Origin of the sequence: Acinetobacter sp. BY419, assembly GCF_019038395.1 — a bacterium.
In the GTDB taxonomy this organism is placed as follows: domain Bacteria; phylum Pseudomonadota; class Gammaproteobacteria; order Pseudomonadales; family Moraxellaceae; genus Acinetobacter.
In genome coordinates, this window is the sequence record NZ_JAGFXZ010000004.1 from 1 (window position 1) to 115,343 (window position 115,343).

98 protein-coding genes, 3 tRNA genes and 2 pseudogenes (1 of these 103 running past the window's edge) are annotated in these 115,343 nt (G+C 42.9%); 54 read left to right on the top strand and 49 right to left on the bottom strand.

Translation table 11 applies throughout. The features are described 5' to 3' along the window. The first annotated feature begins 259 nt into the window (after nt 1–259). Nucleotides 260–964: pseudogene (locus tag KUG37_RS02395) on the top strand (HAD family hydrolase). On the opposite strand, the gene KUG37_RS02400 reads toward KUG37_RS02395, so the two are convergent. Beyond that, entirely contained in the window at nt 957–1,634 is a 678-nt protein-coding gene (locus KUG37_RS02400) for a DUF421 domain-containing protein (protein ID WP_216940131.1), read from the bottom strand. The pseudogene KUG37_RS02395 and the gene KUG37_RS02400 sit on opposite strands and share 8 nt — an antisense overlap. Before the next feature lie 473 nt (nt 1,635–2,107). Here KUG37_RS02400 and KUG37_RS02405 point away from each other — a divergent pair, with 473 nt between their 5' ends. After that, a complete protein-coding gene (locus tag KUG37_RS02405) occupies nt 2,108–2,794 on the top strand; it encodes a carbonic anhydrase (protein ID WP_216940136.1) in 687 nt (228 codons plus the stop codon). Between the two features lie 141 nt (nt 2,795–2,935). Continuing rightward, nucleotides 2,936–3,979 (top strand): molecular chaperone DnaJ, encoded by a 1,044-nt coding sequence (locus KUG37_RS02410; RefSeq protein WP_216940132.1) that lies wholly within the window; start codon nt 2,936–2,938, stop codon nt 3,977–3,979. Nucleotides 3,980–4,043: 64 nt separating this feature from the next. Here the strand turns inward: KUG37_RS02410 and KUG37_RS02415 are convergent, their stop codons facing one another. From KUG37_RS02415 to KUG37_RS02425, 3 genes are read right to left on the bottom strand one after another with little or no spacing between them, the layout of a single operon-like run. After that, nucleotides 4,044–4,733 (bottom strand): HNH endonuclease, encoded by a 690-nt coding sequence (locus KUG37_RS02415; protein ID WP_216933990.1) that lies wholly within the window; start codon nt 4,731–4,733, stop codon nt 4,044–4,046. Then, complete coding sequence (locus KUG37_RS02420) at nt 4,726–6,168, bottom strand: AAA family ATPase (RefSeq protein WP_216933991.1); 1,443 nt, start codon at nt 6,166–6,168, stop codon at nt 4,726–4,728. The genes KUG37_RS02415 and KUG37_RS02420 overlap by 8 nt, the downstream gene beginning before the upstream one ends. Nucleotides 6,169–6,228: 60 nt before the next feature. Continuing rightward, nucleotides 6,229–9,123, bottom strand: a complete 2,895-nt coding sequence (locus KUG37_RS02425; RefSeq protein ID WP_216933992.1) for a valine--tRNA ligase — start codon at nt 9,121–9,123, stop codon at nt 6,229–6,231. Nucleotides 9,124–9,298: 175 nt separating this feature from the next. Here KUG37_RS02425 and KUG37_RS02430 point away from each other — a divergent pair, with 175 nt between their 5' ends. From KUG37_RS02430 to KUG37_RS02440, 3 genes are all read left to right on the top strand, one after another. After that, nucleotides 9,299–9,970: a hypothetical protein gene (locus KUG37_RS02430; RefSeq protein ID WP_216933995.1), complete on the top strand. Its 672-nt coding sequence runs from the start codon at nt 9,299–9,301 to the stop codon at nt 9,968–9,970. Nucleotides 9,971–9,990: 20 nt separating this feature from the next. Beyond that, nucleotides 9,991–10,797 (top strand): SDR family oxidoreductase, encoded by an 807-nt coding sequence (locus KUG37_RS02435; RefSeq protein ID WP_216933997.1) that lies wholly within the window; start codon nt 9,991–9,993, stop codon nt 10,795–10,797. Nucleotides 10,798–11,014: 217 nt separating this feature from the next. Then, complete coding sequence (locus tag KUG37_RS02440) at nt 11,015–12,289, top strand: glutaminase (protein ID WP_216933999.1); 1,275 nt, start codon at nt 11,015–11,017, stop codon at nt 12,287–12,289. Nucleotides 12,290–12,376: 87 nt separating this feature from the next. Here the strand turns inward: KUG37_RS02440 and dhaK are convergent, their stop codons facing one another. Then, the gene (dhaK, locus tag KUG37_RS02445) at nt 12,377–14,107 is read right to left on the bottom strand and encodes a dihydroxyacetone kinase subunit DhaK (RefSeq protein ID WP_216934001.1); all 1,731 of its coding nucleotides are present in this window, start codon (nt 14,105–14,107) and stop codon (nt 12,377–12,379) included. 293 nt (nt 14,108–14,400) lie between these two features. Between dhaK and KUG37_RS02450 the strand changes: the two genes are divergently transcribed. Beyond that, nucleotides 14,401–14,775, top strand: coding sequence for an endonuclease domain-containing protein (locus KUG37_RS02450; RefSeq protein ID WP_216934003.1), 375 nt, complete (start codon nt 14,401–14,403; stop codon nt 14,773–14,775). 82 nt (nt 14,776–14,857) lie between these two features. Here the strand turns inward: KUG37_RS02450 and KUG37_RS02455 are convergent, their stop codons facing one another. Continuing rightward, nucleotides 14,858–15,700 (bottom strand): TIGR02391 family protein, encoded by an 843-nt coding sequence (locus KUG37_RS02455; protein WP_216934005.1) that lies wholly within the window; start codon nt 15,698–15,700, stop codon nt 14,858–14,860. A 214-nt stretch (nt 15,701–15,914) separates the two neighbouring features. After that, nucleotides 15,915–19,601, bottom strand: coding sequence for a methionine synthase (gene metH / locus KUG37_RS02460; RefSeq protein ID WP_216934007.1), 3,687 nt, complete (start codon nt 19,599–19,601; stop codon nt 15,915–15,917). A 534-nt stretch (nt 19,602–20,135) separates the two neighbouring features. Between metH and KUG37_RS02465 the strand changes: the two genes are divergently transcribed. Beyond that, the gene (locus KUG37_RS02465) at nt 20,136–21,755 is read left to right on the top strand and encodes an inorganic phosphate transporter (RefSeq protein ID WP_216934009.1); all 1,620 of its coding nucleotides are present in this window, start codon (nt 20,136–20,138) and stop codon (nt 21,753–21,755) included. Between the two features lie 516 nt (nt 21,756–22,271). Here KUG37_RS02465 and KUG37_RS02470 read toward each other — a convergent pair. After that, entirely contained in the window at nt 22,272–23,813 is a 1,542-nt protein-coding gene (locus KUG37_RS02470; RefSeq protein WP_216934011.1) for a hypothetical protein, read from the bottom strand. A 219-nt stretch (nt 23,814–24,032) separates the two neighbouring features. Further along, nucleotides 24,033–24,650, bottom strand: coding sequence for a rhomboid family intramembrane serine protease (locus KUG37_RS02475; protein WP_216934014.1), 618 nt, complete (start codon nt 24,648–24,650; stop codon nt 24,033–24,035). A 158-nt stretch (nt 24,651–24,808) separates the two neighbouring features. Here KUG37_RS02475 and nfuA point away from each other — a divergent pair, with 158 nt between their 5' ends. Together nfuA and KUG37_RS02485 are read left to right on the top strand one after the other, a co-directional pair. After that, nucleotides 24,809–25,447, top strand: coding sequence for a Fe-S biogenesis protein NfuA (gene nfuA / locus KUG37_RS02480; RefSeq protein ID WP_216934016.1), 639 nt, complete (start codon nt 24,809–24,811; stop codon nt 25,445–25,447). Nucleotides 25,448–25,640: 193 nt separating this feature from the next. Further along, nucleotides 25,641–27,740, top strand: a complete 2,100-nt coding sequence (locus tag KUG37_RS02485) for a TonB-dependent receptor (RefSeq protein ID WP_216934018.1) — start codon at nt 25,641–25,643, stop codon at nt 27,738–27,740. A 41-nt stretch (nt 27,741–27,781) separates the two neighbouring features. On the opposite strand, the gene KUG37_RS02490 is transcribed toward KUG37_RS02485, so the two are convergent. Together KUG37_RS02490 and KUG37_RS02495 are read right to left on the bottom strand one after the other, a co-directional pair. Beyond that, nucleotides 27,782–28,783: a hypothetical protein gene (locus KUG37_RS02490; RefSeq protein WP_216934021.1), complete on the bottom strand. Its 1,002-nt coding sequence runs from the start codon at nt 28,781–28,783 to the stop codon at nt 27,782–27,784. A 14-nt stretch (nt 28,784–28,797) separates the two neighbouring features. Continuing rightward, nucleotides 28,798–29,835 carry an alpha/beta fold hydrolase gene (locus tag KUG37_RS02495; protein WP_216934023.1) on the bottom strand — a complete coding sequence of 346 codons (1,038 nt, stop codon included), beginning with the start codon at nt 29,833–29,835 and terminating at the stop codon, nt 28,798–28,800. 315 nt (nt 29,836–30,150) lie between these two features. Here KUG37_RS02495 and KUG37_RS02500 point away from each other — a divergent pair, with 315 nt between their 5' ends. Then, nucleotides 30,151–30,765 (top strand): carbonic anhydrase, encoded by a 615-nt coding sequence (locus tag KUG37_RS02500; RefSeq protein ID WP_004279404.1) that lies wholly within the window; start codon nt 30,151–30,153, stop codon nt 30,763–30,765. 43 nt (nt 30,766–30,808) lie between these two features. Here the strand turns inward: KUG37_RS02500 and KUG37_RS02505 are convergent, their stop codons facing one another. Next, complete coding sequence (locus KUG37_RS02505; RefSeq protein WP_216934024.1) at nt 30,809–31,438, bottom strand: arylesterase; 630 nt, start codon at nt 31,436–31,438, stop codon at nt 30,809–30,811. An 11-nt stretch (nt 31,439–31,449) separates the two neighbouring features. Between KUG37_RS02505 and KUG37_RS02510 the strand changes: the two genes are divergently transcribed. Both KUG37_RS02510 and KUG37_RS02515 read left to right on the top strand, forming a co-directional pair. Next, nucleotides 31,450–32,175, top strand: a complete 726-nt coding sequence (locus KUG37_RS02510; protein ID WP_216934027.1) for an ABC transporter ATP-binding protein — start codon at nt 31,450–31,452, stop codon at nt 32,173–32,175. Between the two features lies 1 nt (nt 32,176). Next, entirely contained in the window at nt 32,177–34,669 is a 2,493-nt protein-coding gene (locus KUG37_RS02515) for an ABC transporter permease (RefSeq protein WP_216934029.1), read from the top strand. A 30-nt stretch (nt 34,670–34,699) separates the two neighbouring features. On the opposite strand, the gene KUG37_RS02520 is transcribed toward KUG37_RS02515, so the two are convergent. Beyond that, nucleotides 34,700–35,518: a rhomboid family intramembrane serine protease gene (locus tag KUG37_RS02520; protein ID WP_216934031.1), complete on the bottom strand. Its 819-nt coding sequence runs from the start codon at nt 35,516–35,518 to the stop codon at nt 34,700–34,702. Between the two features lie 77 nt (nt 35,519–35,595). Here KUG37_RS02520 and mtgA point away from each other — a divergent pair, with 77 nt between their 5' ends. Beyond that, a complete protein-coding gene (mtgA, locus tag KUG37_RS02525; protein ID WP_216934032.1) occupies nt 35,596–36,270 on the top strand; it encodes a monofunctional biosynthetic peptidoglycan transglycosylase in 675 nt (224 codons plus the stop codon). A 112-nt stretch (nt 36,271–36,382) separates the two neighbouring features. Continuing rightward, nucleotides 36,383–38,464, top strand: a complete 2,082-nt coding sequence (ppk1, locus tag KUG37_RS02530; RefSeq protein ID WP_216934033.1) for a polyphosphate kinase 1 — start codon at nt 36,383–36,385, stop codon at nt 38,462–38,464. Between the two features lie 316 nt (nt 38,465–38,780). On the opposite strand, the gene oxyR is transcribed toward ppk1, so the two are convergent. The 4 genes from oxyR to rubA all read right to left on the bottom strand — a co-directional run bounded on the left by oxyR (nt 38,781) and on the right by rubA (nt 42,133). Further along, nucleotides 38,781–39,689, bottom strand: a complete 909-nt coding sequence (oxyR, locus tag KUG37_RS02535; RefSeq protein WP_216934034.1) for a LysR family transcriptional regulator OxyR — start codon at nt 39,687–39,689, stop codon at nt 38,781–38,783. A 13-nt stretch (nt 39,690–39,702) separates the two neighbouring features. Further along, nucleotides 39,703–40,641, bottom strand: a complete 939-nt coding sequence (gene estB, locus KUG37_RS02540) for an esterase EstB (protein ID WP_216934035.1) — start codon at nt 40,639–40,641, stop codon at nt 39,703–39,705. Between the two features lie 57 nt (nt 40,642–40,698). Next, nucleotides 40,699–41,877: a rubredoxin reductase RubB gene (rubB, locus tag KUG37_RS02545; RefSeq protein WP_216934108.1), complete on the bottom strand. Its 1,179-nt coding sequence runs from the start codon at nt 41,875–41,877 to the stop codon at nt 40,699–40,701. 91 nt (nt 41,878–41,968) lie between these two features. After that, nucleotides 41,969–42,133, bottom strand: a complete 165-nt coding sequence (gene rubA / locus KUG37_RS02550) for a rubredoxin RubA (protein ID WP_004279415.1) — start codon at nt 42,131–42,133, stop codon at nt 41,969–41,971. Between the two features lie 472 nt (nt 42,134–42,605). On the opposite strand from rubA, the gene KUG37_RS02555 reads away from it, so the two are divergent. Next, nucleotides 42,606–43,148 (top strand): adenine phosphoribosyltransferase, encoded by a 543-nt coding sequence (locus KUG37_RS02555; RefSeq protein WP_216934036.1) that lies wholly within the window; start codon nt 42,606–42,608, stop codon nt 43,146–43,148. 41 nt (nt 43,149–43,189) lie between these two features. Here KUG37_RS02555 and KUG37_RS02560 read toward each other — a convergent pair whose 3' ends face one another. Continuing rightward, entirely contained in the window at nt 43,190–43,684 is a 495-nt protein-coding gene (locus KUG37_RS02560; RefSeq protein ID WP_216934037.1) for a YqiA/YcfP family alpha/beta fold hydrolase, read from the bottom strand. Nucleotides 43,685–44,066: 382 nt separating this feature from the next. Here KUG37_RS02560 and lysS point away from each other — a divergent pair, with 382 nt between their 5' ends. After that, entirely contained in the window at nt 44,067–45,596 is a 1,530-nt protein-coding gene (gene lysS / locus KUG37_RS02565; protein ID WP_216934038.1) for a lysine--tRNA ligase, read from the top strand. Between the two features lie 351 nt (nt 45,597–45,947). Here lysS and trpS read toward each other — a convergent pair whose 3' ends face one another. Further along, entirely contained in the window at nt 45,948–46,961 is a 1,014-nt protein-coding gene (trpS, locus tag KUG37_RS02570) for a tryptophan--tRNA ligase (RefSeq protein WP_216934040.1), read from the bottom strand. 189 nt (nt 46,962–47,150) lie between these two features. Between trpS and KUG37_RS02575 the strand changes: the two genes are divergently transcribed. Further along, nucleotides 47,151–48,077, top strand: coding sequence for a DUF808 domain-containing protein (locus KUG37_RS02575; RefSeq protein ID WP_216934043.1), 927 nt, complete (start codon nt 47,151–47,153; stop codon nt 48,075–48,077). Nucleotides 48,078–48,125: 48 nt separating this feature from the next. Beyond that, complete coding sequence (locus KUG37_RS02580; protein WP_216934045.1) at nt 48,126–49,031, top strand: neutral zinc metallopeptidase; 906 nt, start codon at nt 48,126–48,128, stop codon at nt 49,029–49,031. Between the two features lie 37 nt (nt 49,032–49,068). On the opposite strand, the gene KUG37_RS02585 is transcribed toward KUG37_RS02580, so the two are convergent. Then, entirely contained in the window at nt 49,069–49,623 is a 555-nt protein-coding gene (locus tag KUG37_RS02585) for a hypothetical protein (protein ID WP_216934047.1), read from the bottom strand. 215 nt (nt 49,624–49,838) lie between these two features. On the opposite strand from KUG37_RS02585, the gene KUG37_RS02590 reads away from it, so the two are divergent. Next, entirely contained in the window at nt 49,839–51,338 is a 1,500-nt protein-coding gene (locus tag KUG37_RS02590; RefSeq protein ID WP_216934049.1) for a sodium:proton antiporter, read from the top strand. Between the two features lie 153 nt (nt 51,339–51,491). Beyond that, nucleotides 51,492–51,839: an MGMT family protein gene (locus tag KUG37_RS02595; RefSeq protein WP_254202577.1), complete on the top strand. Its 348-nt coding sequence runs from the start codon at nt 51,492–51,494 to the stop codon at nt 51,837–51,839. 37 nt (nt 51,840–51,876) lie between these two features. On the opposite strand, the gene KUG37_RS02600 is transcribed toward KUG37_RS02595, so the two are convergent. Next, a complete protein-coding gene (locus KUG37_RS02600; RefSeq protein WP_216934052.1) occupies nt 51,877–52,317 on the bottom strand; it encodes a universal stress protein in 441 nt (146 codons plus the stop codon). A 240-nt stretch (nt 52,318–52,557) separates the two neighbouring features. Further along, nucleotides 52,558–52,962, bottom strand: coding sequence for a hypothetical protein (locus KUG37_RS02605; protein ID WP_216934054.1), 405 nt, complete (start codon nt 52,960–52,962; stop codon nt 52,558–52,560). Between the two features lie 175 nt (nt 52,963–53,137). On the opposite strand from KUG37_RS02605, the gene KUG37_RS02610 reads away from it, so the two are divergent. Then, nucleotides 53,138–53,214: transfer RNA gene (locus tag KUG37_RS02610), tRNA-Met, on the top strand. A gap of 217 nt (nt 53,215–53,431) precedes the next feature. Here KUG37_RS02610 and KUG37_RS02615 read toward each other — a convergent pair. The 3 genes from KUG37_RS02615 to gltA all read right to left on the bottom strand — a co-directional run bounded on the left by KUG37_RS02615 (nt 53,432) and on the right by gltA (nt 57,353). Continuing rightward, nucleotides 53,432–55,057 carry an NAD+ synthase gene (locus tag KUG37_RS02615; protein ID WP_216934056.1) on the bottom strand — a complete coding sequence of 542 codons (1,626 nt, stop codon included), beginning with the start codon at nt 55,055–55,057 and terminating at the stop codon, nt 53,432–53,434. A gap of 363 nt (nt 55,058–55,420) precedes the next feature. Continuing rightward, the gene (locus tag KUG37_RS02620) at nt 55,421–55,927 is read right to left on the bottom strand and encodes a hypothetical protein (protein WP_216934058.1); all 507 of its coding nucleotides are present in this window, start codon (nt 55,925–55,927) and stop codon (nt 55,421–55,423) included. A gap of 151 nt (nt 55,928–56,078) precedes the next feature. Next, a complete protein-coding gene (gene gltA / locus KUG37_RS02625) occupies nt 56,079–57,353 on the bottom strand; it encodes a citrate synthase (protein ID WP_216934061.1) in 1,275 nt (424 codons plus the stop codon). Between the two features lie 1,016 nt (nt 57,354–58,369). On the opposite strand from gltA, the gene sdhC reads away from it, so the two are divergent. From sdhC to sucD, 9 genes are all read left to right on the top strand, one after another. Continuing rightward, on the top strand, nt 58,370–58,768 hold the full coding sequence (sdhC, locus tag KUG37_RS02630; RefSeq protein WP_085064488.1) for a succinate dehydrogenase, cytochrome b556 subunit: 399 nt from the start codon (nt 58,370–58,372) through the stop codon (nt 58,766–58,768). Then, the gene (gene sdhD / locus KUG37_RS02635; protein WP_216934063.1) at nt 58,768–59,133 is read left to right on the top strand and encodes a succinate dehydrogenase, hydrophobic membrane anchor protein; all 366 of its coding nucleotides are present in this window, start codon (nt 58,768–58,770) and stop codon (nt 59,131–59,133) included. The genes sdhC and sdhD overlap by 1 nt, the downstream gene beginning before the upstream one ends. A gap of 12 nt (nt 59,134–59,145) precedes the next feature. Then, nucleotides 59,146–61,044: an FAD-binding protein gene (locus KUG37_RS02640; protein ID WP_216934065.1), complete on the top strand. Its 1,899-nt coding sequence runs from the start codon at nt 59,146–59,148 to the stop codon at nt 61,042–61,044. Between the two features lie 14 nt (nt 61,045–61,058). Further along, complete coding sequence (locus KUG37_RS02645; protein WP_216934066.1) at nt 61,059–61,769, top strand: succinate dehydrogenase iron-sulfur subunit; 711 nt, start codon at nt 61,059–61,061, stop codon at nt 61,767–61,769. An 824-nt stretch (nt 61,770–62,593) separates the two neighbouring features. Beyond that, entirely contained in the window at nt 62,594–65,416 is a 2,823-nt protein-coding gene (locus KUG37_RS02650; RefSeq protein ID WP_216934067.1) for a 2-oxoglutarate dehydrogenase E1 component, read from the top strand. Between the two features lie 18 nt (nt 65,417–65,434). Next, on the top strand, nt 65,435–66,649 hold the full coding sequence (odhB, locus tag KUG37_RS02655) for a 2-oxoglutarate dehydrogenase complex dihydrolipoyllysine-residue succinyltransferase (protein ID WP_216934068.1): 1,215 nt from the start codon (nt 65,435–65,437) through the stop codon (nt 66,647–66,649). A 60-nt stretch (nt 66,650–66,709) separates the two neighbouring features. Then, the gene (gene lpdA, locus KUG37_RS02660) at nt 66,710–68,140 is read left to right on the top strand and encodes a dihydrolipoyl dehydrogenase (protein ID WP_216934069.1); all 1,431 of its coding nucleotides are present in this window, start codon (nt 66,710–66,712) and stop codon (nt 68,138–68,140) included. A gap of 170 nt (nt 68,141–68,310) precedes the next feature. Further along, on the top strand, nt 68,311–69,477 hold the full coding sequence (gene sucC / locus KUG37_RS02665) for an ADP-forming succinate--CoA ligase subunit beta (RefSeq protein ID WP_216934070.1): 1,167 nt from the start codon (nt 68,311–68,313) through the stop codon (nt 69,475–69,477). Nucleotides 69,478–69,489: 12 nt separating this feature from the next. Further along, nucleotides 69,490–70,380, top strand: a complete 891-nt coding sequence (gene sucD / locus KUG37_RS02670) for a succinate--CoA ligase subunit alpha (protein ID WP_216934071.1) — start codon at nt 69,490–69,492, stop codon at nt 70,378–70,380. A 64-nt stretch (nt 70,381–70,444) separates the two neighbouring features. On the opposite strand, the gene KUG37_RS02675 is transcribed toward sucD, so the two are convergent. The 3 genes from KUG37_RS02675 to KUG37_RS02685 form a co-directional block, all read right to left on the bottom strand. Continuing rightward, nucleotides 70,445–72,151 carry a flotillin family protein gene (locus KUG37_RS02675; RefSeq protein WP_216934072.1) on the bottom strand — a complete coding sequence of 569 codons (1,707 nt, stop codon included), beginning with the start codon at nt 72,149–72,151 and terminating at the stop codon, nt 70,445–70,447. 37 nt (nt 72,152–72,188) lie between these two features. Further along, nucleotides 72,189–72,824: a YqiJ family protein gene (locus tag KUG37_RS02680; RefSeq protein ID WP_216934073.1), complete on the bottom strand. Its 636-nt coding sequence runs from the start codon at nt 72,822–72,824 to the stop codon at nt 72,189–72,191. 313 nt (nt 72,825–73,137) lie between these two features. Then, entirely contained in the window at nt 73,138–73,680 is a 543-nt protein-coding gene (locus tag KUG37_RS02685; protein ID WP_216934074.1) for a hypothetical protein, read from the bottom strand. Between the two features lie 319 nt (nt 73,681–73,999). Between KUG37_RS02685 and cysD the strand changes: the two genes are divergently transcribed. The 3 genes from cysD to KUG37_RS02700 all read left to right on the top strand — a co-directional run bounded on the left by cysD (nt 74,000) and on the right by KUG37_RS02700 (nt 77,040). Further along, nucleotides 74,000–74,914, top strand: coding sequence for a sulfate adenylyltransferase subunit CysD (cysD, locus tag KUG37_RS02690; RefSeq protein ID WP_153370999.1), 915 nt, complete (start codon nt 74,000–74,002; stop codon nt 74,912–74,914). A gap of 113 nt (nt 74,915–75,027) precedes the next feature. Beyond that, nucleotides 75,028–76,644, top strand: coding sequence for a sulfate adenylyltransferase subunit CysN (gene cysN / locus KUG37_RS02695; protein ID WP_216934075.1), 1,617 nt, complete (start codon nt 75,028–75,030; stop codon nt 76,642–76,644). Nucleotides 76,645–76,767: 123 nt separating this feature from the next. Beyond that, a complete protein-coding gene (locus tag KUG37_RS02700; RefSeq protein ID WP_216934113.1) occupies nt 76,768–77,040 on the top strand; it encodes a hypothetical protein in 273 nt (90 codons plus the stop codon). Nucleotides 77,041–77,111: 71 nt separating this feature from the next. Here the strand turns inward: KUG37_RS02700 and KUG37_RS02705 are convergent. Together KUG37_RS02705 and KUG37_RS02710 are read right to left on the bottom strand one after the other, a co-directional pair. Beyond that, nucleotides 77,112–77,394 (bottom strand): annotated as a pseudogene (locus tag KUG37_RS02705) (thioredoxin family protein). A gap of 24 nt (nt 77,395–77,418) precedes the next feature. Then, nucleotides 77,419–77,859, bottom strand: coding sequence for an N-acetyltransferase (locus KUG37_RS02710; RefSeq protein ID WP_216934076.1), 441 nt, complete (start codon nt 77,857–77,859; stop codon nt 77,419–77,421). 134 nt (nt 77,860–77,993) lie between these two features. Between KUG37_RS02710 and KUG37_RS02715 the strand changes: the two genes are divergently transcribed. The 3 genes from KUG37_RS02715 to KUG37_RS02725 all read left to right on the top strand — a co-directional run bounded on the left by KUG37_RS02715 (nt 77,994) and on the right by KUG37_RS02725 (nt 80,463). Next, complete coding sequence (locus tag KUG37_RS02715; RefSeq protein ID WP_216934077.1) at nt 77,994–78,986, top strand: NAD(P)H-quinone oxidoreductase; 993 nt, start codon at nt 77,994–77,996, stop codon at nt 78,984–78,986. Between the two features lie 217 nt (nt 78,987–79,203). Further along, on the top strand, nt 79,204–79,407 hold the full coding sequence (locus KUG37_RS02720) for a hypothetical protein (RefSeq protein WP_216940133.1): 204 nt from the start codon (nt 79,204–79,206) through the stop codon (nt 79,405–79,407). A gap of 153 nt (nt 79,408–79,560) precedes the next feature. Then, nucleotides 79,561–80,463 (top strand): YafY family protein, encoded by a 903-nt coding sequence (locus KUG37_RS02725; RefSeq protein WP_216934079.1) that lies wholly within the window; start codon nt 79,561–79,563, stop codon nt 80,461–80,463. A gap of 107 nt (nt 80,464–80,570) precedes the next feature. Here KUG37_RS02725 and KUG37_RS02730 read toward each other — a convergent pair. Then, nucleotides 80,571–80,656 (bottom strand) — tRNA-Leu (locus KUG37_RS02730). A 10-nt stretch (nt 80,657–80,666) separates the two neighbouring features. Beyond that, a tRNA-Cys gene (locus tag KUG37_RS02735) sits at nt 80,667–80,740 on the bottom strand. Between the two features lie 153 nt (nt 80,741–80,893). On the opposite strand from KUG37_RS02735, the gene folD reads away from it, so the two are divergent. Beyond that, nucleotides 80,894–81,742, top strand: a complete 849-nt coding sequence (gene folD, locus KUG37_RS02740; protein WP_216940134.1) for a bifunctional methylenetetrahydrofolate dehydrogenase/methenyltetrahydrofolate cyclohydrolase FolD — start codon at nt 80,894–80,896, stop codon at nt 81,740–81,742. 136 nt (nt 81,743–81,878) lie between these two features. Continuing rightward, on the top strand, nt 81,879–82,547 hold the full coding sequence (locus KUG37_RS02745) for a methyltransferase (protein ID WP_216934083.1): 669 nt from the start codon (nt 81,879–81,881) through the stop codon (nt 82,545–82,547). Nucleotides 82,548–82,611: 64 nt separating this feature from the next. Here the strand turns inward: KUG37_RS02745 and KUG37_RS02750 are convergent, their stop codons facing one another. Both KUG37_RS02750 and KUG37_RS02755 read right to left on the bottom strand, forming a co-directional pair. After that, nucleotides 82,612–83,034 (bottom strand): hypothetical protein, encoded by a 423-nt coding sequence (locus KUG37_RS02750; RefSeq protein ID WP_216934084.1) that lies wholly within the window; start codon nt 83,032–83,034, stop codon nt 82,612–82,614. A 134-nt stretch (nt 83,035–83,168) separates the two neighbouring features. Beyond that, nucleotides 83,169–84,998 carry a phosphoenolpyruvate carboxykinase (GTP) gene (locus KUG37_RS02755; protein ID WP_216934085.1) on the bottom strand — a complete coding sequence of 610 codons (1,830 nt, stop codon included), beginning with the start codon at nt 84,996–84,998 and terminating at the stop codon, nt 83,169–83,171. Between the two features lie 416 nt (nt 84,999–85,414). Here KUG37_RS02755 and KUG37_RS02760 point away from each other — a divergent pair, with 416 nt between their 5' ends. From KUG37_RS02760 to groL, 4 genes are all read left to right on the top strand, one after another. Next, on the top strand, nt 85,415–86,353 hold the full coding sequence (locus tag KUG37_RS02760) for a diacylglycerol kinase family protein (RefSeq protein ID WP_216934086.1): 939 nt from the start codon (nt 85,415–85,417) through the stop codon (nt 86,351–86,353). Beyond that, nucleotides 86,334–87,107 (top strand): metallophosphoesterase, encoded by a 774-nt coding sequence (locus tag KUG37_RS02765; protein ID WP_216934087.1) that lies wholly within the window; start codon nt 86,334–86,336, stop codon nt 87,105–87,107. Before KUG37_RS02760 ends, KUG37_RS02765 begins: the two co-directional genes overlap by 20 nt. A gap of 172 nt (nt 87,108–87,279) precedes the next feature. Then, on the top strand, nt 87,280–87,570 hold the full coding sequence (groES, locus tag KUG37_RS02770; protein ID WP_067729023.1) for a co-chaperone GroES: 291 nt from the start codon (nt 87,280–87,282) through the stop codon (nt 87,568–87,570). A 69-nt stretch (nt 87,571–87,639) separates the two neighbouring features. Continuing rightward, the gene (groL, locus tag KUG37_RS02775; protein ID WP_216934088.1) at nt 87,640–89,274 is read left to right on the top strand and encodes a chaperonin GroEL; all 1,635 of its coding nucleotides are present in this window, start codon (nt 87,640–87,642) and stop codon (nt 89,272–89,274) included. Nucleotides 89,275–89,673: 399 nt separating this feature from the next. Here the strand turns inward: groL and KUG37_RS02780 are convergent, their stop codons facing one another. Further along, nucleotides 89,674–90,048, bottom strand: a complete 375-nt coding sequence (locus tag KUG37_RS02780) for a hypothetical protein (RefSeq protein ID WP_216934089.1) — start codon at nt 90,046–90,048, stop codon at nt 89,674–89,676. 541 nt (nt 90,049–90,589) lie between these two features. On the opposite strand from KUG37_RS02780, the gene KUG37_RS02785 reads away from it, so the two are divergent. Further along, nucleotides 90,590–92,407 carry a YadA C-terminal domain-containing protein gene (locus KUG37_RS02785; protein ID WP_216934091.1) on the top strand — a complete coding sequence of 606 codons (1,818 nt, stop codon included), beginning with the start codon at nt 90,590–90,592 and terminating at the stop codon, nt 92,405–92,407. A gap of 70 nt (nt 92,408–92,477) precedes the next feature. Here KUG37_RS02785 and KUG37_RS02790 read toward each other — a convergent pair whose 3' ends face one another. Then, complete coding sequence (locus tag KUG37_RS02790) at nt 92,478–92,975, bottom strand: copper resistance protein NlpE (protein WP_216934094.1); 498 nt, start codon at nt 92,973–92,975, stop codon at nt 92,478–92,480. Nucleotides 92,976–93,210: 235 nt separating this feature from the next. Here KUG37_RS02790 and KUG37_RS02795 point away from each other — a divergent pair, with 235 nt between their 5' ends. Continuing rightward, complete coding sequence (locus KUG37_RS02795) at nt 93,211–94,365, top strand: LuxR C-terminal-related transcriptional regulator (protein ID WP_216934097.1); 1,155 nt, start codon at nt 93,211–93,213, stop codon at nt 94,363–94,365. 425 nt (nt 94,366–94,790) lie between these two features. Beyond that, entirely contained in the window at nt 94,791–95,339 is a 549-nt protein-coding gene (locus KUG37_RS02800; RefSeq protein WP_254202582.1) for a 1-acyl-sn-glycerol-3-phosphate acyltransferase, read from the top strand. Between the two features lie 70 nt (nt 95,340–95,409). Here the strand turns inward: KUG37_RS02800 and KUG37_RS02805 are convergent, their stop codons facing one another. From KUG37_RS02805 to KUG37_RS02815, 3 genes are all read right to left on the bottom strand, one after another. Then, nucleotides 95,410–95,736, bottom strand: a complete 327-nt coding sequence (locus KUG37_RS02805) for a hypothetical protein (RefSeq protein ID WP_216934101.1) — start codon at nt 95,734–95,736, stop codon at nt 95,410–95,412. Between the two features lie 134 nt (nt 95,737–95,870). Then, nucleotides 95,871–96,632 carry a 3-oxoacyl-ACP reductase gene (locus tag KUG37_RS02810; RefSeq protein WP_216934103.1) on the bottom strand — a complete coding sequence of 254 codons (762 nt, stop codon included), beginning with the start codon at nt 96,630–96,632 and terminating at the stop codon, nt 95,871–95,873. 100 nt (nt 96,633–96,732) lie between these two features. Further along, entirely contained in the window at nt 96,733–97,467 is a 735-nt protein-coding gene (locus tag KUG37_RS02815) for a sulfite exporter TauE/SafE family protein (protein WP_216934105.1), read from the bottom strand. Between the two features lie 309 nt (nt 97,468–97,776). Between KUG37_RS02815 and KUG37_RS02820 the strand changes: the two genes are divergently transcribed. Beyond that, the gene (locus KUG37_RS02820) at nt 97,777–97,995 is read left to right on the top strand and encodes a hypothetical protein (RefSeq protein WP_254202579.1); all 219 of its coding nucleotides are present in this window, start codon (nt 97,777–97,779) and stop codon (nt 97,993–97,995) included. A 76-nt stretch (nt 97,996–98,071) separates the two neighbouring features. Here KUG37_RS02820 and rsmD read toward each other — a convergent pair whose 3' ends face one another. Both rsmD and mrdA read right to left on the bottom strand, forming a co-directional pair. Next, on the bottom strand, nt 98,072–98,641 hold the full coding sequence (gene rsmD / locus KUG37_RS02825) for a 16S rRNA (guanine(966)-N(2))-methyltransferase RsmD (protein ID WP_216936916.1): 570 nt from the start codon (nt 98,639–98,641) through the stop codon (nt 98,072–98,074). Between the two features lie 2 nt (nt 98,642–98,643). Further along, nucleotides 98,644–100,695: a penicillin-binding protein 2 gene (gene mrdA, locus KUG37_RS02830; protein ID WP_216936917.1), complete on the bottom strand. Its 2,052-nt coding sequence runs from the start codon at nt 100,693–100,695 to the stop codon at nt 98,644–98,646. A gap of 237 nt (nt 100,696–100,932) precedes the next feature. Between mrdA and KUG37_RS02835 the strand changes: the two genes are divergently transcribed. The 4 genes from KUG37_RS02835 (at nt 100,933) to KUG37_RS02850 (ending at nt 103,865) form a co-directional block, all read left to right on the top strand. Further along, nucleotides 100,933–101,445, top strand: a complete 513-nt coding sequence (locus KUG37_RS02835; protein ID WP_216936918.1) for a hypothetical protein — start codon at nt 100,933–100,935, stop codon at nt 101,443–101,445. Nucleotides 101,446–101,510: 65 nt separating this feature from the next. After that, a complete protein-coding gene (locus KUG37_RS02840) occupies nt 101,511–102,827 on the top strand; it encodes a hypothetical protein (protein ID WP_216936919.1) in 1,317 nt (438 codons plus the stop codon). 75 nt (nt 102,828–102,902) lie between these two features. Continuing rightward, complete coding sequence (adk, locus tag KUG37_RS02845) at nt 102,903–103,562, top strand: adenylate kinase (RefSeq protein ID WP_216936920.1); 660 nt, start codon at nt 102,903–102,905, stop codon at nt 103,560–103,562. Between the two features lie 87 nt (nt 103,563–103,649). Further along, nucleotides 103,650–103,865, top strand: coding sequence for a hypothetical protein (locus tag KUG37_RS02850; RefSeq protein WP_216936921.1), 216 nt, complete (start codon nt 103,650–103,652; stop codon nt 103,863–103,865). 117 nt (nt 103,866–103,982) lie between these two features. On the opposite strand, the gene nth is transcribed toward KUG37_RS02850, so the two are convergent. Together nth and KUG37_RS02860 are read right to left on the bottom strand one after the other, a co-directional pair. Then, on the bottom strand, nt 103,983–104,696 hold the full coding sequence (gene nth, locus KUG37_RS02855; protein ID WP_216936922.1) for an endonuclease III: 714 nt from the start codon (nt 104,694–104,696) through the stop codon (nt 103,983–103,985). 3 nt (nt 104,697–104,699) lie between these two features. Continuing rightward, nucleotides 104,700–105,491, bottom strand: a complete 792-nt coding sequence (locus tag KUG37_RS02860) for an RnfABCDGE type electron transport complex subunit B (protein WP_216936923.1) — start codon at nt 105,489–105,491, stop codon at nt 104,700–104,702. Between the two features lie 348 nt (nt 105,492–105,839). On the opposite strand from KUG37_RS02860, the gene gdhA reads away from it, so the two are divergent. Then, the gene (gene gdhA, locus KUG37_RS02865) at nt 105,840–107,183 is read left to right on the top strand and encodes an NADP-specific glutamate dehydrogenase (protein ID WP_216936924.1); all 1,344 of its coding nucleotides are present in this window, start codon (nt 105,840–105,842) and stop codon (nt 107,181–107,183) included. A gap of 152 nt (nt 107,184–107,335) precedes the next feature. On the opposite strand, the gene KUG37_RS02870 is transcribed toward gdhA, so the two are convergent. The 3 genes from KUG37_RS02870 to rlmH form a co-directional block, all read right to left on the bottom strand. Continuing rightward, nucleotides 107,336–108,109, bottom strand: a complete 774-nt coding sequence (locus KUG37_RS02870) for an META and DUF4377 domain-containing protein (RefSeq protein ID WP_216936925.1) — start codon at nt 108,107–108,109, stop codon at nt 107,336–107,338. Nucleotides 108,110–108,234: 125 nt separating this feature from the next. After that, nucleotides 108,235–109,011: a dioxygenase gene (locus tag KUG37_RS02875; RefSeq protein ID WP_216936926.1), complete on the bottom strand. Its 777-nt coding sequence runs from the start codon at nt 109,009–109,011 to the stop codon at nt 108,235–108,237. 110 nt (nt 109,012–109,121) lie between these two features. Further along, nucleotides 109,122–109,604 (bottom strand): 23S rRNA (pseudouridine(1915)-N(3))-methyltransferase RlmH, encoded by a 483-nt coding sequence (gene rlmH, locus KUG37_RS02880; protein ID WP_004646335.1) that lies wholly within the window; start codon nt 109,602–109,604, stop codon nt 109,122–109,124. A 153-nt stretch (nt 109,605–109,757) separates the two neighbouring features. Here rlmH and KUG37_RS02885 point away from each other — a divergent pair, with 153 nt between their 5' ends. Beyond that, nucleotides 109,758–110,705: a M28 family peptidase gene (locus tag KUG37_RS02885; RefSeq protein WP_216936927.1), complete on the top strand. Its 948-nt coding sequence runs from the start codon at nt 109,758–109,760 to the stop codon at nt 110,703–110,705. A 112-nt stretch (nt 110,706–110,817) separates the two neighbouring features. Here the strand turns inward: KUG37_RS02885 and lon are convergent, their stop codons facing one another. Both lon and KUG37_RS02895 read right to left on the bottom strand, forming a co-directional pair. Then, a complete protein-coding gene (lon, locus tag KUG37_RS02890; RefSeq protein WP_216936928.1) occupies nt 110,818–113,244 on the bottom strand; it encodes an endopeptidase La in 2,427 nt (808 codons plus the stop codon). 147 nt (nt 113,245–113,391) lie between these two features. Further along, nucleotides 113,392–113,973, bottom strand: a complete 582-nt coding sequence (locus KUG37_RS02895) for a 5-formyltetrahydrofolate cyclo-ligase (protein ID WP_216936929.1) — start codon at nt 113,971–113,973, stop codon at nt 113,392–113,394. Nucleotides 113,974–114,423: 450 nt separating this feature from the next. Here KUG37_RS02895 and KUG37_RS02900 point away from each other — a divergent pair, with 450 nt between their 5' ends. Further along, nucleotides 114,424–114,906: a VOC family protein gene (locus tag KUG37_RS02900; RefSeq protein ID WP_216936939.1), complete on the top strand. Its 483-nt coding sequence runs from the start codon at nt 114,424–114,426 to the stop codon at nt 114,904–114,906. 221 nt (nt 114,907–115,127) lie between these two features. Here the strand turns inward: KUG37_RS02900 and KUG37_RS02905 are convergent. Continuing rightward, the gene (locus KUG37_RS02905) for an IS5 family transposase (protein ID WP_216936940.1) occupies nt 115,128–115,343 on the bottom strand; it runs 529 nt beyond the window's last position. Within the gene, nt 115,128–115,343 belong to an annotated coding region that runs on past the window's edge; the region does not span the whole gene.

Here is a 115,343-nt window from a genome sequence, read left to right on the forward strand (position 1 = left end):
ACAGATGAATACATTTCAGAAATCACTGACCGTATAAATCATCGTCCAAGAAAAAGACTCGGCTTTAAAAGTCCGAGTCAGGTATTATGGCAACAACATGGTGTTGCACTTCAAATGCTAATCTAAGCTATAAAAAAGCGATACTTCAGCATCACTTTTTTTATGCTTAAAACAACAAAACTTAGCAATTTTAGGTCTAATCTACCCGGTTTCGGGCTGTTACCATGACTGAAAGTTTCAACATTTTAATTTGGAAATTATGACGATCCAAGCCGTTTTATTTGACCTTGATAATACCTTGACCCATCGTGATCTGACTGCACAGGCCTATAGTCAGTATCTGGCAGAATATTATGCTCCAGCATTGGCACAGGTCGAGCCTGATAAAATTATCGAGATTGTAAGGCGTATCGACAATGGCGGTTATCCTAAAAAGGAATTGCTGACCCATGGCAGTATTGGCGCTTCGGCAGCTTATGCCTTGTTGCAGGAAATGTCCTGGTTAAAGCCACCCAGCATAGACGAACTGGCCCAGTTCTGGTTTAGCCAGTTTTGACGTTTTGCCGTAGAAATGCCGCAAGCAGAACACGTATTAAAGCAGCTGAAAGCTCAAGGGTATCAGCTTGCCGTTGTTTCTAATGGCGGACATGATACCCGTTTAAATACGATTCGGGGTCTGGGTATTGAAGCGTATTTTGATGAAATTATCAGTTCGGGGTTGGTGGGTTTTAGCAAGCCACAACCGGAAATATTCCAGATCACTGCAGAGCGTTTAGGTGTGCAGCCTGACTGCTGCCTATATATTGGAGATCATCCGGTTAATGATGTGCAGGGAGCAAAAAATGCCGGAATGCATGCCTTATGGATGCAGGGCTTTCACCCTGATGCTGACGAGATTCAGCATAAAATCCGGCAGCTCCCAGAAATTTTTACTCATTTGCACATGCTGAATCAACTTAAGTAATACGCTGGCCGTCAATCGCTTCGGCCCATTGCGAGAATGTGCAACGAGGACATGGCTGGGTAGCTTTGGATAGGCTTTGAACCTGACCACAGTAAATACAGGCATATAATTGCTCGGCCTTGACCTGTTTGACAATAGAGCAGTTTTTAGGGAAAAGAGGAAGGCCGGGTTTAACGTCATCATCGCTAAAAAATAACACACTGAATTTACCGTCTGTTTCCAGTAAACCGGTACGAACCTGACCTAGATGCTCTACGCCTTGCTGACGCATTTCGGCAAAGAATTCATCATGTGACATTTTGCCTTTTTTAATTTCTTCAATCACCAATACACCAGCTTCTACAATGTAAATTGGTTTTCCTTCCAGCAGGTCTTCAAACCATTGATATTTCATCATGAGCCAGGTGGTCATGCGGTACATGATAATGATCACCGACATGACTATAACTGCCTGAATCAGCGGAATATCTTCAGTAAACATCGGGTCACCGGCAATCGAACCCAGGGCCAGAATAATGGCGACCTCAAAAATTGAAAGCTGCCGTACACCTCGTTTTCCTGTCAGGCGCAGAAACAGGATAATCATGATGTACATCACCATACAACGTAGCAAAATCTCTGATGCAAATGCCCAAGTCGTATCATGAATAAAGATCGAGGCCCAGTCCATTAAATGGTTCCTATATAACGCGTTGAACTGAGTCTAGCAATGCAGCCGGTTTGTTTACTGCTGTGTTTATGTAAGTTTATGAATAGAAAATAGATTGTTAAAAAATAAAGCGATTTATGTGCGTTTTATCGTCAGGTTTATTTAGCAAGAAGCTAGAAGTTTCATGTAAATATTGTATAAATATTCAGCATTCTGATTGTGAATCAGATCACATTTTGTGCTGATTGATTTTAATACAATAAAATAACTATCTATTTGAAATTTAATTAATAAATTTTAAGAAATTAACTCCTAAGAGGCTTAAGTGTTTGGAAAATTGTAAGTGAATCACCCAGATTAGGTAAAAATCGGTAGTTTGTGGGCTGAAAATAGGTAGTGATAATTCTAAAAAATTGTTTTCTAAATGAAAAATTATTGATTACGGTTCTAGGAAGGGAAGTGTTGTGAAAAAAATATTCACATTTTTAACGGTTATGGGTTTAAGTACAGCAGGCTGGGCAGATGCGGAGTGGGATTATACTCAGCCTGAACAATGGTCGACTTTGAGCCAGCAATATTCGGCTTGTAATGGTCTGAACCAGTCACCGATCAATATTGAACGAACAGTTAAGGCAGAACTGGAACCGCTCAAGTTCAGCTATAACACCATGATTCATGCGATCGAAAATAAAGGTCATACTGTTCAGGTGGATTTTGCGCAAGGTGGCGAATTGCAGCTGGATGGCGAGCGCTTTGAGCTGAAACAGTTCCATTTGCATAGTCCGAGTGAAAACCTGATTAAAGGCAAAAGCTATCCTTTAGAGATTCACTTTGTACATGCCAATGCCAAAGGCGAGCTGGCAGTAGTCGGCATGATGTTTGAGCAGGGGCAGGAAAGCCAGATGCTGAAAAGCATGTGGAACCGTTTGCCGAAAAAGCAGGGCGAAAAAGTAGAATTAAAGACACCACAACCTGTCAATCAGCTACTGCCTAAAAACCTGGATTATTATCGCTTTAGTGGTTCACTGACCACACCTCCGTGTTCAGAAGGGGTACGCTGGCTGATTCTAAAAGATATTCAGCAGGCTTCTACCAAGCAGATCAGTGAATTTTCCAAATTGATGGGGCATCCGAACAACCGTCCGGTACAGCCATTAAATGGTCGGGTAATTCTGGAATAACTCTCAAAAAATAAATAAAAGCAGGCTTCGGTCTGCTTTTATTTATTCTGATACAAATCTGGGTAGTGCAGATTTGAAAATACTATGTGAGGCAAGCAGAAACATTTAATATAGGTATGATTTCTTTTTGTTTCTTCTGCTATGTCTTTCAGTTTAAAAACCATTATTCAGCCATTCACAGCACTTTCGCCACAGCAGAAAAAGCTTGATCGCCTGATTGATAAAATTGAACAGCAAAAGCTTGAGCTGGAACAGTGGCGACAGGCTGAGGAAGAGATTCGACAATATACACAGCAAACTTTTATCCCTGTTTATTATGAATTGCATCGGGTTTTGTTTGAGCAGCTTGCACAGTTATGGAAGCACTTGCATAAGGCAGAATTTTCAAAGGCGGAAATAGTCGTGCTGGATGAAAAAATTCAATATCTTGCAGATTATTTAAAAGACTCACAGGCGATGTCGGCGCAAGAAGCCAATAAGGTCAATGAAATTTATAGCTACTATCAGCAGCTCAATGAACATGCTCAATTCAGGAAAAATCAGAAAAAAACAAATGAACTGGAAAGATTCTTTGAAGATCGAGATGACTTAGACCAAACCGACACGGATGCATTTGAAGAATGGCATCATGATCATTTTCAACAGGCGCGTGAGCAAGCCAGACTAAAACGTCAGCAGGAAAAACAGGAGCAAGCTGCAAAGCTGACAGAGCAGTCATTGAAAACTGTGTATTTAAAAATCGCTGCCATCATTCACCCTGACCGTGAATCGAATGATGTAAAAAAAATAAAAAAGACAGAATTGTTGCAGCATGCCAATGAGGCTTATGAAAAGCAGGATTTATTTGCTTTATTGAAAATGCAGCTCCAGATCGAGCAAGACAGGGAGCCTTCGCAAAAAGGTTTGAATGCAGAGCAACTGAAGTTTTATCAACTGGCTCTGGATGCGCAGAGTCAGACATTACAAGGTCAAATTGATGCGTTAATTGATACTTTAGTGTGGTCGCATAAAACCAAAATTGCCGTGAAAAAGTCGAAAGGCAAGGTTCATATTGCTGACCTGTACAAGCAAATCGATGAAGATACGTTGGCCATAAAACAGCAGATCAAAGTAGAAAAAGAACGGTTGAGGTATATCAAGAAGGTGAGTGGCTTAGAGATGTTTTTAAGGCATGGGATGCTTTAATCCCTTATTTGCGTAACAACTCCAGATTTAATAATGAAAAATTCCCTCGCCTAAAAGGAGAGGATTATGCTGATTGTAGAAGCTTTAATTGTTCAATTTCATCCAATGCATTCTTCCATTTAGAATCCTTTTCTAAATAGCCACGAAGAATGGCTGAAAATGCATAATGAGATTTAAGGCGATGTTTAATGTCATCTGCCTTTTTAATTTTCTCTTCATCTTGCCAGTTATCAAGTTCTTTAAAAAATTCTCGTCTCATATTTAGGAAATCGTTATGAACTTCTATAATTTTCTCTCTTAAATCCTCTTTACTTACTTCTTGGATACCACTATTTGCATTATTGAAGCATCTAGTTATTAATTCTTTGGAAGTTTCTGCCTGAGAGTAATGTAAATTATCACTGGGACAAGCATTAACTACCTCAATGTCTTCATCAGGCATTCTGTAATAGACTTTGATCCACTCTTCAACTAAATGATTTTGATTACAACAATCTAGCATATCGTCGTAATATTTATTTTTAATAGAATTACAACGTGAACAAGCGTAATAGAGGTTGTTCCAATCAAGCTTGAGAGTTTCATCCTCTAAATGTGGAACAAAGTGCTCGACATTTAAATTTGGGAAATGCTTTTGTTCACAGATATAACATTTTCCGTGAAAGTCCTTTTTCAATAGCCTAATAACTATAGGATCTTTATAGTTCTTAGTAGTCCAATCAGTAGGTCGTGCAGATTTAATTACTTTAAACATCTAAATCCTCCAACTGATTATGATCTGCAAGTAAATTGATGGCTTGTAAATAAAGGTTTTTCACTTTCTTATCTAATTGACCATTTTTATCAAGTGAAATTAAATCTTTAATGTTTGATCTTATAGAATCATAATTAATAGGATTTTCATCTAAAAGTTTTTTAAGAGTTTCAACAGTTTTTTTTATTTCAAAACTCATAGGATTTACATGAAATAATCCTTTAATCACAGATTCATAAGAATAACGACTCAAATCTTCTTTAAAGAATTCACCGCTTGAAATGTCATAAACTACTGTATCGTTATTAGTTGATGTAATAACAAATGGTGAATGTGTACTAACAATAAATTGAACTCTTGGAAAAGCTTTAATTAGGAAAGGTAAAACTTTCTTTTGCAAAGAGATATGAAGATGGACATCTATTTCATCAATAATGACTATTCCTAATAAATCTTCTGGATCTATTTGCATAATTTTTGTTCTTAATAAAAGGCTTGAATAGATTTTAAAAATTGATTGTAAGCCTGAGGAAAGGCTATCAAGCCTATAAATTTTTTCACCAGAAAATATTAGAATTTTATTTTGTATCTTATCAAATGAAATTTTGGTTTCTTCTTCTTCAAATATGTATTTTAAATCATTTTCTATCTTGCTTAGCCAATTGTTTTTGATCTCTACATATTCAAAATCTTCATCAATTATATTTTCTTTTATTGGTAAATTTGACTTAAATTGGTCGGTTAAGTATTTCTCAAATAAATTATCAAAGTTAGTATAAATTGAAATGTTTGAAAGATTTTCTTTAGATTCGGTATTTGTTGTTCTCTTTGCATTAAAAAAATTAACTACAAAATTAGGAGATTTATGCTGTTTATTAAAATCAATATTTAATTTTAATGAAATTGTTGAATTGATAAATTTAGATATTTTTCTATTTAGATCCTTTAAATAAAAATTTAACTGATTTTTATTTTCATAGTAGTATTTTTTCTTATAAGATCTTCTAATCTCAGGTTTTGGGTCAAACTCTGTATAAATATCAGTTACTTGACTAGAAAGAAAACTTTTGTAATTTTCTAGAAAAATATTATGTTTGTTATTTATAGATTGTAGTAAGCTTTTTAACTTAATAGAAAATTCAATATCACTAGTTGAATTAATATTGTTTTTTAATGTTTCTAATTCGACGCTATCTAAATCTAATATATATAAAAAATTTTTATAGATATTTTCTAATTCTTTAAGGATATTGTTTCTTTTATTTTTAATTTCTTTATCTAAGTAGTCACTATCTTTTACAAGTTTCTGTATCTCACTATAAATATTATCCAATACATATGTTTTTCCAGATCCATTATTTCCGATAATAATAAGATTACGGTTTGTTAAAGGTATTATAGTGTCTTTGATGGTAATAGATTGAATCGGTTTCATAACTATAAAGGGCTGAATAATCAGCCCTTTATATAACAAATTGGATTAAATTACCAACACTTAAAGCGCCGCAATCTGTTCCATATTCGCTTTAATCTTCGCTAACTGGTCAGCAAACTCAGCAAGTTTCACTTTCTCGCCTTCAACCACAGCTGCAGGTGCTTTTGCTACAAAACCTTCATTCGAAAGTTTAGCCGCAATTTGGTCATGCTGTTTTTGAACCTTGTCCAGGTCTTTTTGTAGACGACCCAATTCCGCTTTAGGGTCAATCAAGCCCTTCATTGGAACGTATACAGATACGTGACCAACGACAGATGATGAAGACAATGGTGGTTGTTCGCCATCAGCCAAGAAGGTAATGCTTTCAACTTTAGCCAATGCTTTGAACAACGGTTCAATACGTGCGATCTGTGCTTTTTCAGCATCAGTTGTATTTTGCAGCAGAACAGGCAACAAGCGCGCATTACCTAGACCCATCTCACCACGGATGTTACGTACTGCACCGATCAAACCTTGCAGCCATTGCATATCTGCTTCAGCCTGGTCATTAATCAGTGCTTGCTCAGCAACAGGATACGGCGCCAACATAATGGTTTCACCAGTAATACCGAGTTTAGGTGCAAGCGTTTGCCAGATTTCTTCAGTCAGATAAGGCATCAATGGATGCGCCAAACGTAAAGATGCTTCCATCACAGAAAGAAGAACACGACGTACTTCAGCTTTACGCTGTTCAGACACATTTTCATCGTTCAGAACTGGTTTGGTTAATTCAACATACCAGTCACAGTATTCATTCCAGATGAATTCGTAAATCGCTTGCGCAGCCAAGTCTAAACGGTAGGTTGCAAACGCTGTTTGCACCGCTTGTTCCGCTTTTTGCAGACGGCTTACAATCCACTGTTCAGGGAGTTCCCAAAGGTCTTGACGTGCTTCTGAACCAATGGTTTGACCTTCGACATTCATCATCACGAAACGGGTTGCGTTCCAGATCTTGTTGGCAAAGTTACGGTAACCTTCAACACGTTTCATGTCGAACTTGATGTCACGACCTGTGTTTGCAAGCGCACAGAAGGTGAAACGTACAGCATCGGTACCGTAAGACTGAATCCCTTCAGGGAATTCTTTACGGGTTGATTTTTCAATCTTCGATGCCTGTTTCGGGTTCATCAAACCTGTGGTACGTTTTTGTACCAGTGTTTCAAGATCTACACCATCAATCAGGTCTAATGGGTCAAGCACGTTACCCTTAGATTTAGACATCTTCTGACCTTCGCCATCACGTACCAGACCGTGAACATACACAGTCTTGAATGGTACTTGTGGTGTGCCATCTTTATTTTTCATGAAGTGCATGGTCAGCATGATCATGCGGGCCACCCAGAAGAAGATGATGTCAAAACCAGTCACCAGTACATCAGTCGGGTGGAAGGTATTTAAGAAGTAGTTCTCTTTATCTTTTGCTTCGTCACCAGTCCAGCCTAAGGTTGAAAATGTCCAAAGACCTGAAGAGAACCAGGTATCCAGTACGTCTTCGTCTTGGTTTAACTGAACATCGGCAGGGATGTTGTTTTTCGCACGAACTTCCGCTTCGTCACGACCCACGTAAACGTTGCCTTCCGCATCGTACCAAGCCGGAATACGGTGACCCCACCACAATTGACGCGAAATACACCAGTCTTGAATGTTGTTCATCCACGCCATGTACATGTTGCTGTACTGCTCAGGAACGAACTTGATACGACCGTCTTGAACTGCTTCAATCGCAGGTTTCGCAAGTGGAGCAATCTTCACATACCATTGGTCTGTAAGAAGTGGCTCAACGATGACACCTGAACGGTCACCACGAGGTGGCTTCAATGTGTAAGGTTGGATCTGGTCTAACCAGCCTTCAGCTTCAGCCTGTTCAACTATTTTTTTACGTGCTTCAAAACGTTCTAAACCAATGTAGTCTGCAGGTGCTGGAATGGTTTTAGAAATCTGTTCGCCCGCTTTCGCGATGTATTCAAATTCAGCCAGTACTTCAGCATTTTTGTTGAAAATATTGATGATAGGCAATTCGCAGCGTTTACCTACTTCATAGTCATTGAAGTCGTGAGCAGGGGTGATTTTTACACAGCCGGTACCGAATTCTTTGTCTACATATTCGTCTTTAACGATTGGAACCGCACGGCCGGTAATTGGCAGGATGATGTTTTTGCCGACTAAGTCTGCATAGCGTTCATCATCAAGGGCCACTGCAACCGCGGTATCACCAAGTAATGTTTCTGGACGCGTCGTTGCAACTACGATGTGATCTTTACCATCGTGTGTACGCACTGACTTATCTTCAAAGAAATACTTGAAGTGCCATAACGAACTTTGTTCTTCTTTATCTGACTCTACTTCCAGGTCAGACAGGGCAGTTTGTAATTTTGGATCCCAGTTGACCAGACGTTTACCGCGGTAGATCAAACCTTCTTCATGCAGTTTTACAAATACTTCTTTTACCGCATTGGATAAGCCATCATCCATGGTAAAGCGTTCACGTGACCAGTCCACCGAAGAACCCAAACGACGGATTTGACGGGTAATATTACCGCCAGATTGTTCTTTCCATTCCCAGACTTTTTCGATGAACTTTTCACGGCCAAGATCATGACGGCTAATGCCTTCGGCACCAAGCTGACGTTCTACTACCATTTGGGTTGCAATACCGGCATGGTCAGTACCCGGTTGCCAAAGCGTATTTTTGCCTGACATGCGGTTATAACGGGTCAACGCATCCATAATGGCATTGTTGAAACCATGACCCATGTGCAAGTTACCAGTGACGTTTGGTGGCGGAATCATGATACAGAAAGATTCGCCTTTTTGAGACGGCTTGAAGTAACCACGCTCTTCCCAAGTTTGGTACCATTTTTTCTCGATCTCGGTCGGATCGTAGGTGGTCGCGATATTTTGCGCTGAGTCAGTCATAGTCTAAACAGATCAAAAGTGAATGAAAAATTGGATCTATTGTAGCAAAAAAAATAGTACCTGCGGCAGCTTAACCAAATTCAAACTTTAACCAATTGGCATGTGCAGCAACTCGTCGTATCATGGACAGATAAAAAACGCGACTCATCGCATAATATCAAAAAAGGATAATAAGATGAGCTATAGCATTTCCCTCAAGATTCAGCCTGAAACCCATCAGCGCTTTAAAGACCTCCATTCCAGATTAAATGCCGGCGAGCGAGACAGTCTGGCCAGACCCTTAGGTGAAAATCTGGCCGATATGGCCTGTGAAATTATTGACCAGATTTTTGGTCAGGTGGTGCAACTGGCCAATTCACCCGACAGTGAATCTGAAAAAGTGATTCAGCAGATTATTCATACAACGCGTAAATATATGCCCTGGTCGGTTTCCTTATTTGGCAATGAACGGCTCATGCCGATGGTGAACTATCTGCATCAAATGACTTATGAACAGGCCGGTGATGCTTTTATGCGTTATCCGGTGGAAAAGATGCTGGTGATGGAACTGCTGGGCTGTGTCGACCAGATGAAAAATGGCAATCACCAGTATGTATCACCGGCCTTAAAAGCCTTTACCCAGGTGGTTGACCAAGGGGTGACGTACCTGATCCGTGAACCCAAAAAAATGTTGAAATTTAATGTTGTGGTCGATAAAACCCTGAATGGCATGATTCATTTAACCACCCAGTTAGGCTATAAACGTTTTGATAAACTCAGTAATATCTATGATGCTGATACGATGAGTTATTATTTTGAGCATTTACTGGTATTTCTGGAAGATGAAATGCCGCCGCACGTCCATTAAAACAAGGGAAACAGGATTTCATGGCGAAAGTTGAAGACTTAAAGGGAAAAGTGGTCTGGATTACTGGTGCATCTTCAGGGATCGGTAAAGCCATTGCCGGGTATTGCGCTGCACAGGGTGCACAGATTGTTCTGACTGCACGCCGGCCTGAAGAACTGGAAAATGTTCGCCAAAGCCTGATCAATCCAGATCAGCATATTTCCATCACGGCTGATATTACGGATGAAAGTCAGGTTCGCCATGCCTATGATCAGGTGCTACAAAAGAAAGGCCGGATTGACTGGCTGATCAATAATGCCGGCCTCAGTCAGCGTGCCCTGATTGCAGATACCACCATGCAGACTGAACGTACCATTATGGAAGTGGATTATTTCTCGCAGGTATTTTTAACTAAAATGGTGCTGCCGACTTTTCTGGCACAAAAATCCGGTCGTATTGTATTTATTTCCAGTGTGGCAGGTTTGCTCGGTACTCAATATCGTGCTTCTTACTCGGCTGCCAAAGCTGCAATTCATATGTGGGCCAATAGCTTGCGTGCGGAAGTGGCTGACCAGGGTGTTGGCGTATCGGTGGTTTTTCCGGGCTTTGTCAAAACCAATGTATCCCTGAATGCCCTAAATGGTGAAGGTAAACCGCAAGGGCACCCAGATGAAGCCATTGAAAATGGTCTGACGGCAGAAGATTTTGCCCGTCAGACTGTACAAGCTTTGCAGTGCGGTGAAGAATATATCGTGATTGGCGGTAAGAAAGAAAAACTCGGGGTACTGGTCTCTCGTATTTCACCCAAGTTGCTATACAAGATGATTCGCAAAACCAGAGTGAAATAAATCATCCAGAATAAATAAAAAGGGCAGCATTGCCCTTTTTTGATATCTCTTAAAGAGAAAATTAAAACAAAAATACAATTTATTTCCGGAGGATCTGACGCAAACAGTGCACAACCGATAATACGGATATGTAGAAAATTACCTTTTCACTCTGGCACTTAAGTCAAAAACCGGTATGGTAATTAAAAATAATCGCAAATTGGAATAAGCTCATTCGATGAAAACACCGGTGCCAGACTATCTTAAGCATGTTTTAAGTTCCTGCCGTGACAATCATAAAGGTGCCTTGGCAGATTATATTCCTGAGCTGGCAGCAGTAGATCCAGAGAAGTTTGCTTTGGCGCTCTCCACCGTAGATGGCACAGTGTATTCAACCGGTGATGACGAGGTTGAGTTTACCATGCAGTCCATGTCCAAGCCCTTTGCTTATGCCTTGGCCCTGCAGAAAGTCGGCTTGACCAAGGTCATGGAAAAAGTGGGCGTGGAACCTTCAGGCGAGGCCTTTAACCAGATTTCACTAGAGAAAGATTCCAATATTCCGAAAAATCCGATGATCAATTCCGGTGCAATTACCACCCATTCTCTGATTCCCTATAAACGAACAGTATCCCGTGCGGAACAGTTGCGCCGTTTTTTAAGTGGTTTGGCTGGGCGTGAACTGAGTTTTGATACCGAAGTATATACATCTGAAATGAAAACAGCGTTTCGTAACAGATCCCTGGGCTATATGCTGCGTACAGTAGGGGTGCTGGAAGAAGATCCAGAAGCTGTTGTCAATGGTTATATCAAGCAGTGTTCAATCAAGGTGATGGTCAAAGACCTGGCGATGATCGCCGGGGTACTCGCCAACGGTGGGATTCAGCCGCAAACCGGTAAAAAATTGCTGGACCGTTCTGTGGTGCGGCAAGTCCTGAGTGTGATGCTCACTTGCGGAATGTATGATGCTGCTGGTGACTGGCTGAGCACGGTGGGTATTCCGGCCAAAAGTGGGGTCGCAGGCGGTATTATCGGCGTGTTACCTGGACAGGTGGGCATAGCCGTATTTTCACCACGAATTGATGAGCATGGGCATAGTGTACGTGGCGTCGAGATTTTTGAACGTATGTCCCGCGAAATGGGGCTACATTTAATGGAAGGAACGCCATCGGCACAAACCATTTTGCAAAACCGTTATCTCACTGGAAAACGGGACCATGTGGTGGTGTATGAACTACGTGGCGTATTGCAGTTTACTGAATCGGAAATGCTGCTCCGTATTTTGCAAGATGAACCGGAAGGTAAAAAACGAATCGTGTTGGATCTGACCAATTTGACCTTAATTCATAATGTGGGGGCCCGGATGTTATTTGAAGGCGTGGCTCGTTTGAAAAAGGATGGCCATCCTGTAGTGGTGGTTGACTCGGAAGGAATTTTGAGTGAAGCACAGATAAAAGGCCATAAAAGGGTCGTGGTCAAAGAAAAGCTGAACAAGTATCTAGAAAAATTTCAATAAACATTCTTTCTACTACCTTGCTTGAGAACCGGGTGTATGCCAGGAAATAAAAAGCCCCGATGATTCGAGGCTTTTTTAATGACTGATTTATTTAATATGCTCTGCAATATCTGTAAAGATTACGCCTAAGCCATGTGCACCTGCATCCGGATAGCCTAAGCTACGATCACCGACCGTACCGGCACGACCCATGCGTGCCACAATATCCTTAGTCGATTCTGCACCTTTTACCGCAGCTGCTGCACCCAAGACAAAGTTTTCTTTAAAAGTCTTGCCGGTATTGGCAGACCATGAACCTGCACAAGGAACCAAAGCATCAATTAGGGTTTTGTCACCCACCTCAGCACCACGACCAAATGAACGCTCACCGGTAACTTGAATGCCTTTGACTGCAGCTTGGAGCATCTCGGCAAAATCTGCCACGCTTAAGCTGGTTTTACCTTGAATGGCTTTACTTGCGGCACGGAAGGCTGAACCCCAAATTGGACCTGATGCACCACCACAGTGTTCCATAATAATCATCGAGCTATTCAGCAGGAATTCATCCATGTGCTGCGCTTGAATCAGACTTTGCCATTCGCGTTTCAGCTGTTTAAAGCCTTTGGCTACGCTCATGCCAAAATCGCCATCGCCGGCATGGGCATCCAGCTCGCAGAATGGCACTTCATTTTTGATAATGCACGCAGCCATGACATCAACCACATAGCGCATATTTTCAATGCCGAATTGCTCATTCTGGATTTCAGCATGTTCTGCTTGAGTTTCAACTTCAGTATTGGCACTGCGTTCAGCTGCTGCATTTTGAGCAGAAAATTCAAATGGCATTGCAGGTGAGCCATCCATTTTCAATGCAGGGGTATTGGCTTCTGCGTCCAGATAGTTTTTCAGTTCATCATCCACTGCAAGCAGTGAAACTGATGCACCGTTCATGTCGATACTGGTCATGTAGTTACCGACAAAAGTACGGTAAATTTTGATGCCTTTACGCGCCAAATGTTCGCAAACATCGTTGTTAAAAACATATAGCTCTTGCATTGGCGTTGAACCAAAACCATTGACCAATACGGCCACTTCCTGAAGATCAGGACGATCGAGGAACAAGTCATCGATAATACGTTGAGCCAGTTCTTTCGATGGCAGGATTTTTTCACGACGGATGCCCGGTTCACCGTGGATACCCACGCCGTATTCCATTTCATTATGAGCAAGCCTAAATGTTGGTGTGCCCTTGGCAGGAACGGTACAAGAGCTATAAGCGAAACCAAGGCTAATGACGTTGTCGGCAGCTTTTTGTGCAATGGCTTTGACTTCAGGAAGCTCTAAGCCTTTGGATGCAGCTGCACCGGCAATTTTATGCACAAAGATAGTACCTGCCACACCACGACGACCGACCGTATAGAGGCTGTCTTTGACTGCAATATCATCCGCAACTTTTACATAATCGACCTTAATACCATCTTCCGCTGCCAATGCTGCGCCGTTCTGGAAATTCATCATATCGCCAGAATAGTTTTTGATGATCATGAGCACGCCTTTATCGGTTGCGACATGCTGCAATGCTTTATAGACCTGAATTTGAGATGGGGATGCAAAGACATCGCCACAGACGGCAGCGTCTAACATGCCAGTACCCACAAAGCCTGCATGTGCAGGTTCGTGACCACTACCACCACCACTAATGAGCGCTACATTGTTATGTTTTTCTTTGCGTGAAATGATTTTATGCGATTCGGTAAATTGTAGTTCAGGATGGGCAAGCACGAAGCCTTTGCACATTTCGACAACCAAATTTTCAGGGTTGTTGATGAGTTTTTTCATGGAGGGAAACCTTCACGTGAATTTGGGAGAGTGCTAAATGTGGCTATTATCCTAGAAAGTGAGGATTTTTGCTGACTGAAAAATGTAAAAACGGATGATTTAGGGTTGAGCGGTTAGAAAAGGGGCTAAATTTGGTATATAAGTTAATTTAAATGAATCTCCCTAAATCCCTCTTTAAGAAAGAGGGACTTCACGCGAATTTGATGATGGTTTTGGATTCGTGACAGTTCCTCCCTTTTCTAAAGGTGAGCCATGTATGGCGCAAGAGGAGGGATTAAAAAAGAGAATAAAAAATGAAACCCTACAATAAAAACTTAAAACAGGCCTCGCGTGAGTTACGCAATCATATGACCGAGGCAGAAAAACTATTGTGGTCGCGAATTCGCAATAAGCAAATTCTGGGTTTGCAGTTCTATCGGCAAAAGCCAATTTTAAATTACATCGTAGATTTTTACTGTCCGGCTGCTAATTTAGTGATTGAGTGTGATGGTGGTCAGCACTTCACTGATGATGGCTTGGAAGCAGATCACATTCGTGATGAAGCGTTGGCTCAACTTGGATTGAAAGTGCTGAGGTTTGATAATGGGCAAGTGATAGGGCAGTTGGATGATGTGGTGGAGATGATTTATCAGTATTTTTTGAAGGAACTTTCAAAAGAATCTCCCTAAATCCCTCTTTGGAAAGGGGGACTTCACACGAAATTTGATGATAGTTTTTGATTCGTGTAGTTCCTCCCTTTTTAAAGGGAGATTAGGAGGGATTACATTTGCCCTTCATACATTTTTTAGCTTCAACTACTTTGTCTAATTTTCTATGAATTAAGGACACTGTTGATAAAATATCTAAGGCATCTTGTTCATCTATATTCCATGTAATTTTGGGAGCATGGGCTGTAGTATTTCTAAATGTTCCAAATATGCCTTTAAGTAAATGCATAAAACCATTTTGTTCACTTTGATAGCTTGGTGTGGTTAAACTATTTAAGGCTAAATAAGGCACTTTATTTTTGTACGCAAAAGCTTGATCAACTAATTCAGCTCCATCACTCGTTAGTTTTGTTTTTACTCTTATTTTTTCAGCAATACTTTTAGTGGCTTCAAATACTGCGTGAAAATAGTTATCTACAAGCAATTCTGCTTTGCAGAAAGTAAGTACATCAGGATGAATTTTTCTGTCTAATAATGATTTTCTTAAATTTTGTGCTCGTGCTTCAGCTTCACTGAAAGTTTGAACTTTTTCAGCGTACTTGATTTCCCCACTTTCAGTTAATTCAAAACCTTCAAAAGATAAAGCAAAATTTAAATCATTTCTTATACGTTCAAACCATTCTTTTCTATTTATGTGTCTTGACGGGCGTATAACGTGCTTTATAAAAGCTAAAATATGATTTGAGCAACGGTCATTATTTTGTTTGCTATTTAAAGCTTCGTAGAGACGTTTCCACTTGGTGATATTCGGTTGAGGGTCAGTGATATGACATTCTGCTAGATATTTGCCTATTTCAGTTCCAGAAAGCCCATCGTTCGTTTCGCCGAGAATTTTACATATAGTCTCTAAACTTCCTGAATCTAGAATTTTTATGATAGCCATCATTTAATATTCGATTTTTAGTATTTATCTATTTTAAATAATTGTTTTATTTATATCAATTAATCCCTCCCAACTTCCCTTTAGAAAAGGGAGGAGCTGTCACGTAATAAATAGATACGTGAAAGTCCCTCTTTGAAAAAGAGGGATTTAGGGAGATTCAAAACAAAAAAATCCCCTTACTCGAGGGGATTTTTTATTTCAAATCGTGGTGATTCAATTAAACAATCGAATCATCCAAATTCGGTGCTAACCAGCGTTTCGCTTCATCCAAAGACCAACCTTTACGCTTCGCATAATCCTCCAACTGATCACCAGAGATTTTACCCACGTTAAAGTATTCAGTTTCAGGGTTTGCATAATAGAAACCGCTCACTGATGAAGGTGGCCACATTGCAAAGCTCGAAGTCAGGTAAGTACCCATCTTCTCAGTCGTGCCTAACCAGTCAAACAATGGTTCTTTTTCAGAATGCTCAGGACAAGCAGGGTAGCCTGGTGCAGGACGAATACCGACATACTTCTCTTTAATCAAATCATCGTTTGAAAGCTGTTCGTCTGCTTGGTAGCCCCAGAACTCTTTACGAATACGCTGGTGTAAATGCTCTGCAAATGCTTCGGCAAAACGGTCACCCAAAGCCTGCGCCATAATTGCAGAATAATCATCGCCTTTGGCTTTATATTCATGCGACAGCTCTTCAGCACCAAAGATCGACACCGTAAAGCCACCCAAGTAATCCTGAGCCACATCTTTCGGTGCAACAAAATCGGCAAGTGAGAAGTTAGCTTTGCCAGTGACTTTATCCGACTGCTGACGTAGATGCTCAAAAGTATGCGTCACATTGCCGTTCTCATCTGCCACAGCAACAGTGTCGCTTGCCACACGGTTGGCAGGATAAATGCTGAAGGTGGCACGCGCATCGAAACGTTTATTCTCGATGATATCTTTCAGCATGATTTGTGCTTGTTCAAACAAGTCACGTGCTGCTTCGCCAACCACGTCATCTTCAAGGATTTTCGGGAATTTGCCTGCCAAGCTCCAAGAAATAAAGAACGGTGTCCAGTCAAAATACTCCACCAAGGTTTCTAATGGATAGTTGGTGAATGTTTGTGAGCCAATGAAGTTTGGTTTAACTGGTGCATTCTTGTCAAAGTCGATCTTGAAGCCGTTTTCAACCGACTTTTGATAAGACAGTTTCGCAGCTTTCGGTTGCTTGTTGGCAAGACGGATACGAATTTTTTCATAATCCGCTGCATAGTCCGCCAAAAGTTTTGGTTTCATTTCAGCAGATAATAACTGAGTGGCTACACCTACGGCACGCGAAGCATCGGATGTGTAGAACACACCATCATTATGATATTGCGGTGAGATTTTCACTGCAGTATGTGCTTTGGATGTGGTCGCACCACCAATCATCAGTGGAATATTAAAGCCTTTGCGCTGCATTTCTTTGGCAACAAAGACCATTTCATCCAGTGACGGCGTGATCAGACCAGACAAACCGATGATATCGACTTTTTCATCAATCGCAGTTTGCAGAATCTTCTCGCATGGCACCATCACGCCAAGGTCAACAATGTCATAGCCATTACAGCCCAGCACTACACCAACAATGTTTTTACCGATGTCATGGACGTCGCCTTTCACCGTAGCCAGCAAGATTTTACCTTTGGCTTCGGCCTGGGTTTTTTCTGCCTCAATGTACGGGTTCAGCCACGCCACGGCCTGTTTCATCACACGTGCCGATTTCACCACTTGTGGCAAGAACATTTTACCGGCACCGAACAGGTCACCGACCACGTTCATGCCTGCCATCAATGGGCCTTCAATTACATCCAGTGGACGGGTTGATTTTAAACGCGCTTCTTCAGTGTCTTGGTCGATATAGGTGGTAATGCCTTTTACTAAAGCATATTCGAGACGTTTTTCAACCGGCTCATTACGCCATTCCAGATTCTCTTCGGCTTTTTGCGTACCGCTTTGACCGCGATATTTTTCAGCCACAGTCAGTAGTCGTTCTGTCGCATCCTGACCACTTTCGCCTTGATTCTGGTTTTGAACCACATCTTCAACTGCAGCTTTTAATTCTTTATCAATATCATCATAAATTGCCATTTGACCGGCATTCACAATCCCCATAGTCATGCCTTTTTGAATGGCATGGTACAAAAATACTGAGTGAATCGCTTCGCGCACCGGCTCATTACCACGGAAGGAGAACGAGACGTTAGAGACACCACCTGAAATCAATGCATTTGGCAGATTCTGTTTAATCCAGCCAGTCGCTTCAATGAAATCAACTGCATAGTTATTATGTTCTATAATCCCTGTCGCAATCGCAAACACGTTCGGGTCAAAGATAATATCTTCAGAAGGGAAGCCCACTTCATTGACCAGAACATCATAAGAACGCTTACAGATTTGTTTTTTACGTTCAGCTGTATCTGCCTGACCATCTTCATCAAATGCCATCACAATGACCGCAGCACCATATTGACGGCAGAGGCGGGCACGTTCGACAAACTCGTCATGACCTTCTTTCAGAGAGATCGAGTTCACGACTGCTTTACCTTGAACGCATTTCAGGCCTGCTTCGATAATCTCCCATTTAGAAGAATCCAGCATGATTGGCACACGTGAAATATCCGGTTCAGAAGCAATCAGATTCAGGAAATGCACCATCGCACCTTGCGAATCGAGCATGCCTTCATCCATGTTGATGTCGATGATCTGCGCACCGGCTTCAACCTGCTGACGGGCAACATCAAGTGCTTCGGCAAAGTTTTCTTCACGAATCAGACGCAGGAATTTTTTCGAGCCGGTGACGTTGGTACGTTCACCGACGTTCACGAACAATGAATCTTTGGTGATGTTAAATGGCTCTAAACCACTTAAACGGCAGGCAGGTTCAATTTCAGGAATTTGGCGTGGTGCAATGCCTTCAACTGCATTTGCAATCGCGCGGATATGATCCGGCGTGGTCCCACAGCAACCACCGGTAATATTGATTAAGCCACTTTCTGCAAATTCTTTAATGAAAGCTGCGGTTTCTTCAGGCGTTTCATCATATCCACCGAAGGCATTTGGCAAGCCAGCGTTAGGATGCGCTGAAACAAAGGTATCGGCCACGTCAGACATGGTTTTGACGTGTGGACGCATCGCATCTGCACCCAAGGCACAGTTAAAACCAATCGAGATGGGTTCTGCATGACGCATTGAGTTCCAGAACGCTTCAGCTGTTTGACCTGTGAGCGTACGACCTGAGGCATCTGTGATCGTACCTGAAATCATGATCGGCAGTTCATAGCCCAATTCTTTAAAGACTTCTTTTACCGCAAAAATGGCCGCTTTGGCATTTAAAGTATCAAATACGGTTTCAATCAGGATGATGTCTACACCACCTTCAATCAATGCTTTGGTCGATTCAATATAGTCAACTTTTAAGGCATCAAAGGTAACGTTACGGAAAGCCGGGTCATTCACGTTTGGAGAAATAGAGGTGGTACGTGATGTCGGGCCAATCACACCTGCCACAAAGCGCGGTTTTTCCGGCGTTGAATATTTGGCACAGGCTTCTTTGGCCAGACGCGCAGCTGTACGGTTAATCTCGGGAACCAGATCTTCCATATGATAGTCCGACATTGAAACACGGGTACCGTTAAAGGTATTGGTTTCAATAATGTCGGCGCCAGCTTCTAGGTAAGCCTCATGAATGCCTTGAATGATCTGTGGCTGAGTCAGTACCAGCAAATCATTATTACCTTTAAGATCATACGCCCAGTCAGCAAAACGCTCACCACGATAATCGGCTTCTTCCAGTTTATGGCGCTGGATCATGGTACCCATTGCACCATCGATAATTAAAATTCTTTTGGCAAGAAGTTCTTTTAAAGTGGTAAGTGTAGACATTCAAACTTTCTCAGCAGAAATCAAAAAAAACGAGGCTAATCTTAGCAGATTAGTTGGCGAATTTCTGCTGACATTGCTCAGAATGATGGATAAGCATGATATGAAAATTTGATAAGTCAGCTAGAAAAACAAGAAGCTTTAAAATCAGGAGCTGCAAATATTGCGCTTTCAAGTCGGGTCGGCCTATTTCAGGCAGCAGACAGAAGCAGAAAATTAAACTGATGCTTTTATTCATGAAATTGTCATATTCATTGCTTATGCTATACCACTGAAACTTTTGCTCAGCTTGATAGCAGGCCGGACTTCATTGGTTTTGGTAGCAAGATATGTTTGATTCTTAAGCTGAAACAAGCGGGAATATTATCTTAAGCAGATGATTTATAAAATCAAACTGTAGTGTTTTAGTCGGATTAAACAGGACGGATAGCAGCAAGAAAATCCAAATAATTGCTTCATATGACGGCGGTTTGTCATATAATTGTCACAATTTAACTGAACAATATGAGGATCCTTGAATCCTCTATTCCTGCTTGCATGAATCCTAATCAAACTCCCGTAGATTCAGCACACAAGTCGGCTTCGCGAAAGTCGACCAATGTTCATGTGCCAACACCGAAATTCTTTATGCCGGTGTTCCTGACCCTTATCATCACTACGCTGGTTTATATCGGCTTTCAATTGTCTGCAGATTTAGCACATGTACCGGCCTTGAGCTTGTATTCAGTTATTTTGTTAGCAACCGCACTCTTTATTGCGCTGAGCTTTGAATTCGTCAATGGCTTCCACGATACTGCCAATGCTGTTGCCACGGTCATTTATACCAATGCACTCTCAGCTCCCGTCGCAGTGATGTGGGCCGGCTTCTGTAATTTCCTTGGGGTTATGGTGGCCAGTGGTGCGGTAGCTTACGGTATTATTGCGTTATTGCCGGTTGAGCTGATTATGAATGTCGGCTCAGGTGCAGGCTTTGCCATGGTCTTTGCCATGCTGATTGCAGCCATTCTCTGGAATCTGGGAACCTGGTTCCTCGGTATTCCGGCATCCAGTTCCCATACCTTGATCGGTTCCATTCTGGGTGTAGGCATCATGAACTACATTCTGAATGCCGGTGCTGGTGCTTCAGGTGTAGACATGGAGCAGGTGTTGAAAGTTGGTAAGGCACTGTTATTTTCGCCTTTAATCGGTTTTGCATTTGCCGCGTTGCTGTTCCTGCTGGTGAAAAAAGTCTTCAAGCGTCAAATGGAACTGTTCCAGCCGCCTGAAGGCAATAAACCACCACCGCCAATGATCCGCGCCATTTTGATCTTTACCTGTACCGGTGTCAGCTTTGCCCATGGCTCAAATGATGGTCAAAAAGGCATGGGTCTGATCATGTTGATTCTGATTGGTTGTGTGCCTTTGGCTTACTCGCTGAACAAGAATCTGGATATACAACACCTTCAGTCTTTTGGTCAGTTATCGGCACAAACAGCCGATGCGATTTATCCAAATCATCAGGATATTCCGGATGAACAAGCCCGTGATGTGATCACCAAATATATTCAAACCAAGGAAATCACCCCTGAAGTCGTGCCTGCATTGGCAAGCTTGACGGATCATCTGGGTGAGAAAGTCGCGAGCTATAACAGCATTAAGGAAGTTCCTGAAGATCAGGTGTCTGAATTCCGTAATGACATGTACCTCAGCACCACTGCGTTTAAACGTCTGGATAAAGCAGAAGCTTTACCGGCAATGAGCGCTGCACAGGAAAAAACAGTGGATGAATACCGGGACCATCTGGACTCCTTCCTGCAATATATTCCGACTTGGGTCAAGGTGGCAGTTGCTCTGGCACTTGGTCTTGGAACAATGGTGGGCTGGAAGCGTATTGTTGTGACGGTTGGTGAGCGTATTGGTAAAGAACATATGACCTATGGTCAGGGTATGTCTGCCGAGCTTGTGGCAATGTCGACCATTGCGGCGGCAGATGGCTTTGGTATGCCGGTATCCACCACCCATGTATTGAACTCTGCAGTGGCGGGGACCATGGTGGCGAACAAGTCTGGTTTGAACTTCCAAATGGTAAAAACAATTTTATCTGCGTGGATATTCACATTACCAGCAACCATCTGTTTATCAGGTACTTTGTACTGGTTGCTTCTTAAAGTCTTCTAAGGCTTTTTAAGGTAAAAACGCTGCTTTGGCAGCGTTTTTTTATGGAGTTTTTCAAAGTCCTCTCCCTTTGGGAGAGGATTTAGGAGAGGGGGAATGCTTATGGGGGCTTCTGTCATTTTCAAAAGTGATCTCTCCCTTACCCTCACTTGCGCTTCGTTTTAAAAGCGGTGCTTTAAAACTTGCTCAGGAGAGGGAACGTCCCTTGTCAGTTTTTGGGGATCACTCTCCCTTTGGGAGGAGCGGCATTGGTGGTAAGGAGATAAGGGGGAATTATTAAAATACCTCTCCCTAACCCTTTCCTGAGAGGAGAGGGAACTACATTAATTATTCAAATAAAGAGAGTTTAATTTAAATAGTATTCATTTTATTAAAAACGATATTTCTTTAGATGCTTAATACTAATTTGAATTTATTGGGAGAACTCCCTCTCCCTTAGGGAGAGGGTTGGGGTGAGGGGCAGAATTTTAAATAAAAAGAGTATCGACCCTAGGAGAAGGGTAAAGTGAAGGAAATAAATTACTTCTTCAACTTACTCAATAATCCTTTCGGTAACTTCTCCGCCGCAAAACCGTAAAGCGCCGCAAATGGAAGTGCGGTACGTGCCAGATAGGCCACTCGCCACAAACCACCATGATTCGCGCCATGCATCATTAATTCAAGCGGATGATTTAGCTTCACTTCAGGATTGGCCACCGATTCCGGATTGCGAAGGTCATGAATCCATAATGCTGCCATTAATGCATTGGTGGTTTCAGGTGCAAAAGACTCAACATCAAATAAGCTTGCACCACTAAAAGCAGCTTTTAGCAGTGGATTCTTGGTGACTGAATAAGTGGTCGTTGATGGTGCAATATTGATGCTGACGCGTTGACCTTGAGCACGAGCTAAGGTAGCACGCCATTGCTGAATGCGTTTTGCCAGCGCATAGTTCGGGCCTTGTTCAACGACCAGACAGTCACAGATGCCATAGGCCTGATCACCAGATTGAATCAGCTCATGGCCATTTTTCTGGAAAAAGTGTTTACGGCTTAGAGTCGAAACACCTTTGGAAATAAGGGCTTGTGCCTTGGAGCGTTCTGCATATTTGACTTTTGATGCTTCAATCACTTCACTTGGGACCGCATAAACATCGGTAGGCGTGCACATGTACATCAGGCTGGTATTGGCTTTTTGCTGGCTCACATAGTGCATAATGGCATCCATTGCCATCGAAACACGGACATGCTTTTCGCCATCTAGATAGGCAATGGCTGCCAGATCCAGATCCTGCTCAAACTGTAACAGCCAGTTGGCAATTTCGGGAATCTGGGTGAGCAAATTTGCGCCCAATTTTTCTTTTAAAGTATCAAGTGAAGTATCGGCAGGCAAGTCTTCAGTACAAGGGGCATACAGTGTGGCATTGCCTTGGTTGATGGTGTCGATAATCTTGCCCCAAACCCGGCTATTCGGCAGATCAATCGCCACAATATTGGCTTTCCATTTCGCCAGCCAGGTCAGAGGTCCTGCTTCAGATGCTGCACCAAACAGTACTGTGGTCCGATCTGACAAGTCAAACCATTCAGCATGCACGACACATTCACGCAGGGCATTGGCATGGCTGGTTTCCATAATGCCTTGGTTTTCCCAGCGTTCGATCTGCTCCAATAAGGCATCACCTTGCAGCTTTTGGCCATGGTAGGGCACATACCATTCTGGCGCAGCTTTACTCTTACCTGTCAGCTTAAATGTATGCAGTTGATCAGCTGGCAGAGATAAAGCATCTTGCAATAAATACTTTTGACCATCACGATAAAATTCAAACGTCTGATGGGCCTGCGCCAATCCATCTTCGGCAATTTTCAGGCTGGCTTCAGGGGAACTTAGCCCTTGCTCGACCAGTTGCTTAAAATGCACGGTATATTGTTTGCGCCAGTTTTTTTCTGATTGTGCCTGTGCAGAACTGTGTGGATTCACATTGGCTAAGGCTGCTGCGATAATCGCGCGCCCTGTTTTTGAGCTACTCGGTTTTTGTTGCTGAGACTGAAGAGGAAATTGAAGACCGTCTGGTGTAGTGGACATGCAAAATATCTCGATAATGACAGTAATAAATATACAGATGTATACATTATCGCTGCAAAATTCACTCCAAGATTGGCATTAAGTGACATCATGACTTTCGAATATATTACGAGATGTTTCAAACGAATAAGAGAGCAGCAGCTCTCTTATCGATTTTTAGCGAAAACATCAGGTTTAACTTAGGGATCGTCTCGTTCACTGAGCGTTTAATAATGCTCATTAAAACGGAACATGCATCAGTTTATTCAGGAAGTGTGGAATCAGGCGTGGCTCCAGAATAATCGTCATGATCACGCCGTAGGCTGCTCCCCATAAATGCGCGCTGTGATTAATGTTGCTATTGCCTTTTTTGCCTGACCAGATGCTATAGGCCACATACAGCACAGCAAAAATAATCGCAGGAACCGGTATAAAGAATACAAAAATCAGTTTCCATGGTTCAAACAGAATATAGGCAAACAGCACTGCGGACACTGCACCGGAAGCACCTAAACTGGCCCAGCGTGCATCATTTTTATGTTTCAGGTAACTTGGCAGAATCGCAGCAACCAGGGCACCTAGATAGAACAGGATAAAACCCAGGTCGTACAGATATTGGCGATAAAAGCTTTCAATCACGCTGCCAAAAAAGAACAGGGTAATCATATTGAACAGCAGATGGGTTCCATCAGCATGAATAAACCCATGCGTAATAAAACGGTCATATTGTCCACGTTGCAGTGCCGGAGGCCAGAAAATCAGCCGGTTCATCACCGTCTCTTTGGAGAAAGCAATAAATGACACAATACAGGTGATCAGAATAATGGTAACAGTATGATTAAAAGGTAAATCAAGCATATAAATGATTCTAATGGTGCCTATTTGCTAATTATCATGCCATTAAAATTGAGCTAAAGTTGTACTTTTATAATAAATCCGACAATTTTAGTTGATTTTTAAAAATTACCCCGCATCTTCAGTTAAAATGGTCACTTGAGCTTGAGGAAATTATTGTTATGTCGACTGAGAACAGCAGCACTCCAGTTGTTGGTGAAATTCCCAACTTATTGATTACACCAACAGCACAAGAGTATTTAAAGGATTTACTGGATAAACAGAACACCCCGGGTATTGGTGTGCGTGTTTTTGTAGAGCATCCGGGTACTCCTCGCGCTGAATGTTGCATGGCCTATAGTGCACCTGATGAAGTTGTACCGACAGATTATAAGCAGGAATATCCTGATTTCCCTGCTTTTATCGACTCGCCATCTATTCCGTATTTATTCGATGCCGTGATTGACTACAACAAAGACCGTTTTGGTGGTCAGTTGACCTTCCGTGCGCCGAATTCTAAAGTGCCACGCGTGGGGCCAGATGCATCGGTAGAAGAGCGTATTACCTATGTCTTGCAGTCTGAAATTAACCCGGGTCTGGCAGGGCATGGCGGTAACTGTGCACTGGTTGAAGTCAAAGAAGACCCAGAGCATGGCTTAACAGCGGTTCTTAAATTTGGTGGCGGTTGCCAGGGTTGTTCAGCGATTGATATCACTTTGAAACAAGGTGTAGAAACAACGCTAAAACAGCATATTCCTGAATTGATGAATGTCGTTGATGAAACGGATCATAGTCAATCTGAAGGTGCGTATATGAAATAAGCTGTTCTATATAACAGTTCATTTACAGCATTCTAAAAAACCTCGAACTTTCGAGGTTTTTTTATATCCGGTTTGAAATTTAGTGAATATTAATAATAATAATTATCAATAGCAATTGCATTTAAGCGGGAAGCTGTTACACTTCGCAACCGAATAAACATGATCTCTTCATAACTATTAGGACGCGCAAGGTATGAACAAGCCCTTCTTAAAAACAACTTTAGCTTTTGCAGTATTCACAGCAATGACTGTTTCAGTGCAAGCGCAGGACCAGGTTAATGAAGAAAAAGAGGGAGTAGTACAGACTGATGCGACCAAGTTACAAACGATTGTGGTGACTGCGAGTGGACAGGCAGTTGATGTTAAATCTGCGCCAGCTTCAATTAGTGTCATTACTGCCGAAGAAATTCAAAAACAACCCGTTTCAAGCCTGGCAGATATCTTGAAACGGGTACCTGGGGTAACAGGGGGGCTGAGTTCAAATGGTGCGGGCTCAAAAATTCAATTACGTGGGATGCCTGAAAATTACACGCTGATTTTAATTGACGGCAAACGGGTAGGTTCATCTAAGGATACTAACTACCGTGCAAACCTGGGTCATCAAGATCTGAACTGGGTCAGACCAGAAATGATTGAACGCATTGAGGTCGTACGTGGCCCCATGTCTTCTTTATATGGTTCTGATGCGATGGGGGGAGTGATCAATATCATTACCAAAAAAATCCCTTCAGAATGGGCAGGGGCTTTTACCTTGAACCATACCATGCCGACGACATCTTCTGATCTGGGCCGAACCATCCAGTCAGGACTAGTGGGATATGGCCCTTTAACCGATACGCTAGGTATGCGTGCGACAGTCGGAATCACTGAACAGGAAGCCGATCAAGGCTATCAAATCTCTGATCGTAATATTCCTGGAATGGCGGGAAGCAAGGCAACTGGACAATCGGGCAGCCGTGATCAAAATGCGAATTTAAAGTTTGATTATACGCCAAACGATATTCATAGCTTGTCTTTAGAACTGGGCTATGGATTGCAGCAAGACAACCCATCTACTACACCACAGGTGGTGGATGGCAAAGAGCAGGCTGTATTAGCATGGGGTCCATCAGAGTTAGAACACCGTTCAATCTCCTTGTCACATGATGCCAAGTGGGATTTCGGTGATTCAAAAATTACGGCTTACTACAATGATTATGATCAGAGCCAGGTGACAGAGACTGGGCCGACCACACAAAAATCCAAGGAAAGCATTGTAGAAGGTAATCTCAATATTCCGTTTCAGTTAGGTGTTGAGCATATTGCTACGGTTGGAGGTCAATGGAAATCAGAAGAGCTGATCAATACACGTAATATTGGGCTTTCTATTCCAAGTTATGACGGAAATGAATATGGTTCAGAGCTAGAAGGGGACACTTGGGCGCTGTTTATCGAAGATAAACTTATTTTTAATGATCAAGTCCATTTAACCCTGGGTAACCGGTTTGATCACCATGATAAATTTGGTACCCATAATAGTCCACGTGCTTATTTGGTGGTGCAGCCAAATGATGCATTAACCATTAAAGGTGGTGTAGCTCAAGGCTTTAGAGCGCCTTCATTAAAAGAAAATACTGCAGGTGCAGCGACCCGTTCAGGGGGGAATGGATGTACCTCACTTAAGCCTCTGGGTTATGTATCGGGCGGATGTTATATGGCCGGTAATGCTGACCTGCAGCCTGAAGAAAGTACCAACTATGAAATTGGATTTAATTTTGCTCAAAATGAAGTTGATCTTGGTTTAACCTATTTCCATACAGATTTTAAAAATAAAATTGAATATCGCGCTTTAGGGGAAATAAATGGGGTGTGGTGGACCCAGTATCAAAATGCTGAAAAAGCGCGTGTACGGGGCTTGGAAGCAAGTGTAGCATTGCCACTTTTAGATAATTTGAGCTGGAAAACCAATGCAACCTATTATTTTGAGTCAAAAAATTTAGTGACAGGCAAGAATCTCTCAACGATTCCAGAGTTGTCAGTTTATAGCGCACTAAACTGGACGCCAACTGATCCGCTTTCATTGGAACTGGCAGCGCAATATACCGGTGAGCAATATACAGCAAGTGCTGAAGATACAGTGGTGATGCAAAAGCCACATACCGTATTTAATCTGTCTGCAAATTATGAAGTGAATGATCAGGTCACTGTTCGGGGCGGCTTAACTAATTTATTTGATAAAAAACTGGCAAATGCTTCAAATGATTATTATCTGGACCGTCAGCAGGTATTTGCCGGATTGACCTATAGTTTCTAATCTGAGCATGTAAAAAAGCCGCTCGAAGCGGCTTTTTATCTTTATATATTTAATATTTTTAAGGTATTTTCAGAATAATAAAATTGCTCCAAATAGCAACGCGCACGCTCACGTAAATGACCCTGCGTAACCATCTGCTGAATCACCGGACTAAGCAATTCCTGTAATTCATTCTGAATTAAAGCTTCATTAATATTCAGATCACGAAGTAACTGATCAAAATTATGATCCTGATTGCGGACATACCAGGTATGAATTCCATCACGCACTTGCTGCTGTAGATAGTCGGTCTGGCGTAGGTGACCCCAGATGTCATGACCTAAGGCGACTGTCTGATTCAGGTCCTGAAGTTCGATATAATTCTTCAATACCGCTACCGGCATGTCTTTGATTTTATGCCAGAGATTGGCCTGAAAATGATAAAGCTTTTCATCGTCAAAATGCTGGTTGAGCACATGTTCACTCATCTGGCTCAGCTTCAGGATATTCTTTTGCAGATAACGTGCAATGGTGCTGTCCAGATTGGTGTCAGTGACATTTTCCAGTACCGATTTGCCCATTTTCATAAAGCGGGAAACTCCGGGTACACTTTTAGCAATCACTGAATTATCCAGATAATCCTGAATGGAGTGCTGGATCAATTGCGTGATCATGGCTGAAAATGCCGGATTATTCACCACAGTTTTAATCAGGCGCTGACGATGGCCGCTTTTACTCGCCACATACTGGGCGATGTTATCGATTGTCAGGACTGGAATCACATCGGCAATTGTAGTCGTATCATTGGCCGGATGTACCAGTGCAAAACGGATATGCTCAGCAATCTGTTCAATCAGAAAGGTGCTGGCGGCAGTGTCCAGAATCTGTTTTTGCAGAAGCTGATTAATCAGTTCACAGCTCCATAGCTCTTTTAAATTCTGTTTACGCAACCACAAATAAAACGCATGAAACTCACTTTGAATGGTTTCAGATTGAGAAAATGCCTGATCGAGAAAATCAAGTTGAGCATCGATCAACTGCTCAATCATCGGGTGTTTCTGCATAACATCTCTGAAACTTAATTTAAAGGAATGAGTTTATCAGCAAGCGGGTTTTTTAGGATCTGCGTCTTGGCCAGAAAAGGCAAATAATGTTGTGCGACCTGTTTTTCCGCTTCCAGAATCGGCATATGCCCGACATTATTCAGGATCACCGGTTTTTCGGCACGTTTCAACAGCGCATGCAGTTCTTTGACCACTTCGACATTAATGATTCGGTCCTGTCTGCCCCATAAAATCAAGGTCGGTGCTTCAACTGTGCGAGTCAGGCGGGCAAAGGTTTCCGGTGTATAAATCCGGTTCAGCATCACGACCTGATCAATCGATTTACTGGTCTGTTCAGCACGAGAAATCAGCAGTTTTTCCTGTGCATGTCGCAGCTGATAAGGAATTACCGGCGGGTTTTGCATTAGCTGTCTGGATACATCTCGCAGATCACCGGGCTTGCTGACGATCAGGTCTTTTAAGGCATGGGGGTCTTTGGTATAGGGCGTATTGCCCATTTTGTAAAGACCGGCGCTATTGATTAAAAACAGGCTTTGCGTATCGAAAGGGTATTGCGAGGCATAAACCGTGGCAATCGAGCCACCTAAGGAGTGTCCGGCAATATGTAAATTCTCGTCTACATTTAAGGTTTCGATGAATAAACGCAGTTGAGAAGTCACATTGTGCACAGAAACATCAAAATTGTCCGGGACTTTGGTATCGCCGTTGCTTGGCAAATCAGGAATAATGACATGATAATAGGGAGTCAGAAACTGGGCGACCCGGTTCCAGTTGTCGCGGGTACCGGCCAGACCATGGATCAGTAGAATGGACGGTTTGTTTTTGGCACCGCCTTCACTATAGCTCCAGGTCACATCACCAATTTTAAGGGTCTTGGATTGGAGTCTGGCAAGGTTACGTTCCTGTAACAGATGCTGCTGCAATACCTGGGCAGATGTTTCATTTTTCTGGCTAAACAGATTCTGACTATGCGAGAAGCTCGGCAATGCCATTGTTAACGCGACTAAGGTCGAGCAGATTATTTTCGAGCGCAACTTTATTATTTTCTTCATTGGCCTTTCCCCCAAAACAAACCCAGTGAGCAAAATGCTCCATCAAAATACTTCCATGTTGTAAATTTGCAATTTTCATTCGAATAAAAACTTTATTCTTCACTCTATTCTAAATCAATCCTTGAGCTTGTCACCCATTAGTTTTTTGCTGAACAGCATTGAATGACTCAAAACTGTGATGGATTGCACACAAAATCCTTTCTGAAATGGAATTAAATAAATGCTAAAAATTTAATCAGCTAAAATTTTTTGCAAGTGACATTCAAAAAAACTGGCAGTAAGATATTACAACTAAAACATCGGTGATAGAAAAGAATGCTTACAGCTCAAGAAGCTTTAGAACGTCTTAAACAAGGTAACCAGCGTTTTGTAAGCGGCGATACTTCGCATCCAAAACAACTTAGCCACCAACAGCGCGCAGAAATGGCAGAGGATCAGAATCCGTTTGCGATTGTCTTGGGGTGTTCAGATTCGCGCGTTCCAGCCGAAATGGTTTTTGATCAGGGTCTCGGCGATCTTTTCGTAATTCGTGTTGCAGGCAATATTGTTGCACCATCCCAGGTCGGCAGTGTTGAATTTGCCGCGGCACGTTATGACTGCGCGATTGTGGTCGTGTTAGGTCATAGTCACTGTGGCGCGATTAAAGCCACTATTGATACCTTGATGTGTCCGGATTGTCCGCCATCGGCAAACCTGATGTCAATTGTGAACCGCGTACGTCCTTCTGTTGAAACCTTAATGCAAACTGAACTGAAAAATGACTTGGCAAAATTGTCCAAGCATGCGGTACGTTCAAACGTATTTGCTTCGGTAAATCAGTTGCGTCATGGCTCAGCAGTCTTGGAAAACCTGATTGCACAAGGCAAATTAAAAGTGGTGGGCGCTGAATACTCACTGGAAACTGGTGAAGTATTGTTCTTCGATTTCTAAGCACGATTCATCTAAATACATTCTAAAATAATTTAAAGGCGCTTTATAAAGCGCCTTTAATATATGGATAAGCATTATTTAACAGGATCGTCTGCGCTTTGGCATTGGGATGAATCAGATCCTTTTGCATCAGGGTTTTATTACCGGCTACACCTTGCATAAAGAACGGTAACAATTTCACCTTATATTGCTGGCTCACTACTTTATAATTATTTTCAAAGGCCTTGCTATACGCCTGTCCGTAATTAGGCGGCATCTTCATGCCAAATACGATGACCTTGGCCTTGGCTTTCTGGCTCTGTTGAATCAGGCTGGCTAAATTTTTTTGAATCATTTGCGGCGGCTGTCCGCGTAAGCCATCATTGCCACCTAATTCAATTACCACAAGGTCTGGGCGATGCGTCTGTAGCAGTTTCGGCAGTCTGGCCAGCGCCCCACTGGTGGTTTCACCACTGACACTTGCATTGACCACTTTATGCTGTTTCGGATACTGTTGGTCTAAACGCTTTTGTAATAAATGTACCCAGCCTTGCTGGGGTTGAATACCATAACCTGCACTTAAACTATCACCTAAAATCATGATCGTCTTTGCTGAAACCCCAAGCGGTAACAGGCAAAGGCTGAGCAAAAACAAGTAAGGCCATAGCCAAGTTTTCTGATTAAGATCTTTCATATAGGACACGTATGATTCAAAGCAGCCACGATTCGACCATCATGCCACAGGCTATTATTTCTGCCCATAAATTGACACAAAAGATACAACTTTCACAAAAACAGCTGACAATTTTTGAGGATCTTGACCTGGAGATTCAGGCCGGAGAGCAGGTGGCGATCACCGGTCGTTCCGGTTCCGGGAAATCCACATTACTGGGTATTCTGGCGACACTGGATCAGGCCAGTTCAGGTCAGCTCATAGTCTGTGGTGAATCGGTATCTAATTTGAATGAAGAACAACGTGCGCTGGTACGGTTGAGAAATATCGGTTTTGTCTTTCAGTTTTTTCAGCTCTTGCCGCACCTGACTGCACTTGAAAATGTGATGCTGCCATTACGCCTGCAACCGGGTTTCAAATATGCGGAAGCCGAGCAAAAGGCCTTGGCACTACTGCATAAAGTCGGTCTGGATCGACAGGCACAGCAAACGCCGAAAGTGCTCTCTGGCGGGGAACAACAGCGTGTGGCGATTGCCCGGGCGCTGGTCAGTGAACCGAAAATTATTTTTGCCGATGAACCCACGGGCAACCTCGACGGCGAAACCGCCAAAGAAATTGAACAATTGCTGTTTCAGCTGAATCGGGAACTGGGGACGACGTTGGTGCTGGTCACACATGACCGCAAACTGGCGCAGCAGTGTCAGCGGCATTTTGAATTGCTGAATGGTCAGTTGATTGAACACCCGAGTGGAGGATGAGATGAACCCGTTATTTCGCCCTTTACTGACTCAAAGCTTTAAAACCACCGGAATTTATCTGCTGATTATTGCCTTAACGCTGGCAATCAGTGCGACAACTGCGCTCAAGTTTAGCAACGAACAGATCCAAAATGCGGTCGCCTTGCAGGCAGCCGAAATGCTGGCCGCTGATCTGGTACTTTCAGACAATGAACCTTTGCCGGAGCAGTGGCGTGATCAGGCCAGGCAGCTGGATTTAAAGCAGTCAGAAGTCACTGTTTTCAGCAGCATGGCCCATACCGATGAACAGTTTGTCATGGTCAATGTCAAAGCGATTGACCAGGCTTTTCCCTTGCGTGGCGAACTGCAGGTGCAACCGGCAAAAAGCTCGATTCAATCCGGTGAAATCTGGCTCAGTCCACGGGCCATGGACCTGCTCAAAGTCAAACTGGGAGATCAGCTCAATATTGCCGATGCGGCATTTAAAGTTACTGCCAAGATAAAACAGGACTCCAATCAGGAGCTTGGATTTTCCGGATTTTCACCCACCGTCATTATTTCCCAGGCAGATGTCGCACGAACCAATGCCATTCAGGTGGGGAGCCGGATTGAATATCGCTTACTCATGGCTGGTTTTCCAGACAATACTCAAGAATATGAAACCTTGTTTAAACAGCAGGTCAAGTCAGCAAACGGCTCGGCTGAAACGTCAGCAGACGTACAAGGGCAGGAGTTTGAGGAGCAAAGCAGTCTCAAGTTACGTAATGCCAGTGAAGGCAATACCCGCTTAATGAAGCCGATTGCCAATCTGGACACTTTCCTGCAACTGGCGAATATTCTGACCATTCTATTATGCGGAATTGCTATAGCCTTAACCGCGCAGCGTTATGTACAGCAGAATCAGGATCATATTGCCTTGATGCGCTGTATTGGTGCGACCAAACAGCAAATTCTGTCCGCTTATCTGGCCTTGCTGGGCATGGTGCTACTGATTGCCATGCTGATTGGTACCGTGGTCGGGATTGGTCTGGGTTATGGCCTGTTACAGTTGATGTTGCAGCTGATTCCGAATTTGCAGATTGAATTTTCTGCCATTGCGATGTTGCTTGGACCATTGCCGGTAGCCATGCTGACCAGTGCGGTTGTGCTCCTCGGTTTTGTGATGCCGAGCTTATTGCAACTGCTGAATACACCGCCGATTCGGGTGATCCGCCAACAGGAAAAATCAGTGCAATCCATGCTGTGGATGCTGCTGACCGGAACGCTGAGCCTGATCATCTTTAGCGTGATTTTAACCGAAAATCTGCAGCTGACCGCCTGGGTGATAGGCGCAATTATTGTGTTATGTGCGGTGCTGTATCTGACGGTATGGGTGTTATTGAAACTGCTGCGAAATCTGAAGCTGAATCTGTCAGCCTATGTCAGAACACCCTCTCAGACGGCCTTACAAATTACCGCTCTGGCCTTAGGTTTGAGCCTGATTACGGTCTTAGCTGTATTGCGAACAGATCTGCTGGATCGTTGGCAGCAGCAGTTACCCGAAGGCACACCGAACCAGTTTGTGTATGGTTTACCGCCGTTTGATATGCCAGCTCTAAAAGCCCAACTTGAACAGAATGGCTGGAAAAGCACGCCGCTGTATCCGAATGTCCGCGGACGTCTGGTTGCTAAAAATGATCAGCCTTTTACCGATGAGCTGATTAAAAGCAGCAATACCTTAAAACGCGAGCTGAACCTGACCCAGTCAGACAGCTATCCACAAGATAACGTAATTGTCAGTGGTGACGCGGATTTGAAGCAGGTTGGAACCGTATCGGTCGAAGCCAATACTGCGCAAGAGTTAGGCATCAAGATTGGAGATAAGCTCAGTTTCAGTCTGCCCGAAGGCATATTAGAAGCTAAAGTGGTGAATTTAAGAACCGTCGAGTGGGAGAGTTTTAGCCCGAACTTCTTCTTTATCTTTGCCCCGAATACCATGGATGCCAATGCCGGCAGTTATCTGGGCAGTTTTTATGTACCGGAGAAAGATAAGGGCAAACTGGTGCCTGTGATCCAGCAATTTTCCAATACGGTCTTTATTGATGTCAGCCTGATTCTGGAAGAGATTAAACGCATTGTGAATGTACTGGTGCAGATCGTGACGATTCTGGCGATATTGGTCAGTGTTTCCGGTTTTCTGGTGCTCATGGCCTGTTTGAACCTGCTCATGGATGAACGCAAACGTGAAGTGGCTTTGCTACGGTCATTTGGCAGTTCCAAGCAGAAACTGAAAACCATGATGAGTCTGGAAGTTGGTTTTATCGGGCTTTTCGCCGGAATTGTTTCCTGTCTGTTTGCCGAGGTGATTAGCGCAGTTGCGAGTTATAAAATGGATTTAATGATTCAGCCGCATTGGGAAATCTGGATCATCCTGCCGATCTTCATGACGGTGTTATGTGCGCTGATTGGCCGTTATCGTCTCAGTTATCTGTCGGACATTCCGCCTTTGCAAAGCTTGCGTGAGATGAATCAATAAAATTCATCTCTGGCGTAGACATGCTGAAATTTACAGCTGTAATTGTTGCTGCATCAAATTCAGGATGTCTTGCCAAAGCGGACGAATTGCTTCGATTAAGGTCAAGTTGTATTGATAAAGCATCAGGCAGAGACCGAAACCAATCAGCAGGGCAATCAGATTGAACAGGCGGCTACGCTGCATTTTTTGTCCGATGTACCATAACAAAGTAAGAAGAACTCCCATCAGCATGCCGCCAATATGTGCGGCATTGTTGATTCCGCTGATCATAAAGCCCAGCGCCAGGTTCAGCGCCATTACCATCACCAGGGTCTTTTTATCCAGAATAAACCGTTGTTGTGGCAGTATCGGCAATAAGGCCAATACCGTGAGTGAAGCTCCGAGTCCCATCACGGCACCAGAGGCCCCGGCACTGACCGCAGGCAATAAAGCTGGATTGGCCACACCACCTTCAATCAGGCGATAGCTGTCCTGAATATTCATATAGCCACTGAGCAGACTGCCCATTAAACCGGCACACACATACAGGCCAATAAAATACATCCGGCCAAAAAGCTGCTCGGCGACACTACCAAAAATATACAAGGCCCACATATTCAACATGAGGTGAATCAGGCCAAAATGAAAAAACATGCTGCTAAACAAGCGCATGGGTTCCGCTAAATAGGTTAAAGGTGCATAATCTGCACCCCAGAGAATAGCATCCCGGGTACTCGGTTGAGTAACATCCATGCCATGCATGGCCTGCCAGCCAAATAATCCAACATTGACCGCGATTAAAATGGCGGTGATCCACCAAAGATGCATTTCAAGTTTGCGATGTACAACAGGCGGAGAGTATTCAGACATGCTATTTTTTTGCTGCGATTGTATATTTCGAATAAGCTTAACACGAAAAATTAAATTTTCAGGAGTAACGCACTGACATGAAAGCCTTTCTGATCCGCACGATGTTAATTATCGTCAGTGTGATTCTGCTGGTTCAATTGTGGATTTTTGCCAGTCTGGCCTGGTGGCGAACCCATCCGGTAAATACCACCATGATGATGCGGATCGATTACTGGTCAAAACCTTCCAAACCGATTCAGCATCAGTGGCGGCCTTATGATGAGATCAGCCTGAATCTGAAACGTGCCATTGTCACTGCAGAAGATGGAAAATTTATTCATCACCATGGTTTTGACTGGGACGGAATTCAAAATGCACTGAATAAAAATCGAGATCAAGGCAGAGTGGTCGCAGGTGGCTCTACCATTTCCCAGCAACTGGCAAAAAACCTGTTCCTCGTTAATAAACGCTCATTTGTACGTAAAGGTCAGGAGGCAGTTGCTACCTGGATGATGGAGCGTATGTGGTCAAAACAGCGGATTCTGGAAGTCTATTTAAACTCGATCGAGTTCGGGGACAATATCTATGGGGTAGAGGCAGCGGCCAAACATTATTTTGGTAAAACCGCGCAAAGCCTGACCCAGGATCAGGCCATCTTTCTGGCCGCCATTCTTACCAATCCAAAATATTTTCAGGATCATCGTAATTCTTCTGCTTTAAATGCCCGTAAGCGGATGATTCAGCGTTATATGCGTTATGCGGAATTACCTTAAGATATTTATTTAAAGAGAAAGCCCAATTATTTGGGCTTTTTTTATGAAATTGTCATAAAATTGAAGCATACTTGGAACGATAAGCACAATTTTAAATCCACGTAGGTTTGATATGAATACGGCAGCCGGCACCACTTCAGTACAGCCCGAATATACATATAATGATCGCTATATTAATCGTGAACTGTCTATCCTAGACTTCCATTTACGCGTTCTGGAACAGGCTGTCGATCCTTTACATCCATTGCTTGAACGCATGAATTTCCTGCTGATTTTCTCGCGTAACCTGGATGAATTTTTTGAAATTCGTGTCGCAGGTATTTTAGAGCAGCTTGATCTGGGTAATGAAAGCCGCAGCCCGGATGGCCTTACACCCAAGCAGGTCATGGAACAGATTTCTAAAACTGCGCATGCCGCGATTGAGCATCAGTACCGTATTTTAAATGAAGAAATTTTACCAAAGCTACGCGAGGAAGATATTTGCTTCTTGCGCCGTGGTGAGCTGACTCCGGCACAATCGGCCTGGGTCAAAAAATATTTTCAGGAACAGGTCGCGCCTGTCCTCACACCAATCAGTCTGGACCCGGCGCATCCATTCCCGCGGCTGGTGAATAAATCACTGAACTTTATTGTGACGCTGGAAGGTAAAGATGCCTTTGGTCGTCAGATTGATCTGGCCGTAGTACCTGCACCGCGGTCACTACCACGCGTGGTACGTTTGCCCGATGAACTGACCGATGGAAAAGAACATCATGTGATGCTGTCTGCCATTATCCATGAGCATGTTTCTGATCTGTTTCCGGGTATGACGGCGACCGGCTGTTATCAGTTCCGTGTTACCCGAAATGCTGATTTGGCTCTGAATGAAGATGTTGAAGATCTGGCCAAGGCACTCAAAGGTGAACTCAGTTCACGCCGTTTTGGCCGCGCCGTACGTTTGGAAGTGACGGAGAACTGCCCTCAGCATATTTATGAATATCTGCTGAATGAATTTGATCTGGATGAGGATCAGCTTTATAAAGTTGCCGGTCCGGTGAATCTGGCCCGCTTACTGTCTAACTTTAAACGTCCGCATTTACGTTATGATTCGCATACCCCGGTCATTCCCAAAGTACTGAAAAAATCTGAAAATATTTTCAGTGCCATGCAAAAGCAGGATATTTTGCTGCATCATCCGTTTGAATCTTTTGCGCCGGTGATTTCACTGTTACGTGAAGCTGCACGCGATCCACAAGTACTGGCGATCAAACAGACCTTATACCGCAGTGGTCCAGATTCTGAGATTGTGCAGGTACTGGCTGAAGCTGCTCGTAATGGCAAAGAAGTCACTGCGGTCATTGAATTGCGTGCGCGTTTCGATGAAGAATCTAATATTGAAGTGGCCAATGTCCTGCAAGAAGCCGGTGCAGTGGTGGTCTATGGCATTGTGGGCTATAAAACCCATGCCAAAATGATTCTGGTGGTTCGTCGTGAAAACAATAAGTTGGTACGTTATGTGCATTTAGGAACCGGCAATTATCATGCCGGCAATGCACGGATCTATACCGATTATGGTCTGCTCACCACTGCCAAAGAGCTCTGTGAAGATGTGCATCGTATTTTCCAGGAACTGACCGGTATGGGGAAAATGGCCAAGCTGAAAAAGCTGCTGCATGCGCCGTTTACCTTGCATACCCAGTTGCTGAACTATATCGATAATGAAATTGCCTATGCCCAGGCAGGTAAGCCTGCGCATATCATAGTCAAAGTCAATGCACTGACCGAAATGCAATTGATTAATAAACTTTATGAAGCCTCTCAGGCCGGGGTACAGATTGACCTGATTATTCGTTCGATCTGCAGTTTGCGTCCAGGATTATCGGGTCTGTCTGAAAATATTCGGGTGCGTTCAATTGTCGGACGTTTCCTGGAACATACCCGTGTGTATTATTTCAGCAATAATGGCAATTCACGTATTTACTGTTCAAGTGCCGACTGGATGGATCGCAACCTGTTTAACCGGGTCGAAGTCTGTTTCCCGATAGAAGATGAAGCCTTGAAAAAACGTATCTATCAGCAAGGTCTGTTTAATTACCTGAAAGATAACCAGCAAGCCTGGTTATTGCAAGGTGATGGAACCTGGGTGCGAGCAAAGCCGCAAGAAGGTGAAAAACCGCATAATGCTCAACGTGTTTTGCTAGAACTGTTTAAATAAGTCTAAGCGTTTCCAGAGGCTGAGTATTCAGCCTCTTTTTTATTTCAAAAATAGAATATAACTGTTCAAGCTAGGGATGATCAGCTGGCTTTCTGCTATAGATCTGTTTGTGGATCAAGCCAGCTAAAATGCATATCCTAAAGAATGGTGATCTAACTGAAATGAGCTTATATTCATTTCGGGCTGCTTATATTTCCTCTCAGAATATTTTCAATAATATTCAGTTTGAGGTTTTACCCGTTTTATTCTGGCCAGTACATTAAATTTAAGATATAAAAAAGGAGCAACCAGTGTGCTCCTTTTTATCATGTTGAGATCAAGCAGCGTTGTGTTGGGTGATTTTCTGGAAAATCTGTAACAACACATCAAACTCGCTTTGTAGCGGGGTACTTTTACGGGTCACCAATGCCAGGGTGCGACTTGGGGCGGAATCGATCGCTTTTACCTGAATCTCAGGATTGGCTTTCACCATATTGGTATGGATCGCAATTTCAGGCAACAAGGTAAAGCCAAGATTGGCTGAAACCATTTCGAGTAAAGTCGGCAGTGAACTGGCTTTTAAGCGATGATCATTTTTACGCTCACCAATCGGGCAGGCGCTCAAGGCATGATCACGCAAGCAATGACCTTCTTCAAGTAACATCAGGCGAGACAGATCCAGATCTTCCAGAGAATGGGCTTGTGCCGCATGCTGATCAGATTTTTGATAAACCAGATACAGATTCTCTTTGGCAATCTCAGCGACTTTCAGACCACGGGTATCGAAAGGCAATGCGAGGGCCACCATATCCAGGTTGCCGTGTTCCAGCTTTTCTACAATCTTTTCACTTTGTGCTTCGTGCAGATGCAAATGGATTTTTGGTAACTGCTTATGCACTTCGTCCAGTAGCTGGGATAATAGGAAAGGAGCAATCGTTGGAATGATCCCGAGATGCAAATCACCGGTTAAGGGTTCACTCATCTCACGACTTAAGCGCATTAGGTCCTGAGCATCGGCCAGTAGAACACGTGCGCGTGCAACCACTTGTTCACCAAGAGGCGTTAAACGAACATTCTGGCGGTCGCGTTCAACAAGTACGCCACCGAGTAAACGCTCCAGTTCCATAATGCCGCCAGACAAGGTTGACTGGGTGACAAACGAACGGCGAGCAGCTTCTGTAAAATGTAGCGTCTCTGACAGTGTTACGAGGTATGACAGCTGTCTTAAAGATGGTAATGCAGCCATAGTGTCCTAATGTTTATGATTTAAAATGATCAGCAAATAATTCGCTAAGATATGGAATAAAATGCGGTGGGATATCATGCCCCATTCCATCAATTAATTCAAATTTAGCCCCTGAAATTGCTTTCGCAACGGCCTTGCCATGGCTAGGAGGCAGCAATCGATCTCGAGAACCATGGACCACCAGGGTTTCTTGTTTGATTTGCTTGTCCAGTTGCAGCAATGAGCCTGTACATAATATTGCTAAAAACTGTTGAAGTACACCAGCAGGATAGTAACTTCGCTTATATAATTTACGTGCGGTCTGCACTGCTTCCAGATGATTGACATAACCTGGCGAGCCGATGATCTTAAACAGTTTCAAACTATGATCGATAACGCCATCTTCATCTGTTGAAGCCGGTTTGTCAATCAAACTAAAAAGCTGCTTGGGAAAGGGCGGCGGTAATAGCCGCTGGTTATTACTGGTAAATAGTAAACCCAGTTTTTTGACCTTGTCCGGATAGCGGGCTGCCAGAATCTGGGCAATCATACCGCCCATTGAGGCACCCAGCACATAGACCTGCCCCAGCTGCATTTTTTCAATCAGCAGACTGACATCTTCAGCCATATCATACAGATCATAAGGTGCACCCTGATTGCCCAGACCCAGCACAAAACGGCTCATCATTTTCAGGGTATTCAGGCGTGGACCTTTGTGATGGATTTTTGAAGACAGGCCAATATCACGATTATCAAAACGTACAATATGATAACCTTTATCAATCAGTGATTTACAGAAGAAATCAGGCCAGTACAGCATTTGTCCACCCAGACCCATAATCAGCAAAATGGTGGGGTGTTCCGGATTGCCGCCAACCTCGACATGTAGCTGGATCCCATTACCAAGATCGACCTTAGTTTCATGCATGAACGGGGTATAAGGGGAAAGATGAAGCTGTTCTGGGCTGTACATGGTCGCTGTCCTAATAAAAGGATATTTTGTTTAAAAAATATCCTTGCTATTAAACCTCTAAACTGCCGCAGGAATCAAGTCAGGAACCTGCTTGGTCAAGGCCAGACGCTGTTTGGCAGCAGTGGCGCCCAAAAGCACGAAACCGCGTAAGGTTCCGTTGGTATCAATCGCTTTAGCCAGCATGCCATCGTCAAAATCTTCAGTTTCCCAGCTGACATCAACATCGACCGGTGCAGGCAAAACTGTTAAGGGTGCAGCAGGCGTTTTGACTGCCACTGGCATAGCCGGATAATGCACAGCAGTATGTTCACCATTTAAGGTTTTTGCCAGCGCGCGCGCTTGTTGCATGATCGGCATGACATAAGGCAGCAAGATTCCATTGACCTCAGCACAGTCACCTACGGCATAAATATCGGCCTGACTGGTTTCCAGTTGTGCAGTGGTCAAAACTCCACGACTGGTATGGATGTCTGCCTGTTTCGCCAAAGAAATATTCGGCTGTAGACCTACGGCAGATAACACCACATCGGCGACCAAAGACTGACCGTTGGCCAGCGTGACCAGATAATCACCATTGTCAGCGCGAGAGACTTTTTCGACCGTAGTGCCCAAGACAAAGTGAATGCCGGTTTCTTCAAGATTCTTCTGGAATGCCGTGGCAACATGTTCTGGTAATAAACGGCCAAGCGGCTGAGGCGCCAGATCAATGACTGTGACCTGATGATCGGTATTTTGCAGGTCGTTGGCAAATTCACAGCCAATCAGGCCCGCGCCTAAAATCACCACACGTTTGTCTTTGCGTGCTGCCAGGTTGTTACGGAAAGCTTTATAGTCATTCAGGTTGTTGACTACATGGATTTCATCGCTGGCATCTCCAGCAATGGCCAGACGTACCGGATTGGCACCGACCGCTAACACCAGTTTACTATAATATTGCGTGCTTTCCTGACCCTCTTTTTCAAGAATCAGCTGATGATCTTCCGGATGAATGGCTTTGACCCAAGTATGCTGTTCAATCTGCATATTCAACTGCGCTGACATTTTTGCCGCATCGCCCAGCGCAATCTGTTCAGGCGCTTTCTTACCGGCTAAAGCATTGGAGAGGGTCGGTTTGGCATAATTGATGGCGTCATCAGCACAAATCATCAGCAGTTCATGTTCTGGATTGAGCTTGCGAAATTCACGTGCTACGGCATAACCCGCCATACCTGAACCAATAATGACGATAGGATGCATAGTTGTTTCCATATGGTAGAGCTCCATGCTGTATAAATGATAGAGAGGCATAAAAAAAGACCATATGGATATGGCCTTTAACTGGGCGTGATTAGACTTCGATCATTTCGAAATCGACTTTAGACACACCACAATCCGGACAGGTCCAGTCGTCTGGAATATCTTCCCACTTGGTTCCCGCCACGATTCCGTCTTGAGGCCAACCTTCCGCCTCGTCATAAATCCATCCACATACGATGCATTGAAACTTTCTCATGTAACTCTCCAAAACTGAGCAACTGTAGGCGTCAGCTTAAAATCCACAAAATGGCAAGACTCTAAAAGAATATGACTTTTTAACAGTGAACATATTTGGCTAAATTTTTACGCAGTTCTATTCAGAAAGTAAAGTGAATAAAAGCTTAATCAGCGAAATTAGCAGCAGAATAGCCCTCAAATTCCTGCTTTATCTGAAATTCCCTCTAATCAGCTTTGCTATTGCCAACAGTTGACGATGACAAAAAATCGCGTTTACCTTGGGTGATAGACCAAAGTCGTGCAGCAAAAACTCACATTTTTAGGTAATTTAGAATCAGTAAACTCTGGATTAAATATTTTTAAAATAAATCAATCCAATAAAATCAACAAGTTATAATTAGATATTGGGTTTTTATTATACAGCTTGGCTTGTCCATGCTACTGAAATAGGTTTAATATTCTTATATTCCTTTTCTTTTTTAAGATCTCCCATGAGCAATTTGTCTACTTCTTTGTGGTCTCACATTCGTACGGTCCAAGATTTTCCAAAACCAGGAATTTGCTTCTATGATTTGACCCCGCTTTTCATGAGCAATATTGGTCCGCTGACTGATGCTTTGATTGCCAGCATTCCTGCTGAAAAACTGGCAGAAGTAGAAAGCTTTGTTGCGGTTGAAGCGCGTGGTTTTGTGTTGGCGAGCCTGTTAGCACAACGCACAGGCAAAGGCTTATTATTGGTACGTAAAGCAGGCAAATTACCGCCTCCAGTCGTTGGCGTGGGTTATAGCCTGGAATATGGTCTGGATCGTTTAGAAATGTCTGCGGAAGTTCAGTCCCAGAAAGTGATTATTGTTGATGATGTTCTGGCAACCGGTGGAACGCTCAAAGCAGTCCATGAACTCGCTCAAAAATGTCAGCATGAAGTGCTGGGTGCAAGTATCTTCCTGGATCTTCCTGACCTGCATGCGGGATTAGGCCTGGATATCTGGTCCGTTTTGGACGATAAATCTCAGCCTGAAGCGGCAGTTGCTTAAGTCATAAATTAATAAAAAAGCCCCTGAAGTGAGAGGCTTTTTTATTGTCTGATGAAATGATGTTCAATTTTCTGGATCAGCGTATTGATCTGTTCAGGATACTCCAGGCGATGATGGCCGCCATCCACCGCCTGGATTTGCATATAGTCTTCGAGCAGCGACTGAATCGCATGCATATCCAGAATTTCATCGCCAAGCTCGAGATAGGCAAACTGCGGAATATCATGCTGTAAATCGCCATGACAAATAGCCGGATAGTCATCTCGGAAGTTGGGCTGCAAAATGGGATTGGCCACCACACAGGGAATTTGATAAGCCTGTGACATTTTCAGTGCCCAATAACCACCAAGACTGTGGCCGACCAGAATATCCGGTTTGATGGTTTCAACCATCTCATGATAAAATTCGGCGACCGAACTATAACTCAGATTTCGGTAATCGACATCGATACAGTATTTATGTACCACATCAATGGCGTGGAACTTGGTGGATTCTCTGGAGGAATCTAAGCCATGTAAAAACAAAATCTTAGACATAGTGTATTACTCATTTTTATGGGACATGCCATATTGGTTATTTGTTGATTGGCACATCATCTTCAATCTGAGCATCATTGTAGAACGTCTAGGTGCGCAAGGCATTTAGCTATTGGTCTAAGCCCGGGGTCTGCAGCTGTATCATTTTGTTTAAATCTGCGGAGGTTTAGACTTTCATCGAAGAGAGCTGAAGCGAAGCTGCCAAAACCTGTGACAAACGAATCTCCAGCCTAAATACGCAGGCCAAACTTGATCATGCAAACCTTGGAATAGTGGATTTTTCCTAAGAAAAGCGGGTTCCGGCGAGTCTTTACGCTACGATTCGGAAAGGATTTCTGCTATTCTATGCAACTTCATTTTAACTAATCTTATCGAGGCAGAGATGACGCAAACTAACGCTCAATCGACTTCTGAACCCATCATTTCTGAAAACGATTTAATTGCACAGCGTCATGCCAAGTTAAAGCAAATCGAAGCTCAGGCAAAAGAAACAGGTAAGAGCCCATGGCCGAATACCTTTAAGCGTGAGCATTATGCCCAAGATTTACAAGACCAGTTCGCTGATAAATCTAAAGAAGAAATTGAAGCAGGCGAAAAGGTCTACGTCAAAGTTGCCGGTCGTGTGATGTTGAACCGCGGTTCATTTATCGTGATCCAGGACATGACAGGTCGTATCCAGCTTTATGTGGCGCGTAAAGAACTTACTGCAGATGTACTGGCCACTATTAAAGGTCTGGATCTTGGCGACATTATTGCAGTTGAAGGTTATATCGGTCGTTCAGGTAAAGGCGATCTGTATGTACATATCGAACATTTTGAATTACTGACCAAGTCACTGCGTCCACTGCCAGACAAGTTCCATGGTCTGAACGATACGGAAGTGAAGTATCGTAAACGTTACCTAGATCTGATCGTTAACGAAGAAACGCGTAAAACTTTTGAAATTCGTGCCAAAGTTGTGGCGGGTATTCGTGCCTTCCTGACTGAAAAGCGCTATATGGAAGTTGAAACGCCAATGATGCATGTGATTCCAGGCGGTGCATCGGCACGTCCTTTCGAAACACATCACAATGCACTGGATATGTCATTGTTCTTGCGTATTGCGCCAGAACTTTACTTAAAACGTTTGGTGGTTGGCGGTTTTGAACGTGTGTTTGAAATTAACCGTAACTTCCGTAACGAAGGTGTTTCTACGCGTCATAACCCTGAATTCACCATGATCGAATTCTACCAGGCTTATGCAGATTACAAAGATTTGATGGAATTGACCGAGCAAATGCTGGAGCGTCTGGCAATTGATATCTTGGGTACGACTGACGTGCCTTATGGCGATGAAGTATATAGCTTCAAAGGGCCATTCAAGAAGATTTCAATGTTCGATGCGATTCTGGAAAATAACCCACAATTTACTCCTGAAAATGTCAATGACCGTGAGTTCCTGGCAAAATTTCTTCAGGAAGAATTAAAAGAGCAAGTGAAGCCAGGTTTTGGTCTGGGCAAACTGCAAACGATGGTATTTGAAGAAACCGTAGAAACTAAATTGCGTCAACCAACGTTCATTACCGAGTATCCAGCGGAAACTTCTCCATTGGCACGCCGTAATGATCACAATCCACACATTACCGACCGTTTTGAATTCTTCATCGGTGGTCGTGAATTGGCAAATGGCTTCTCGGAGTTAAATGATCCAATCGACCAGGCAGAGCGTTTCCAGGCACAGGTTGCTGAAAAAGATGCCGGTGATGATGAAGCGATGCATTACGATGCAGACTTTGTAGAAGCGCTGGAATATGGCTTACCGCCAACAGCAGGTGAAGGTATCGGTATTGACCGTCTGGTGATGATCTTTGCCAATGCAGCAAGTATCCGTGATGTAATCCTGTTCCCGCATATGCGTCATAAAAATGCTTAAGTGCTGAAGACAAAAAACCCGCTCTGGCGGGTTTTTTTATACTTGAAATAAAATATACTCAAAAATTAAAGACAAAAAAAACGCAATGATTGGGGTTGTCATTGCGTAGAAAAAGGAATGTTTTTTCAAACTACTTCAAAATTAACTGTGGAGAGAGTTAAATCTGATTCCTTACTGAATATGGTTATAATAGGACGCATTCTCATATGACTCATCAGTATTCATGTTAATACATGTTAAATAAGGTTAAAACTATGAAGATTATGTGGGGGTATTTGCATCATTTATGCGCATTCTAGTTTAAATAAAAAAAGCCCTTCATCAGAAGGGCTTTTAAGGGCAATTTTATATTTAAAAATGGAATACGCCGAGACCAGATTTAACTTCATCCAGTGTCGCTTGGGTAATATCGCGACATTTATCGGTACCAGTTTTCAGAATGTCCATGATGTAATCCGGATCTTTCGCCAGTTCAATACGACGCTCACGGATTGGACCGATCAATTCTTTGAGAATACCTTCCAGACGTTTTTTCACCGTACCATCGCCCAAACCACCACGACGATAATGAGCTTTGAGTTCTTCGAGTTCTTCTTTGTTTGGATCAAAGGCATCAAGATAGGTGAATACTACATTGCCTTCAACCTGACCCGGGTCTTCAATGCGCAGGTGGTTTGGATCGGTATACATGGCATTGACAGCTTTCTTGATATCTTTATCTGTCGCATCCAGCACAATGGTATTGCCCAAAGATTTCGACATTTTCGCTTTACCATCAAAACCCGGTAAACGGCCGACATTGGACAGAAGAGCCTTACATTCTGGTAACAGGTCATGACCGATTTGACGGTTCAGACGACGCACGATTTCATTGGTCTGTTCGATCATTGGAATCTGATCTTCGCCTACAGGAACAACAGTGGCCTTAAATGCCGTAATGTCGGCAGCTTGAGCCACCGGGTAGCACAAGAAACCGGCAGGAATATCACGCTCAAAACCACGCATCTGGATTTCAGATTTGATGGTTGGGTTACGCTCAAGACGTGAAACAGTCACGAAATTGAGGTACAGCATGGTCAGTTCGTTTAAGGCAGGTAAACATGACTGAACACAAATGGTGGTTTTGCTTGGATCAATACCGACAGCCAGATAATCCGTTGCCACTTCAATAATATTGCGACGTACTTTTTCAAAGTTATCGGCATTATCGGTGAGTGCCTGAGCATCAGCGAGTAACAAGTGTTGATGGTGAGAATCTTGCAGACCTACACGAGAGCGTAATGAACCCACAAAGTGGCCGAGGTGGAGTTGTCCGGTAGGACGGTCGCCCGTCAAGATCACTGGACGATTATCTTGATTACTCATTATCTATTCCAAAGGGTAGTCAGTACTACAGCTGTATTTTAACGAATGGCAACATTGTACGGTATTCTGTTTTTGATTGTCAGCCAGAAAAAAAGCTGTATTAAAAAAATCTTATTAATTAAACAAGTGAATACAATATTTTTAAGAATTTTGATTAAAATAAACTGAATTACGAAAAGGATAATATGTATGGCGAGCAGTTTATTACTATTATTAGATGATATTGCTACGGTCCTCGATGATGTTGCTGTCATGAGCAAAATGGCAGCCAAAAAAACTGCAGGGGTACTCGGTGATGATCTGGCGTTAAATGCTCAGCAAGTCAGTGGGGTTCGCGCAGATCGTGAATTGCCTGTGGTGTGGAAAGTCGCAAAAGGCTCTTTTGTTAATAAATTGGTTCTGGTACCACTGGCATTGTTCATCAGTTTTATTGCGGCCTGGCTGATTAATCCTTTATTGGTGCTGGGGGGCTTATTCCTGTGCTATGAAGGTGTAGAGAAGATTGTTCACAGTTTTCATACGCCTAAAGCCAAAGATGCAGAACAGGCACAACAACAATTGATTCAAACAGAAACCGATCTGATTCAGTACGAAAATGATAAGGTTAAAGGCGCAATCCGTACCGATTTTATTCTTTCAGCAGAAATCATTGTCATTACTTTGGGAACCGTCGCAGCTGCGTCGATGTTGACCAAAGTGAGTGTACTGAGTCTGATCGCCGTGGTCATGACGATTGGCGTCTATGGTTTTGTGGCACTGATTGTTAAACTGGATGATATTGGCTTACATTTAACTGAGCAGCAGTCGGATATTAAACAGACGCTGGGGCGTGGCTTATTGGCATTTGCACCGATTTTGATGAAAATTCTTTCTATCGTTGGAACTGCTGCGATGTTCTTGGTAGGTGGCGGTATTATTAACCATGCCATTCCAGTGATTCACCACTTTACTGAAGACAGTGTGGCATTTGTACAGGATATTCCAAGTATCGGAAATATCGTAGGTGCATTGACCCCGAGCTTGATTAATTTAGCAGTGGGTATTTTGGCGGGCTTACTGGTCTTGCTGGTGATTGGCTTAATTAAAAAAATCTGGCCAAAATCAGCTAAAGCTTAAAGTGTCAAAATATCTGGATATTGAGCAGATTAAAAGAAGGGAAAGGCTATGCGTTGGAAAGGTCGTCGTGTCAGTAGTAATGTAGAAGACCGTCGCGGTGGTGGTGCCAAAGCTGGCGGAATCAGTATTGTCGGGTTGATTGTGGCCTTTGTGGCCTGGAAATTTTTCGGTGTCGATCCACAGCAAGCCTATCAAACCACCAAACAGGTCACTCAGGGCGTATCAGGTGCAGCAGAAACACGTGGCCTGGAAAATCCTACCCCAGAACAGCAAGAATCGATTGAGTTTGTCGGAACCGTATTGGCAGATACTGAAGATACCTGGAATCAGGTGTTTCAGCAGCAGTTAAATCAGCAGTATGTTCCTCCGAAACTGGTCTTGTTCAATGGCATCGTAAATTCGGGTTGTGGTACGGCTCAGGCGGCGATGGGCCCTTTCTACTGTCCGGCAGACCAGAAAGTATATATCGATACCGCGTTCTTTAAGGATATGCGCACTCAGATGGGCATTAGCGGAGAACAGAATGCCACCGAACTTTCCCGTAATGATCAGGCTGGGGACTTTGCGCTGGCCTACGTGGTGGCTCATGAAGTAGGTCATCATATCCAGACAATTTTAGGGATTTCCTCTCAAGTGCAACAGGCACGACAGCAGGCAAGTGAAGTACAGAGTAACCAGCTTTCAGTACGTCAGGAATTGCAGGCAGACTGTCTGGCCGGAGTCTGGGCCTACCATAATCATCAGCGGACCCAGTTTCTGGAACAGGGTGATGTGCAGGAAGCCATGGACACCGCACATAAAATCGGTGATGACTATTTACAGAAACGTGCTCGCGGACAGGTGGTACCGGACAGCTTTACCCATGGCAGCAGCGCACAGCGGGTACACTGGTTTAATACTGGCTTGAAATCTGGTCAGGTTTCGAATTGCGATACTTTTAACCAAAATATTTAACTTGTTTCCATATAAAAAAGGAGTGGATGCTCCTTTTTTATTTATGCAGAAAACGCCGGAAATTTCTTAATATCTTGATACTGACAAATAACGCAGCCAAAGCAAACAGGGCAATGGCAAAGACGGTATATTTGAGATTGCTGATGTCATTTTGATAAAACTGCTGAATATCAGGTTTGGTATATTCGAGAGCAGTTATTTTGCCGGTCCGGCTGTCTCTGAACTGAATTTTTTCAATATAAAACAGGTTTCCCGCTTTAATTAAGTCAACGCTCTGGATTTGACGGGCATGTGATTGATTGTCGTCATCACTACATAAAGCGCTGTAATGCTCACAATTAATTTTGGCCACATAACCATTTCCTGCAATCAGAATAAAAATGGCATTGTCCGGTCGCTGGTTATTAGATACCAAAACATACTGTTCGCCAGTGGTGCTTTTCAGGGGAATGCTGGTTGCCTGCTGATAATGCTGTTCTGCCTGCAGAATTTCCTGAATTTTAGTGAAGCAGGTAAAACATAAGGCCAACGTGATCAGAAAAATCACGCTCGCAAAACAGAGGCGAAAAATGGTTTTGACAGTTTGATGCATGGGAGAAAAATTCAAAATAGAAAGATGGGAAAACAAAAGCCAAGTGCTGATCTGTATGTTAAATCATCATTTGAAAATACTGAAAAGAAACTTAACTCAATTCGATAAAAAGAGGATTAAACTTGTTTTGCCAGCATGTCTTGCTATTCAAATCTCTATTTTGATAATGCCGCTCGGCGCATATTGTTCCATCTCGCCAGACTTTAGGAAACCGAATGGGAAATTTCTTTTTTCTTCAGCTACTCACGGTGGTCTTTGCACTTTCCATTGCCACCACCATGTTTAATAAGCGTGTTTTAGGTTTTCCGCAAGCGATCGGTGTCCCGATTGTTTCGGCCATCTTTGTTTTTATTTTGCAGTGGGGCGCCAGTTTATTGCATGGCAATCCATTCTTCAATATTAACATTGAGAATATCGAGCAGGCTGTTCGTCACGTAGATTTTTATGATTTTCTGATCAATGGCGTGATCTGCTTTATTCTGACCTCATCCGCGCTGAAATTTAAGGTCTCAGATTTGCGTAACCACTGGCGGCCAATCAGTATTCTGGCGGGCCTGGCTTTAGTGTTCTGTGCGGTGTTCTTTGGCGTGGTGCTGTACGGTTATCAATTCCTGATTGGCAAGCATGTCGACCTGCTGGTTTTGCTGCTGCTCGGTGCCGCCTTGGGCGCTACAGATCCGATCGGCATTAAAAGTGTATTGAGTTCAGTTCGCGCACCGCATCATCTGATTGTTAAGCTGGAAGGCGAATCACTATTTAATGATGCGATGTGTATTGCCTTATTTATGACCTTGCTCAATGTTCTGCAAGGTGAAAACTTTACGGTATTGTCAGTACTGCAAACCCTGCTTTATGAGATTGTGGTGGCGGTGCTGATTGGGCTTGGATTTGGATTTGCGATCTTGCGGATCTTGCGCGGCAAACATGAAATGGAATCGCTGATCCTGACCACAGCCTTGCTGGCTTGTGGTTCATATCTGGTGGCACTGCTGGCACATGCTTCAGCGCCTATTGCCTGTGTGATTGGCGGATTGATTGTCGGTAATAAATGGAAAGAAATCCTGGCTGATGCCGAAATTGGTGACGTCAATCATTTCTGGCATACGGTTGAAGGGATTATCAATTCATTCCTGTTTACCCTGATTGGTCTGGAATTATTTATTCTGGATTTGAGCACCAGTCTGGTTCTGGGCGGAATGGTGGCCTTTGTCATTCTGCATTTGGCCCGTTTTGCAGCTAACTATCTGGCCTTTGCGATGTTTCCAAAAGTCAGCAAGAAAAGCTACAACGGCAGTTTAACCATCCTGTCTTGGGGCGGGGTACGGGGCGGGATTTCCCTGGCACTCATTTTAGCTGTAGCCAATGTTCCTCAGCTGGAAGCCTATAGCAGTATTCTGGTGGGCTATACTTTTATTGTGGTGCTATTGTCTGGTGTGGTGTGTGGCTTGGGGCTGCCTGCGGTCATGAATGCTTTTTACTATAACCCCAATGAAGAAACTGAGGGGTTTAAAGGCTGGTATCAACGCATGTGCCACAAGCTGAACCGTAAGGGTTTTCAGTATATTGTCGGTGAAGATACCAAAGGAAATGAGACCATCACTATTTTTCAGCCAGAGATTCTGATTGATCAGAAAGATGCAGATGGTGTGGCTACGGTGCATCATCCAGACAAGGTTCAAGAGGTAAAACGACTGGAAAATCCGGATAATTTCTAAAGATAAAATACAGAAAATAACGGGCTATTGAATTATTTTGCATACCAAGATGAGATGGCTTGAATTAGTGTTTAATCAGGCCTGATCATTTTCCTATAGTGGTTAATGGGGAGATTAGGGCGTGATGTTTGATTTAAATGAGCTATTGAGCAGATGAATATCAGCAAGACAAATTTAGCCAGTCAGGAAATGGCAGAAATGATTTTGGTCGTAGTCAATCAGATCCCGTATGCCAAAGTTGCCACTTATGGACAGATTGCCAGACTGGCAGGTTTGCCCAAACATGCGCGATTGGTCGGGCGGCTATTAAGTCATTTAAATACGGATACTGATATTCCCTGGTATCGGGTGATCAATGCTCAGGCGAAAATCAGCCTGAAGCAACTGGATGAAAATGGCCAGAATATCCAGCAGCAAAAACTCCTGCAGGAAGGAATTTTTCTTAGAGGGGATCGCGTGGATTTAAAACGCTATCAATGGGATGGCTTGGTCGAGATATAAAAACCCCACTTGGCAAAAAGTGGGGGTTACAAATAATTTACTTGCGAATAACCATCACTGGAATATCAGCCTGGCTTAGAATGCTTTGTGCTACGCTGCCAAGGAACAGTTTTTTGAAGCCAGTGCGGCCATGGGAGCCAATTACAATCAGGTCAGAATTTAAATCTTTTGCTGCCTTGATAATCTCGCTATAAATCACCTGACCCTCAAGCAGCTGTGTATCCACTTCAATACCGGCATCAGAGAATTTTGCTTTGGCTTCATCCAGGGTTTTTAAAATTGAAGTGCGAGCACGTTCAATCAGGTCATTGGTTTGTGCCGCAGAGATATATTCTGCAGCGATATAAGGGTCCAGTGCCAGCACCTGTACCACTGTTACTTTGCTGTTAAATGCTTTGGCAATTTCTACTGCTTTATCTACTGCAGCATAAGATGTTTCTGAACCGTCAATGGGTACTAAAATATGTTCAAAAGGCATTAGAATTCTCCTGAGGGGAATTAAGAGTTATAAAAGTATGACGCGTTAAACCGGGTACGAATAGTTGTTTATACTTTGATCATAGCCTGTATTGTATAAAAATAAAACCAAGTAAATACATAGGTATAATGTCTAATAGATGAAAGAATGAAGTGCCTGTTTAAAGCTATTTAACTCGGTGATTTATTTAGATTAAGTTGATCATTTATATAAATTTAATCGGCTAGATCACCGTAAAGGTCACTCACATTGAATGGAGGTCGGGTCTAATTTTATTTGAGGTGACAGCTGTTGATAACGATTTAAAACAGTTTGGGTTTCAGTCCCATAAATTCGCTGTTGCAGTTGCTGGATTTTGTGTTCTGTAACATGCAAACGCGCACAATGTAATGCAATCTGATTTTCTCGGGTGACCGCCAGCCGTTTAGTCTGATCATACTCCAGATAGCGTTCTATTTTCTGCTGGGCTTTGCTGAGTTGTACCAAAGCACGTTTTTGTTGCATGCTCATAAGTTGATGCTGATTAATCCACTGTGCCACATCACGTCTGACGCCATTATAATCTACGAAAATAGGAGAGATGATCTGGCAGGCACTCAGGGTTGAAAGACCAATCACGAGAATAAGTAATTTGATTTTATACATCTGATGAATCCTCGAAGAATTAAATGGTGGTATGAATGTGTGAATTACATACTAAAAAAACTATTTTTGTTTAAAATTTAAAACTTTATTCTTTATTTGCATAAAGACTGAACATTTGTGTTCTAAAATGCTTGACGATACAAGCCGAAATTACGATAATGCGCACACAGTTTACGGCTATGTAGCTCAGTTGGTTAGAGCACCGCACTCATAATGCGGGGGTCACAAGTTCAAGTCTCGTCATAGCCACCATTTTAAAAGACCAAGCTCTCAGCTTGGTCTCTTTTTTTGTCTTTTAAAAAGTACTGCGAACACTAACAAAATAATTGAACAATCTACTAATTTTGCAGTATCCCCCAAACATCAATTTTATTTAATATAGAATATGATCTGTGGTTTTGCTGCCGCATAAAAAAATCGTCCCAGCATGCACTGGAACGATTCTAATTTACATCATTGGGAACAGAATTTAGCTTCCTGCTTTCCAGCCATTAACAATTGGATAACGACGTTCACGGCCATAAGAGCGTGAACTTATACGTGGCCCAATTGCACCTTGGCGGCGCTTGTATTCATTCATATCCACGAGGCGAATCACTTTCTTCACGACTTCAGCATCAAAGCCTTTCGCAATGATATCGTCTTGGCTCATATCTTCTTCAATATAAGAGTACAAGATCGCATCCAGAATGTCATAGGCCGGCAAAGAGTCTTGATCGACCTGATCTGGACGCAATTCTGCTGAAGGCGGGCGAGTAATTACACGTTCTGGAATCACTGGGGTTTCTGAAATACTGTTACGGTATTTCGCCAGTTCAAACACGATGGTTTTATACACGTCTTTCAGAACGGCAAAACCACCGACCATATCGCCATACAGGGTGCAATAACCTACAGCAAGTTCAGATTTATTGCCTGTTGCCAGCACCAGATTACCGAATTTGTTGGACAGAGCCATCAAAATGGTGCCACGCGAACGTGCTTGCAGATTTTCCTCGGTGGCATCTACAGGCGCATTGCCAAAGAATGGGAACAATACCTGCATAAAGCCGCTGACCGCTGGATTGATTTCAGCAATACCGAAGGTGACTCCCATGTTTTTGGCCTGAGCAGCTGCATCTTCGACACTGATTTGTGCGGTATAGGTATAAGGCATCATCACTGCCTGGACTTTATCTGCACCAAGCGCATCCACAGCAATTGCCAGGGTCAGGGCAGAGTCAATACCGCCAGACAGGCCCAGAATTACGCCGGGGAAGCCAGAATGCTGTACATAATCACGTGTTGCCATGACCAGGCTTTGATAGATCTCAGCCATAGTGTCTAAGGCAGGTGCGATGCTGCCTGTGCTGAATTGAAGCTGTTCAGCATCAAACTCGGCAATAGCCAGATTTTCCTGGAAACTCGGTGCCTGTAAAGCGACCTCACCGGATTTGTTTAGCACAAAACTGGTACCGTCAAAGATCAAATCATCCTGGCCACCCACCTGGTTACAGTACACCAGATTGATATTGATCTGTTTGGCCAAGGCTGCCATGGTCTCAATACGATGTTGGGGTTTACCCACTTCATATGGCGATGCATTCAGTACCAAAGCCGTGTCGATATTCAATTTTGCCAGTTGCTGAACGGTCGCTAAAGACCAGACATCTTCACAGATCAGTACGCCAAATTTATGTCCAAGATACTCAAAAACCAGGTGCTGATGACCTTCGCCAAAATAGCGCTTTTCATCAAATACACCATAGTTTGGCAATACTTGCTTGTTATAAATCCCTAGCACTTCGCCATCTTTCATGATAGCAGCCGAGTTATAGCGCTGACCATCTTCAGTTTGATTGACAAAACCAAAGACCATGACAATATCTTTGACTTCAGTCAGTTTTTCAAAAGCCGCTTTGGTGCGTTTCACCAAGCTTGGGCGAATTAGTAAATCTTCAGCAGGGTAGCCTAGCGTTGAAAGCTCGGGGAAGATAATCAGATCCGCTTTATCTTTTTTAGCCTGATTGGCCTGATCAATCATTTTTTGGGTATTTGCATCCAGATTACCCACATGTGGAGAGAATTGAGCAATCGCAATTTTAAAACTTTTCATTCCAATTAAATCCTATGCCTATAGGTTAATACACTAAATTACTGATTTTTATAATTATAAGTATCCAGTTAAGTGCATTTCGGTATTCATAAAATGCCAAATGGCTAAAATAAAAAACTTTTTATCGCATGATTACTAAATCTTAATGTGCGAGGCAAAATAATCATACCGGCTTATTTTATCGAAATTTTATCGATAAGCTAGAGCTGATTTGGCAGAAGAGACATGGAGCCCAAAAGTTATGCTATAAAATTGCAAAATCTGCTGATGTTTTATGCATCTATAGGTTTAAAGACTTGAGTTAAAATTGGGGATTTTAAAATATGCACTCTATATATTGTTTGGGATTAAAATAATTAAATATCATTTGCTTACTTGCGGATTCAAAATAATATTCGGGATTTTTTTCAAAAAAATATCCCGGGCAATATCTCCTTGCTGTTCAATATTATAGTGTGAAAATGATTTGTTGGGATTAAATTGATATTTGTAAGGATTATATTTTCCCAGACTTAAAAAATAAGCACTTTGCAGAAATGCCCCTTTTAAAACCACATTAATCTTTTGTTGGTATTGATAAATATGGGTCATCTCATGAATAAATAGCGCTTGATACGCCAAGCTTTCACATGAGTAGTCTTCCCGATAATTTAAATTTCGTGCATGAATGTAACCACTGGGTGCCATAATCACATGTCTGGATTGCCAGGGGAGGTAGGGGTGATTCATGATCCTGACTGCTGAATAGTCAATCAGGTTGCCAAATACCTGCTGGCAGATCCTGGTTTCACCGGGGGTTAAGCTGCGACATTTGAATTGTTCAAAACGGAGGAGTTGCAGAATAAAAGGCAGAGCAGTGTAAAACAACATCAAGCACAGATCCTGTTCAGGTTTTTAATCTATGAATATGGTCTAGATCCATTCATTTTAAAAGGAATTAATGAATTGATGTGTAGGGTTTTGTCAGCAATAAAAAAACCACCCCAAAGGGTGGTTTTTCTGTCTTTCAACGCCGTTCGAATTAACGAGCGATATCGCGTTGAACTTCGCCAGTGTAAAGCTGACGAGGACGACCGATCTTGTACGGACCGCTGTGCATTTCTAACCAGTGGCTGATCCAGCCCACAGTACGTGCAAGCGCGAAGATCACAGTAAACATTTCTGTCGGGATACCAATCGCTTTAAGGATGATACCTGAGTAGAAGTCTACGTTCGGGTAAAGGTTACGTTTGATGAAGTATTCGTCAGAAAGCGCGATACGTTCAAGTTCCATAGCCAATGCAAGCTGTGGATCATTGATGCCAAGTGCACCAAGAACTTCGTCACAAGTTTCTTTCATTACTTTCGCACGTGGATCGAAGTTTTTGTAAACTCGGTGACCGAAGCCCATCAGTTTAACTTCTTTAGTCTTCACTTTTTCCATGAAGCCAGCCACGTTTTCTACAGAGCCGATTTCATCAAGCATCTTAAGAACAGCTTCGTTCGCACCGCCGTGAGCAGGGCCCCAAAGTGCAGAGATACCAGCAGCGATACATGCATACGGGTTCGCACCAGTAGAACCGGCCAAACGTACTGTAGATGTAGACGCATTTTGTTCGTGGTCAGCATGCAGCGTGAAGATACGGTCCATTGCTTTTGCAAGGATAGGATCAACTTTGTAATCACGATCTGCAGGCGTAGCAAACATCATGTGCAGGAAGTTTTCTGCATAACTCAGGTCGTTACGTGGGTAAACGAATGGTTGACCAATCGTGTACTTGTAGCTCCAAGCCGCCAATGTAGGGATCTTCGCGATTAAACGGATCGCAGTGATTTCACGGTGGTTAATATCTTCAATGTCAAGGTTGTTGTGATAGAACGCAGACAACGCACCAACCACACCGACCATGATCGCCATAGGATGCGCATCACGACGGAAACCATTGTAGAAACGGCTAACTTGATCGTGAACCATAGTATGGTTACGCACTTTAGCGTCAAATTCTTCTTTTTGCTCAGCAGTTGGAAGTTCGCCATTTAACAATAAATAGCAAGTTTCCAGGTAGTCCGCTTTAGTCGCCAATTGATCGATTGGGTAGCCACGGTGTAAAAGTACACCTTTGTTACCATCGATGAACGTGATTTTAGACTCGCACGCAGCGGTCGCCATAAAACCAGGATCAAAAGTAAAGTGACCTGCAGCCAACACATCTTTAACGTCGATTACATCTGGGCCCAATGTGCCGCTGTAAATTGGTAGTTCAATTTCTTTGCCATCAAGCTGTAAAACGGCTTTCTTGCCAGTTGCTTCAGACATTCAATAGATCTCCTGTCCTGGTGAATGTATATCCGGTTTGCCTATCAATCTTTTAATGCACAAAACGGACGGATCGAAAATTTGCTATAAGATTAGTGAGTACTGAAATTTTGTCAATTATACTTATGGATGAAAAAATGACGGTCACACAGCGGTTTAGTCATATTGGCTCAGTATAAAAAGTTATAAAAAATTCAGTAAAATCACAGCATCAAACCTCTATAATAAGTCAAATTGAAGCAGAGGTGCAGAAAAAAATAGACTACCTGAGGCATTTGTAAGCGTTTTTTCCTAGCAAAAAATACGGGTAAAAATTGTCAGAAATCGTGACAAATATGCTTAAAACTATATAAATCTCATAACTTACATCGTTTTTATCACTCTGATTTTTGCACTTAGAATTATAAATAAAAGCAATTAATCAAATTTTAAGACTGGTTCAATTGATTAAAAAGTAGCTTAATAAATGGCCAACTTTGCAGCAAAGATAGGCAGTATAAAAATAAATGAATGATTTTTTGAATCCAAATGCATCAAACCGATTGAAAAACCCATGGTCTTATTCACTAAGTGGCTCTTTAACATCAGGATATCTCGATAAGTGGGCTACTGTTTAATTCGGGTAATTGGTCTGTTATATATAGGCACTTGATTTCCATCTGAATTAAAAAGAGATTTAAATAATATTTGTGATTGAAATGTGCATCTTTAGTCTAAAATTGGCATATGCACCTTTCTCTTGAAAACTGAGTAAATTAATCAGATTAATTATTTAAAAACAATTATATAGGTGGGAATAAAGAGTACTGAGGAAGATATAAAATTCAACCTGATTTTGTTAATGATTCTTATTTAATGGCTTTTTCTCCAAAAAGCCAAATTCAGCCGTTTGTATTTTAATAGTTGACGTTTTATAATTCAGTGTCGTTTTGATTTTAGGCATGTATTTGCCTGAGAATGCCAGCTTTCCTTCGAATTAATTCCAACAAACTCCGGATGGAGTTTTTACTTACAGGATGCCCGCTGTGAAAAGCAACAGACCTGTCAATTTGTCCATGGGTCAAGTTTTAGAAGTAAACTTAAAATCACCCGTGGCTATTGCATCAATTCTACACCGTCTTTCAGGTGTTATCGTATTTTTACTCGTACCGGTCCTTCTATGGATTTTAGACAAGTCATTGTCTTCACCTGAAGGTTTTGCGCAAGTTCAAGAAATCTTTAACGGTTTCATTGTTCGTTTCATTGTATGGGTATTTGTCGCCGGCTTGATTTTTCACTTTATTGCGGGTGTTAAGCATTTACTTGCTGACATTGGCGTTGCTGAAGAACTAGAAAGTGGCCGTGTTGCATCTACTATCGCATTAATCTTGTCTGCAATCGGTATTGTTGCAGCATTTGTATGGATCGTACTCTAATGAAAAGCGCTACTGGTTTAACAGGTTCAGGTTCTCGCGATTGGTTTCTCCAACGTGTTAGTGCTGTTATCTTGGCTGTTTATACCGTTGTTATTTTGGGTTGGATCCTGTCTCACAGCGGATTCAGCTATGAACAATGGTATGGCTTCATGATGACAACTCCAATGAAGACTCTGTCTTTATTGTCAGTCTTATCTCTTGTTGCACACGCTTGGATTGGTATGTGGCAAGTCTTCACAGACTACGTGACGACTCGTCAAATGGGTCCTTCAGCAAATGGTTTGCGTATTGTGCTGACTTCGGCAGTAATTATTGCTGTATTGGCATATGCAATCTGGGCCATCCAGATTTTTTGGGCGAATTGATAGGAAACAATCATGGGCGCTATAAACCCTAAAGAAGATTACACAAATATTCCACATGAAACTTTCGATGCAGTCATCGTTGGTGGTGGTGGTTCAGGTATGCGTGCGTCTTACCAACTTGCTCAAGCTGGTTTGAAAGTTGCAGTTCTGACTAAAGTATTCCCAACCCGTTCGCACACTGTTGCAGCACAGGGTGGTATTGGTGCATCTCTTGGTAACATGCAAGAAGATAACTGGCACTATCACTTCTACGACACAGTTAAAGGTTCTGACTGGTTAGGTGACCAAGACGCCATCGAGTTCATGACTCGCGAAGCGCCACAAGTTGTTTATGAGCTTGAACACCTAGGTATGCCATTCGACCGTAATGCTGACGGTACAATTTACCAACGTCCTTTCGGTGGTCACTCTGCGAACTACGGTGAAAAAGCTGTACCACGCGCATGTGCTGCTGCTGACCGTACAGGCCACGCACTTCTTCATACGCTTTATCAAAGCAACGTGAAAATGGGTACTCAATTCTTCGTAGAATGGATTGCGCTTGACCTGATCCGTAACGAAAAGGGCGACGTTCTTGGTGTTACAGCAATTGATCAGGAAACTGGTAAAATTGCGGTATTCCAAGCGAAAGCAACATTGTTCGCTACTGGTGGTGCTGGTCGTGTTTACCGTGCATCTACAAACGCTTATATCAACACTGGTGACGGTCTTGGTATGGCAGCTCGTGCAGGCATTCCATTGCAAGATATGGAATTCTGGCAATTCCACCCTACGGGTGTTGCGGGCGCAGGCGTATTGTTGACTGAAGGTTGTCGTGGTGAAGGTGCAATCCTTCGTAACAAAGACGGCGAACCGTTCATGGAACGTTATGCTCCAACTTTGAAAGACTTGGCTCCTCGTGACTTCGTATCACGATCTATGGACCAGGAAATCAAAGAAGGCCGTGGTTGTGGGCCTAAAGGTGATTACATCCTGCTTGATATGACGCACTTGGGTGCGGATACGATCATGAAACGTCTGCCATCTGTATTTGAGATTGGCAAGAAATTCGCGAACGTTGACATTACTAAAGAGCCAATTCCAGTAGTACCAACAATCCATTACCAAATGGGTGGTATTCCGACGAATATTCATGGTCAGGTTGTTGTTCCTGAAACTAGCGAGACTGAAGCGCTTGTTGCTCACTACGACAAAGAAAATGATGTTTACTCAACGAATCAAGAAGGTCGTGACTTCACTAAACCAGTGAAAGGCTTTTATGCAATTGGTGAGTGTTCATGTGTATCTGTACACGGTGCAAACCGTCTAGGTACAAACTCATTACTTGACTTGGTTGTATTTGGTAAGGCTGCTGGTCAGCACATCATCGATTACGTGACTAAACATCACGGTGATGAATACGAACCACTGCCTACAACTGTACTTGAGCAAACTGTTGCACGTATTCGTAAACTTGACGAATCTGCTACGGGTGAAAATGCTCAGGAAGTTGCTGATGCAATCCGTGACATCGTTCAAGACCACGCTGGTGTATTCCGTACATCTGCACTTCTTGAAGAAGGTGTAAAACAGATTCTTGCCATTGAGCCGCGTGTTCGCAATATTCATTTGAAAGACAAATCTAAAGTATTCAACACTGCACGTATTGAAGCGCTAGAGGTTGAAAACTTGTATGAAGTTGCAAAAGCAACGCTGATTTCTGCGGCTGCTCGTAAAGAGTGTCGTGGTGCGCATACGGTTGTAGATTTTGAATTGTCACCAGATCATCCTGAATACCCATATGGTCGTCGTGATGATGAATGGATGAAGCATACTCTTTGGTTCTCTGCGGATAACCATCTAGAGTACAAGCCAGTTCGTTACCGTCCATTGTCGGTTGATGCGATTCCACCTAAACCACGTACATTCTAATCAGGAGAATTCAGATGAGTAGAGGTACTCGTACATTTCATATCTACCGCTATGATCCTGACAAGGATAAAGCACCGTACATGCAAACTTTCAAACTGGAACTGACTGACAAGCACCGTATGTTGCTTGACGCACTTCTTGCATTGAAAGTACAGGACGAAACTTTAACGTTCCGTCGCTCATGTCGTGAAGGGATCTGTGGTTCTGATGGTGTGAACATCAATGGTAAAAACGGTTTGGCGTGTCTTTGGAACCTGAACGATTTACCAAATGAAATTACTGTTCGTCCATTGCCTGGTCTTCCTGTAGTGAAAGATCTGGTGGTTGACATGAACCAGTTCTATGACCAGTACAACAAGATCCATCCATTCTTGATCAACAACCAGCCTGCGCCTCCAAAGGAGCGTTTACAGTCTCCTGAAGAGCGTGAGCATCTGGATGGTCTGTATGAGTGTATTCTATGTGCATGCTGTTCAACTGCATGCCCGTCATTCTGGTGGAACCCGGATAAGTTCTTGGGTCCTTCAGCATTGTTGAATGCTTACCGCTTCATTATTGACTCGCGTGATAGTGCAACACAAGAGCGTCTGGCTCGTCTTGACGACCCGTTCTCATTGTTCCGTTGTAAAGGCATCATGAACTGTGTATCTGTATGCCCTAAAGGCTTGAACCCGACTAAAGCAATCGGTCACATCCGTAATATGCTTTTAGATATGGCAGGCTAATAGGCTGCATCTAGCAGTTTAGAAAAAAGCACACCTTTGGGTGTGCTTTTTTTATGCAAACGATTGAAGAAAAATAAAAAATCATAAGATAAAAACGAAGATACTATACTTAAAATGTATAAAGTTGAGTCGGGTGGTCGGGAAATGATGGGCGAGGTTTAGTGTAACAAAAGGAGAACATGTGAATATTTTGGGTATTTATGATTTTTAGATGTAAAACTGACCTGAAAAATAACAAGAACGATGTTATTATATAACGGAAAATTAAGGGGGGAGTGGATTGAAAAGTTTACTCTCTTTTTGTTTATCGGAAATGCGTAGGACTTAAGTCTACGTTGAATCTATTTTTGAGATAAAGCACCATATATTAGAGTAAAATATCTGAACTGTATTTAGCCAATTTATGAAAGGTATGTGTCAAAAAAATCAATTGAAAACTTGAGAACATGTTAGCATTTGGCCCATGACCATCTTTAAAAAAATGCTATTCCATGTACATTTTTTAAACACTGCACAATCAGGGACTGGTATATAAAGGTAGAACAGAGTCGCTTTAGAAAAAATCTTTGTCATTGCTTGCTTTTTTCTAAGTCGATTTGCAAAAAATTGCCCGGTTTCGATCGGGTATTCAATGAGTGATGATGCCGCTGAGGGGCGTTATTGTTCATTACACATATCAAGATTTTTCTTGGTGTGGTGATAACGCCTCATGGCTTATGCCTTATGGGGGACTAGTATCATATTACCAATTTGATGCTAATAATCCTGGGTTTTGCTTAAAAAGCATCCTGAAAATGTTTTTGCAATAGGAAATGGGTCCACAAATGCAAGAAGTTGCTGACGCTCTGCGTCTTGACACTGAACTTTCCGCTGATAGTGCAGCGTATATTGAAGAACTTTATGAGCAGTATCTGACTGCTCCAGACTCAGTAGGTGCTGACTGGAGAGCGTACTTCGATAAATTCCCAAAAGGTGATCAACCACACAGTAATGTACGTGAGCAATTCCTACTTTTAGGTCGCAATTCAAGCCGTATTCAGCCTGTTGTTCAGTCGACAGTCAGCTCAGAGCATGAACGTCGTCAAATTGGCGTATTACAGCTGATTGCTGCGTACCGTAACCGTGGTCACCAGAAAGCAAAACTGGATCCATTAGGTTTGGCGAAGCGTGAAGTTGTGCCTGATCTGGAGCTTGCTGCGCATGGTTTGACCCAGTCTGACCTGGACACAGTATTCAATACTGGCAACTTGGCGATCGGTAAAGAAGAAGCGACTTTGGCTGAGATGGTTCAGTCAATGGAAGCTACTTACTGTGGTTCAATCGGTGCTGAATACATGCACATCGTGGACACTAAAGAAAAACGTTGGATTCAACAACGTCTAGAAAGTACACGTGGTCAATATGGCTTCAATGCTGAACAAAAGAAACATATCCTTGAGCGCTTAACTGCGGCTGAAGGCCTAGAAAAATATCTTGGTAATAAATTCGTTGGTGCCAAACGTTTCGGCGTTGAAGGTGGTGAAGCATTCATCCCGATGGTAAACGAGATTATTCAGCGTGCAGGTTCTGTAGGCTGTAAAGAAGTTGTAATCGGTATGCCTCACCGCGGCCGTTTAAACCTTCTCGTCAACATCATGGGTAAAAACCCGGCTGACCTGTTTGGTGAGTTCGAAGGTAAATCGATTCACAAGAAAGGCTCTGGTGACGTTAAGTATCACCAAGGCTTCTCTTCAAACGTGATGACTCAGGGTGGCGAAGTTCACTTGGCATTGGCGTTCAACCCGTCACATCTAGAAATCGTTGGCCCTGTGGTTGAGGGTTCGGTACGTGCGCGTCAAGTACGTCGTAAAGACATTGGCGGCGATGACGTATTGCCATTAATCGTACATGGTGATGCTGCATTTGCAGGTCAGGGCGTAAACCAGGAAACCTTCCAGATGTCACAGACTCGCGGTTATACCGTGGGTGGTACAGTGCACATTGTGATTAATAACCAGGTTGGTTTCACGACTTCTGATCCACGTGATGCACGTTCTACAGAATACTGTACTGATATCGCTAAAATGATTCAGGCGCCGATCTTCCATGTCAATGGTGATGATCCTGAAGCGGTGGTGTTCATTTCACAACTGGCACATGATTTCCGTCATACTTTCCGTAAAGACGTTGTGATTGACATGTTCTGCTACCGTCGTCGTGGTCATAACGAAGCGGATGAGCCGGCTGCAACTCAACCAATGATGTATCAAGTGATTAACAAGAAAGCGACCACGCGTACGCTTTATGCTGATCAACTGGTACAACAAGGTGTTCTTGATCGCGCTAATGCAGATCAGATGGTAGAAAACTACCGAGCAGACCTAGAAGCGGGTAAGCACGTTGCCAATGCACTGGTACTTGAACCGAACAAAAAAATGTTTGTGGACTGGACGCCTTACTTGGGCCATGAGTACACTGACCAGTGGGATACAACTTTCCCAATCGAACGTCTGAAAGAGCTTGGCAATAAAATGCGCGAGCTTCCTGAAGGCTTCGTGATGCAGCGTCAAGTTGCGAAAGTGATTGATGATCGTCTGAAAATGCAAACGGGCGAAATGCCACTGAACTGGGGTGCTGCTGAAACTTTGGCGTATGCAACTGTATTAGATGAAGGTTACTTACTTCGTTTAACTGGTGAAGATGTAGGTCGTGGTACTTTCTCACACCGTCATGCAAAACTGCATAATCAGGTAGATGGTTCAACTTATATTCCACTTTGCCACATCAAAGAAAACCAGCCGCGTACTGCAATCTATGATTCATTATTGTCAGAAATGGCGGTATTGGCATTCGAATACGGCTATGCGACTACTCTTCCTAAGAGTTTGATCATCTGGGAAGCGCAATTCGGTGACTTCGCCAACTGTGCACAGGTAGTGATTGACCAGTTCATCTCATCTGGTGAAACCAAATGGGAACGTGTGTGTGGTTTAACTATGCTTCTTCCACATGGTTTTGAAGGTCAAGGCCCAGAACATTCATCTGCACGTTTAGAGCGTTTCTTACAGCTATGCGCTGAAGACAACATGCAAGTGATTACACCGACAACGCCTGCGCAGATTTTCCACGCATTACGTCGTCAAGCGATTCGTCCAATCCGTAAACCACTGATTGTGACTTCGCCGAAGTCTTTACTTCGTCACAAGCTGGCTGTATCTAGCTTGGAAGAGCTTGCAAACGGTACATTCCAAACTGTGATTGATGAAGTAGACAACCTCAACAAGTCAGAGGTAACCCGTCTGATTCTGTGTGGTGGTAAGGTGTATTACGACCTAGTTGAAAAACGTCGTGAAAAAGAATTGAACAACACTGCCATTGTACGTATTGAACAATTATATCCATACCCAGAAAAACGCCTGACAGAAGTGCTTGCGCAATATCCAAACGTCAAAGAACTCGTTTGGGCGCAAGAAGAACCGAAGAACCAAGGCGCTTGGTTATTCATCGCACCACGTCTTTATGACGATGTGATGAAAGCGGGTAAACAAGTACGTATTAGCTATGCAGGCCGTGAAGCTTCTGCTGCACCGGCATGTGGTTCACCATATTTGCATGCAAAACAACAAGCTCAGCTCATCAACGACGCGCTTGCGATCGATGCTGAATAATCCAGGAGATTCTAAGTAATGGCAACCGAAATTAAAGCACCGGTATTCCCAGAGTCAGTTGCGGACGGTACGATCGCAACTTGGCACAAACAACCAGGTGAAGCAGTCTCACGTGATGAAGTGATCTGCGATATTGAGACTGATAAAGTTGTTTTAGAAGTTGTCGCTCCTGCAGACGGTACACTTGCATCTATTATTAAAGGTGAAGGCGATACTGTTCTTTCAGCTGAAGTAATTGCACAGTTTGAAGAAGGTGCTGTTTCTGGCGCTACGCAAACTCAAGCAGTTCAGTCTGAAGAGAAAGTTGAACAAGCTGCTGCGCAAACTGAAGCGGGTAATGCACCGATCGTTGAACGTCAACAAGTACAGGATCAGGCTCCAGCCGTGCGTAAAGCATTGACTGAATCTGGTGTTGCTGCAGCTGACGTTGCTGGTACGGGTCGTGGCGGTCGCATCACTAAAGAAGACGTAGCAAATCATCAAGCGAAACCGGCAGCACCTGCAGCGCAACCATTAAGCGTTGCAGTGGGTGAACGCATCGAAAAACGTGTTCCGATGACACGTCTTCGTAAGCGTGTAGCTGAACGTTTACTTGCAGCGACTCAAGAAACTGCAATGTTGACTACGTTCAACGAAGTGAACATGAAACCAATCATGGAAATGCGTGCTCAATACAAAGATGCATTCGAGAAGCGTCATGGTGCGCGTCTTGGCTTCATGTCATTCTTCGTTAAAGCAGCAACTGAAGCACTAAAACGCTACCCAGCGGTAAATGCTTCAATTGATGGTGATGATATTGTTTATCATGGTTACTACGATATCGGTGTTGCAGTTTCATCTGAACGCGGTCTAGTGGTTCCTGTACTTCGTGATACAGACCGCATGAACTATGCTGAAGTTGAAAACGGCATCCGTGCATATGCTGCGAAGGCGCGTGACGGTAAGCTGGGTATCGAAGACATGACTGGCGGTACATTCACGATCACCAATGGTGGTACTTTTGGCTCATTGCTTTCTACACCAATTCTAAATACGCCACAAACTGCGATTCTGGGTATGCATAAAATCCAGGAACGTCCGATGGCTGTAAATGGTCAAGTAGAAATCTTGCCAATGATGTACCTTGCATTGTCTTATGACCACCGTTTAATCGATGGTAAAGAAGCAGTTGGTTTCCTTGTAACAATCAAAGAATTGTTAGAAGAGCCTGCGCGTCTTATCCTTGATCTTTAATTTTTAAGAATATATTTATGGGCTTAGGGCGAAACTCTAAGCCCATTTTTGGAGATAAATATGTCTCAATTCGATTTAGTCGTAATTGGTGGTGGCCCGGGCGGCTACGAAGCAGCAATTCGTGCAGCTCAACTTGGTTACAAAGTAGCGTGTATAGAAAAACGTATTCATAAAGGCAAGCCAGCTTTGGGTGGTACTTGCTTAAACGTGGGTTGTATCCCGTCTAAAGCATTGCTTGATTCTTCACATCGCTATGAAGATACCGTTCAGCATTTAGATGACCATGGTATTACGACCGGTGAAGTTAAATTTGATCTTTCTAAAATGATGAGTCGTAAAGACAAAGTTGTAGATCAGTTGACTGGCGGTGTTGCTCAATTGCTTAAAGGCAATGGGATTGAATGGTTACAAGGTACGGGTAAATTACTTGCGGGTAAAAAAGTTGAATTCACACCATTTGAAGGTGAAGTTCAAGTTTTAGAGCCTAAATACGTGATTCTTGCGACAGGTTCTGTACCAATTAACATTCCTTCAGCTCCTGTAGATCAAGACTTAATCGTTGATTCTACTGGTGCACTTGAATTCCAGGAAGTACCTAACCGTTTAGGTGTGATTGGGGCGGGTGTAATTGGTCTTGAGCTAGGTTCAGTATGGCGTCGTCTTGGTGCGGAAGTTGTTGTATTTGAAGCAATGGACGAATTCTTGCCAATGGCTGATAAAGCTTTGGCTAAAGAATATCAAAAGATCCTGACTAAACAGGGTATGGATATCCGTATCGGTGCCAAAGTTTCCGGTACTGAAATTAACGGTCGTGAAGTAACAGTTAAATACAGCCAGGCTGGTGAAGAAAAAACTGAAACTTTCGATAAATTGATCGTTTGTGTAGGTCGTCGTGCCTATGCTGAAGGTCTATTGGCTGATGACAGTGGTATCAAGCTGACTGAACGTGGTCTGGTTGATGTCAACGATTGGTGTGCAACTTCAGTTGAAGGTGTATATGCAATTGGTGATTTGGTACGTGGTCCAATGCTTGCACATAAAGCAATGGAAGAAGGCGTTATGGCTGTGGAACGTATTCACGGTCATGCTGCGCAAGTAAACTACGATACCATCATTTCTGTGATCTACACACACCCAGAAGCGGCGTGGATTGGTTTGACAGAACAGCAAGCTAAAGACAAAGGTCACGAAGTGAAAACGGGTCAATTCGGTTTCGCGGTTAACGGTCGTGCTTTAGCTGCAGGTGAAGGCGCTGGTTTTGTGAAGTTTGTTGCTGATGCAAAAACCGATCGTTTATTGGGTATGCACGTGATTGGCCCTGCAGCGTCTGACATCATCCATCAAGGTATGATCGCACTTGAGTTTGTATCTTCAGTTGAAGATTTACAGCTGATGACATTTGCTCATCCAACATTCTCTGAAGTGGTACATGAAGCTGCACTTGCTGTTGATGGTCGTGCGATTCACGCGATTCAGCGTAAACGTAAGTAATTCGAAAAAAGAGCGGCTTAGGTCGCTCTTTTTACATTTCAAGGTTGTTTTTATTAGAACAATCATCTAAAAATAAAGATAACGATTTTAAGAAATGCTGGTACTGCTTTGACGGACGTCTGGGTGCTGGTGAGTTATAACAAGCTAAAGAAGTAATAAAAGGTTATTCAATGAATTTACATGAGTATCAAGCCAAAGCGCTATTAAAAAAATATGGTATGCCTGTACAGGAAGGCATACTGGCCACCAATGCCGATGAAACGGTGCATGCTTTTGAGCAGCTGGGTGGAAAGTTCGCAGTATTGAAAGCACAGGTGCATGCCGGTGGCCGAGGTAAGGCCGGTGGTGTAAAAGTGGTAAAATCGGCTGCCGAGGCTGCTGAATATGCCAATCAGATTATCGGTTCACGCTTGGTAACTTATCAGACTGATGCCAATGGTCAGCCCGTAAATAGCATTTTAGTCTCGGAAGATGTTTATCCGGTTGAGCGCGAGCTGTACTTGGGTGCTGTGGTGGATCGCTCGACTCGCCGGATCACTTTTATGGCATCGACTGAAGGCGGTGTTGAAATTGAGAAAGTGGCCGAAGAAACCCCTGAAAAAATTATTAAAGTCGAAGTTGAGCCTTTGGTCGGTTTGATGCCATTTCAGGCACGTGAAGTTGCTTTTGCACTTAAACTCAAAGATGGACAAATCAATCAATTTGTTAAAATTATGACAGCTGCCTATCAGGCATTTGTAGACAATGATTTTGCACTTTTCGAAATTAATCCGCTGTCTGTGCGTGAGAATGGTGACATTCTTTGTGTCGATGCCAAAATCGGAATTGATTCGAATGCGCTGTACCGTTTGCCAGAAATCGCGGCTATGCGGGATAAATCTCAGGAAAATGAGCGCGAACTGAAAGCCTCTGAATTCGATCTGAACTATGTGGCACTTGAGGGTAACATTGGCTGTATGGTCAATGGTGCCGGTCTTGCTATGGCAACTATGGATATTATCAAGCTCTATGGCGGTCAGCCAGCCAACTTCCTGGATGTTGGTGGCGGTGCAACGAAAGAGCGTGTGATTGAAGCTTTTAAAATTATCCTCGCAGATAGCTCTGTGCAGGGTGTATTAATTAATATTTTTGGTGGAATTGTACGTTGTGACATGATTGCTGAAGCAATTATTGCGGCGGTTCAGGAGGTAAATGTAACCGTTCCTGTGGTTGTTCGTCTTGAAGGCAACAATGCAGAATTGGGTGCAAAATTACTGGATGAATCAGGTTTGAAGTTAATTTCTGCACATGGTCTTGCTGATGCTGCAGAAAAAATCGTTGCTGCTGTAAAAGCTTAAGGAGTATCAATCATGAGCGTATTAGTTAATAAAGACACCAAAGTGTTGGTACAGGGCTTTACAGGTAAAAACGGCACATTCCATTCCGAACAGGCTTTGGCTTATGGTACTAAAGTGGTGGGTGGTGTAACTCCAGGAAAAGGGGGGCAAACCCATCTGGAACTGCCTGTATTTAATACCATGCGTGAAGCGGTGAAAGAAACTGGCGCAGATGCTTCGGTGATTTATGTTCCGGCACCTTTTGTACTGGATTCTATTATTGAAGCGGTCGATTCTGGCATTGAGTTAATTGTGGTGATCACTGAGGGGGTGCCTACCCTCGACATGCTTAAAGCCAAGCGTTATCTGGAAACCAATGGCAATGGCACACGTCTGATCGGGCCCAACTGTCCGGGTATTATTACTCCGGGTGAATGTAAGATCGGGATTATGCCGGGTCATATTCATCTACCGGGTAGAATCGGGATTATCTCGCGCTCAGGTACACTGACTTATGAAGCCGTGGCGCAAACCACCAAGCTAGGTTTAGGTCAGTCGACCTGTATTGGTATTGGTGGAGATCCAATTCCGGGGATGAACCAGATTGACTGCTTGAAACTGTTCCAGGATGATCCACAAACTGAAGCCATCATTATGATTGGTGAAATTGGTGGTACTGCGGAAGAAGAAGCAGCAGAATATATTCAATCGAATGTCACCAAGCCGGTCGTAGGTTATATTGCGGGTGTGACTGCGCCTAAAGGCAAACGTATGGGCCATGCAGGTGCGATTATTTCAGGTGGTAAAGGTACAGCAGAAGAAAAATTTGCTGCCTTTGAACGTGCGGGTATGGCCTATACGCGTAGTCCTGCCGAACTCGGTTCAACCATGCTGCAAGTGTTAAAAGATAAAGGTTTGGTTTAATATATAAATTAAACCAGCACTAAAAAAGCTCCCAAATGGGAGCTTTTTTATATCTCAGTCTTTTTTATGTTTTTACTTTCAGGCTCTGGGTCATTCCATTAATATCACCGCCCTGAATACCCAGTTCACTCATCAAGCTATCAATTAAAGGTGCCTGACTGCGGTAACGCAGGGCGCTATTGACCACCTGATCTGACAGGGCAACATTGCCATTCTCATGATGGGCATCTGCCTGACATGAACCGGCATGACTGCCATGTAGTCCATTGACCTGAAGAATCTTGATGTCATCAATATTTTCCATCGGCTTGACACTTTCACGAATAATTTCAGGCAAATATTTCAGCATGGCCAGACGAATCTGCATTTCGACCTGTTCAGGTGACAGGACGTTATTGGCTTCATTGACCGCACGTGTACCTTCAGCATCGACCTGATACTGTTTTTCCATCGCCTGAGCCAGCAGAATTTTTGCATCTGCCTCACCCTTGGCTTTGAGCCGGACTTTTTCTGCTTCTGCTTCAGCTGCAATACGAACCGCTTCTGCATCATCGGCGGCTGCCTGTTTGCCGGCTTCGGCAGCCACTGTAATAGCAATTGCATCTTTTTCAGCATGTTCTTTGGCTGCGACAAGTTCAACCGCTTTTTGACGCTCTGCCTGCTGGATTTGCCGTACGGTGATGACTTCTTCTTCGGCTTTTACTGCTTGTGCACGGGCGTGGTCGGCCTGGGCTTTAGCTTCAGATTCAGCACGTGATTTTTCTGCAATGGCAATGGCACGATCCTGTTCAGCCAGCTCAATGGTTTTCTTTTGCTCGACTTGGGCTTTTTGAATGAGCTGTGCTTTTTGAATGTTTTCATTTTCCACATCACGTGCTGCTAAAATACGTTTGAGTTCGACTTCCCGTTCAGCGGCAATTTGGGCTTCTTCTGCTTCACGTTTTTTGCCAGCTTCCTGAGTGGCAATTTCGGCCAGCTGTTCAGCGCGTCGAATGGCAATTTCACGTTCCTGTTGCAGCTTGGCATATTCTTCTTCACGAATAATTTGCAGACGCGCCTGTTCAGCTTCCAGATTTTTGGTTTTAATCGCCAGATCGGTATCCTGTTCAATATGGTTACGCTTACGACGACGATCTTCAATGGTTTCAGTGAGCTTGGTCAGGCCTTCAGCATCAAACGCATTTTGCGGATTAAAATATTTAAATCCGGTCTGGTCCAGACCAGTCAAAGAAACGGTTTCAAGTTCCAGACCATTTTTGTGTAAATCTTCCGAAACGACTTGCTGGACTTTTTGTACGAAATCGACCCGTTTTTCATGCAGTTCTTCCATGGCCATTTCTGCCGCTACTGCGCGCAGTGAGTCGACAAATTTACCTTCCACCAGATTTTTTAGTTCATTCGGTGACATGGTCTTTTGGCCCAGTGTTTGCGCTGCAGTGGCAATTGAATCCGCTGTAGGTTTGACCCGCACATAGAACTCGGCCATTACATCAACACGCATCCGGTCACGGGTAATCAGTGCCTGATCATCTGCACGGCGTACTTCAAGGCGTAGGGTGTTCATATTCACCGGAATGATTTCATGCAATACTGGAAGTACAATTGCGCCCCCACCCAAAATCACTTTTTCTCCACCCCAACCAGTACGTACAAAGGAAATTTCCTTGCTAGAGCGACGGTATAGGCGTGCAATGATGAGACCGAAGGTCACCAATGCTGCAAAAATAATTCCCGCAATAATTAAAATATTATATAAATCAAATTTTAACATTGTTATAAAGTCTCAATTGAGTTTGAGTTGAATAAGATTAAAGTGCGATGGCCTGAAAGCCATTTTTGGTTTTTTGGGTCAGAACCACATTCTGACCCTGATTTAAAATCTGATTGTTTTCAGGTTCAACCATCACATAATGGGTCTGGCCATGCTGATCCCGGACTTTGGCCTGCGCCGGAGAATTTGCTTTGGCATCTCCAAGAATAATAGTTGCGGTACGTCCGATGAGTTCATCACTATGAATAGCAGAGGTCTCATCTTGGGGTAGGAGCTTACTGGCGGCCATGGCAAGAAAGCGCACCACAGGCATACATAGAAACAGGCAGGCCGGAGAAATTAGCCAGACGCTGAAAAGCTGACTGGTCAGGCGCTCAGAAATGCCCTGAATCAATAAGCCACTCAGACCATAACTGGTCAGGAAAATGATCAGCCAGATAAATAAAGGCAGACGACCCAGATATAACCAGTCAAAGACTTTACTGAAAACAGCGGGGTGTGGATCCTGACTTATTTCCGGTTGCAGGGGATCTTCAGGTAAAAACTGTTCCAGCATATGCTGAGAGCCACCACCGAGCAAAAGAAGAATGCACTCTAGGGCAGCAAACATCAGCATCAGGCTAAGACTGATACTAAATACGATATTAGATGGATGCGTAAACAGTTCCCACATTTTCTTATCTCTATAATTATGTTTTTAGGAAAAGTATCTGAAAATTATTCTTGCTCTAACGATAGCAGTAATTGCTGATTTTGTATGCAAAAAAATAACAAAAAACCTTATAAAAGAGGATTGAATAAATAAATTATTTAATAATTATTGAACTATTAAAATTAATAATCAACTATAAGCTGAAGGGGGATTTGAGCAGATGATGCTGGAATTTCACTGGGATTTATAAATGACAAGGCCTTCTGCCTGAGCTTGCCGGAGAATTTTATAGAGATACATCAATCTGAGTATCTCTATATCTTTTTGTCAAAGCCTACAGTAATGCAGTCTGAATCCGGACTTTCATATCTAAAGTCTGTTGCAAAATATAGTGTTGCATCCATTTTACCTGTTCGCCTATAGGATTGACCTTGACTGCGTTAGTCAGGAAATTCAAATCAGGCTGACTAAAAAGCTGCTGTGCAAGGGTCTGCTCCAAGACTTGACTGCTTGCCGTCAAAGGCAATGCCACCAGGTAGAACGCTTTAGGATAATTATAAAAGGCATATAATAAGTTAAAGGCTTTTTGATCACCTTTGAGATTACCAGCACCAATTTCGTAAGCTGCATTCTGATTGCTATAAGTAACACCGACTAGAAACTCCCAATGACCGTCCTGTAAACGCAGACCAAACTGTAAGCCGACTTGGTCCGCAGTCAGCTCATGTTGCAGGTAGATATTTAAGGGCTTGCCTTCATCAGTGGAAGGTTCTTGGAGAACTAAAATATGCTGCTGATGCTGATAAATATAACCGGCAAGCTGGGCCAGTTCCAGGCGGGTTTTGACAGTGGCGAGATCAAAAGCGTTATAGGGCATAAAAAAGTATATCAGGGGGAGAGTTGAGCCTACTCTAGTAATTTTTCAACTGTTTGAGAACCACTTCTTTAGATTATTTATTTCTGATTTTGCTGATCTAAATACAAGTCGGTATCTTAATAACCAACAAAATAATGAAACTTGATTGCATGAGTTATTGATTCATAAAAACTGATATTCATTATTGATGAATTTTTATATGAGCTTTTGATATATCAATATCATAAAACAAGCAATCCTTATGAAAACTAAATAACTATAATGCCAATATATATCTTTAAAAGTGTAATAGTACACGCATTCTAAGCTGGTGTTGTCCATGTCGTTAAATGAGGAAAGACTTACTCATCTCAAACAGCTTGAAGCTGAGAGTATTCATATTATCCGTGAAGTAGCAGCTGAATTTGAAAATCCAGTCATGCTTTATTCCATTGGTAAAGATTCAGCAGTAATGCTGCATCTTGCACTGAAAGCGTTTTATCCAGCCAAACTTCCATTTCCGCTACTGCATGTAGACACGGGCTGGAAATTTAAAGACATGATTGCTTTCCGTGACAACATGGCAAAAAAACATGGTTTTGATTTGATCGTACATCAAAACAAAGAAGGGAAAGATGCAGGCATCAATCCTTTCGATCATGGTAGCTCTAAATATACTGACATCATGAAAACCCAGGGTTTAAAACAGGCCCTAAATAAATACAAGTTTGATGCTGCCTTTGGTGGTGCGCGCCGTGATGAAGAAAAATCACGTGCTAAAGAACGTGTCTATTCATTCCGTGATGATAAACATCGCTGGGACCCAAAAAACCAACGTCCTGAACTTTGGAATCTTTACAACGGTAAAGTGAACCAAGGTGAAAGTATTCGTGTATTCCCGTTGTCGAACTGGACTGAGCTTGATATCTGGCAATACATCTATTTGGAAAGCATTCCACTTGTACCACTTTACTTGGCTGCAGAGCGTCCTGTGGTTGAGCGTAGCGGTACCTTAATTATGGTGGATGACGAACGTATGCCTTTAAAAGAAGGTGAAGTTCCACAAATGAAATCGGTACGTTTCCGTACTCTAGGTTGTTATCCATTAACAGGTGCAGTTGAATCCACTGCAGATACCTTGCCGGAAATTATCCAGGAAATGCTCTTGGCAACCAGCTCTGAGCGTCAAGGTCGTATGATTGACCATGATGAAGCAGGCTCGATGGAGAAGAAGAAGCAAGAAGGCTACTTCTAGAATCTCTCCCGACCTCTCTTTAGAAGAGAGAGGAGATTTCCCCCTTTAATTAAAGGGGGATCAAAGGGGGATTCAACCAAACCGATTTCTAAAGAATATGTGGAGTTTGAGCAATGTCTCATCAATCAGAACTCATTAGCCAAGATATCTTGGGCTATTTAAAACAACATGAAAATAAAGACCTGTTGCGTTTCCTGACTTGCGGTAATGTCGATGATGGTAAATCGACTTTAATTGGTCGACTGCTTTACGACTCAAAATTGATTTATGAAGATCAATTGCAAGCAGTTACCCGTGACTCGAAAAAAGTCGGGACCACAGGCGATGCACCTGACCTGGCACTTCTGGTAGATGGTCTACAGGCGGAGCGTGAGCAGGGCATTACCATTGATGTAGCGTATCGTTATTTCTCGACTGAAAAACGTAAATTCATTATTGCGGATACTCCGGGGCATGAGCAGTACACTCGTAACATGGCAACAGGTGCGTCGACCTGCGACCTTGCGATCATTTTGATTGATGCACGTTATGGCGTGCAAACTCAAACACGTCGTCATACCTTTATTGCCAGCTTGCTGGGGATCAAGAACATCATTGTGGCAATCAACAAGATGGACTTGGTGGAATTCTCTGAAACACGTTTCAATGAAATTCAGGCTGAATATGCAGCTTTCGTTGCGCAATTGGGTGACCGTAAACCGAGCAATATCATCTTTACGCCTATTTCTGCACTGAATGGCGATAACGTGGTGAACAAGTCGGCCAATACGCCGTGGTATACCGGCGAAACACTAATGGGTACGCTTGAATCGGTGAAAATTAACCGTAGTTCAGCAAAGCAGGATTTCCGTTTCCCAGTGCAGTATGTTAACCGTCCAAACCTCGACTTCCGTGGTTTCTGCGGTACGATCGCACTTGGTGATATCAACGTCGGCGATACTGTAACAGCTTTGCCTTCTGGCAAATCTTCTACGGTGAAAGAAATTGTCACTTTTGATGGCAACCTTGAGCATGCCGTTGCAGGTCAAGCGGTGACATTAACACTGAATGACGAAATTGATATTTCACGTGGTAACGTTCTGATTCGTGCGGATCAGGCAGCTCCAAGCATTTCACGTTCAGTTCAAGCAACTGTAGTGTGGATGGCGGATCAACCACTGGTGATTGGCAAACTTTACAATGTGAAAATTGGTACGCAAACCGTACCTGCCAAAGTGACTGCGATTAATTTCCGTACCAATGTGAATACCTTGGAACAGGTTCAAGTTGAAAATCTTGAACTGAATGCGATTGCCAATGTAACGGTTGAATTTGATGCACCCGTGGTGTTTGATCGTTATCAAGACAGCCGTTATACCGGTTCGTTTATCTTCATCGATCGTTTAAACAACGTGACGATTGGTGCGGGTATGGTGGAAGAGTCGGTTGAATGGACTGCACATACCAATCCTGTAACCGCCGAAGCACGTGCTGCACGTTTAGGTCAAAAACCTGCTGCGGTAACAGTTTCTGCCAAAGCTTTGGAAAATGCTCAGGCGCTTGAAAGCTTGCTGATTCAGCAAGGGATTGTTGCAATTGCGAAAGCGGATTTGGATGCTGCTCAAGTTGCATTATTACGTGAGACTGGTGTTGTTGTAGTGACAGATGTTACTGAAGGCACTGACGTTGCATTTAATGAAGATGCTGCTGAAGCATTGGCTGATAAGATTGTGGAATTGGTTCGTCTGTAATGGATTGAGCTGATTTAAAAGAAAACCCGCTGAAAAGCGGGTTTTTTATGATCTGAATACATGGAATTAGTATTTGAAAATTAAATATTCACTATCTATATCATCTACAAAAGAGGGGATATTATTAAAAAATTTTTAGTTTTATTGGCATTATGTTTGGCTTTTGGGGTAGAGGCCAAGCAAGCCTCAAGCAGTAAAGAATCGATCAAGCAAAAGATTATCCAGCATTCGATTGAAAGCTATCCAGGAAATTGTCCGTGTCCTTACAATACGGCAAGTAATGGTAGTCGTTGCGGTAAACGGAGTGCTTATAACCGTGCAGGCGGATATGCACCGCTGTGCTATCCGGAAGATATCACTGATCGTATGGTAAAGGAATATAAAGGGCGGAGTTAATTAAAAGCCCTGTATTTTATAGGGCGCGCTAAAAGAAATGTTTTTGTTAGGTTTAGTTTTATATGGGTAATTTAATTTTTCTTAAAATCTTTGAGAACTAAGGCCAGAATTGCTTTCATCCTGGTTAAGCTTTTCACCCCTGCAATAGGTGAGAATAGGAGATTGATCGATATTGATCTTACCAAATTTAATGTCAGCTTTTACTTCAGCATAGTGAGTCGCCAGTTCAGCAAAGACCGGAAAATTTTGCCCACAAGGCTGACACCAGTCAGGATAAAACCGAATTACTGCAACACCTTCAAACCACTCAAAAACGCTGTAATTATTTTCATCATATGCTATGACTTCTGACACTGATTCGTCCTTATTCTTCTTGGATCAATATTTGGACCAGCGCATACTGAGTTCTGTATGACCAGTATCTTGATCAATCCCCTGATAGATGACTTTAAAACCCTGTTTTTGATAAAAATTGACTGCTGCGGTATTTTCCGCATAGACATTTAAATGCAATTGATCACATTGCTGTTTGATAAAATCTACTAAACAACGGCCATAACCAGCGCCTTGCAGTTGAGGTTCAATAAAAAGTGCAGCCAATACATTCTCTGATTTTAATAATGATACAAAGCCAAGAACGGTATCATTCTCTTTAATAATGTAATTTTCAGCCAAAGGTAAATACAGATCACGCATGGGAATCAGCTGCTTTTCCCAATAAGCAGCCGGAATAAAATCATGGGCCTGTAGGGAAGCATTGAACCAGATTTCTAAAATAGAACTTATATCCTTCGTGTCAGCTGTTGTAATGATTGTCATAAATGATCTTATATCAATTTACTAAATAGTCAGCTGATTATACATAAGTCCATGCTTCTTCAATCCACCGTATTTCTATGTTCAAATAAGTCCGAGAAATACCAAATTTACATATGAGAGTAGGGAAAGAATCCATGTCACAACAAAGCATGCAACAAGTCATTATTACAGAACCGGGCGGTATCGATAAACTTGCTTATGAAACCGTGACTGTGCCTGAGCCTAAAGCAGATGAAGTTCTGGTGAAAGTCCATGCCTTTGGTATCAACCGTCCAGATATCCTGCAGCGTCAAGGCTTATATCCGATGCCAAAAGGGGTGACGCCTGTTCCTGGTCTGGAAGTGGCAGGCGAAGTGGTTGCGGTCGGTAGCGATGTCAGTCAGTTTAAAGTTGGTGACAAAGTCTGTGGCCTGACCAATGGTGGCGGTTATGCTGAATATTGCGTGGTGCCAGAAAGCCAGACTTTGAATATACCTGAAGGTGTGAGCTTTGTGCAGGCTGCTGCTATTCCTGAAACCTTCTTTACCGTATGGGCCAATGTGTTCCAGATGGGGAAAGCCAAAGCAGGAGAAACCGTGCTGATCCATGGCGGGACAAGCGGTATTGGCACCACGGCTTTAATGCTATGTAAAGCACTCGGGATTAAAACCTTTGCAACGGTCGGTTCGGATGAAAAAGTGGCGGCTATTGCAGATTTAACCACGGCTATTAATTATAAGACTCAAGACTTTGAGCAGGTTATTAATGAAGCTACTGACAATGGTGGTATCGATGTTATTTTGGATATGGTGGGCGCACCTTATTTAGAGCGTAATTTGAATTTGTTGCGTCGTGATGGACGTCTGGTCTATATCGCTTTCTTAGGTGGGGCAAAAGCCAAAGAGGTTAAACTTGGGCAGATCATGATGAAACGCCTGACTATTACGGGTTCGACCATGCGTGCACGTAGCACGGCTGAAAAAGCGGAAATTGCACAAGGTTTGAAAGCGCAGATTGCACCATTATGGGCAAAAGGCGAATGTCTGCCTATGATCCACAAAACGTTTAAGTTTGATCAGATTCAGGATGCACATGCAGCAATGGATACGGGAGAGCATGTGGGCAAAATTGTGGTAGAAATTATGTAATATGAAATAAGTGAATCAAAAAATGCCGGTGACTTCACTGGCATTTTTTTTATGTTAAGTAAAATCTTATTACAAATAAATACATGTAAGTTTGAATAAAAATTAAAAAATGCTAACTATTCGACACAACCTGTCAATCATGAAACGTAGAATGCAGATATGGATAATTCCGACTAATTGGATCAACATTCACATGAATGTGAGAGGGAAAAATAAGATGAAAATTATTCCAACAGCCTATAGTTCAAAACAAAGTGTAAAAGCATTGCATCGTATTCATAAAATGATTATTCGCGGAACCATGAGTTGGGCAGAATTACAGAAAATGTATCGAGTGATGCTGCATCTGGAGCGTTATATGGAAAGATTAACGGTGCAGAATCATCATTCAAACAAGAAACCTTTCAGAAAATCCAGATAGGACCTCATATTTTCCGGTGAAGTGACAATCCAGGATCTAAGGTAAAAGAATATCTTAGACTTTATCCTAATATGATTCACTTATTGGTATTCAGTATAATCATTCAGTATCTAGCAATAAATAAGTACATGTGAATGTATTAAGTGGGGATTTATGGAGCGCCTAGCTTCAACACATGAGCGTCTTGCAGAGCGTTTAGCTAGAATTTTGACCAAATTAAATATCGGATATCAACTTCGGGCTGCAGAGCTAGCTGCAGAATTTCAGGTCAGTACCCGCACCATTGAACGTGATTTTGATCGTCTAGGCTCTTATTTACCTTTACTTCAGGATCAACAAAAACGATATTATCTGGACCCCTCTTATTTGGGGCGGTTTAAGTTGCAGGATATTCATACCTTTGCCCAGCTGTCGGGGATTAGTGAGCTGTATCCGGCGCTGGATATGTCTTTTATCCGTGAATTACTGGATAACCGCGCCAGTCTGGTTTTTTCTGCCAAAGGCTATAATTTCGAAGACGCCACCCAGTATGCTGAACATTTTAAAGTACTCACTGCAAGTATCCAGAAAAGACAGCAAATCGCCTTGTTTTACCGAGATCAAATCCGGATTGTAAAACCGTATCGCCTGATTCACCACATGGGAAACTGGTACTTGGCAGCTGTGCGCAAGCAGGAGCTGCGTGTTTATCGTCTTGGTCGTATTGAAAAAATTATTTGCCAGCAGCGGTTTTCACAGTTTGAGCATGATCAGGCGGTGTTGCAGCAATTAAAAGATGAAGATGGGATTTGGTTTGGGCACAAAAAACAGGAAGTGATTTTATCTGTGCATCCAGAGGTTGCGATTTATTTTAAACAACGCAGAATTTTCCCTGAACAGAGGATTCTGGATGAATCGGAAACGGGGAGGTTATTGATTAGCTGCCAGATTCGGCACCAGAAAGAGTTAAATCCATTGGTACGTTACTGGATTCCTTATCTGAAAATTGTGAAACCTGAATATTTACAGCAAGAGCTGGACGATAGCTTGCAAGGCTACTTGAAAGTAAGTCAGTAAAATACTTTAAAAAATGAAATACGGGAATGTCTGGCAGGAATTTCAGGCATAAAAAAACCAGCTTTCGCTGGGTTCTCTATTTGCACCATTTTTCTATAGTAGAAGAATGGTGCCCGAGGCCAGACTCGAACTGGCACGCTTTGTGGGCGGGGGATTTTAAATCCCCTGTGTCTACCGATTTCACCACTCGGGCTTTAACAAGATGGAGGCGGAGGTCGGAATCGAACCGGCGTCCACGGAGTTGCAGTCCGCTGCATGACCACTCTGCCACCCCGCCGCGTCTTGTTGATGCGTATATTATCAAGCTCTGAAAAAAAAACAATAGTGTATTCATTCGTATGCGCATAAAAACAGCATATGACGGAAAATATTTAGAGTTATCATGTAGAATGTGCAAAATTGATTCATATCAACACTTGGGAGAAATGCCGTGGCATTAGTTCTAGACGGTCGTGCATTGGCGAAGCAAATTGAAGCTGACTTGTTTACTCGCGTAGAAGCGCTGAAAGCAAAATCAGGTCGTACTCCAATTCTTGCGACGATTTTGGTAGGTGACGATGGTGCATCTGCAACTTATGTGCGCATGAAAGGCAATGCCTGCCGCCGTGTTGGTATGGATTCACTCAAAGTGGAACTTTCTAAGGAAACCACTACTGAAGAATTATTGGCTGAAATTGAAAAGCTAAACGCAAATCCTGATGTGCACGGTATTCTGCTTCAACACCCGGTTCCTGCGCAAATTGATGAACGTGCCTGTTTTGATGCAATTTCGCTTGAAAAAGACGTTGATGGCGTCACTTGCCTGGGTTACGGGCGTATGGCGATGGGTGAGGCTGCTTATGGTTCAGCGACTCCTGCGGGCATCATGACCATTTTGAAAGAAAACAACATCGAAATCGCAGGTAAACATGCGGTAGTTGTCGGTCGTTCGGCAATTTTGGGTAAACCAATGGCTGCGATGCTGCTTGAAGCAAATGCAACCGTAACCATTTGCCACTCACGTACTCAAGATCTTGCCAGCTTTGTTAAGCAAGCAGATATTATTGTTGGTGCGGTAGGTAAGGCTGAGCTGATTCAAAAAGACTGGATTAAACCCGGTGCTGTGGTTGTTGATGCCGGTTTCCATCCACGTGATGGGGGCGGTGTAGGTGATATTCAGCTGGTGGGTATTGAAGAAATCGCATCTGCTTATACACCAGTTCCGGGTGGAGTGGGTCCAATGACAATTACCACGTTGATTCGTCAAACAGTTGAAGCGGCTGAAAAAGCGCTAGGTTAATCAAATCCTCCCTAACCCTCCTTTTTCAAAGGAGGGAACTCTAACCACTATTTTTTAGATGGGAGTTCCCCCTCTTTTTTAAAGAGGGGTTAGGGGAGATTCTTCAAAGATATAAATACCAATTAAAAGAAATCCAATGAGCTGCACTTTTCAATTTCCCCAAGCCCCAGAACATCTTCTGCAAGCCTTGCATGATGTGATTCCGCATTGTGAATTACAGGCACAGCAGTTACTTGGTACGCCAATTTCCTTATGGTTGATTCCACCTGTATTCCCCACGGATAAGCTGGATGATGAAGTCATCCGTCGTATCTGGAATGACACCCCTTATTGGATCTTTTGTTGGGCATCTGGCTTGGCTATGGCTCAATGGCTATTGGCAGAGCCGCATCATGTCAAAGACAAAGTTGTACTGGATTTTGGAGCAGGTTCAGGTGTGGTTGCTATTGCTGCGAAAATGGCAGGTGCAAAACGCGTTATTTGCTGTGATATCGACCAGATCAGTCTGGATGCATGTCGAGCCAATGCTGAGCTGAATGATGTCGAGCTTGAATATCTGGATGATCTGTATAAGGCAGCGCAGGTGGATATTCTGTTAGCCGCAGATGTGCTTTATGATCAGTGCAACCGTTTCTTCCTGGATGAGTTTTTAAAATTTGCACCTGAGGTATGGGTTGCCGACAGTCGGGTAAAAAACTTTAGTCATCCTCAATATGAAAAACTGGATGAGCGTAGTGCGACGACTTGGCCAGATTTGGATGAATCGCCGGAATTTCGTAATGTCAGTTTTTATAAAACGCGTTAAAGTTAAAAATAAAAAAGGGTGGTCAGCCCTTTTTTATTGTCTTGGTTTGAATAAGTATCGGATATTAAGAACAAGTATAACGAATAACGCGCATTGTCGTTGGGCGGGCATCTAAGGCTTCGCGTGCACCCGGGTTCTCGCTATTATATAAGTCAGGTGTGTTACTTAAGCTGATTTGCGTACGGCTATTACCCAGCTGGCGGCCATATTGTTCTTGTTCCGCAGTTGGATTAGGGATTTCATTCATGCTTAAAATCTGGATATTATAAGTTTTTGAATTCCCTAAAACCTGTTTACAAGACGCTTGCAAGCGTCTTTCATCCTGGCTCGGCCGTCCTGAAAGAGTGTAGCTCAAGGTTGCTGTATTAGCTGAACGTTCCAGAACTTCATAGCCACTTTTTCCGTTGAATTGATGTGGTGCGGTCTGACATGCGCTCAGTACCCAACTGCTTGCAGCTATAGCCAAAATTACCGTTGTTCTTTTCATATTTATATTTCCTGAAGTCTTGGTCTAAGTATGCCATATTTTGCTCAAGCTGCTGCTCGGGTCAATTGTGATCAATTGTTTAGCATGCAATAAAAAAGGCCGCTTATGCGACCTTTTTTACATCAAATCAGCCCTTAAGTAGATTTAACAGCTTCCAGTAATTCAGCTTGACGTTTTTTCAACGCTTCTGGCATACGATCGCCTAATTTTTCAAACAATTCAGTGTGGCTTTCAAGTTCTTTGATCCATTGATCTTTGTCTTGAGAAGTCACAAGGTCAAACTGTTCTTTAGTGAAGTCAGAACCAGTCCAGTTCAACTGTTCATAAGTTGGAACTAAACCAATTGGTGTTTCAACAGCGTCTGCACGACCTTCACAACGGTCAATGATCCACTCAAGAACACGCATGTTTTGACCGAAACCAGGCCATACGAAGTTGCCTTCAGCATCACGACGGAACCAGTTCACGTTGTAGATGCCAGGAAGTTTGTTGCCAGCAGCTTCAGCTTTTGTAGCAATTTGCTCGCCCATTTCTAACCAGTGCGTGAAGTAATCTGCCATGTTGTAACCCGCAAATGGAAGCATTGCGAATGGGTCACGACGAACGATACCTTGTTGACCAACAGCGGCAGCAGTGGTTTCAGAGCCCATGGTTGCAGCTTTGTAAACACCGTCAACCCAGTCAAATGCTTCTGAAATTAGAGGCACTGTGTCTGCACGGCGACCACCGAAGATGAACGCAGAAATTGGAACACCTGCTGGATTTTCCCAGTCAGCATCAATAGAAGGGCATTGACCGGCAGATACTGTGAAACGTGCATTTGGATGTGCAGCTTTTTCTTCACCAGTGTGCGGTTGGCCTTTCCAGTTGGTCAGGTTGGCAGGTGCTTCTTTAGTCAGACCTTCCCACCAAACTTCGCCATTGTCAGTTACGGCAACGTTTGTATAGATCACGTCTTTATGCAGAGTCGCCATACAGTTCGGGTTAGTCTTGGTATTTGTACCAGGTGCTACACCGAAGAAACCAGCTTCAGGGTTGATTGCATATAGACGACCATCTTCACCTGGTTTGATCCAGGCAATATCATCACCTACAGTTTCAATTTTCCAGCCTTCGTAACCTGCTGGTGGAATCAACATTGCGAAGTTTGTTTTACCACAAGCAGATGGGAATGCAGCTGCGATGTAGTGTTTTTCGCCTTTAGGGTTTGTCACGCCAAGGATGAGCATGTGTTCAGCTAACCAACCTTGTTGACGACCCATAAATGATGCAATACGTAACGCCAGGCATTTTTTACCAAGCAATGCGTTACCGCCATAACCAGAACCGTAAGACCAGATCTCACGAGTCTCTGGATAATGCACGATGTATTTTTCAGGGTTGCAAGGCCATGCAACATCTTTTTCGCCTTGTTCTAGCGGAGCGCCCACAGTGTGTACACACGGAACGTATTCGCCGTCAGTACCCAAAACGTCATAAACAGCTTTACCCATGCGAGCCATTTTAGACATGCTAACTGCTACATATGGAGAGTCAGTCAGTTCGATACCGATGTGTGCAATATGAGAACCTAAAGGACCCATAGAGAAAGGCACAACATACAAAGTACGACCTTTCATTGAACCATCAAATAAACCGTTGAGGCGAGCACGCATTTCTGCAGGTGCTTCCCAGTTATTGGTCGCGCCAGCGTCTTCTTTGTTTTCTGAACAGATATATGTACGACCTTCAACACGAGCAACGTCAGAAGGATCAGAATTTGCAAGATAAGAACCAGGATGAGTTTCTTGATTCAGCGCTTGCATTGTGCCGTTAGCGATCATCAAGTCGATATAACGTTGATATTCTTCTGCGCTACCGTCACACCATTCAATTTTTGCTGGCTTTGTTAATTTAGCAATTTCTTCCACCCAAGCAATAAGCTTAGGGTGACGAACGAATTCTGGTGCGTTCACTTGGGTCATGGTGAGGCCTATCTCAAATGTGTACAAAAGCATGTACAAAGTACAGTCCGAGCAATAAAAAGTATCGCCCAGATGGTATATGAAAAAAAGTGGCTGTATTAAAGCATAAAATCATAAAAAAAATAAGACTAAAGATGGACTGGATTTTTTTTGGAATATAATGCTATTTTATTTATAAATATAAAGAAAACAACAATATAAAATTAAATACCTGAATTTATAGTATTATTTATTTGTATGATGTTTGGTATTTATTTTAATAATTACATTTAAAATCAAAAACTTGTATTTAAAGTGTGTTTGAGATTCATTATTGTTTAAATAAATGGCGGCCATTCGCATTTTACACAAAGCTACTGTTATTTGTCTCTAGATTGGACAGAATATCCATAAACTTAAATAATATTGTGCGAAAAATGTCTAATCAATCTAAACCCTTATCACTGATTTATAATCATAATGCCGGTTTTCGCATCGAAGGGCCAGAAGGGGTTTATGAGCAACTGACTGCAATTTTTTCAGCACACGGTTATCAAACTGAAGCTTATGAAATTCAGGATTCACAGCAGTTTGAGAAAATTATGCTTGAGGTGCGGCAACGGCACTTGGCTTCCGAGGAGCCGGGCATTGTCGTGGCAGCAGGAGGGGACGGGACTTTAAATACCGTGGCTAAACATTTGCTGAACACCCCAATTTCTGTAGGAATTTTGCCCTTGGGTACTTTTAACTATGTGGCCAGATTACTTGATATTCCTTTAGATTTGCTTGAGGCTGCAGAAGTCATTGTAACCGGGCAAACCAAACGCATAAATGTGGCCCAGATTAATCAGGACATTTACTTAAATAATGCCAGTCTGGGTTTATATCCTTTATTTATTAAAAAGCGTGAAGATTATAATCGTATTTTTGGCCGCTTCCCGCTGCATGCCTATACCTCAGCGCTTGATGTCCTGATTCGGGATCGTAAGGAGTTGCGTTTGGAAATATGGGTAGACCAAAAGAAATATCCGGTGAAAACGCCGCTAATTTTCTTTGGCAATAATCCCTTGCAACTGGCAGATATGAACATGCAGATTGCTGAAGCTGCAGAGCAAGGCAAAGTGGCTGGAGTGGTGGTTTCGAAAAGTGATAAGCTAACTTTATTTAAGCTGGTCTATCAGCTGATTCGAGGCAAGATTGATCAGGCTTCGGATATTTCTAGCTTTGCCGCTGATCAAATTCGAATCGAATCTAAACGTAAAAAGTTAATCGTAGCGATTGATGGCGAAATCGTAGAAATGTCGCCACCTTTAAATATTGCTGTTTTAAAAAATAGTCTCAGTGTAAGGGTGCCGCATGCTTCTACATCTGTCTGATTTACATTTTGGTACCGAAAGACCCGAGTGTCTGGTAGCGATTCAGCAGTTTTGTGAAACTCATCGGCCTGAAGCGGTGGTGGTCAGTGGTGATCTGACCCAGCGTGCACGTCTGACTCAGTTTTATGCCTGTAAGCGCTTTTTAGATCAGCTCAATACGCCTTATCTGGTGATCCCCGGTAATCATGATATTCCGCTTTATCATCTCTGGAACCGGCTGTTTCAACCGTTTACCCGATATCGGTTGTTCTTTGGGAAACTGGAATCGGTACTGGAAACTGCTCATTTTTATCTGATCGGAGTAAACACCATACGGCGTAGATATCATACCAAAGGACATTTATCCCTTAAGCAAATTGATGGGATTGATCTGAAGTTGCAACAGGCCCCACCTTCTAAACTAAAAATCATTGTGACGCATCAGCCTTTCTACGTGCCTGTACAAGATAAACGTGGTTTAAAAGATCGTCCGATTAAAGCTAAAGTTGCCCTCAAAGCTTGGGCTAGACATGGCTTATTCGCAGTCTTGCATGGGCATTTACATCGCACAGCAGTCTATGACTTAAATGCCCAGCTTGATGTAGGAGTCAATCATCCCGTTTATGATGTACATGCCGGCACTTCAGCTTCGCACCGGTTACATAAAAATGCGCCAAATAGTTTTAATGTGATTGAGATTTCAGGGAAAATTTCCCAGTATTTTTTTGATGAAGTGACTCAATCCTTTGTGATAAAACCTGAAGTGCTGAATTAATAGACGAAAAACACAATTAGTTAAAAAAAACCACCTTTTTTTTCATTTTTACCCTTGAAGCTTTTTATTCCATCTCCATAACAGTGACATCAAAAAATTTTGATGATGACCCATGGAATAATTAAGTCGTCATCAGTGACCTTAAAAAAGACTTAGTCTGTTGGAGTTATTTATGAGCAACATTCGTCCATTACATGATCGCGTTGTTATTCGTCGTGTTGAAGAAGAAACTAAAACAGCTGGCGGTATTTTACTTCCAGGTTCGGCTGCTGAGAAACCTGCTCAAGGTGAAATCATTGCAGTTGGTAATGGTCAAATCACCGACAATGGCGTACGCGCGTTAGACGTAAAAGTTGGCGACAAAGTATTGTTCGGTACGTATGCAGGTACTACTGTAAAAGTAGACGGCGAAGAGCTTTTAATCATGAAAGAATCTGACATTTTAGCGGTATTAGAAGCTTAATCTGCGCTAAAAAGTTTTATTCGTTCCAAATCAGATTTTGTAAAGATATAACAATATTCGGAGTCAAATATGTCAGCTAAAGACGTAAAATTTGGTGATTCAGCTCGTTCAAAAATGATCGCTGGTGTAAACACCCTTGCAGATGCAGTAAAAGTTACGCTTGGTCCTAAAGGCCGTAACGTGGTGATCGACCGTTCTTTCGGTTCACCACACATCACTAAAGATGGTGTAACTGTTGCCAAGGAAATTTCACTGAAAGACAAGTTCGAGAACATGGGTGCTCAACTGGTCCGCGAAGTGTCTTCTAAGACCAACGATATTGCAGGTGACGGTACAACAACTGCAACTGTTTTGGCCCAATCGATTTTGAATGAAGGGATCAAGTCAGTAACTGCGGGCATGAACCCGATGGACTTGAAACGCGGGATCGACCTTGCAGTAAAAGCATTGGTTGCAGAAATTAAAGCAACGGCTAAACCTGCATCTGATTTTAAAGCGATTGAACAAGTTGGTTCGATTTCTGCTAACTCTGACACCACTGTAGGTAAACTCATTGCACAGGCAATGGAAAAAGTGGGCAAAGAAGGCGTGATCACGGTTGAAGAAGGTTCAGGCTTCGAGGATTCGCTTGATGTAGTTGAGGGTATGCAGTTTGACCGCGGTTATATCTCTCCGTACTTTGCCAACAAGCAAGATACCTTGACTGCAGAACTTGAAAATCCGTTCATTCTTCTTGTTGATAAAAAAATCAGCAATATCCGTGAATTGATTACTGTATTAGAAGCAGTAGCGAAAACTGGCAAACCGCTGTTGATCATTTCTGAAGATGTTGAAGGCGAAGCCTTGGCAACTTTAGTTGTAAACAACATGCGCGGTATTATCAAAGTATGTGCGGTTAAAGCGCCTGGCTTTGGTGATCGTCGTAAAGCAATGCTGCAAGATATCGCAATCTTGACTGGTGGTACTGTGATTTCTGAAGAAGTCGGCATGCAGCTAGACCAGACTGCTCTTGAGCACCTCGGTACAGCACACAAAGTAACAGTATCTAAAGAAAATACTGTGATTGTGGATGGTGCAGGTGATGCAGCTCAAATCTCTGACCGTGTACAGCAAATCCGTGCACAGATTGAAGAATCTACCTCAGAATACGACAAAGAAAAACTTCAAGAGCGTGTAGCGAAACTTGCTGGCGGTGTTGCTGTCATCAAAATCGGTGCAGCGACTGAAGTTGAAATGAAAGAGAAGAAAGACCGTGTAGACGATGCGCTTCATGCGACGCGTGCTGCGGTAGAAGAAGGTGTTGTTGCGGGTGGTGGTGTTGCACTGGTACGCGCTGCGAAAGTACTTGATGATTTAGTGGGTGCCAACGATGACCAAAACGTGGGTATCAATATCCTTCGTCGTGCGATCGAATCTCCACTTCGTCAAATCGTAGCTAACGCAGGTGATGAGCCTTCAGTGGTGATCAATGCAGTGAAAAATGGCGAAGGTAACTTCGGCTATAACGCTGCGACTGGCGTATACGGCGACATGTTAGAAATGGGTATTCTTGATCCGGCTAAGGTGACTCGTTCTGCACTTGAACATGCGGCTTCTGTTGCAGGCTTGATGCTTACAACTGAATGCATGATCACTGAAATCCCGGAAGACAAACCTGCAATGCCTGATATGGGCGGCATGGGTGGTATGGGCGGTATGATGTAATTCATCAATCGTTTATTTCATAAAAATCCCCGCAATAGCGGGGATTTTTTTGCCTAAAACGATGTGATTTCAACTATACGTTTAAATTAAGCTATTGATTGAAGTTGTTTTTTATTTATGAAGTAAGTCACGTATTTATATAAAAAGGTATATATATGTAGATTTTTTGTTGGTTTTTTATTTTAAATGGTTTATTATTCAATCAAATATTGATTTACTATTTTAAATATGGAACAGATAAAAAAGGCATGTTTAGGAGCTTGTTATGATCCTATCGATTCAGTGGTCGTTAAGAAAAATGAGCTTAAAAGATTATATGCCAAAATAAGAGAATATGAAGAGTTGCTTGAGATCTACAGGAAGGAGAAGCAACATTATATGAAGCTCCTGCATAATAAATTATCCTAAAATTTCATCTATCAGTGAATTGAGTAGTTTTTTTTGTGAACTGCTTAATTTTCTGAATTTCAACAAAAAATCTAAATCTGTTGACTCTAATGAATTAATGTTGGGTACATTTGTCTGATCAATATCTCCGAAACGTAACCATTGATTAGAGACGTTTAACCATAAAGCTAATACAGCCAGCTTGTCCTGATTAGGGATTGCTTTACCTAATAACCAGTTATTAGCGGATTGGACACTAATAGGTTGACCACTATAACGGTTATTAAATTCCTGCGATAAATATGTAGGACTAATAGGGTGCTTTGCTTCCAGCATTGCACTGTTTAGTCGCTCAGCAAATAGCTTCTTTTCTTTTTGATTACTCATAATCCAAAATAAATCTTATACCTTTTTGTATTTTATACTTTTTGTACAATTATTTGGTTATTAAATTGTAGTTTTTAAAGTTAAATTAATTAAAAAACAAGAAATGTGTCAAATAAAAAATCAAATCCGTGATCTATATCAAAGGTCTTAGCCCCTTTTATTAATGGCTTCCTCTGGTTAAAAGTATTATTCACATACTTTATTCACCTATTAACTTAACTTAATTATTCAAAAATTTCAGCAATTTTTATCAACTTTCACTTTATGTGTATTTTTATTAACCTATTCTATTTAATTAAAATATTGAATTTATTATATATTTTTATTATGTAATATTTTTAATTAACTATCACTTTAAAATTAAATCAAATATTGATTGATATTGTTGTTTCTTTTTGTTTATGATTGCAGCAGAACCGCTATGACAGCGGTTGGTAGTGGATGGCAGTCTCCAGAACAACCAGACATTCAAATCAGTTTTGCTGGTTTACATCAATCCTAGGGTAGACCAGTCTTTTTATAAAAATTGAAGGAAATTTATATGAAATTTCAAAAAACCGTATTGGCAGTAGCTTTAGCTGTAGCAGCAATTACCTCAACAGCATTTGCAACAACTACAGTGCCTGGTGAGCAAATTGTTAATCAATATGTAGTATTAGATGCTAAAGGTAATGCAACTAGCTCTTATGTTTATGAAATCAATGGGAAGATTTATGATCGTATAGAAGATTCAGGCATTCCAAGTGGTTTTAAATATCAAGAAGTTAAAGATATTGATGTTAAAGATGCAACTAAATATGAATTCCGTCGTGGTGGACTAGTAGGTACAACCAGTACAGTTCCTACTGTTAATCTACCGAAAACAGAATATGGTTCTTATGGTGAAAATCAAAATTGGGGTTATTCAGAAGAAACTGTAATTACTACCACTGGTAGTTCAACTGATTATATCGGTCAAGTAACCGATGAACTGGGTGATGCAGCAGATATTAACGGTAACTTGACTACTGAGGATGCTCGTACTACTACACAATCTCTTAAACAATATCTTCAAGTAGGTAACTTTGAAGGTTCAAATGGTAATAACACCGGTGTTTATTCAGCACAAATCATAGCTGATGAAGCTAAAAATACTGAAGTATATTCAGCTTCAGCTCTTAACTCACAAGGCTTAACACTTGTAAAACCAGTTGATTTAGCGAAGCTAAATCCAAATTCTCAGGTAGAAGTTGATTTCAATACTGGTGAAGTGACCATTAGTACTATTCAAGCAGGCCAGCAAATTGATCGTACTGATCTGGTAGCTTACGGTACTATTGCACGTGATCAGGATAAAAATGAAATTGGTCGCGCTGTTAATGTAATTAAATTCAATGGTGAATACTATACAGTTGGTGCTAATGGTTCTGAACTAACAAAAGCTAATGCTGCTGCTATTGAAGGACTGTCAATTGTAGCTGGTGGTGCTGCTACAGGTGCATTTGATGCTGAAACTATTAAGCAAACGAATACTGCTTTTGTTGGAGCTACACAAACTGTATATGGTGAAAAAACTGAAAAATTCACTAATGCGAGCATAATTACTGTAGGTTCTACAGATACATCTGAAGTATTACAGGCAGGTGATCAATTCAGTGTTGGTTCAACTAGCCCGACTACATCAGTAGAACAAGCAGTTACAACTGGTATTGTAAAATCTGAAGATGGTAAAAATACTTATGGTGTAGTTGTTTCTCAAAAAGAAACTGGTAAAGCAGATAAGTTCACAGAAGTAAATGCAGATGGTATCAACACTACAGGCGTAATTAATGCTGCTGATTTCCAGATCGGTGGTGTAAGCATCGTTCAAAATATTCAGACTTCTGTAGGTGAAGCAACTCAGGAAGTTGTGGCACAAGTTGAAACTCAATTAGCTGCAAATCAAACATTCGTAACCGAAGCTGTAGCTGCAGTTGATGCAGGTTTAACAGCAGCAGCAACAGATCGTCAAGCGATTCGTGCTGCAGCTGTAGAGGGTGATGCAGCAACTTTAGCCTCAGCAAACGCTTATACTGATAATGCAGTTGCAGGCTTCAATAGCCGTGTTGGTCAATTGAACAGCCGTATTGATGATGTAGAGAAAACTGCTTATCGTGGTATCGCTATCGCGTTAGCGACTCAACAACAAATTCCTAACATCGGTGCTGGTCAGTACGCAGTGTTTGGTGGTGTAGGTCACTATGAAGGTGAATCTGCTGCTGCTCTAGGTGTTGCAAGTGTTCTTGCTGATGGTCGTACTTCTCTAAGTGCTGCACTTGGTTTCGGTGGTAGCGAAGTTGGTGGCCGTGTAGGTGTTTCATATGTGTTTGGCGGTAAATAATTTACCCTCAGCCTGATTGAAACTAAAAAATCCCCGCTATAAGCGGGGATTTTTTTATGTGTTTACAAAATTATGATGCAGACTTTTTAACTAATTTATAATTCAAATTACTGTCAATTTTCTTGCCTGTTTCAACGTCCCGCGCCTCAATGAAATTCTCACCGACAAAGAATTTGCGGTTGTCCGCGTTATTATCTAGGGTAATAATTGAAGGATCTTGAGGGTCAAAACTAAAACTACCTTTAGTTTCAGTCTCATTGTTGCCACCTTTACTACCTAAATATTCCTCTTTCAATTCATAGGTTTTATCCGGATTGAGATCCAATTCAACTTTGATCCCTTCACAGTCAGCACAAGGGAAAACACCCTCGTAGTCACCTGCCCAGTCTAGTGAGGTTTCTGCGCTATCAGCACGGGTCACGCTCGCATCTACGTTATTTTGCTCCATCTTTGCTGGGCTTGATTGAGCATTATTATGGATCGGCTCATTATCATTTGGCTTGGAACATGCGGTTAAAGTTGCTGCAAAAGTGACTGTTATCGCCGCAATAAGAGTTAGTTTTTTCATTGTTTTGACCCTATTGATTTATTTGCTATCACTTACATTAAAAGCAGTCTGTACAGATAAGTAGGGCAATCTTGTTAAAGTTTGATTCATTAGGTGAATCAGACCAGAGTTATTGATAAGTGAACAGGATTAAAGATTTTTCTCAAAGTTCAAAGTAAGTTTATGCTGTTTCGTTCTTGGATTCTGAACGCTATTATTAAGAAAATAATGATAATGATAATGATAAGAGGGGATAATGAAATTAGAACAAGAAAATAACCTGATTGCAAAAATTTATGATGCTGCTTTATTACCGGCTTTGTGGCTGGACGTGATTAAAGATATTGTAAACTATACTAAAAGCAAGAGTGCGATTTTTACCGGTCTGGATCAGCTGAATCCAAGCTATGATTTTGTTTATACGCACAATATTCCGAATGAAAGTTTGGCCGCTTATCAAGATGACCGTATCAGAGTGATGGATATGAAACTGCATATGCCATTATGGAGTGACATCGAGATAGGGGATACACTGAGTCAAAACTGTCAGCATTATGCGGAACAACCTGGTACGGATCAGTATGTTTTCTATGAAAAATGTTTAAAGCCTAGCGGTATATGTTATCTGGCCGGGGTGTTGCTAGATCGCGGAAGTTATCGCTGGGCTGTACTGGGCATTCATCGTACCCCTGAGGTGCGGCCTTTTGAACAGGCTGAGCTGGATTTTCTAAGACGTGTCAGTATCCATTTACGGCGGGCTTTGCAAATTCACCGTCAAATCAACTTGATACAGCAAGATAATTTAAGCTTGTATACGGTATTGGATAGCTTGAAAACAGGGATTGTACTGCTTGATCAAAATCTGTGTTTAAGCTATTCGAATCCTGTTGCACAAAAGATGCTGGATCAAAGTTCGTGTCTTGATTTAGATATGCATAACCGTCTAAAAATCAAGCATGGGCAGCAGATTCGCCTAGATCAGCTGCTGGAAAGTGCTTTGCTAGAAGATGCGACCAGTCAAACAGAAGTAGGCGGTGTCTTGGCGTTGAGTAATGGTACAGGTAGGCAATTCATGCTTACGGTAGTACCATTTAAAAAATTAAGAAATATTCAGCATTTACAGTCTACCCAGCATCAGATTGCACTATTTATGACAGACAAAAACCAGCATTATTCATTGTCAAGAGCTTACCTGCAACAGTGTTACCAGCTTTCCAAACGGGAATATGATTTATGTGAACTGTTAATTAATGGTTATAAGATAGAAGATATTGCAGGGCAATGTGGCCTTACTTTAAGTTCGGTGAGAACCTATTTTAAAAATATTTATGAAAAAACCCACTGTTGTTCGCAAATCGAACTGATGCATTTGTTGATGGGGTGTGCTATTCATTTTGAACATATTGATTAAAATAGCTAAACCCAAGTTTAAAATTTAAGTTAATTTCCCCAAAACATCTGGCATATTCTGCACGGGACGGGTTTTTATTTTTAAATTTGCACACAGGGTAGTGATAAGAATACCGATGTCTGTAATCAATTTGCGCCAGGCTATATGGGGCACATTTAAAGTCTGAATATCTGCATCTTTTGTGCAATCTTCAGATATAAGACAATAAAAGCATTTGATGATTTATTCATCAGAAAAATTAAAATACTAGAACTATAAATTAATCTTTCATTTAAAAAATCTAATTATACAAATATAGATTAATTGATTATTTGTTGATCATATGGGGCTATCTATATTTGCTTAGGTTGCTAAAATTCGCGCAATTTTGAATAGAAATGGTGCGTGACGTGTTTGAGAAGTTAGCAGAACAAAGCCTGAACATGATGGGTTGGGAAATTGATAATCACTGGCCTTTGGATTTAGATCAATGTGTCATGATTGCTGCCCCTCATACCAGCAATTGGGATGCACTCTATGCGCGTCTGGCTTTAAAAGCGTTGGGCGTGAATGTTCGTTTAACCATTAAAGACAGTTATATGAAATTTCCACTGGGGCCTTTTGTACGTGCTATGGGTGGAATCGGTATTGATCGCCGTCCCAAGCAGCCGGGTGAGCCTCGTCCGAGCATGGTTCAGGTGATGACGGAGTTATTTAAGACACATCCCAAACTGGTCATGTTGGTCACGCCAGAAGCGACTCGTGCCAAACAGGAACAGTGGAAGACGGGTTTTTATCATGTGGCCATCAATGCAGGTGTACCGATTGCACTGGCTTATATGGACTATGTCAAAAAGAAAACGGGTGTAGGAAAAATTGTTTATCCGACAGGGGATTATGAAAAGGATATGGCAGAAATCATGGCATTTTATGCCGATATTCAGCCAAAATTCCCTGAAGACTTTAGTGTGGATCAGCGTTATTATCAAACTTAAGTGAGTTGAAAAAAGCAGGAAAAATTCTCCTGCTTTTTTTATTGCCTAATGTGGGGGGAGATTGGCAGACTTAAGATGCAGTTTCGGAAGAAGATAAAATCCCGCCCAGATTCTGACAGGCATCTTTATACAAGTCATATTGCTGCTCCACCACTTCATGCAGTGGTAGGTCAAACAGCTCTTTACCCTGATGATACTGTTTGATATAAGACTCGACTTTGGCTTTGCTGCTATACAACATCTGCTGATAATAGTCGGTCATACTGCTATGTGGCATTTGTTCGGTATCTATCTTGGCACAATGGAAATCTTGCAGTAATTGTTCGGATTTTTTTAAATCGCTGGATATACAACCTGCCAGCAGCAAGGAACTGAGCAATGTCGTTATAATTTTCATGGAAATTAGACATAAGGTTTTATGGGAGCGCACTATTGTAGAAGTAAAACCCGGCCACTAAACCTTTTTAATCTACCAAATGATCAAAAAATGGAACAATAGCATTTAAAAATCTACGTCCATTCTCAAAATAGCTAACCTTTGACCAAACCGCCGTCTACAATCAGGTTCTGACCTGTGACGGCACGTGAATAAGGCGACAAAAACATCAGGATTGCCGCAGCAAATTCTTCCGGGGTAATCACGCGGCGTAAAGGAGTCGATTGAGCAATCAGCTCAAAGACGAATTCAGGGGTAGCCTTGCTGGCATCTGTGGTTTGTAACAGACCGCCAGAGAGCATATTTACATTAATCCCATATTGCCCCAAGTCTTGTGCCGTGGTGCGGGTAAAGGCCAATAATGCAGCTTTGGCAGCCGTATAGTCATGATAAGGAACCACCGGATTTTGCACCAGGTTTGTACCAATATTTACGATCCGTCCAAATCCTGCTTGTTTCATATCCTCGAGTGCAGCCTGGGTGGTATTTAAGGCTGCCTGTACCGCACCGCTGAATTGACGTTGCAACATTTCCCAGGTAAGCGTTTCTACTTTAGGGCGTGCATCGCCATTAAATTCAAATTGAATCAATGCATTATTGACTACAGCATGAATCGCTTCCCCGAAATGGTTTTTTGCTGCAGCAACTAAAGCACGGACCTGATCAGCTTGAGTAATATCTGCCTGATAAATAAAGACCTGCTCCGGATACTGCCGGACGAGCTGTTCGGCTTGCTGCTGGCTGCTATGATAATTCACGACCACGCGCGCACCTTCAGCCAGTAAAGCTTGAGTAATGGCCAAACCTAAACCACGTGCACCACCGGTAACAAGCACGATCTGATCACGAATCTGCATAATGATGATCTATATTTTGCGAAATATTGGCCTTAACATAGCAGTTATTTCAATAGATTCAAGCTGTAGCTGAGCAGACAGACTTAGCTTGATTCTGTGCTTAAATGAACTGGGACATTAACAGAAAGCAGCCGGCACTGAAGAGTAAGCTCAAGATCACGCGTTTAAACAGTAATTCTGAAATTTTATAAAATAATTTTGCACCTAAAATTGCCGGAATACTCACAAAAATAATAAGCAAAGTCATATAGGGTAAGTGACTTTGATTAATCAGACCTTGCCATATATAGGTGACCAGAGCGAAAAGCTGAATTGCAAAATTAAAGTGCCGTAAAATATAACGCTGCTGGGCTTTGGGTAATTGTTTTAGCATCACCCAGGCAGAAGGAATGGCCCCACAAAAGCCGCCCAGTCCTCCTAATATGCCCCCCATAAAACCTATACAACTATTTGTCAATTTTCCTGAATGTTGAATCGTTTTGAGTTGCGGATTGAGCAGCATCACCGGACACCACAGTATCAGAAAAAATCCCAAGATCATTTTGAACGTATCTGCTTGAATGATTTGCAACAGATAAGTTCCGAGTGGAACGCCAATCAAACCGGCAACCAGGTAAGGCAGCACTAACTTTCTGGATAAAACGGGCTGCTTTTGTTCCTGACTCAGTGAAATCACATGACTCCAGATTGATGCAAATACCAGCAAGGGCGCAGCCAATTGCGGGGGCAACACCCAGACCCAGAAAGACATGGCAATCAGGGCAAAAGCAAAACCGGTCAGTCCCTGGACAAAACCTGCGACCATGGCACCAAAAATAAATAACAACCAGGTCATAAGGATCGATACAGAATCAAAGTCATTAGTATTAAAAAGATAGCTCGAAAAACCAAGTACTTGCTTAGTGGTATTTCTGCAAATTTCAGTACAAATTGATATAAACACTAGAGGGTTTAGCTATATTGTCTTCATCGGAAATCAAGAAATCAAGAAATCAAGAAATCAAGAAATCAAGAAATCAAGAAATCAAGAAATCAAGAAATCAAGAAATCAAAGCATAAAATAAAACAAGAATCCAACAGGGAGTTTCTGAATTATCAATCAAATTGCCTGATACTGAAACCTGTACAGCAAGAGGTAATAGACATGATGAAAATAGCAATATTGCTTTCTGTATTGGCAGTCTCATTAACTGGTTGTGTTTCGGATCCTCACGATGATTATCGTGGTCATAAAGATCGAGATAGACATCATGATCGACAACATGGTGACCGGGACTGGAATAACAACAAAGACCGTCCTGGCTGGAATAATCCGGGCCAAAACGATCGGAATCCGCCGCCGCCTCCACCTCCGACCCGTTAATTGCTCTGTTATCCGCTTATTAATTTTTAAACTCTATGATTTGACCAAAAGGATTTCTTATTCAAGGAGTCCTTTTTTAATTGTGGTCTTGCAGATGCATTTTTTGATAGAGTCCCGCACGGACCGTTCCGGCTTTGGTATTTTTAATTAAACGCCACGAGGCTGGTAATTTAAGTAATTGTAGATCACGGTCTGCTTCTACATAAATATAAGCATTGTCCTTGACCAGATGATCTGCCTGTGCAGCCAAGGCTTCCCATAAATCTAAGCTATACGGTGGATCCAGAAAAACCAGATCGAATTGTGTTTGAAGCGTGGGCAAGGCTTGTTGCGCCGTAGCCACTTTCAATTGGGCACGTGCTTTAGTCACTTTTAAAAGTTCAAGATTCTGGGTTAAAAATTGTGCCTGAGTACGATCAGGTTCAATCATCACCACTGAGGCAGCACCACGAGATAATGCCTCAAAAGCCAAGGCCCCAGAACCGGCGCAAATATCCAAAACCTGTGCATTTTGTACATCCCACATCAGCCAGTTAAACAGGGTTTCCCGGACACGGTCAGGCGTCGGGCGCAAACCTTCAATACTGGCAAAAGGCAGTTGACGGCGTTTCCAGTCACCACCAATAATTCGAAGCTGGTTTTTCATTTTTAATCTCGTTCTACTGGTGTGGGAGCAGAAGGCGCTGCGGGAGATGCAGCAGTATGTGTAGAAGCCGGAGCAGGAGGAGCAGACTGGCTGCTAGCTGGAACGGCACTTGATGCTGCATCTTGGCTTAACATGCCGGCACCACTTGGTAATTCGGCTGGCTTGATTCCGGCCGTCATCAGACCACCACTTAATTGGTGACCTTGTGGGCGTACCGGATTTTTATCTTTTTGCAGTAACCAGTAATCAAAAACCGGACGGGCCAGGGCAGTTGCGGCACTACCACCGCGACCATTTTCCAGAATGACAGCAATCGCGATTTCAGGATTTTCAGCAGGTGCAAAACCGACAAACAGACCATGATCTAGCTGGCGATCAGTCAGTAGGGCTTCATTATATTTTTTACCTTGCGCAATACTCTTGACCTGCGCCGTACCGGTTTTACCGGCAATCGAATATTGTAAACCGCTTTTAATGCTTCGACCTGTACCAGACTGAATGACATCTACCATCGCATCACGCATCTTGATCCAGTCTTCTTCCTCACCATTAAAATCAATTTTGCCATGGGTGCCATTATGTACCTTGAACGGTTTGGCACCGCGACTTTCGCGCAGAACATGAGGAATGACTTTATTGCCTTGGTTGGCGGTAATCGCCGTGGCCATAGCCAGCTGTAATGGTGTGGAGGTAAAAGCACCCTGACCAATACTGACGGAAATAGTTTCGCCACGTGACCATTTGGCGTTGCGAGTACGCATCTTCCATTCCGGACTAGGATAAAGCCCGCTACTTTCACTTGGTAAGTCTACCCCGGTTTTTTCACCGAAGCCAAACTGACGCATCCAGCTATTCATTTTTTCAATGCCCATCCGGTAGGACATGACATAGAAATAGGTATCACAGGAAACTACCTGGGCCTTATGCATATTCACGGCGCCATGACCGGATTTTTTATGGTCACGGAAACGATGGCTGTCACCAGGCAAGGTGAAATATCCTGGATCCGAAATAGCCGTACTCCAGTCCACCAGACCATAGTGCAGCCCGCCCAAGCCAAACATCGGTTTGATGGTAGAGCCGGGTGGATAGGTACCCTGCACAGCCCGATTATATAGAGGTTGGTCGAGGTTATCACGTAGACCGCTGTAGTCCTTGGTGCTGATCCCTGTCACAAACAGGTTCGGGTTAAAGCTTGGACTGGAGACTAGTGCCAGAATTTCCCCAGTTTTAGGATTCATTGCCACAATCGCGCCACGACGCCCGGCCAGTTGTTCCGAAGCGACTACCTGTAAACCGTAATCGAGTGACAAGAACAGGTCATTACCGCGCACCGGATCCTTGCGACCCAAATGACGTAGCACATTACCAAAGGCATCGGCCTCTACTGATTCATTTCCCGGCACCCCATGCAGAAGCTCTTCATACGATTTTTCTACCCCGATTTTTCCGATCAGGTTGGTTCCGGCGTACAGATCCTTATCAATGGCTTTAAGTTCTTTGTCATTAATCCGGCCCACATAACCAATCACATGCGCGAACAGATCACCATGCGGGTAGTAGCGGGTCATCTGGGTTTCAATATTCACGCCCGGGAACTGGTATTTTACTTCACTGAAACGGGCAATATCATTTTCATTCAGGTTGAGCTTGATCGAAACCCGTTCGGTTTTACGCGCCGTTTTAATCCGGGTTTGAAAGCGTTCAAGATCTTCTTCAGTCAGTTCCAGAATCGGTTTCAGGCGTTCGAGCGTTTGGTCGATATCCTGTACATCGGCACGACTTAAAGTGGCTGTAAATACCGGATAGTTGTCGGCCAGCAAAACGCCATTACGGTCATAAATATAACCGCGCGCGGGGGGTAAGGGTTGCAGGCGAATCCGGTTCTCGTCAGAAGCCGTACTAAAGCTTTCAAAATTGAACAGTTGCAAATAGGCATAGCGGCTGACCAGCAGCAGCATAAAGAAAATGACAAGCCAAATGGAAATCAAGACCCGACTGCGATAGATGCGCTTTTCTTGTTGTGCATTTTTTAAAGGAAAGTGCTGCTTCATACGCGATCGACTTAAGACCTGAGAGTGGTAGAAAAGAATCAAAGTGGAATATTCTAACGCAACTGCACTTGATTTGATAATGAAAAACTGACCTTGCGATCAGTTTCTATAAGCTTTGACTTTGCAGACATTAAAATTGTAAAGTGCTGTATATAAGAGTTGGGATAATTCTGCTAGAGTAAAATCCAATAAAAATAGGACTATACCAAAACTATAATTAAGGAAGATGGTGAAGGAATGAACAAGGTTTACCCTTTGTTGGTATTTGCATTGTGGGCGAACGGGGCTTATGCACAGGATCAAACTACTGCCACCCAAACACAGCCTGCTCAGGCAAAAGCTTTTAATGTTGGCGTTGGTGTTACTCAGGAATTACTCCATCTAAATACAGAATGGGTTAATCCTTATGGGATTGCTTATGTGAAAGGTGGTGTTTTTCTGGATGATGATAATACGATCGGAGGGCAGGTAGGCTTTCGTTATCCTGCACATCTCACCGGCAAGGACAAAAATGGTTATTATGTCGGGGTCTATGCTGGTCATATCGATAGCAAACAGGTTGATGGCAAGGATGAAGGCCGTTTAGGTGCCGGTATTGATCTGGCCTATGTTTTGCTTAGTTCAGAACGGATCAGCAGTTTTAGTGTGGGGATTGGTGCGGGAGAGAAACTCGAAGACCGGACTGGCCGCGTTGTGGCTGAAACAGAACCCCGGCTACAATTTTCCTATACTTTAAGTATCGGTTTATAGACAAAATATTCGACCTTATTAATATGTGTATTCTGTGAACAAAAAATTAAATATGGAAGTTATGCATGCTTGAGTACGTCAATGAGTTGTGGCAAACCTTTGTAAATCGCCCGGATTTTTGGGCCGTGCTCAGCATTATTCCGGTGACTGCATTTGTAACGTGGGCTCACGTCTGGATGGCACTGAAAATGGTCTTTTATCCAATCAATTTCTGGGGCTTTCATTTAGGGCCAATTCCTATTGGCTGGCAAGGGATTGTGCCTCGTAAAGCTGGACGTATTTCAGGCATTATTACCGATAACACGCTGTCAAAATTAGGTTCCATCCGTGAGTTTTTACAGGCGATGGATCCGGATGATATGGCACGGATCATTGGAGAACAGGTCGGTTTCGAACTGGAACATCTGATTGATGAAGTCATGATGGATCGAAATGCCGTGTTATGGGAGAACCTGCCTTTTGCCATCAAACGCAGAATTTATGCACAAGCGCAAAAGCAAATGCCGGCAGCTTTGCGTGAATTAGTGACTGAGTTGACCATGAACGTCGAGTCACTTGTAGATATGCGTGAAATGGTGGTCAGTCAGATGGAAGGTGATCGTCGACTGATGGTCAGCATGTTCCTGAAAGTGGGTCAAAAAGAAATCAATTTTATTTGGCATATCAGTGCACTCATCGGGATGTTCTTTGGTATTGTCCAGATGATTGTCTGGTTTGTGGTGCCGTGGCACTGGACCGTACCGTTTTGGGCGGCTATCTGGGGCTTTTTGACCAACTGGATCGCGATCTGGATGGTATTCAACCCGCTCTATCCACACCCGGTAAAGTACCCGCAATTCTTTGCCCGTACTGAAAGCCGCAAGTTTCCATGGATTAAACCTGTTATTCCGCGTATTGGCACCTATAACATACAAGGTGCATTTATGAAACGTCAGGATGAAGTCTCGGACGTCTTCGCAAGTGTAGTCACAGAAGATCTGATTACGTTAAAATCGATCATGACCGAGATGATGTATGGTGGCAGAAAAGACAAAACCCGCCGCATTATCAAACGTCATATTAATCAAATTATGGAAACACCCCTGGTTCGGACCTCTTTACAGCTGTCTTTAGGACCAAAAGAGTATGCAAAACTCAAGACGGACTTGATCGATCGCTCGATTGAAATTACGATGGTACCTGTATGCGACCCAGCATTTAATGCGAGCCGTGCACAGAAAATCTATCAAATGTTTAGAGACCGCATACGCGAGTTGACTCCGAAGGAGTTTCAGAATCTTTTACGTCCTGCATTTCAGGAAGATGAATGGATTCTGATTTTATTGGGTGGGGTAACCGGTTTTGTCGCGGGTTTAATCCATTTGTTTGTGGCTTTCTTATAATGAGATGCCGGGGGCCACAATCGGGCGATTGTGGTCGTGGCGTCATACATATTGTTTAAATGAGGATGTTTATATATGCGCATTATTTTACTCGGACCACCTGGAGCAGGTAAAGGTACACAAGCTCAGTTGATCTGTAAGCGCTACAATATCCCACAAATTTCAACCGGTGATATGCTCCGTGCTGCAATTCGTGAAGGAACTGAATTAGGTCTACAAGCTAAAAGTGTCATGGACAATGGCGGTTTGGTTTCTGATGAGTTGATCATTGGTCTGGTAAAAGAGCGTATTGCGCAACCTGACTGTGTCAATGGCTGCATTTTTGATGGTTTCCCACGTACCATTCCTCAAGCAGAAGCTTTGGAAAACGAAGGCATCACTATTGATCACGTGATTGAAATTGATGTACCAGATGAAGAGATCGTACAACGTCTTTCTGGCCGTCGTCAGCACCCGGCATCTGGCCGTGTCTATCACATCGTTTACAATCCGCCAAAAGTGGAAGGTAAAGATGACGAAACTGGTGAAGATCTGGTTCAGCGTCCTGATGATTTGGAAGCAACGATTCGTAAACGTTTAAGCTCTTACCACACTGAAACCGAGCAATTGGTTGGCTTCTACCAAGGCCGTGCAGCGTCTGGTGAAAATGCACCGACTTATGACAAATTAAACGGTTTACGTCCAATCGATGAAGTTCAGACTGATCTTTTCGCGATTCTGGATCAATCAAAATAATCGGCTGACGATGATTTTGACAATCTAAGAGCCCTAAGTCATATTAGGGCTCTTTTTTATTGTGTATTTGAACAGGGTACTGTGGCTATGAAATTTGGCATATTGGTGTTGATGGTGGTATTTCTGGCAGTATTGGTGGGTCTGTTCTATATCAGTTTTAAAATGCTGAATAAAGTCCGTCAGGAAGAGCGCGCAGATAATGCTGCAAAGCGACCCGAGCGCCAGCTTCACCCAAAATTGCAGGCCGAACTTGAACAGCGTAAGAAACAGCAGGAACAGGCCGAACAGAATCAGGAAAAATAATCTAGAATGCTTTAGCCAAGCTGAGAATCGGGTTTGAGCGAAAAGCCGGATTCTCAAAGTCGCTATCAAAGTTTATAGATCGGCCAGCTCTTTTTGATCTTAGCTTGATGTGTATTGCTATTCACTCACATCAATATTTTTCACTGCAATCGGGCGGGCTGCCCCAAACTCGAATCGGTCCGGCCAGTTACAGACATCTGATACCACGCATTCATGACACTTCGGTTTGCGCGCAATGCAGCAATAGCGGCCATGTAAAATCAGCCAGTGATGTGAATCAATAATAAATTCCTTGGGAATAACTTTCACCAGACGGTGTTCAACTTCCAGTACATTTTTACCAGTCGCCAGTCCGGTACGATTACCTACCCGGAAAATATGGGTATCGACCGCCATGGTCGGTTGGCCAAAAGCGGTATTCAGCACTACATTCGCCGTTTTTCGTCCCACACCCGGTAAAGCCTCAAGATCCGCACGATTGTCCGGTACCACGCTGTTATGCTTCTGGATCAGTATCTCACAGGCTTTAATTACATTGACCGCTTTCGAATTATATAAACCAATGGTCTTGATATATTCCTTCAGGCCATCCACACCGAGTGCATAAATCGCTTCAGGTGTATTGGCGACTGGAAACAGTTTGTCCGTGGCCTTGTTGACGCTGACATCGGTGGCCTGAGCAGAGAGCGTCACTGCGACCAGTAATTCAAAAGGATTTGAATAATTCAGCTCAGTTTTTGGATTGGGACGCTGTTCACGCAGACGCGCAAAAAAAGTCTGAATCTGCTTTTTGGTCATGTTTTTAACAGGCTTGGCGTTTGCTGTAGTCATGTTCTATCCTTGTAACGCCTGTAATTGTTGTGTCAGTTCTTCCAGCTGGGTACGTTTTTGCGCATCTTCACGAACTGAAAGCTGTTTTTCCAGCTTTTTAATTTGGGTCCGTAGTTTTGCCAGTTCAATCGTGGTTTTGGAATCCAGCTTAATTGCGGTATCTATTGGCTTGTTTATGACTTCAATGCTAGGAAGATGCTGATTGAGAGCGGCAAACTGGGCAAATAGGGCAGTATCAATTTCTGCGCGTACCACAGGTCCTTTACGATCTGTACGGCGTTTTTCTTCACGCTGGATATATGCATAGTAACGTTGACGCAGATCATCCTGTTCTGTAATGCGCTGCGCTTCAGTCGGTAAGGGCTGTGGATCTTCAATTAGATCAATACAGTCCACTGGACAAGGCGGGATACACAGCTCACAGCCGGTACATAGATCGGTCAGAATGGTATGCATCAGTTTGCCGGAGCCAATAATTGCATCAACCGGGCAGGCGCTAATACATTTGGTACAGCCAATACATTCATCTTCACGAATCACGGCTTTGATTCTTTGCGGGCGACCATCGGCCTGAACTGACCAGACACTTTGTTCAGCCGGAAGTTTAGGACGATTTAATAATGCAGCCAAAGCATCGGCAACTGGTTGTCCGCCTGGCACACATTTATTGGCATTTTCACCTTCAGCAATCGACTGGGCATAAGGTAAGCATCCATCACGATGACCACATAGTCCACATTGGGTTTGAGGGAGTAAAGCATCAATGGATTGGACCAGAGAAATAGGCGAATTCATGTATAACCAGCATTACTCATGACAAGCATGAGAGAGTAAGTGAAACAAAATATGTCGATTTATCAATTTTAACATATTTTTAAATCATGCAGTTATGCACAATTTGGGGTCAAATTATGCCATATTAGTAGGCATAAACTGAATCTAAGCCTTGATTCAATTGGCATTTCCTGACATAGAACAAATATTCATAATCAATATAAATATTTGTTATCAAATTAATTTTAAAGTATTTTCAAAAAAAGTATTGTAGATTAGTTACAAAAGATATTTAATATTTTGCGCCAAAATTTAACATTGATTGTAAATTTGACCAATTTTGATCCATTATCTGCTGAGGATTAAGCGTTGAAATACAACACACTTAATGAGTTCCTAGATTACGTAAAATCACGTGATGCACATCAACCAGAATTTCTTCAAGCTGTAGAAGAAGTGATGACCAGTTTGTGGCCATTCATTCAAAAGAATCCACAATACGCAGCACATGGTTTGCTAGAACGTCTAGTTGAGCCAGAACGTGCGATCCAGTTCCGAGTTTCTTGGGTAGATGACCAAGGTCAAACTCAGGTAAACCGTGCGTTCCGCGTACAATACAACTCAGCGATCGGTCCATTTAAAGGTGGTATGCGTTTCCACCCTTCAGTGAATCTTTCAATCCTAAAATTCTTAGGCTTTGAGCAAACATTTAAAAATGCTTTAACCACACTTCCTATGGGTGGGGGTAAAGGCGGTTCTGATTTTGATCCTAAAGGCAAATCAGAAGGCGAAATCATGCGTTTCTGCCAAGCTTTAATGATCGAGCTGTATCGTCACCTTGGTGCGAATACAGATATCCCTGCAGGTGATATTGGTGTAGGCGGTCGTGAAGTGGGCTACATGGCCGGCATGATGAAAAAATTAAGTAACGACACTGCATGTGTATTCACTGGTAAAGGCTTAACTTTCGGTGGTTCATTGGCACGTCCGGAAGCAACTGGCTTCGGTACTGTGTATTTCGCTGAGGAAATGCTCAAGACTCGTGGCGAAAGCTTCCAGGATAAAGTCGTTACGATTTCAGGTTCAGGTAACGTTGCGCAATATGCTGCTGAGAAAGCAATGTACCTCGGTGCCAAAGTGGTTTCACTTTCTGATTCTGCGGGTACTGTTTACGTTAAAGATGGTTTCACTGAAGCATTACTTGCTGAAGTTATGGAGCTTAAAAACGTAAAACGTGGCCGTATTTCAGAGTTCGCGTCTAAACATGGTTTCGAATATCTTGAAGGCCAACGTCCTTGGGGTATCAAGTGTGATATCGCACTGCCATGTGCAACTCAAAATGAGTTAGACGCTGATGATGCTGATAAGCTTCTTGCCAATGGCGTAATCTGTGTGGCGGAAGGTGCAAACATGCCTTCTACTCTTGAGGCGGTTGAGAAATTCGTTGAAGCGAAAATTCTTTACGCACCAGGTAAAGCATCGAATGCAGGTGGCGTTGCAACTTCTGGTCTTGAAATGTCTCAAAATGCATTGCGTTTAGGTTGGACTTTCGAAGAAGTTGACGAGCGTCTTCATGCCATCATGAAAGAAATTCACCGCAACTGCGTAAAATTCGGTACTAAAGAAGACGGTACTGTGAACTATGTAGACGGTGCAAACATTGCTGGCTTCGTAAAAGTTGCTGATGCGATGCTTGCTCAAGGCGTATTTTAAGTCTGACTTAGTCTAAGCTGAAAACCGGGGCCATTGTCCCGGTTTTTTTATGTCTATTCAAAAACTTCTTTTAATATTTTAGCTGATTTCTTTCTGGTAGAAAAAAGACAACCTAGTTGTATCTCAAAGAAGTTGAATAGGGAGAAGGTGAATTAGAGGGTACTTTTTACTAATTCACGCTCAACTGCCATATCAAAAATATAGGCATATTTCGATTGATCAGCTGCCGGCTGTTTGATTTCAAAACGTTTGACTCGAATAATCTGCCGCTCATTCGGTACATGCTGAAAACCTTCAATCTGGTCATAGAACAAAGTCCAGTCCTTATCTACCTGAGTCTGCAGACCATTCTGATCATATTTGACTTCTTTGACTTGCAAGCAGGTCTGTTGAGCTACACCGATGCATGATTTGGTCTCTGGGGAGATTTCCAGGGAAATGGTTTCAGCCTGACCTTGATATCTGGTTTCTGGTGTCATTTTCCCGGTAAATTCATAGGTTTGACCATTTGCAGCCACCAGCGTCAATGTTGGCTTGCTGCGATCTTTAGCGTTGAGCATAAAAGGAATATCACGCTTTTGTAAAAGCTGGCTGACAAAACGTTCCTGCTCCATGAGTGCTGCATCACAGGCCATTTCGGTGCCTATGACCTCGCCAGTAGTAATGATATTGTTTTTCACTGACCAGGTCGTCCCGAGTCCATTACAGCCCGTCACGGCGCTCAGACGGCCTTGAGTGTCGAAACTGAGTACAATAGGTCGATCTAATCCACGATTCAGTTCCCATTGATAGGTGGGAAGAATCTGATGTGCATTATTTTGTTGAATAGTAGCCACTGCAAGTTCTCCAGCCTGCTGAATATCACTCGACTGACAGGCCGCAAAAGTCAAAGGCAATAATGCCAGTACAATAAATTTTAATTTCATGGATTTATAATAAAGAACAAAGAATTGAAATAATAAGGGATGTATTGCAGAAAAATATGGATACATATCGCAGCTTTAAGTTGCAAAATGTATCCATCATCAAGATTGTGAGTTTTTAATCAAAATTAATCGAAGCGGTAAATATCCATACCGAGTGAACCCATGGTAAAACTGCTATGCACCAGACTAAAGCGCTGACCTGTGCCCATCGCAAAGAAAATCGGAGCAAAATGTTCCAGCGTCGGATGATTTCGCGCCATATACGGAATATTGGACCAGTCCAGTACAGCGTCATAATCGCTATGTGTCAGTTTATGCACCACAAAATTACGGAAACCTGAGGCCCATTCGGGAACATCAGCCGCTGTACCATCCCAAGACAGTTCACGTAAGTTATGGGTAATACTGCCTGAACCAATCAGCAGGATTTGCTGATCACGTAAAGGTGCGAGGCTTTGACCAATCTGATAAATCTCATCCGCACTCATCGACATCGGTAAAGACACTTCGACCACGGGAATGTCGGCATCTGGATACATATGCAGCAGCGGCATCCACACGCCATGATCACGCGGACGGGTACTGTTGGCATGTGCGGAAAAACCGGCATTGGCCAGCAAGCCCAAGATCTGCTCGGCCAGTTCAGGATTTCCCGGTGCAGGATAGCGCAATTGATAGAGTTCAGGCGGGAAACCACGAAAATCGTGCCAGGTCTCTGGGCGAATTGCGCTACTGACTTCCAGTGCATTACTTTCCCAGTGTGCCGACATCACAATAATCGCTTCTGGACGTGGCAGATTTTCGCTCAAACGATGCAGGGCAGGACCCACTTGCTCAGGATTCAGCGCTAGCATGGGAGAGCCATGAGAAATAAATAAGCCGGGCAACGTTTGTAAGTTCATAAGTCAAACCACATCTGGAAGATGTCTCAATAATGCATGAAAAATAGAAATAAGAGCAGAAGGAATTATTCAACAAAACGTTGCATAAAAAGAACGCTTAAGCAAATTCATTAGCCTGCACGATGGTAAGGATGGTTATTGTTGATACTCATGGCACGATAAAGCTGTTCGATCAGCATGACACGTACCAATGGATGCGGCAGGGTTAACTTGGAAAGTGACCAGTGCCAGGCAGCGGCTTTACGCACAGCTTCCGAGTGACCATCTGGTCCGCCAATCGCAAGTGCTACATCATTTCCTTCCAGCATCCAGCCTTTCATGGTTTCTGCCAGTTTTTCAGTGCTGAATTCACGTCCACCCACTTCCAGCGCAATCAGGGTTTCATTCTGCTTGAGTGCATTTAGAATGCTGTCGCCTTCAATGTTGCGATATTTCAGAATATCCGCTTCTGAATCATTTTTGCCGCGCTTGGCCATGGGCAGTTCAATAATCTGGGTCTGTACAAAAGGCTGAATACGTTTGAAATAATCTTCAAAACCAGTCAGCACCCATGCTGGCATTTTTTGACCAATGGTCAGGATACGGATTTTCATACAGAAAGATCAATAATTGGATACCTCATTATAACGATCAAACAACACGAAGTTGAGCTGGGGAAACAAATTGAAATTGAAATGAGAGATTTAGTGTTGCTTTAATGTCCATAGTTCAAGTCTCCGCTTGATAAAGGAATGGAATAATAATAAATGCGGAACAGTGTGGTGATAAAAGGATGTTGTACTGTGCTGCTGTTGCTGGTTGGCCTCCTAGCGCCAAGTCTCAGTGCAGCCAATTCAAGTAAAAATGCTCAGGTTTCTCATCTAGAGCTATTCTTTAGCCAGATCATGAGTGTGGATGAATACCGAAATTATAAGAACCTGAAAGAACTGACCCGGGTGTCTGCCTGGATTAAAGGGCAGATGCAACGCTTTGGCATTCCATGTGAGTTTCAGGTCTATGTAGTCAATAACCTGAGTTACCGGAATGTCATTTGTCATTTAAATGCTCAAGCCAAAACCAAGATGGTAATGGGAGCACATTATGATGTCTTTAGTACCCGAAAAGGAGCTGATAATAATGCATCAGGTGTAGCGGGCTTGCTGGAAACGGCAAGATTGCTTGCCTTACAAAAATCCAGACTCAAGCATAATGTCGAATTTGCTTTTTATACCCTTGAAGAGCCGCCTTTTTTCAAGACAGAGCATATGGGCAGCTATATGCATGCCAAGTCACTTAAAGCACAAAAGCAGAAAATTAAAGGTGTGGTGATTCTGGATTCGATTGGCTATTTTGATGAACATCAGGTACAGAGCTATCCGGTGGGATTAAAATGGATTTATCCACGACATGGCAATTTTATTGCAGCGATTGGACATTTAGCATCGACTGGGCTAACCGGTGATTATTGTGCTGCCATGCAGAGTTTTAATCGTCTGGAGTGTCAACGTTTTGTCAGCCCGAGTTTTGCCCAAGACATGAGTTTCTCGGGTTATCTGAATTATGCCAAATTCAACTATGCGACCATGCTGATTACCGATACTGCGAATTATCGTAATCCTTATTACAATACCGAGCTGGATACTTTGGACAAGCTCGATCTGAGCAAGATGGTGCATGTAGTAGATGGGCTGGTTGCTATGGCGCTACAGCCATAAATAAACAGCTAGATTTCATCTTTTATTCAATAAAAGTTTCATCAAATACTCAATAAAAAGCGCAATAAAAAACCCTGCCGGAGCAGGGTTTTTTTATAGGAAACAACCAGTCTTAATGACGTGCTGCTTTCGCTTCTTCTTTGGTTTTTACAATTGGTGGTTTAACCAGGGCTTTTGGCACAGAGGTCAGTGCCACCGGTAGAACCTCATCAATTGATTTCACTGCTTTGATCTCTAGACCTTCTTTGACATTTTCTGGGATTTCCGCCAGGTCACGTACGTTTTCCTGTGGAATGAATACCAGCTTGATGCCACCACGATGGGCTGCAAGAAGTTTCTCTTTCAAGCCACCGATCCGCAGTGCACGACCGCCCAGACTGGTTTCACCTGTCATCGCGATATCCGGACGAATCGGGATACCGGTGAACGCAGATACCAATGCAGTAGTTAATGCCAGACCTGCCGATGGACCATCTTTTGGTGTTGCACCTTCAGGTAAATGCACATGTACATCGGTTTCTTCGAAACGAGAGGCTTCGATTCCAAGTGCATCAGCACGGGTACGCACTACAGTCATAGCCGTGGTAATCGATTCTTTCATGACATCGCCAAGAGAACCGGTGGTAATAAACTTACCTTTACCTGGAACTGCTGCAACTTCAATGGTCAGCAATTCACCACCGACAGACGTCCAAGCCAAACCATTCACACGGCCGATTTGCGCTTCTTCTTCTGCCATACCATAGTCAAATTTATGTGGACCCAAGTACTCTGGAAGATTAGCCGCTGTTACATCAACCTCAAGATTTTTAGCTTTCTTGCTGACAGCTTCTTTCACCACTTTACGTGCAATTTTTGACACTTCACGTTCAAGGTTACGAACACCGGCTTCACGTGTGTAGTGGCGCACGATGTCACGAATGGCTTCTTCATGAACTGTCAGTTCTTTGGCACGTAGACCATTGTTCTTGATTGCTTTAGGAACAAGATAACGGTCGGCAATATTCACTTTCTCTTCTTCGGTATAACCCGGAAGACGAATCACTTCCATACGGTCCAGCAGGGCCTCAGGAATATTCATGCTGTTTGCTGTACAGATAAACATCACTTCAGACAGGTCAAGATCAAGATCAAGGTAATGATCACTGAACTTGTTGTTTTGTGATGGATCGAGTACTTCAAGCATCGCAGAAGCCGGATCACCACGGTAGTCTTGTGCCATCTTGTCGATTTCATCGAGCAGGAACAATGGGTTTTTTACACCCACCTTGATTAAAGACTGCACGATTTTACCTGGCATCGCACCAATGTAGGTACGACGGTGCCCGCGAATCTCGGCTTCATCCCGTACACCGCCCAAGGCCATACGGACAAATTCACGACCGGTGGCTTTGGCAATGGATTCACCCAGTGAGGTTTTACCGACACCTGGAGGACCAACCAAGCATAGAATTGGGCCACGCAATTTTTTCACACGCGACTGAACAGCAAGATATTCAACAATGCGATCTTTGACATCGTCCAGACCATAATGGTCTGCATCCAGAATTTCCTGTGCTTTGTTCAGGTTGATGCTGACTTTGCTGGCTTTATTCCACGGTGTATCCAGAATGACTTCCAGATAGTTGCGTACTACTGCTGCTTCACTTGAAGCAGGCTGCATCGCTTTCAGCTTACGGAACTCGTTTTCAGCTTTCTTGCGTACATACTCAGGCAGATCTGCTTCAGCAAGACGTTTTTCAATTTCAGCGACATCATCTTCTGCGCCGCCGTTCATATCAGAAAGCTCGCGCTGAATGACTTTCATTTTTTCATTCAGGAAGTATTCGCGCTGGTTCTTTTCCATCTGACGTTTAACAGAGTCGTGCAGGGTTTGCTCAATCTGCTGTTCTTCAGACTGTTGCAAGAGATACGTCATCAACTCAGTCAAATGCGCTTCGAATTCATCCTGTTCCAGGAATTTTTGTTTGACATCAATATTCAATGGAACACGGGTTGCGACGAAGAACAATAACTGTAATAGATCTTCGATTTTGTTGGCTGCGGTGATGAGTTCACGCGCATTACGTAGCTTCGCTTCTGCATATTGAGCGAAAAGTGCACGTAATTCTTGCAAGCGCACGGCTTGGGTGTCTTTATCCATCGTAACCGTCATCGGGCTGAGTTCATGCTCTGCTGTCAGATACTCATTTTCGTCAATGATAGTTTTCAGCTTGGCACGATGCAGTCCTTCGATCAGGACTTTAATACAGTTTTCATCATTTTCGTGATTCACAACTTGCACAATCTTCGCGACAGTACCGTATTGATATAAATTGTCGTGATCAATTTCTTCTGTAAGCGAATCTTTTTGTGCAACCACAAATACTAGATTGTCACTGTTACGAGCCACATCAACTGCATTGATCGATTTTTCACGACCGACAAACAGCGCAATTTGCATATGCGGATAAACCACCACATCACGCAGCGCCAAAAGAGGTAGTACACTTGGAACCTGAGGCTCTAAGGTTTCTTGATTCATGATAATTTCAGACATGAGCACTCCTAATGAGTGACAACGGTGTTGCCATGCTTTTAATAGTGATGGGTAATTTAAAAAATACAAGGGCAGTTAAGATTAAATTGTATGAAAAATGACTAATTATGTGATTTTGAAGTAGTTAGCAAGAGTAAAATTGAAAAATTAACGTTTGAACTTGATAAAAACAGTCGGAGTGATTAAAGCATCTAGGGGCTGATCCCATTTTTCGCGCTTTAAAGGTTGCCTAACCAGCTGAAAGTCATGTGCCAGACCCAGACGAAACGGACGTCCAGGCGCAGAAGCCAAGGTACGGTCATAAAAACCGCCGCCCATGCCAATCCGCGTGCCTGAGGTATCACAGGCAAGTAGCGGCATGAGCAATAGATCCAGTTTGGAAACATGTATACCACGGGTACTCATGGGCTCTCGCATCCCTAGCCGATGATAGGCAAAGCGCTTGTTGCGATATTGGTGCTGGCTGATCCGGACCCAGACCAGATGCTGGTTCATGTCGCAAATTGTAGGCAAGTAGACTTGTTTACCCAGTTGAAAGCAGCGTTCAATAATCCCCTGAGTCTGAATCTCACCAAAGGCATGCAGATAAACGCCGATGTGCTTGGCATGAATGAATTGTGGGCTGCGAACCAGACGGTTTAAGACTTCTTGTGCAGACTGCCTTTGCTCAAATTTAGAGAGATGACGACGCGTTTTACGAAGGTATCTTCTTAATTCCTGAATGGTCATAGGGCAAACAGCATATGCAACAAAATTGTGCTCTAGTCTAAGTGGGAAATCTGGAAAAGTAAAAAATAATTGTGAGCTGTAGTTTCATATTCTTCCTTATCTTTTTATTAAAATTCGGCCATTTTTTCAGCCTCTCTAAAAGATAAAAAACTAAAAAAACAGTCATATCATCAACTTCTAAAATGTCATGAAGCGGTCAGTTTGTTGTCTTTGATTCACTATTTACCAGGTAATCAATATTCAATGACAAACTCCAAAAGCGAATTATTTTAAGAACTTTGAAACAGTTTTAGAATAATAAAAATACAATTCTAAAATAGGTTTATTCTGTTTTTGGGTGAAATATAGACAAGGGATCATATGATTGTTCTCACCTGATATCCCTGATATCTGAGACACATTGTACTTAGGCAGCGCGGGTAAGACCTAAATCAATGGAGATTGAACATGATGAATATTGCGAAGAACACCCTTTGCCTTTGGTATGATGACGATGCGGAAGCTGCTGCACGATTTTATGCAGATACCTTTCCATATTCCTCAATTGACGCGATCAACCTTGCCCCAGGAGATTATCCTTCTGGTAAAGAAGGCGATGTCATCACCGTTGAATTTACGCTGATGGGTGTTGCCTGCATTGGACTGAATGGTGGCCCTGACTTTCAACACAATGAAGCATTTTCATTTCAGGTGGCGACTGAAGACCAGGAAGAAACAGACCGCTACTGGAATGCCATTATTGGTAATAGCGGGCAGGAAAGCGAGTGTGGCTGGTGCAAAGACAAGTGGGGCATTTCCTGGCAGATTACGCCAGTGGTCCTGATCAATGCCTGTAACAGTTCTGACCGTGCTGCGGCCAAGCGCGCATTTAATGCGATGATGACCATGAAGAAAATTGACATCTCGGTGATTGAAGCGGCATTTCGTGGTTGAGAGCCACAGGTATGATCTTTCATGCCAGTGGGTATCGCTGTGTAGCGCAATTTCAGTCCAATAACTGAACCTTTTCCTTTCACTACTTTTTTTATCCTCTCAAGTCATCCCTCAACTTTATAGGGAGAGATTGCAGAAATTTCGGATCAATCCAACCTGATCTGAACTAAAATCCAATTTCTTCCTAATAATTCAAGCCAGGCCCGCTCTAGGGCGTGTCCTCATTTGGCTTTGCACCAAATAAACATGCAAGCAATGTAAATCATAGACTGATAATTGCGTGCAAGCTTATCAAACCGGGTGGCAATAGCACGGAAATGTTTTAATCTCGCAAAGGCATTTTCAACTAAATGTCTTAATTTATATAGATATTTATCAAACTCATTATTCGATCTTTTACTATTTGATCTCATTGGAATAATGGGAATTATATCCTT

What these genes read in the sequence shown, in the direction of transcription:
- KUG37_RS02510 (WP_216934027.1), top strand. Translation starts at nt 31,450, where the DNA reads ATGATTCAAAGCAGCCACGATTCGACCATCATGCCACAGGCTATTATT.
- sdhC (WP_085064488.1), top strand. Translation starts at nt 58,370, where the DNA reads ATGCCCGCTGTGAAAAGCAACAGACCTGTCAATTTGTCCATGGGTCAA.
- ppk1 (WP_216934033.1), top strand. Translation starts at nt 36,383, where the DNA reads ATGAATACGGCAGCCGGCACCACTTCAGTACAGCCCGAATATACATAT.
- KUG37_RS02450 (WP_216934003.1), top strand. Translation starts at nt 14,401, where the DNA reads ATGAAACCCTACAATAAAAACTTAAAACAGGCCTCGCGTGAGTTACGC.
- KUG37_RS02465 (WP_216934009.1), top strand. Translation starts at nt 20,136, where the DNA reads ATGAATCCTAATCAAACTCCCGTAGATTCAGCACACAAGTCGGCTTCG.
- KUG37_RS02750 (WP_216934084.1), bottom strand. Translation starts at nt 83,034, where the DNA reads ATGAAAAGAACAACGGTAATTTTGGCTATAGCTGCAAGCAGTTGGGTA.
- KUG37_RS02805 (WP_216934101.1), bottom strand. Translation starts at nt 95,736, where the DNA reads ATGAAAATTATAACGACATTGCTCAGTTCCTTGCTGCTGGCAGGTTGT.
- KUG37_RS02715 (WP_216934077.1), top strand. Translation starts at nt 77,994, where the DNA reads ATGTCACAACAAAGCATGCAACAAGTCATTATTACAGAACCGGGCGGT.
- KUG37_RS02765 (WP_216934087.1), top strand. Translation starts at nt 86,334, where the DNA reads ATGCTTCTACATCTGTCTGATTTACATTTTGGTACCGAAAGACCCGAG.
- rlmH (WP_004646335.1), bottom strand. Translation starts at nt 109,604, where the DNA reads ATGAAAATCCGTATCCTGACCATTGGTCAAAAAATGCCAGCATGGGTG.
- KUG37_RS02575 (WP_216934043.1), top strand. Translation starts at nt 47,151, where the DNA reads ATGGCGAGCAGTTTATTACTATTATTAGATGATATTGCTACGGTCCTC.
- KUG37_RS02475 (WP_216934014.1), bottom strand. Translation starts at nt 24,650, where the DNA reads ATGCTTGATTTACCTTTTAATCATACTGTTACCATTATTCTGATCACC.
- rubA (WP_004279415.1), bottom strand. Translation starts at nt 42,133, where the DNA reads ATGAGAAAGTTTCAATGCATCGTATGTGGATGGATTTATGACGAGGCG.
- KUG37_RS02435 (WP_216933997.1), top strand. Translation starts at nt 9,991, where the DNA reads ATGGCGAAAGTTGAAGACTTAAAGGGAAAAGTGGTCTGGATTACTGGT.
- KUG37_RS02495 (WP_216934023.1), bottom strand. Translation starts at nt 29,835, where the DNA reads ATGAAGAAAATAATAAAGTTGCGCTCGAAAATAATCTGCTCGACCTTA.
- KUG37_RS02600 (WP_216934052.1), bottom strand. Translation starts at nt 52,317, where the DNA reads ATGCCTTTTGAACATATTTTAGTACCCATTGACGGTTCAGAAACATCT.
- groL (WP_216934088.1), top strand. Translation starts at nt 87,640, where the DNA reads ATGTCAGCTAAAGACGTAAAATTTGGTGATTCAGCTCGTTCAAAAATG.
- KUG37_RS02675 (WP_216934072.1), bottom strand. Translation starts at nt 72,151, where the DNA reads ATGTTAAAATTTGATTTATATAATATTTTAATTATTGCGGGAATTATT.
- KUG37_RS02470 (WP_216934011.1), bottom strand. Translation starts at nt 23,813, where the DNA reads ATGTCCACTACACCAGACGGTCTTCAATTTCCTCTTCAGTCTCAGCAA.
- rubB (WP_216934108.1), bottom strand. Translation starts at nt 41,877, where the DNA reads ATGCATCCTATCGTCATTATTGGTTCAGGTATGGCGGGTTATGCCGTA.
- KUG37_RS02555 (WP_216934036.1), top strand. Translation starts at nt 42,606, where the DNA reads ATGAGCAATTTGTCTACTTCTTTGTGGTCTCACATTCGTACGGTCCAA.
- KUG37_RS02875 (WP_216936926.1), bottom strand. Translation starts at nt 109,011, where the DNA reads ATGAACTTACAAACGTTGCCCGGCTTATTTATTTCTCATGGCTCTCCC.
- KUG37_RS02685 (WP_216934074.1), bottom strand. Translation starts at nt 73,680, where the DNA reads ATGCCCTATAACGCTTTTGATCTCGCCACTGTCAAAACCCGCCTGGAA.
- lon (WP_216936928.1), bottom strand. Translation starts at nt 113,244, where the DNA reads ATGTCTGAAATTATCATGAATCAAGAAACCTTAGAGCCTCAGGTTCCA.
- metH (WP_216934007.1), bottom strand. Translation starts at nt 19,601, where the DNA reads ATGTCTACACTTACCACTTTAAAAGAACTTCTTGCCAAAAGAATTTTA.
- KUG37_RS02795 (WP_216934097.1), top strand. Translation starts at nt 93,211, where the DNA reads ATGAAATTAGAACAAGAAAATAACCTGATTGCAAAAATTTATGATGCT.
- KUG37_RS02440 (WP_216933999.1), top strand. Translation starts at nt 11,015, where the DNA reads ATGAAAACACCGGTGCCAGACTATCTTAAGCATGTTTTAAGTTCCTGC.
- KUG37_RS02870 (WP_216936925.1), bottom strand. Translation starts at nt 108,109, where the DNA reads ATGAAATTAAAATTTATTGTACTGGCATTATTGCCTTTGACTTTTGCG.
- lpdA (WP_216934069.1), top strand. Translation starts at nt 66,710, where the DNA reads ATGTCTCAATTCGATTTAGTCGTAATTGGTGGTGGCCCGGGCGGCTAC.
- sucC (WP_216934070.1), top strand. Translation starts at nt 68,311, where the DNA reads ATGAATTTACATGAGTATCAAGCCAAAGCGCTATTAAAAAAATATGGT.
- KUG37_RS02745 (WP_216934083.1), top strand. Translation starts at nt 81,879, where the DNA reads ATGAGCTGCACTTTTCAATTTCCCCAAGCCCCAGAACATCTTCTGCAA.
- KUG37_RS02605 (WP_216934054.1), bottom strand. Translation starts at nt 52,962, where the DNA reads ATGTATAAAATCAAATTACTTATTCTCGTGATTGGTCTTTCAACCCTG.
- mrdA (WP_216936917.1), bottom strand. Translation starts at nt 100,695, where the DNA reads ATGAAGCAGCACTTTCCTTTAAAAAATGCACAACAAGAAAAGCGCATC.
- KUG37_RS02860 (WP_216936923.1), bottom strand. Translation starts at nt 105,491, where the DNA reads ATGAATTCGCCTATTTCTCTGGTCCAATCCATTGATGCTTTACTCCCT.
- KUG37_RS02560 (WP_216934037.1), bottom strand. Translation starts at nt 43,684, where the DNA reads ATGTCTAAGATTTTGTTTTTACATGGCTTAGATTCCTCCAGAGAATCC.
- KUG37_RS02405 (WP_216940136.1), top strand. Translation starts at nt 2,108, where the DNA reads ATGGGTTTAAGTACAGCAGGCTGGGCAGATGCGGAGTGGGATTATACT.
- KUG37_RS02410 (WP_216940132.1), top strand. Translation starts at nt 2,936, where the DNA reads ATGTCTTTCAGTTTAAAAACCATTATTCAGCCATTCACAGCACTTTCG.
- lysS (WP_216934038.1), top strand. Translation starts at nt 44,067, where the DNA reads ATGACGCAAACTAACGCTCAATCGACTTCTGAACCCATCATTTCTGAA.
- KUG37_RS02820 (WP_254202579.1), top strand. Translation starts at nt 97,777, where the DNA reads ATGATGAAAATAGCAATATTGCTTTCTGTATTGGCAGTCTCATTAACT.
- KUG37_RS02645 (WP_216934066.1), top strand. Translation starts at nt 61,059, where the DNA reads ATGAGTAGAGGTACTCGTACATTTCATATCTACCGCTATGATCCTGAC.
- KUG37_RS02720 (WP_216940133.1), top strand. Translation starts at nt 79,204, where the DNA reads ATGAAAATTATTCCAACAGCCTATAGTTCAAAACAAAGTGTAAAAGCA.
- KUG37_RS02725 (WP_216934079.1), top strand. Translation starts at nt 79,561, where the DNA reads ATGGAGCGCCTAGCTTCAACACATGAGCGTCTTGCAGAGCGTTTAGCT.
- KUG37_RS02900 (WP_216936939.1), top strand. Translation starts at nt 114,424, where the DNA reads ATGAATATTGCGAAGAACACCCTTTGCCTTTGGTATGATGACGATGCG.
- adk (WP_216936920.1), top strand. Translation starts at nt 102,903, where the DNA reads ATGCGCATTATTTTACTCGGACCACCTGGAGCAGGTAAAGGTACACAA.
- KUG37_RS02585 (WP_216934047.1), bottom strand. Translation starts at nt 49,623, where the DNA reads ATGCATCAAACTGTCAAAACCATTTTTCGCCTCTGTTTTGCGAGCGTG.
- cysD (WP_153370999.1), top strand. Translation starts at nt 74,000, where the DNA reads ATGTCGTTAAATGAGGAAAGACTTACTCATCTCAAACAGCTTGAAGCT.
- KUG37_RS02425 (WP_216933992.1), bottom strand. Translation starts at nt 9,123, where the DNA reads ATGACTGACTCAGCGCAAAATATCGCGACCACCTACGATCCGACCGAG.
- KUG37_RS02420 (WP_216933991.1), bottom strand. Translation starts at nt 6,168, where the DNA reads ATGAAACCGATTCAATCTATTACCATCAAAGACACTATAATACCTTTA.
- KUG37_RS02895 (WP_216936929.1), bottom strand. Translation starts at nt 113,973, where the DNA reads ATGACCATTCAGGAATTAAGAAGATACCTTCGTAAAACGCGTCGTCAT.
- KUG37_RS02680 (WP_216934073.1), bottom strand. Translation starts at nt 72,824, where the DNA reads ATGTGGGAACTGTTTACGCATCCATCTAATATCGTATTTAGTATCAGT.
- KUG37_RS02430 (WP_216933995.1), top strand. Translation starts at nt 9,299, where the DNA reads ATGAGCTATAGCATTTCCCTCAAGATTCAGCCTGAAACCCATCAGCGC.
- KUG37_RS02835 (WP_216936918.1), top strand. Translation starts at nt 100,933, where the DNA reads ATGAACAAGGTTTACCCTTTGTTGGTATTTGCATTGTGGGCGAACGGG.
- KUG37_RS02815 (WP_216934105.1), bottom strand. Translation starts at nt 97,467, where the DNA reads ATGACCTGGTTGTTATTTATTTTTGGTGCCATGGTCGCAGGTTTTGTC.
- cysN (WP_216934075.1), top strand. Translation starts at nt 75,028, where the DNA reads ATGTCTCATCAATCAGAACTCATTAGCCAAGATATCTTGGGCTATTTA.
- KUG37_RS02650 (WP_216934067.1), top strand. Translation starts at nt 62,594, where the DNA reads ATGCAAGAAGTTGCTGACGCTCTGCGTCTTGACACTGAACTTTCCGCT.
- sdhD (WP_216934063.1), top strand. Translation starts at nt 58,768, where the DNA reads ATGAAAAGCGCTACTGGTTTAACAGGTTCAGGTTCTCGCGATTGGTTT.
- KUG37_RS02800 (WP_254202582.1), top strand. Translation starts at nt 94,791, where the DNA reads ATGGGTTGGGAAATTGATAATCACTGGCCTTTGGATTTAGATCAATGT.
- KUG37_RS02580 (WP_216934045.1), top strand. Translation starts at nt 48,126, where the DNA reads ATGCGTTGGAAAGGTCGTCGTGTCAGTAGTAATGTAGAAGACCGTCGC.
- KUG37_RS02620 (WP_216934058.1), bottom strand. Translation starts at nt 55,927, where the DNA reads ATGTTGTTTTACACTGCTCTGCCTTTTATTCTGCAACTCCTCCGTTTT.
- KUG37_RS02640 (WP_216934065.1), top strand. Translation starts at nt 59,146, where the DNA reads ATGGGCGCTATAAACCCTAAAGAAGATTACACAAATATTCCACATGAA.
- KUG37_RS02500 (WP_004279404.1), top strand. Translation starts at nt 30,151, where the DNA reads ATGCTTACAGCTCAAGAAGCTTTAGAACGTCTTAAACAAGGTAACCAG.
- KUG37_RS02710 (WP_216934076.1), bottom strand. Translation starts at nt 77,859, where the DNA reads ATGACAATCATTACAACAGCTGACACGAAGGATATAAGTTCTATTTTA.
- KUG37_RS02760 (WP_216934086.1), top strand. Translation starts at nt 85,415, where the DNA reads ATGTCTAATCAATCTAAACCCTTATCACTGATTTATAATCATAATGCC.
- KUG37_RS02590 (WP_216934049.1), top strand. Translation starts at nt 49,839, where the DNA reads ATGGGAAATTTCTTTTTTCTTCAGCTACTCACGGTGGTCTTTGCACTT.
- dhaK (WP_216934001.1), bottom strand. Translation starts at nt 14,107, where the DNA reads ATGAAAAAACTCATCAACAACCCTGAAAATTTGGTTGTCGAAATGTGC.
- KUG37_RS02780 (WP_216934089.1), bottom strand. Translation starts at nt 90,048, where the DNA reads ATGAGTAATCAAAAAGAAAAGAAGCTATTTGCTGAGCGACTAAACAGT.
- KUG37_RS02810 (WP_216934103.1), bottom strand. Translation starts at nt 96,632, where the DNA reads ATGCAGATTCGTGATCAGATCGTGCTTGTTACCGGTGGTGCACGTGGT.
- KUG37_RS02840 (WP_216936919.1), top strand. Translation starts at nt 101,511, where the DNA reads ATGCTTGAGTACGTCAATGAGTTGTGGCAAACCTTTGTAAATCGCCCG.
- nth (WP_216936922.1), bottom strand. Translation starts at nt 104,696, where the DNA reads ATGACTACAGCAAACGCCAAGCCTGTTAAAAACATGACCAAAAAGCAG.
- KUG37_RS02785 (WP_216934091.1), top strand. Translation starts at nt 90,590, where the DNA reads ATGAAATTTCAAAAAACCGTATTGGCAGTAGCTTTAGCTGTAGCAGCA.
- trpS (WP_216934040.1), bottom strand. Translation starts at nt 46,961, where the DNA reads ATGAGTAATCAAGATAATCGTCCAGTGATCTTGACGGGCGACCGTCCT.
- KUG37_RS02595 (WP_254202577.1), top strand. Translation starts at nt 51,492, where the DNA reads ATGAATATCAGCAAGACAAATTTAGCCAGTCAGGAAATGGCAGAAATG.
- KUG37_RS02615 (WP_216934056.1), bottom strand. Translation starts at nt 55,057, where the DNA reads ATGAAAAGTTTTAAAATTGCGATTGCTCAATTCTCTCCACATGTGGGT.
- oxyR (WP_216934034.1), bottom strand. Translation starts at nt 39,689, where the DNA reads ATGGCTGCATTACCATCTTTAAGACAGCTGTCATACCTCGTAACACTG.
- gltA (WP_216934061.1), bottom strand. Translation starts at nt 57,353, where the DNA reads ATGTCTGAAGCAACTGGCAAGAAAGCCGTTTTACAGCTTGATGGCAAA.
- KUG37_RS02505 (WP_216934024.1), bottom strand. Translation starts at nt 31,438, where the DNA reads ATGAAAGATCTTAATCAGAAAACTTGGCTATGGCCTTACTTGTTTTTG.
- KUG37_RS02755 (WP_216934085.1), bottom strand. Translation starts at nt 84,998, where the DNA reads ATGACCCAAGTGAACGCACCAGAATTCGTTCGTCACCCTAAGCTTATT.
- sucD (WP_216934071.1), top strand. Translation starts at nt 69,490, where the DNA reads ATGAGCGTATTAGTTAATAAAGACACCAAAGTGTTGGTACAGGGCTTT.
- KUG37_RS02455 (WP_216934005.1), bottom strand. Translation starts at nt 15,700, where the DNA reads ATGATGGCTATCATAAAAATTCTAGATTCAGGAAGTTTAGAGACTATA.
- KUG37_RS02490 (WP_216934021.1), bottom strand. Translation starts at nt 28,783, where the DNA reads ATGCAGAAACACCCGATGATTGAGCAGTTGATCGATGCTCAACTTGAT.
- KUG37_RS02415 (WP_216933990.1), bottom strand. Translation starts at nt 4,733, where the DNA reads ATGTTTAAAGTAATTAAATCTGCACGACCTACTGATTGGACTACTAAG.
- estB (WP_216934035.1), bottom strand. Translation starts at nt 40,641, where the DNA reads ATGTACAGCCCAGAACAGCTTCATCTTTCCCCTTATACCCCGTTCATG.
- rsmD (WP_216936916.1), bottom strand. Translation starts at nt 98,641, where the DNA reads ATGAAAAACCAGCTTCGAATTATTGGTGGTGACTGGAAACGCCGTCAA.
- KUG37_RS02515 (WP_216934029.1), top strand. Translation starts at nt 32,177, where the DNA reads ATGAACCCGTTATTTCGCCCTTTACTGACTCAAAGCTTTAAAACCACC.
- KUG37_RS02520 (WP_216934031.1), bottom strand. Translation starts at nt 35,518, where the DNA reads ATGTCTGAATACTCTCCGCCTGTTGTACATCGCAAACTTGAAATGCAT.
- KUG37_RS02400 (WP_216940131.1), bottom strand. Translation starts at nt 1,634, where the DNA reads ATGGACTGGGCCTCGATCTTTATTCATGATACGACTTGGGCATTTGCA.
- odhB (WP_216934068.1), top strand. Translation starts at nt 65,435, where the DNA reads ATGGCAACCGAAATTAAAGCACCGGTATTCCCAGAGTCAGTTGCGGAC.
- groES (WP_067729023.1), top strand. Translation starts at nt 87,280, where the DNA reads ATGAGCAACATTCGTCCATTACATGATCGCGTTGTTATTCGTCGTGTT.
- KUG37_RS02790 (WP_216934094.1), bottom strand. Translation starts at nt 92,975, where the DNA reads ATGAAAAAACTAACTCTTATTGCGGCGATAACAGTCACTTTTGCAGCA.
- KUG37_RS02485 (WP_216934018.1), top strand. Translation starts at nt 25,641, where the DNA reads ATGAACAAGCCCTTCTTAAAAACAACTTTAGCTTTTGCAGTATTCACA.
- KUG37_RS02850 (WP_216936921.1), top strand. Translation starts at nt 103,650, where the DNA reads ATGAAATTTGGCATATTGGTGTTGATGGTGGTATTTCTGGCAGTATTG.
- nfuA (WP_216934016.1), top strand. Translation starts at nt 24,809, where the DNA reads ATGTCGACTGAGAACAGCAGCACTCCAGTTGTTGGTGAAATTCCCAAC.
- mtgA (WP_216934032.1), top strand. Translation starts at nt 35,596, where the DNA reads ATGAAAGCCTTTCTGATCCGCACGATGTTAATTATCGTCAGTGTGATT.
- KUG37_RS02885 (WP_216936927.1), top strand. Translation starts at nt 109,758, where the DNA reads ATGCGGAACAGTGTGGTGATAAAAGGATGTTGTACTGTGCTGCTGTTG.